This window comes from Micromonospora sp. NBC_01638 (assembly GCF_045209745.1).
Taxonomy (GTDB): Bacteria; Actinomycetota; Actinomycetes; order Mycobacteriales; family Micromonosporaceae; genus Micromonospora.
Genome location: NZ_CP109273.1, coordinates 5387068 through 5499130, shown reverse-complemented (window position 1 = coordinate 5499130; position 112063 = coordinate 5387068). Strand labels below are relative to the sequence as shown.

General features: G+C 72.1%; 117 protein-coding genes and 3 pseudogenes (1 of these 120 cut by a window edge). 54 read left to right on the top strand and 66 right to left on the bottom strand.

What is annotated here, in order from left to right; translation table 11 throughout:
- Positions 1 to 15: 15 nt before the first annotated feature.
- From OG811_RS25660 to OG811_RS25645, 4 genes are all read right to left on the bottom strand, one after another.
- Entirely contained in the window at positions 16 to 165 is a 150-nt protein-coding gene (locus OG811_RS25660; protein WP_406069359.1) for a hypothetical protein, read from the bottom strand.
- Between the two features lie 358 nt (positions 166 to 523).
- Positions 524 to 2029 (bottom strand): sensor histidine kinase, encoded by a 1506-nt coding sequence (locus tag OG811_RS25655; protein ID WP_406069357.1) that lies wholly within the window; start codon positions 2027 to 2029, stop codon positions 524 to 526.
- On the bottom strand, positions 2007 to 2753 hold the full coding sequence (locus OG811_RS25650; RefSeq protein ID WP_406069355.1) for a response regulator transcription factor: 747 nt from the start codon (positions 2751 to 2753) through the stop codon (positions 2007 to 2009). The genes OG811_RS25655 and OG811_RS25650 overlap by 23 nt, the downstream gene beginning before the upstream one ends.
- 113 nt (positions 2754 to 2866) lie before the next feature.
- Entirely contained in the window at positions 2867 to 3097 is a 231-nt protein-coding gene (locus OG811_RS25645; protein ID WP_406069353.1) for a hypothetical protein, read from the bottom strand.
- Positions 3098 to 3297: 200 nt separating this feature from the next.
- Here OG811_RS25645 and OG811_RS25640 point away from each other — a divergent pair, with 200 nt between their 5' ends.
- The 3 genes from OG811_RS25640 (at position 3298) to OG811_RS25630 (ending at position 5882) form a co-directional block, all read left to right on the top strand.
- Positions 3298 to 4245, top strand: coding sequence for a serine/threonine-protein kinase (locus tag OG811_RS25640; RefSeq protein WP_406069352.1), 948 nt, complete (start codon positions 3298 to 3300; stop codon positions 4243 to 4245).
- A 69-nt stretch (positions 4246 to 4314) separates the two neighbouring features.
- Entirely contained in the window at positions 4315 to 4743 is a 429-nt protein-coding gene (locus tag OG811_RS25635) for an OsmC family protein (RefSeq protein ID WP_406069350.1), read from the top strand.
- A gap of 290 nt (positions 4744 to 5033) precedes the next feature.
- A complete protein-coding gene (locus OG811_RS25630) occupies positions 5034 to 5882 on the top strand; it encodes a hypothetical protein (protein ID WP_406069348.1) in 849 nt (282 codons plus the stop codon).
- Here OG811_RS25630 and OG811_RS25625 read toward each other — a convergent pair.
- The 4 genes from OG811_RS25625 to OG811_RS25610 all read right to left on the bottom strand — a co-directional run bounded on the left by OG811_RS25625 (position 5872) and on the right by OG811_RS25610 (position 7844).
- Entirely contained in the window at positions 5872 to 6384 is a 513-nt protein-coding gene (locus tag OG811_RS25625) for an ATPase (RefSeq protein ID WP_406069346.1), read from the bottom strand. The two genes, OG811_RS25630 and OG811_RS25625, sit on opposite strands and share 11 nt — an antisense overlap.
- A 112-nt stretch (positions 6385 to 6496) precedes the next feature.
- Positions 6497 to 6943, bottom strand: a complete 447-nt coding sequence (locus tag OG811_RS25620; protein ID WP_406069345.1) for a response regulator — start codon at positions 6941 to 6943, stop codon at positions 6497 to 6499.
- A 68-nt stretch (positions 6944 to 7011) separates the two neighbouring features.
- Complete coding sequence (locus OG811_RS25615) at positions 7012 to 7359, bottom strand: STAS domain-containing protein (RefSeq protein WP_406069343.1); 348 nt, start codon at positions 7357 to 7359, stop codon at positions 7012 to 7014.
- 170 nt (positions 7360 to 7529) lie between these two features.
- Complete coding sequence (locus OG811_RS25610) at positions 7530 to 7844, bottom strand: hypothetical protein (RefSeq protein WP_406069342.1); 315 nt, start codon at positions 7842 to 7844, stop codon at positions 7530 to 7532.
- Positions 7845 to 8044: 200 nt separating this feature from the next.
- Here OG811_RS25610 and OG811_RS25605 point away from each other — a divergent pair, with 200 nt between their 5' ends.
- Together OG811_RS25605 and OG811_RS25600 are read left to right on the top strand one after the other, a co-directional pair.
- The gene (locus OG811_RS25605) at positions 8045 to 9022 is read left to right on the top strand and encodes a DUF2267 domain-containing protein (RefSeq protein WP_406069341.1); all 978 of its coding nucleotides are present in this window, start codon (positions 8045 to 8047) and stop codon (positions 9020 to 9022) included.
- Positions 9023 to 9136: 114 nt separating this feature from the next.
- Positions 9137 to 9931 carry a spermidine synthase gene (locus OG811_RS25600; RefSeq protein ID WP_406069339.1) on the top strand — a complete coding sequence of 265 codons (795 nt, stop codon included), beginning with the start codon at positions 9137 to 9139 and terminating at the stop codon, positions 9929 to 9931.
- A 49-nt stretch (positions 9932 to 9980) separates the two neighbouring features.
- Here OG811_RS25600 and OG811_RS25595 read toward each other — a convergent pair whose 3' ends face one another.
- The 5 genes from OG811_RS25595 to OG811_RS25575 all read right to left on the bottom strand — a co-directional run bounded on the left by OG811_RS25595 (position 9981) and on the right by OG811_RS25575 (position 13846).
- Entirely contained in the window at positions 9981 to 11282 is a 1302-nt protein-coding gene (locus OG811_RS25595; RefSeq protein ID WP_406069338.1) for an NAD(P)/FAD-dependent oxidoreductase, read from the bottom strand.
- 190 nt (positions 11283 to 11472) lie between these two features.
- Complete coding sequence (locus tag OG811_RS25590) at positions 11473 to 11946, bottom strand: hypothetical protein (RefSeq protein WP_406069337.1); 474 nt, start codon at positions 11944 to 11946, stop codon at positions 11473 to 11475.
- 108 nt (positions 11947 to 12054) lie between these two features.
- Positions 12055 to 12777, bottom strand: a complete 723-nt coding sequence (locus OG811_RS25585; RefSeq protein WP_406069336.1) for a VOC family protein — start codon at positions 12775 to 12777, stop codon at positions 12055 to 12057.
- An 8-nt stretch (positions 12778 to 12785) separates the two neighbouring features.
- Positions 12786 to 13292, bottom strand: coding sequence for a hypothetical protein (locus OG811_RS25580; protein ID WP_406069335.1), 507 nt, complete (start codon positions 13290 to 13292; stop codon positions 12786 to 12788).
- Positions 13289 to 13846 (bottom strand): TetR/AcrR family transcriptional regulator, encoded by a 558-nt coding sequence (locus tag OG811_RS25575; protein WP_406069333.1) that lies wholly within the window; start codon positions 13844 to 13846, stop codon positions 13289 to 13291. Before OG811_RS25575 ends, OG811_RS25580 begins: the two co-directional genes overlap by 4 nt.
- A 110-nt stretch (positions 13847 to 13956) precedes the next feature.
- Between OG811_RS25575 and OG811_RS25570 the strand changes: the two genes are divergently transcribed.
- Positions 13957 to 14673, top strand: a complete 717-nt coding sequence (locus OG811_RS25570) for an MBL fold metallo-hydrolase (protein ID WP_406069332.1) — start codon at positions 13957 to 13959, stop codon at positions 14671 to 14673.
- Positions 14674 to 14691: 18 nt separating this feature from the next.
- Here OG811_RS25570 and OG811_RS25565 read toward each other — a convergent pair whose 3' ends face one another.
- The 5 genes from OG811_RS25565 to OG811_RS25545 all read right to left on the bottom strand — a co-directional run bounded on the left by OG811_RS25565 (position 14692) and on the right by OG811_RS25545 (position 18125).
- Positions 14692 to 14985 (bottom strand): DUF6510 family protein, encoded by a 294-nt coding sequence (locus tag OG811_RS25565; RefSeq protein ID WP_406069330.1) that lies wholly within the window; start codon positions 14983 to 14985, stop codon positions 14692 to 14694.
- 35 nt (positions 14986 to 15020) lie between these two features.
- Complete coding sequence (locus OG811_RS25560; RefSeq protein ID WP_406075906.1) at positions 15021 to 15773, bottom strand: ferredoxin reductase; 753 nt, start codon at positions 15771 to 15773, stop codon at positions 15021 to 15023.
- 19 nt (positions 15774 to 15792) lie between these two features.
- Entirely contained in the window at positions 15793 to 16392 is a 600-nt protein-coding gene (locus OG811_RS25555; protein WP_406069328.1) for a sulfite oxidase-like oxidoreductase, read from the bottom strand.
- A gap of 76 nt (positions 16393 to 16468) precedes the next feature.
- The gene (locus OG811_RS25550; RefSeq protein WP_406069326.1) at positions 16469 to 17494 is read right to left on the bottom strand and encodes a TerC/Alx family metal homeostasis membrane protein; all 1026 of its coding nucleotides are present in this window, start codon (positions 17492 to 17494) and stop codon (positions 16469 to 16471) included.
- 220 nt (positions 17495 to 17714) lie between these two features.
- The gene (locus OG811_RS25545; RefSeq protein WP_406069325.1) at positions 17715 to 18125 is read right to left on the bottom strand and encodes a DUF2267 domain-containing protein; all 411 of its coding nucleotides are present in this window, start codon (positions 18123 to 18125) and stop codon (positions 17715 to 17717) included.
- A 157-nt stretch (positions 18126 to 18282) separates the two neighbouring features.
- Here OG811_RS25545 and OG811_RS25540 point away from each other — a divergent pair, with 157 nt between their 5' ends.
- Positions 18283 to 18555 (top strand): DUF2795 domain-containing protein, encoded by a 273-nt coding sequence (locus OG811_RS25540; RefSeq protein ID WP_406069324.1) that lies wholly within the window; start codon positions 18283 to 18285, stop codon positions 18553 to 18555.
- 106 nt (positions 18556 to 18661) lie between these two features.
- Positions 18662 to 19330, top strand: a complete 669-nt coding sequence (locus OG811_RS25535; RefSeq protein ID WP_406069322.1) for a DUF1345 domain-containing protein — start codon at positions 18662 to 18664, stop codon at positions 19328 to 19330.
- Between the two features lie 283 nt (positions 19331 to 19613).
- On the opposite strand, the gene OG811_RS25530 is transcribed toward OG811_RS25535, so the two are convergent.
- The 5 genes from OG811_RS25530 to OG811_RS25510 all read right to left on the bottom strand — a co-directional run bounded on the left by OG811_RS25530 (position 19614) and on the right by OG811_RS25510 (position 24257).
- A complete protein-coding gene (locus OG811_RS25530) occupies positions 19614 to 20282 on the bottom strand; it encodes a hypothetical protein (RefSeq protein WP_406069320.1) in 669 nt (222 codons plus the stop codon).
- Positions 20283 to 20346: 64 nt separating this feature from the next.
- Complete coding sequence (locus OG811_RS25525) at positions 20347 to 21321, bottom strand: pirin family protein (protein ID WP_406069319.1); 975 nt, start codon at positions 21319 to 21321, stop codon at positions 20347 to 20349.
- Positions 21322 to 21387: 66 nt separating this feature from the next.
- The gene (locus OG811_RS25520; RefSeq protein ID WP_406069318.1) at positions 21388 to 22227 is read right to left on the bottom strand and encodes a hypothetical protein; all 840 of its coding nucleotides are present in this window, start codon (positions 22225 to 22227) and stop codon (positions 21388 to 21390) included.
- A gap of 350 nt (positions 22228 to 22577) precedes the next feature.
- Entirely contained in the window at positions 22578 to 23132 is a 555-nt protein-coding gene (locus tag OG811_RS25515) for a hypothetical protein (RefSeq protein WP_406069317.1), read from the bottom strand.
- 813 nt (positions 23133 to 23945) lie between these two features.
- The gene (locus tag OG811_RS25510; protein WP_406069315.1) at positions 23946 to 24257 is read right to left on the bottom strand and encodes a MazG-like family protein; all 312 of its coding nucleotides are present in this window, start codon (positions 24255 to 24257) and stop codon (positions 23946 to 23948) included.
- A 77-nt stretch (positions 24258 to 24334) separates the two neighbouring features.
- Between OG811_RS25510 and OG811_RS25505 the strand changes: the two genes are divergently transcribed.
- Complete coding sequence (locus OG811_RS25505; protein ID WP_406069314.1) at positions 24335 to 24472, top strand: hypothetical protein; 138 nt, start codon at positions 24335 to 24337, stop codon at positions 24470 to 24472.
- A 146-nt stretch (positions 24473 to 24618) separates the two neighbouring features.
- A complete protein-coding gene (locus tag OG811_RS25500; protein WP_406069312.1) occupies positions 24619 to 25986 on the top strand; it encodes an alpha/beta hydrolase family protein in 1368 nt (455 codons plus the stop codon).
- Positions 25987 to 26055: 69 nt separating this feature from the next.
- On the opposite strand, the gene OG811_RS25495 is transcribed toward OG811_RS25500, so the two are convergent.
- The 3 genes from OG811_RS25495 to OG811_RS25485 all read right to left on the bottom strand — a co-directional run bounded on the left by OG811_RS25495 (position 26056) and on the right by OG811_RS25485 (position 28855).
- On the bottom strand, positions 26056 to 26766 hold the full coding sequence (locus OG811_RS25495) for a hypothetical protein (protein WP_406069311.1): 711 nt from the start codon (positions 26764 to 26766) through the stop codon (positions 26056 to 26058).
- A 374-nt stretch (positions 26767 to 27140) separates the two neighbouring features.
- A complete protein-coding gene (locus OG811_RS25490) occupies positions 27141 to 27770 on the bottom strand; it encodes an MBL fold metallo-hydrolase (protein ID WP_406069309.1) in 630 nt (209 codons plus the stop codon).
- Positions 27767 to 28855 (bottom strand): S-(hydroxymethyl)mycothiol dehydrogenase, encoded by a 1089-nt coding sequence (locus OG811_RS25485; protein ID WP_406069308.1) that lies wholly within the window; start codon positions 28853 to 28855, stop codon positions 27767 to 27769. Before OG811_RS25485 ends, OG811_RS25490 begins: the two co-directional genes overlap by 4 nt.
- Positions 28856 to 29047: 192 nt before the next feature.
- Here OG811_RS25485 and OG811_RS25480 point away from each other — a divergent pair, with 192 nt between their 5' ends.
- Entirely contained in the window at positions 29048 to 29467 is a 420-nt protein-coding gene (locus tag OG811_RS25480) for a hypothetical protein (protein WP_406069306.1), read from the top strand.
- A 41-nt stretch (positions 29468 to 29508) separates the two neighbouring features.
- On the opposite strand, the gene OG811_RS25475 is transcribed toward OG811_RS25480, so the two are convergent.
- From OG811_RS25475 to OG811_RS25460, 4 genes are read right to left on the bottom strand one after another with little or no spacing between them, the layout of a single operon-like run.
- On the bottom strand, positions 29509 to 30417 hold the full coding sequence (locus tag OG811_RS25475; protein WP_406069305.1) for an SDR family NAD(P)-dependent oxidoreductase: 909 nt from the start codon (positions 30415 to 30417) through the stop codon (positions 29509 to 29511).
- Positions 30418 to 30439: 22 nt separating this feature from the next.
- Positions 30440 to 31957: a flavin-containing monooxygenase gene (locus OG811_RS25470; protein ID WP_406069304.1), complete on the bottom strand. Its 1518-nt coding sequence runs from the start codon at positions 31955 to 31957 to the stop codon at positions 30440 to 30442.
- Positions 31958 to 32017: 60 nt separating this feature from the next.
- On the bottom strand, positions 32018 to 32509 hold the full coding sequence (locus OG811_RS25465) for a hypothetical protein (protein ID WP_406069302.1): 492 nt from the start codon (positions 32507 to 32509) through the stop codon (positions 32018 to 32020).
- On the bottom strand, positions 32509 to 32988 hold the full coding sequence (locus tag OG811_RS25460; protein ID WP_406069301.1) for a hypothetical protein: 480 nt from the start codon (positions 32986 to 32988) through the stop codon (positions 32509 to 32511). Before OG811_RS25460 ends, OG811_RS25465 begins: the two co-directional genes overlap by 1 nt.
- Before the next feature lie 44 nt (positions 32989 to 33032).
- Here OG811_RS25460 and OG811_RS25455 point away from each other — a divergent pair, with 44 nt between their 5' ends.
- The 7 genes from OG811_RS25455 to OG811_RS25425 all read left to right on the top strand — a co-directional run bounded on the left by OG811_RS25455 (position 33033) and on the right by OG811_RS25425 (position 42243).
- Positions 33033 to 34010, top strand: a complete 978-nt coding sequence (locus OG811_RS25455; protein WP_406069300.1) for a helix-turn-helix transcriptional regulator — start codon at positions 33033 to 33035, stop codon at positions 34008 to 34010.
- A gap of 91 nt (positions 34011 to 34101) precedes the next feature.
- Positions 34102 to 34734: an ATP-binding cassette domain-containing protein gene (locus OG811_RS25450; protein ID WP_406069299.1), complete on the top strand. Its 633-nt coding sequence runs from the start codon at positions 34102 to 34104 to the stop codon at positions 34732 to 34734.
- Positions 34731 to 36008 (top strand): extracellular solute-binding protein, encoded by a 1278-nt coding sequence (locus OG811_RS25445; protein WP_406069297.1) that lies wholly within the window; start codon positions 34731 to 34733, stop codon positions 36006 to 36008. Before OG811_RS25450 ends, OG811_RS25445 begins: the two co-directional genes overlap by 4 nt.
- On the top strand, positions 36005 to 37771 hold the full coding sequence (locus OG811_RS25440) for an ABC transporter permease subunit (protein WP_406069295.1): 1767 nt from the start codon (positions 36005 to 36007) through the stop codon (positions 37769 to 37771). Before OG811_RS25445 ends, OG811_RS25440 begins: the two co-directional genes overlap by 4 nt.
- Positions 37768 to 40161 carry a hypothetical protein gene (locus OG811_RS25435; RefSeq protein ID WP_406069293.1) on the top strand — a complete coding sequence of 798 codons (2394 nt, stop codon included), beginning with the start codon at positions 37768 to 37770 and terminating at the stop codon, positions 40159 to 40161. The genes OG811_RS25440 and OG811_RS25435 overlap by 4 nt, the downstream gene beginning before the upstream one ends.
- 46 nt (positions 40162 to 40207) lie before the next feature.
- On the top strand, positions 40208 to 40825 hold the full coding sequence (locus OG811_RS25430) for an ATP-binding cassette domain-containing protein (RefSeq protein WP_406069291.1): 618 nt from the start codon (positions 40208 to 40210) through the stop codon (positions 40823 to 40825).
- Positions 40822 to 42243, top strand: a complete 1422-nt coding sequence (locus OG811_RS25425) for a DUF6297 family protein (RefSeq protein WP_406069289.1) — start codon at positions 40822 to 40824, stop codon at positions 42241 to 42243. The genes OG811_RS25430 and OG811_RS25425 overlap by 4 nt, the downstream gene beginning before the upstream one ends.
- Before the next feature lie 54 nt (positions 42244 to 42297).
- Here OG811_RS25425 and OG811_RS25420 read toward each other — a convergent pair whose 3' ends face one another.
- Positions 42298 to 43779 (bottom strand): PLP-dependent aminotransferase family protein, encoded by a 1482-nt coding sequence (locus tag OG811_RS25420; RefSeq protein WP_406069287.1) that lies wholly within the window; start codon positions 43777 to 43779, stop codon positions 42298 to 42300.
- Between the two features lie 62 nt (positions 43780 to 43841).
- Between OG811_RS25420 and OG811_RS25415 the strand changes: the two genes are divergently transcribed.
- Both OG811_RS25415 and OG811_RS25410 read left to right on the top strand, forming a co-directional pair.
- Positions 43842 to 44453 (top strand): LysE family translocator, encoded by a 612-nt coding sequence (locus OG811_RS25415; RefSeq protein ID WP_406069285.1) that lies wholly within the window; start codon positions 43842 to 43844, stop codon positions 44451 to 44453.
- A gap of 7 nt (positions 44454 to 44460) precedes the next feature.
- Entirely contained in the window at positions 44461 to 45210 is a 750-nt protein-coding gene (locus OG811_RS25410; RefSeq protein WP_406069283.1) for a B3/4 domain-containing protein, read from the top strand.
- Here OG811_RS25410 and OG811_RS25405 read toward each other — a convergent pair.
- Complete coding sequence (locus tag OG811_RS25405) at positions 45177 to 45479, bottom strand: hypothetical protein (protein WP_406069282.1); 303 nt, start codon at positions 45477 to 45479, stop codon at positions 45177 to 45179. The two genes, OG811_RS25410 and OG811_RS25405, sit on opposite strands and share 34 nt — an antisense overlap.
- 174 nt (positions 45480 to 45653) lie before the next feature.
- Here OG811_RS25405 and OG811_RS25400 point away from each other — a divergent pair, with 174 nt between their 5' ends.
- Complete coding sequence (locus OG811_RS25400) at positions 45654 to 46079, top strand: archease (RefSeq protein ID WP_406075905.1); 426 nt, start codon at positions 45654 to 45656, stop codon at positions 46077 to 46079.
- A gap of 80 nt (positions 46080 to 46159) precedes the next feature.
- On the opposite strand, the pseudogene OG811_RS25395 reads toward OG811_RS25400, so the two are convergent.
- Together OG811_RS25395 and OG811_RS25390 are read right to left on the bottom strand one after the other, a co-directional pair.
- A pseudogene (locus tag OG811_RS25395) lies at positions 46160 to 46318 on the bottom strand (hypothetical protein); the annotation flags it as partial.
- A 166-nt stretch (positions 46319 to 46484) separates the two neighbouring features.
- Complete coding sequence (locus OG811_RS25390; RefSeq protein ID WP_406069280.1) at positions 46485 to 47903, bottom strand: RtcB family protein; 1419 nt, start codon at positions 47901 to 47903, stop codon at positions 46485 to 46487.
- 70 nt (positions 47904 to 47973) lie between these two features.
- On the opposite strand from OG811_RS25390, the gene OG811_RS25385 reads away from it, so the two are divergent.
- The 4 genes from OG811_RS25385 (at position 47974) to OG811_RS25370 (ending at position 50477) form a co-directional block, all read left to right on the top strand.
- A complete protein-coding gene (locus tag OG811_RS25385; RefSeq protein ID WP_406069279.1) occupies positions 47974 to 48780 on the top strand; it encodes an SDR family oxidoreductase in 807 nt (268 codons plus the stop codon).
- Positions 48781 to 49067: 287 nt separating this feature from the next.
- Positions 49068 to 49208: a hypothetical protein gene (locus tag OG811_RS25380; protein ID WP_406069277.1), complete on the top strand. Its 141-nt coding sequence runs from the start codon at positions 49068 to 49070 to the stop codon at positions 49206 to 49208.
- A gap of 72 nt (positions 49209 to 49280) precedes the next feature.
- Positions 49281 to 50168: a pentapeptide repeat-containing protein gene (locus tag OG811_RS25375; protein ID WP_406069276.1), complete on the top strand. Its 888-nt coding sequence runs from the start codon at positions 49281 to 49283 to the stop codon at positions 50166 to 50168.
- A 72-nt stretch (positions 50169 to 50240) separates the two neighbouring features.
- On the top strand, positions 50241 to 50477 hold the full coding sequence (locus OG811_RS25370) for a preprotein translocase YidC (protein WP_406069274.1): 237 nt from the start codon (positions 50241 to 50243) through the stop codon (positions 50475 to 50477).
- A 7-nt stretch (positions 50478 to 50484) separates the two neighbouring features.
- Here the strand turns inward: OG811_RS25370 and rnhA are convergent, their stop codons facing one another.
- Together rnhA and OG811_RS25360 are read right to left on the bottom strand one after the other, a co-directional pair.
- A complete protein-coding gene (gene rnhA, locus OG811_RS25365) occupies positions 50485 to 50961 on the bottom strand; it encodes a ribonuclease HI (RefSeq protein ID WP_406069272.1) in 477 nt (158 codons plus the stop codon).
- 73 nt (positions 50962 to 51034) lie between these two features.
- A complete protein-coding gene (locus OG811_RS25360; protein WP_406069271.1) occupies positions 51035 to 52318 on the bottom strand; it encodes a lycopene cyclase family protein in 1284 nt (427 codons plus the stop codon).
- Positions 52319 to 52629: 311 nt separating this feature from the next.
- Between OG811_RS25360 and OG811_RS25355 the strand changes: the two genes are divergently transcribed.
- The 4 genes from OG811_RS25355 to OG811_RS25340 all read left to right on the top strand — a co-directional run bounded on the left by OG811_RS25355 (position 52630) and on the right by OG811_RS25340 (position 55593).
- Entirely contained in the window at positions 52630 to 53115 is a 486-nt protein-coding gene (locus tag OG811_RS25355; protein WP_406069269.1) for a hypothetical protein, read from the top strand.
- Between the two features lie 87 nt (positions 53116 to 53202).
- Positions 53203 to 53814: a class F sortase gene (locus OG811_RS25350; protein WP_406069267.1), complete on the top strand. Its 612-nt coding sequence runs from the start codon at positions 53203 to 53205 to the stop codon at positions 53812 to 53814.
- Between the two features lie 111 nt (positions 53815 to 53925).
- Positions 53926 to 55026 carry a magnesium and cobalt transport protein CorA gene (locus OG811_RS25345; RefSeq protein WP_406069266.1) on the top strand — a complete coding sequence of 367 codons (1101 nt, stop codon included), beginning with the start codon at positions 53926 to 53928 and terminating at the stop codon, positions 55024 to 55026.
- Positions 55027 to 55173: 147 nt separating this feature from the next.
- Positions 55174 to 55593 (top strand): YchJ family protein, encoded by a 420-nt coding sequence (locus OG811_RS25340; RefSeq protein ID WP_406069265.1) that lies wholly within the window; start codon positions 55174 to 55176, stop codon positions 55591 to 55593.
- A gap of 42 nt (positions 55594 to 55635) precedes the next feature.
- On the opposite strand, the gene OG811_RS25335 is transcribed toward OG811_RS25340, so the two are convergent.
- Together OG811_RS25335 and OG811_RS25330 are read right to left on the bottom strand one after the other, a co-directional pair.
- Entirely contained in the window at positions 55636 to 56880 is a 1245-nt protein-coding gene (locus OG811_RS25335; protein ID WP_406069264.1) for an MFS transporter, read from the bottom strand.
- A gap of 212 nt (positions 56881 to 57092) precedes the next feature.
- A complete protein-coding gene (locus OG811_RS25330) occupies positions 57093 to 58076 on the bottom strand; it encodes a mechanosensitive ion channel family protein (RefSeq protein ID WP_406069262.1) in 984 nt (327 codons plus the stop codon).
- 208 nt (positions 58077 to 58284) lie between these two features.
- Between OG811_RS25330 and OG811_RS25325 the strand changes: the two genes are divergently transcribed.
- The 4 genes from OG811_RS25325 (at position 58285) to OG811_RS25310 (ending at position 61176) form a co-directional block, all read left to right on the top strand.
- A complete protein-coding gene (locus OG811_RS25325) occupies positions 58285 to 59415 on the top strand; it encodes a peptidoglycan-binding protein (protein WP_406069261.1) in 1131 nt (376 codons plus the stop codon).
- Positions 59416 to 59557: 142 nt separating this feature from the next.
- Positions 59558 to 59971: a VOC family protein gene (locus tag OG811_RS25320; protein ID WP_406069259.1), complete on the top strand. Its 414-nt coding sequence runs from the start codon at positions 59558 to 59560 to the stop codon at positions 59969 to 59971.
- Positions 59972 to 60076: 105 nt separating this feature from the next.
- Entirely contained in the window at positions 60077 to 60598 is a 522-nt protein-coding gene (locus OG811_RS25315) for a GNAT family N-acetyltransferase (RefSeq protein ID WP_406069257.1), read from the top strand.
- A complete protein-coding gene (locus OG811_RS25310) occupies positions 60595 to 61176 on the top strand; it encodes a GNAT family N-acetyltransferase (protein ID WP_406069256.1) in 582 nt (193 codons plus the stop codon). The genes OG811_RS25315 and OG811_RS25310 overlap by 4 nt, the downstream gene beginning before the upstream one ends.
- On the opposite strand, the gene OG811_RS25305 is transcribed toward OG811_RS25310, so the two are convergent.
- Positions 61071 to 62045, bottom strand: coding sequence for a helix-turn-helix transcriptional regulator (locus OG811_RS25305; protein WP_406069254.1), 975 nt, complete (start codon positions 62043 to 62045; stop codon positions 61071 to 61073). The two genes, OG811_RS25310 and OG811_RS25305, sit on opposite strands and share 106 nt — an antisense overlap.
- Before the next feature lie 94 nt (positions 62046 to 62139).
- On the opposite strand from OG811_RS25305, the gene OG811_RS25300 reads away from it, so the two are divergent.
- From OG811_RS25300 to OG811_RS25285, 4 genes and pseudogenes are all read left to right on the top strand, one after another.
- Positions 62140 to 62577, top strand: coding sequence for a VOC family protein (locus OG811_RS25300; RefSeq protein WP_406069252.1), 438 nt, complete (start codon positions 62140 to 62142; stop codon positions 62575 to 62577).
- Between the two features lie 57 nt (positions 62578 to 62634).
- Positions 62635 to 63821 (top strand): annotated as a pseudogene (gene dinB, locus OG811_RS25295) (DNA polymerase IV).
- 124 nt (positions 63822 to 63945) lie between these two features.
- Positions 63946 to 64317 carry a hypothetical protein gene (locus OG811_RS25290; RefSeq protein ID WP_406069250.1) on the top strand — a complete coding sequence of 124 codons (372 nt, stop codon included), beginning with the start codon at positions 63946 to 63948 and terminating at the stop codon, positions 64315 to 64317.
- A gap of 180 nt (positions 64318 to 64497) precedes the next feature.
- On the top strand, positions 64498 to 64986 hold the full coding sequence (locus OG811_RS25285; protein WP_406069248.1) for a peptidoglycan-binding protein: 489 nt from the start codon (positions 64498 to 64500) through the stop codon (positions 64984 to 64986).
- Between the two features lie 95 nt (positions 64987 to 65081).
- On the opposite strand, the gene OG811_RS25280 is transcribed toward OG811_RS25285, so the two are convergent.
- The gene (locus OG811_RS25280; protein WP_406069247.1) at positions 65082 to 65486 is read right to left on the bottom strand and encodes a peptidase inhibitor family I36 protein; all 405 of its coding nucleotides are present in this window, start codon (positions 65484 to 65486) and stop codon (positions 65082 to 65084) included.
- A 136-nt stretch (positions 65487 to 65622) separates the two neighbouring features.
- Between OG811_RS25280 and OG811_RS25275 the strand changes: the two genes are divergently transcribed.
- A complete protein-coding gene (locus OG811_RS25275) occupies positions 65623 to 68493 on the top strand; it encodes an AfsR/SARP family transcriptional regulator (RefSeq protein ID WP_406069245.1) in 2871 nt (956 codons plus the stop codon).
- A 54-nt stretch (positions 68494 to 68547) separates the two neighbouring features.
- On the opposite strand, the gene htpG is transcribed toward OG811_RS25275, so the two are convergent.
- The 3 genes from htpG to OG811_RS25260 all read right to left on the bottom strand — a co-directional run bounded on the left by htpG (position 68548) and on the right by OG811_RS25260 (position 73112).
- Entirely contained in the window at positions 68548 to 70476 is a 1929-nt protein-coding gene (gene htpG / locus OG811_RS25270) for a molecular chaperone HtpG (RefSeq protein ID WP_406069244.1), read from the bottom strand.
- A 223-nt stretch (positions 70477 to 70699) separates the two neighbouring features.
- A complete protein-coding gene (locus tag OG811_RS25265) occupies positions 70700 to 71206 on the bottom strand; it encodes a hypothetical protein (RefSeq protein WP_406069243.1) in 507 nt (168 codons plus the stop codon).
- Between the two features lie 148 nt (positions 71207 to 71354).
- Entirely contained in the window at positions 71355 to 73112 is a 1758-nt protein-coding gene (locus OG811_RS25260; protein WP_406069242.1) for a M28 family peptidase, read from the bottom strand.
- 203 nt (positions 73113 to 73315) lie between these two features.
- Here OG811_RS25260 and OG811_RS25255 point away from each other — a divergent pair, with 203 nt between their 5' ends.
- Positions 73316 to 76105, top strand: coding sequence for an ATP-binding protein (locus tag OG811_RS25255; RefSeq protein ID WP_406069241.1), 2790 nt, complete (start codon positions 73316 to 73318; stop codon positions 76103 to 76105).
- An 85-nt stretch (positions 76106 to 76190) separates the two neighbouring features.
- Here the strand turns inward: OG811_RS25255 and OG811_RS25250 are convergent, their stop codons facing one another.
- Positions 76191 to 76826 (bottom strand): hypothetical protein, encoded by a 636-nt coding sequence (locus OG811_RS25250; protein ID WP_406069239.1) that lies wholly within the window; start codon positions 76824 to 76826, stop codon positions 76191 to 76193.
- A gap of 226 nt (positions 76827 to 77052) precedes the next feature.
- Here OG811_RS25250 and OG811_RS25245 point away from each other — a divergent pair, with 226 nt between their 5' ends.
- Positions 77053 to 77622 carry a hypothetical protein gene (locus OG811_RS25245; RefSeq protein WP_406069238.1) on the top strand — a complete coding sequence of 190 codons (570 nt, stop codon included), beginning with the start codon at positions 77053 to 77055 and terminating at the stop codon, positions 77620 to 77622.
- A 55-nt stretch (positions 77623 to 77677) separates the two neighbouring features.
- Here the strand turns inward: OG811_RS25245 and OG811_RS25240 are convergent, their stop codons facing one another.
- Positions 77678 to 78034, bottom strand: a complete 357-nt coding sequence (locus OG811_RS25240) for an L-rhamnose mutarotase (RefSeq protein WP_406069236.1) — start codon at positions 78032 to 78034, stop codon at positions 77678 to 77680.
- Between the two features lie 167 nt (positions 78035 to 78201).
- On the opposite strand from OG811_RS25240, the gene OG811_RS25235 reads away from it, so the two are divergent.
- The 4 genes from OG811_RS25235 to OG811_RS25220 all read left to right on the top strand — a co-directional run bounded on the left by OG811_RS25235 (position 78202) and on the right by OG811_RS25220 (position 82161).
- A complete protein-coding gene (locus tag OG811_RS25235; RefSeq protein WP_406069235.1) occupies positions 78202 to 78882 on the top strand; it encodes a response regulator in 681 nt (226 codons plus the stop codon).
- A gap of 14 nt (positions 78883 to 78896) precedes the next feature.
- A complete protein-coding gene (locus tag OG811_RS25230) occupies positions 78897 to 80345 on the top strand; it encodes an ATP-binding protein (RefSeq protein WP_406069233.1) in 1449 nt (482 codons plus the stop codon).
- A complete protein-coding gene (locus OG811_RS25225) occupies positions 80342 to 81250 on the top strand; it encodes a Gmad2 immunoglobulin-like domain-containing protein (RefSeq protein ID WP_406069231.1) in 909 nt (302 codons plus the stop codon). The genes OG811_RS25230 and OG811_RS25225 overlap by 4 nt, the downstream gene beginning before the upstream one ends.
- Before the next feature lie 119 nt (positions 81251 to 81369).
- The gene (locus OG811_RS25220; protein ID WP_406069229.1) at positions 81370 to 82161 is read left to right on the top strand and encodes a maleylpyruvate isomerase family mycothiol-dependent enzyme; all 792 of its coding nucleotides are present in this window, start codon (positions 81370 to 81372) and stop codon (positions 82159 to 82161) included.
- A 50-nt stretch (positions 82162 to 82211) separates the two neighbouring features.
- Here OG811_RS25220 and OG811_RS25215 read toward each other — a convergent pair whose 3' ends face one another.
- Both OG811_RS25215 and OG811_RS25210 read right to left on the bottom strand, forming a co-directional pair.
- On the bottom strand, positions 82212 to 83411 hold the full coding sequence (locus OG811_RS25215; RefSeq protein WP_406069227.1) for an RtcB family protein: 1200 nt from the start codon (positions 83409 to 83411) through the stop codon (positions 82212 to 82214).
- 363 nt (positions 83412 to 83774) lie between these two features.
- Entirely contained in the window at positions 83775 to 85772 is a 1998-nt protein-coding gene (locus tag OG811_RS25210; protein ID WP_406069225.1) for a GTP-binding protein, read from the bottom strand.
- 346 nt (positions 85773 to 86118) lie between these two features.
- Between OG811_RS25210 and OG811_RS25205 the strand changes: the two genes are divergently transcribed.
- Positions 86119 to 87084: a helix-turn-helix transcriptional regulator gene (locus tag OG811_RS25205; protein WP_406075904.1), complete on the top strand. Its 966-nt coding sequence runs from the start codon at positions 86119 to 86121 to the stop codon at positions 87082 to 87084.
- Between the two features lie 105 nt (positions 87085 to 87189).
- Here the strand turns inward: OG811_RS25205 and OG811_RS25200 are convergent, their stop codons facing one another.
- Positions 87190 to 88011, bottom strand: a complete 822-nt coding sequence (locus OG811_RS25200) for a M15 family metallopeptidase (RefSeq protein WP_406069224.1) — start codon at positions 88009 to 88011, stop codon at positions 87190 to 87192.
- A gap of 349 nt (positions 88012 to 88360) precedes the next feature.
- On the opposite strand from OG811_RS25200, the gene OG811_RS25195 reads away from it, so the two are divergent.
- Positions 88361 to 89398 (top strand): LacI family DNA-binding transcriptional regulator, encoded by a 1038-nt coding sequence (locus OG811_RS25195; protein WP_406069222.1) that lies wholly within the window; start codon positions 88361 to 88363, stop codon positions 89396 to 89398.
- Positions 89399 to 89534: 136 nt separating this feature from the next.
- On the opposite strand, the gene OG811_RS25190 is transcribed toward OG811_RS25195, so the two are convergent.
- The 4 genes from OG811_RS25190 to OG811_RS25175 all read right to left on the bottom strand — a co-directional run bounded on the left by OG811_RS25190 (position 89535) and on the right by OG811_RS25175 (position 93279).
- The gene (locus OG811_RS25190; protein WP_406069220.1) at positions 89535 to 90383 is read right to left on the bottom strand and encodes a peptidylprolyl isomerase; all 849 of its coding nucleotides are present in this window, start codon (positions 90381 to 90383) and stop codon (positions 89535 to 89537) included.
- Positions 90384 to 90453: 70 nt separating this feature from the next.
- Positions 90454 to 91665 (bottom strand): D-alanyl-D-alanine carboxypeptidase family protein, encoded by a 1212-nt coding sequence (locus tag OG811_RS25185; protein WP_406069219.1) that lies wholly within the window; start codon positions 91663 to 91665, stop codon positions 90454 to 90456.
- A gap of 150 nt (positions 91666 to 91815) precedes the next feature.
- Positions 91816 to 92235, bottom strand: a complete 420-nt coding sequence (locus OG811_RS25180; protein WP_406069217.1) for a protein-tyrosine phosphatase family protein — start codon at positions 92233 to 92235, stop codon at positions 91816 to 91818.
- Positions 92236 to 92724: 489 nt separating this feature from the next.
- Positions 92725 to 93279: a hypothetical protein gene (locus OG811_RS25175; RefSeq protein ID WP_406069215.1), complete on the bottom strand. Its 555-nt coding sequence runs from the start codon at positions 93277 to 93279 to the stop codon at positions 92725 to 92727.
- Positions 93280 to 93955: 676 nt separating this feature from the next.
- On the opposite strand from OG811_RS25175, the gene OG811_RS25170 reads away from it, so the two are divergent.
- Positions 93956 to 95359: an IS1380 family transposase gene (locus OG811_RS25170; protein WP_406069214.1), complete on the top strand. Its 1404-nt coding sequence runs from the start codon at positions 93956 to 93958 to the stop codon at positions 95357 to 95359.
- Between the two features lie 145 nt (positions 95360 to 95504).
- Here the strand turns inward: OG811_RS25170 and OG811_RS25165 are convergent, their stop codons facing one another.
- On the bottom strand, positions 95505 to 96341 hold the full coding sequence (locus OG811_RS25165) for a DedA family protein (RefSeq protein WP_406069213.1): 837 nt from the start codon (positions 96339 to 96341) through the stop codon (positions 95505 to 95507).
- Here OG811_RS25165 and OG811_RS25160 point away from each other — a divergent pair.
- Both OG811_RS25160 and OG811_RS25155 read left to right on the top strand, forming a co-directional pair.
- A complete protein-coding gene (locus tag OG811_RS25160) occupies positions 96340 to 97089 on the top strand; it encodes a carbon-nitrogen hydrolase family protein (RefSeq protein ID WP_406069212.1) in 750 nt (249 codons plus the stop codon). The genes OG811_RS25165 and OG811_RS25160 overlap by 2 nt on opposite strands.
- Before the next feature lie 42 nt (positions 97090 to 97131).
- Entirely contained in the window at positions 97132 to 97629 is a 498-nt protein-coding gene (locus OG811_RS25155) for a DinB family protein (RefSeq protein ID WP_406069210.1), read from the top strand.
- Between the two features lie 20 nt (positions 97630 to 97649).
- Here the strand turns inward: OG811_RS25155 and OG811_RS25150 are convergent, their stop codons facing one another.
- The 5 genes from OG811_RS25150 to OG811_RS25130 form a co-directional block, all read right to left on the bottom strand.
- Entirely contained in the window at positions 97650 to 98525 is an 876-nt protein-coding gene (locus OG811_RS25150) for an alpha/beta fold hydrolase (RefSeq protein ID WP_406069208.1), read from the bottom strand.
- A gap of 66 nt (positions 98526 to 98591) precedes the next feature.
- Positions 98592 to 99233, bottom strand: a complete 642-nt coding sequence (locus tag OG811_RS25145) for a histidine phosphatase family protein (protein ID WP_406069206.1) — start codon at positions 99231 to 99233, stop codon at positions 98592 to 98594.
- 33 nt (positions 99234 to 99266) lie between these two features.
- Positions 99267 to 100709 (bottom strand): serine/threonine-protein kinase, encoded by a 1443-nt coding sequence (locus tag OG811_RS25140; protein WP_406069204.1) that lies wholly within the window; start codon positions 100707 to 100709, stop codon positions 99267 to 99269.
- Between the two features lie 299 nt (positions 100710 to 101008).
- A complete protein-coding gene (locus OG811_RS25135) occupies positions 101009 to 101890 on the bottom strand; it encodes a helix-turn-helix domain-containing protein (RefSeq protein ID WP_406075903.1) in 882 nt (293 codons plus the stop codon).
- A gap of 148 nt (positions 101891 to 102038) precedes the next feature.
- On the bottom strand, positions 102039 to 102278 hold the full coding sequence (locus OG811_RS25130; RefSeq protein WP_074309213.1) for a DUF397 domain-containing protein: 240 nt from the start codon (positions 102276 to 102278) through the stop codon (positions 102039 to 102041).
- Between the two features lie 264 nt (positions 102279 to 102542).
- Between OG811_RS25130 and OG811_RS25125 the strand changes: the two genes are divergently transcribed.
- A complete protein-coding gene (locus OG811_RS25125; protein ID WP_406069202.1) occupies positions 102543 to 103193 on the top strand; it encodes a GGDEF domain-containing protein in 651 nt (216 codons plus the stop codon).
- Between the two features lie 14 nt (positions 103194 to 103207).
- Here OG811_RS25125 and rox read toward each other — a convergent pair whose 3' ends face one another.
- From rox to OG811_RS25110, 3 genes and pseudogenes are all read right to left on the bottom strand, one after another.
- A complete protein-coding gene (gene rox, locus OG811_RS25120; protein WP_406069200.1) occupies positions 103208 to 104638 on the bottom strand; it encodes a rifampin monooxygenase in 1431 nt (476 codons plus the stop codon).
- Between the two features lie 296 nt (positions 104639 to 104934).
- Positions 104935 to 105408, bottom strand: coding sequence for an SRPBCC family protein (locus OG811_RS25115; RefSeq protein ID WP_406069198.1), 474 nt, complete (start codon positions 105406 to 105408; stop codon positions 104935 to 104937).
- Positions 105392 to 105679, bottom strand: a pseudogene (locus tag OG811_RS25110) (ArsR/SmtB family transcription factor); the annotation flags it as partial. The gene OG811_RS25115 and the pseudogene OG811_RS25110, both read right to left, overlap by 17 nt.
- A 74-nt stretch (positions 105680 to 105753) precedes the next feature.
- On the opposite strand from OG811_RS25110, the gene OG811_RS25105 reads away from it, so the two are divergent.
- Entirely contained in the window at positions 105754 to 106404 is a 651-nt protein-coding gene (locus tag OG811_RS25105) for a flavodoxin family protein (protein ID WP_406069196.1), read from the top strand.
- A 27-nt stretch (positions 106405 to 106431) separates the two neighbouring features.
- Here OG811_RS25105 and OG811_RS25100 read toward each other — a convergent pair whose 3' ends face one another.
- A complete protein-coding gene (locus tag OG811_RS25100) occupies positions 106432 to 106923 on the bottom strand; it encodes a type II toxin-antitoxin system PemK/MazF family toxin (protein ID WP_406069194.1) in 492 nt (163 codons plus the stop codon).
- A gap of 65 nt (positions 106924 to 106988) precedes the next feature.
- Here OG811_RS25100 and OG811_RS25095 point away from each other — a divergent pair, with 65 nt between their 5' ends.
- From OG811_RS25095 to OG811_RS25085, 3 genes are read left to right on the top strand one after another with little or no spacing between them, the layout of a single operon-like run.
- A complete protein-coding gene (locus OG811_RS25095; RefSeq protein WP_406069193.1) occupies positions 106989 to 107420 on the top strand; it encodes an OsmC family protein in 432 nt (143 codons plus the stop codon).
- Positions 107420 to 107935: an NUDIX hydrolase gene (locus OG811_RS25090; RefSeq protein WP_406069191.1), complete on the top strand. Its 516-nt coding sequence runs from the start codon at positions 107420 to 107422 to the stop codon at positions 107933 to 107935. The genes OG811_RS25095 and OG811_RS25090 overlap by 1 nt, the downstream gene beginning before the upstream one ends.
- Positions 107936 to 107961: 26 nt before the next feature.
- Entirely contained in the window at positions 107962 to 109194 is a 1233-nt protein-coding gene (locus OG811_RS25085) for a hypothetical protein (protein ID WP_406069190.1), read from the top strand.
- Between the two features lie 7 nt (positions 109195 to 109201).
- On the opposite strand, the gene OG811_RS25080 is transcribed toward OG811_RS25085, so the two are convergent.
- The 4 genes in view from OG811_RS25080 to OG811_RS25065 are tightly spaced (at most 52 nt apart) and all read right to left on the bottom strand, a layout consistent with a single transcriptional unit that may run on beyond the window.
- Positions 109202 to 109744: a DUF2267 domain-containing protein gene (locus OG811_RS25080; RefSeq protein WP_406069189.1), complete on the bottom strand. Its 543-nt coding sequence runs from the start codon at positions 109742 to 109744 to the stop codon at positions 109202 to 109204.
- 52 nt (positions 109745 to 109796) lie between these two features.
- Positions 109797 to 111149 (bottom strand): MGH1-like glycoside hydrolase domain-containing protein, encoded by a 1353-nt coding sequence (locus tag OG811_RS25075; RefSeq protein ID WP_406069188.1) that lies wholly within the window; start codon positions 111147 to 111149, stop codon positions 109797 to 109799.
- On the bottom strand, positions 111146 to 111967 hold the full coding sequence (locus tag OG811_RS25070) for a TIM barrel protein (protein WP_406069187.1): 822 nt from the start codon (positions 111965 to 111967) through the stop codon (positions 111146 to 111148). The genes OG811_RS25075 and OG811_RS25070 overlap by 4 nt, the downstream gene beginning before the upstream one ends.
- Positions 111964 to 112063: the final stretch of a zinc-binding alcohol dehydrogenase gene (locus OG811_RS25065; RefSeq protein WP_406069185.1), read on the bottom strand. Its footprint extends 941 nt past the window's final position; only the last 100 of its 1041 coding nucleotides appear in the window; its start codon lies off the right edge, out of view; its stop codon occupies positions 111964 to 111966. The genes OG811_RS25070 and OG811_RS25065 overlap by 4 nt, the downstream gene beginning before the upstream one ends.

The following is a 112063-nucleotide window of genomic DNA, read 5'->3' as shown; positions in this document are numbered from 1 at the left end:
CCGGGACTGGCCCGCTCACCGCTGGTCGGTCGGTTGCCGGCGGAACCGGTCGGCCAGGCGTCGCCAGTAGAGCTTGGCAGCGACCGCGGCACCGGCCACCCCGCCGACCATCGCCTGCACGATCAGGCTGCCGGACCCCGCGTCCAGGTAGGCCAGATGTCTCACTGATCGCTCCTTGCCCTCGCCCGTCTCGACACCGGCGAATCCGGGTGTGCAGCGGCGAGGCTTTTGACCCAGAAGGCCGGACTTATTCCTCACCGTACGCTGATCGTCATCCGTGTACCGGGCACATCGGCGGACTCCCAGCCTGGTCACAGAATGCGACGAGGTGCCCGGCGCTCCGCCCAGGCGTGCAGGCCGCCCCGAGCACCGGCACCGCCGAGACCAAGCGCCGCTCCGCCACAACCCAGACCCCGTCGATCTTGCACTTTCGGGCGCCGGAACGCCCCTTTCGCGCGTCATGTCTAGGCAGTAAGTGCAAGATCGACGGAGCCGAGCGGGCTGGCGCGACGTTGTGCGCGAACTATGCGTCAGCTGTGGGATTCGGCAACCGGACCGTGAACACCGTCCGACCCGGACGGCTGTCCACCCCGACCGTGCCGTGGTGGGCCTCCACCACGGCCGCGACGATCGCCAGGCCGAGGCCGGTGCTGCCGTGCGCCCTCGACCGGGAGCTGTCGCCCCGGGCGAACCGCTCGAACATCTCCGGTTGCAGCTGCGCCGGCACGCCGGGCCCGTCGTCGACGACGGTGAGCACGGCGCTGTCTGCGTCGATGGCCAGCGTGGTGGTGACCGTGCTGCCCGGCGGGGTGTGCACCCGGGCGTTGGTCAGCAGGTTCGCCACCACCTGGTGCAGCCGAGCGGCGTCGCCGGGCACCCGGATCGCCACCTCGGGCAGATTGAGCTGCCAGCGGTGTTCGGGGCCGGCGACGTGCGCGTCGCTGACCGCGTCCACCACCAGGGCGGTCAGGTCCACCGGGTCCGCCGCGAGCGGCCGGCCGGAGTCCAGCCGGGCCAGCAGCAGCAGGTCGTCGACGAGGCTGGTCATCCGGGTGCTCTCCGACTCCACCCGTCGTAGCGCGTGCGCCACGTCGGCGGGGACCTCGTCGCGGCCGCGCCGGGCAACCTCGGCATAGCCGCGGATCGCCGCGAGGGGCGTCCGCAACTCGTGGCTGGCGTCGGCGACGAACTGGCGTACCCGCGTCTCGCTGGCCTGCCGGGCGGCCAGCGCGTCGGCGACGTGGCCCAGCATCCGGTTCAGGGCCGCGCCGACCTGGCCGACCTCGGTACGCGCATCGGTGTCCGCGGCCGGGACCCGGACGGCGAGCGCCACCTCGCCGCGGTCCAGGGGCAGCTCGGTGACCCGGGTGGCGGTGGCGGCCACCCGGTTGAGTGGGCGCAGCGTGGCCCGGACGATCAGCGCGCCGGCGGCTCCGGCGATGACCAGCCCGACGGCGGCCACCCCGCCCTGGGCGGCGACCATCCACCAGACGGTCTCCTGCACGCCGGCCAGCGGGATCGCGACGACGCGTACCCCGCCGTCGCGAAACTGCCGGGCCACGGCCCGGTAGTCACCGCGGGCGCCGAGGTCGACGGTGCGCGGTTCGGCACCGACCGGCAGGTCCGCCAGTGTGGCGACCTCCCCGACCGGGACGGACTGCTCGTCGGGGAACGGATCGTCGCTGGACGGGCTGTTGGTCAGGGTCCGCGCGCTCGTCACCCGGCCGTCGGTGATCTCGGCGACCACCGAGCCGGACGGCAACCCGAGTGGGACGCCCGGTCCGTTGCCCGGGAAGGCCGGCCGCCCCGGACGGTCGCCCCGCATGGCCGTCGCGGGAGCCAGTTGGGCGTCGAGCCGGTCGATCAGGAAGTGCCGCAGCGCCACAGTGGTGAGGCCACCGATGGCGACGCTGACCAACGCCAGCAGCGCGACCAGGGCAAACACCAGTCGGGTACGCAGGGAGCGGCCGGCCAGCCACCGACGGGCGGCCCGCACCGGGCGGCGCTTACTCGGCGGGCTTGAGGACATAGCCCGCGCCACGCAGCGTGTGGATCATCGGCGCCCGACCGGCGTCGATCTTCTTACGCAGGTACGAGATGTACAGCTCGACCACGTTGGCCTGGCCGCCGAAGTCGTAGTCCCACACCCGATCGAGGATCTGCGCCTTGCTGAGCACCCGGCGCGGGTTGCGCATCAGGTAGCGCAGCAGCTCGAACTCCGTCGCGGTGAGGGTGATCAGTTGGCCGTCGCGGCGTACCTCGTGGCTGTCCTCGTCGAGGCTGAGGTCACCGACGGTGAGGACCGCGTCCTCCCGGGCGGCGACCGCGAAGCCGGAGCGGCGCAGCAGCGCGCGCAGCCGGGCGATCACCTCCTCCAGGCTGAACGGCTTGGTGACGTAGTCGTCGCCGCCGACGGTCAGGCCGGCGATGCGTTCCTCGACCGCGTCGCGGGCGGTCAGGAAGAGCACCGGCACGGTGGGGGCGTGCTCGCGCAGCCGGCGCAGCACCTGGAAGCCGTCCAGGTCGGGCAGCATCACGTCGAGCACCACGGCGTCCGGCTGGAACTGCCGGGCCGCGCTCAACGCCGCCATGCCGTTGCCCGCGCTGCGGACCTGCCAGCCCTCGTAGCGCAACGCCATCGACAGCAGGTCGGTGAGCGTCGGTTCGTCGTCGACCACCAGCACCCGGACGGGTTCGCCGTCGGGGCGGCGCAGCTCGATCCGGCCCGGCGCGGCCTGCCCGTTCACGACCATGTCCCCATCGTGGCCGCGACGTCTGTGCCGCGCCCCTGCGGGAGCTGTGTGCCAGCTGTGCGGCCCGGCCGACGCGACGCCGGCGTCACCACCTCCTCAGCCCCGCCTCGTGGTCACTCGGACACCCCGTACGCGTCGGTGCGCAGGAACCGCATGCTCCAGCCGCCCGCGTCGTCGGGCCGGTCGCGTTCGTAGAGGTGGTCGGGGCCGGGCTGCACCGGACCGGTGCCATCCGGGTGCCGCATGATCCAACGCTGTGGTGGAGCGCCGTCCGACCCGGCCGGCAGCAGCCGGACCAGGCCGTCCGCGGGGCCGCCGACGAAGCGTACGGTTACCTCGCTCATCGCAGCACTCCCTCGGGTGACCGGGCCGACACAATCGGTGACATCAGCTCTGGCTCGCAAGCTACCGCAACCTGCGCCGTGCCGCAGCGGGTGCGCGGGGCCGGGCCGCTCTCGAATCCCGCGCCGGTTTGCCCAGCTCGGAGCCCGGGTACCGCGACCGGAGCACCCGCAGCGGGCGGGACGAGGGCGAGGAGTGGTCGATGCGCACGCTGGACGGGCGGTACCAGCTCGAGCAGCGCATCGGAGTGGGCGGAATGTCCGAGGTGTGGCGGGCGCACGACCAGGTGCTGGACCGGCCGGTCGCGGTGAAGCTCATCCTGCCCGGTCCGGACGACCAGGACGGCCCGGTGGACCGGATCCGGGCGGAGGCCCGGTCGGCGGCCCGCCTGGTGCACCCGAACGTGGCGAGCGTGCACGACTTCGGCACCTCCTCGACGTGGCCCGGCCGCCCGATGCCCTACATCGTGATGGAGCTGGCCGAGGGTGAGACGCTCGCCGCGCACCTGCGCGCCGGGCCGCTGGACTGGCGAATCTCGGTGCGGGTCTGCGCGGAGGTCGCCGCGGCCCTGGCCGCCGCGCACGCGGAGGGCATCGTGCACCGTGACGTCAAGCCCGCCAACGTCATACTCACTCCGGCGGGGGTGAAGGTGCTCGACTTCGGCATCGCCGTCCCCGCCGGCGCACCGGACCCGATGCCCACGGGGATCGTGCTGGGCACCCCGGCGTACCTCGCGCCCGAACAGCTGGACGGGGTGCCGGCCACGCCAGCCGCCGACATGTACGCCCTCGGCGTCCTGCTCTACTACTGCCTCACCGCCCGTCTGCCGTACGACGCGGTCACCACCCACGAACTGCTCGGCGTACGCCGCCGTCAGCCACCGCAGCCGCTGCCCGAGATCGACGGGCTCCCGCCGGAGGTGGCCGAGTTGTGCCACTCCTGCCTCGCCGACGGCCCCGAGCAGCGCCCGACCAGCCTGATCGCGGCGCTGGTGCTGGCCGAGGCCGTGGACGCCCGGGTGTACGTGCCGATGACCATCCCGACGGCCCGCCGGCCGGCTCCGATATCCCCGTGGACCGAACGCGCCGCGACGGAGGCCACCGAGGCGGTGCCGGTGCTCGACGAGCCGAACCGCGCCTCCGGGCGCTGACCGTACGGTCCACGGCGTTTCGCGAGGCGGCGGCCGGGTAGCCGACCCGGTGAGCGACGGGAGAACGCGATGCCGGATCAGAGTTCCTGGCTGCGTGAGGCCACAGCGACCGCCGAGGGCGGTCACGTACGCACCGACGACGGCGGACTCTCCACTGCGCTGGCCTCGCCGCTGGCGGCGCACTGCACGGGGCTGAGACCTGAGCAGTTGCTGGCCGCGGCCTTCGCCTCGTGCCTGCATCACGCGGCGGTGGAGGTGGCCGGGGAGATCACCGACGAAGCGCACACGGTCCAGGTGCGGGCGGCGGCGAAGCTGGGGCGCGACGACGACGGCCGGTACCGGGCCGACGTGCACGCGGAGATCTCCTCGGCGGGCCTGAGCCGAGATCAGCTGGCCGACCTGGTCGAGTACGCCGACCGGCTCTGGCCGTTTTCCAGCGGCGACGCCAGCCGCCACCGACTGACCGTCACGCCAGCGGAGAACGGCCGACACTACTGACGCAGGGACGCACTCCATCCCCGAAACCAGGTGGTGCGCTGGCGGCCGTTTGGTGGGGCTGGCATCGGTCGTATGGCTGACCGTGCAGGGGTGCGCGGATTCCGCGTGGAGCGCCGGACGGGGCGACCGTTATGCCAGGCGAATCGGGAATAACCGGCTCGCCCGTTCGGTGAAGTTGATGAGAGTCGCTCCACTTTTACCCCTTGAAGTCGGGCTGATCGGGGCAACTTGTGACGCATACCACCGTACGGGCCGATGGCATCGAGCATTCAACTCTTTAGTTTCGGCGGGTGGATCCCGACGACCCCGCCGACCAGAAGCTGACCGACGCGCACCCGGACACCCGTTCGGACGACGGCGCATCAACCGAACAGACGATTGGCCGTCACCGCGTCCCCGAGCCGCCCCGGCGCCCTCTGCTGAGCTCGACCCCGGTCCGGGTGGCCCTGGCCGCCGGTGTCACCTGCTGCCTCAGCCTCGTCACGGTCGCCAGCTCCCCCGGCAACGACGACACGCCCCGCACGCTGCAGCCGCTCGCCGAGGCGGTGGCCGACCGTGCCACCATCGCCGACGAGCGCGCCTCCCGGTCGCTGGACCGCGACGCCGCCCCGGCACGCGTGCTCCCCAGCCCGACGGCGAAGCCCACAGCCGCCCCCACCGCCGCACGTAAGGCGCCCAAAAAGCCGGTCAAGCCCCTCCGACCCCGACCGGTCGCCGGCCTCGACCAGGCACAGATGGACAACGCGAAAATCATCGTGGATGTCGGCCTGGAGCTGAAGATGCCGCGCCGCGCCCTGGTGGTGGCACTGGCGACCGCCATGCAGGAGAGCAACCTCTACAACCTGGCCAGCGACGTCCTCCCGGAGTCGGCTGGCTACCCCAACCAGGGCAGCGGCTCCGACCACGACTCGGTCGGGCTGTTCCAGCAGCGGCCCAGCAGCGGCTGGGGCACGGTGGCCGAGCTGATGCGCCCGTCGTACGCCGCCCGGGCCTTCTACACCGCGCTCAACGAGATCCCCGGCTGGCAGAACATGAGCGTCACCGCCGCCGCCCAGTCCGTGCAGATCTCCGCATACCCCGACGCGTACGCCCAGCACGAGCCGCGGGCGACCACCGTCGCGGCGGCGCTCACCTCCTGAGCCGGGCGCCCCCGTCGGCCTCAGCGACAGCCGGACGGCGCCCCGGCACGCCGGCAGCCGCGGTCGGGGTGTCGGCGGGCACCTGATCCACCTCCACCTGGCTGAGGATCTCGTCCACCCGCGCCTCGCGTCGCCGACGGGCGTACAGCGCCGCCTCGAAGTCGCGCCGGGCCTGCACGGCTTCCGTGTACGCCCGCTCACGCACCTGCCGTGCCTCTTCGCGGGCCTCGTCCAGCTCGAAGCGAGCCTGGGCCAGGATCTCCGCGGCCTCGCGGCGCACCGCGTCACCGGCGTGCCGGCTGCCGGTGGCGTCGCCCAGGTCCAGCCGCTGCAGGAGCCCGCTGAGCCAGGCCGCCTCCTGGCGGATCTCGTCCCACTCCCGGGCCGCCCCGGCCGCTCCCTGCGCCCGCGTCGCGAGCCGGGACAACCGGATCCCCAGCTCATCCAGGCAGGAATCCACCTGCCGCTGGTCGTAACCGGTCTCAACGACGGAGAACCTCATACTGTCGCCCCCAGGCAGCTGCTGTTACTTCCCCACCTGGATCCTCGGCTGCGACCGCAGCCGCCGAGGGGGTTCGGGAAAAATGTTCAGCATGCGCGAGCGTGGGGGTGCGTCAGACGCGCTTCGGCAGCACGACCACCCGGCCGAAGAACTCGTCGATTCGATGGACCACGTCGTTGAAGTCGTCCAGGTCGATCGGCTTGGTGACGTACGCGTTGGCCTGCAGGGTGTAGCTGCCGACGATGTCGGTGTCGGCGTTGGAGGTGGTCAGCACGACGATCGGGATGGTCCGCAGATCCTCGTCCTGCTTCACCGCGCCGAGCACCTGCCGACCGTCCATCCGCGGCATGTTGAGGTCAAGCAGGATCACGTCCGGCCGACGGGCCTGCTCGTGCCGGCCCTCGGCGCGGAGAAACTCCATCGCCTCCTCGCCGTCGCTGACCACGTCGATGACCTTCGCGACATCGGAATCCGCCAACGCCTCCTCGATCATGAGCACGTCGCCCGGGTCATCGTCGACCACCAGGATGCGTACCGGCTGCGGGCTGTCTGCGCCCATCACTACCTGCCTCGGGTCGACGGGGACGGGACCTGACGGTCACCGCGTTGGCGGGAAAATCTAGCCCATCAGAGGGCACTGCGGGACGTGGGGTCGACCGACTCCGGTTCGTAGCCCAACACGTCGGCCAGGCCGGTCACCCGCAACACCCGCTCGACGCGGCCATTGGCGCCGGTGAGCCGAAGCCAACCCCCGTCGGCCGCCGCCTGATTGTCCCCCTTGACGAACACGGCCATCCCGGTGGAATCGCAGAACGCGAGGTCGGTGAGGTCGAGCAGCACCCGGCTCTCGCCAGCGGCGGTGAGTCGGTCGATCGCGGCGGTCAACTCGGGGGCGGTGCTCAGGTCCAGCTCACCTGCGAGCCGCAGGCAGGGGCCACCGCCGTCGCGCTCGACGTAGCTGACGCTGAACGTCACCGTTCTTCCCCTCGCTCCACCTTTGGATGGGACGTTTGCAGTGCGGCAAGTATACGCAGGGCCCAGTTGCCGACCGCCGGGCGCGGTGATCGACCAGGGTGCCGGCGGCCACCCCGCGAAAGGGGATGGCCCCCGACCCTGGGACCTGGGGTCGGGGGCCGGAGGAATGTCTAGGGTGCCGTCATCGCCTGGAGCCGGGGTCCGCTCTCGCGCAGCTCGCCAGTCGGGGTCGAGTCGATGTCCTCGGGCTCTCCCGAATCGGGCGTCTGGTACAGGTAGCGGACGAACTGCCCACCCGCCTCGTTGTCGTCGGCGCCGGGCCACTGACCGATGCAGTCCATGCCGATCACTTCGCGGCCAGTCCCGTCGGCCTCCTCCAGCAGCGCCCACAGGCTCACCGGGTAACACCTGGTGACCTCGGGGTTGAGCTGCCAGCGTGCATACCAGCCGGTTCGGGCGGGGACGATCTCGACGATCTGTTTCATGACGGCCTTCCTTCCGCGTACCTCGGAAGAACTCCGGTCCTGACCTGATGGTGCGGGCGGTGTGGGTGAGCACCCCTCACCCCCGCCGGATGAAGCGCTGCGGACGCCGGGCCGACCGGGCCGGCGTCGTCCGTTTCGGCTCCCGGGACGACGGGAAGGCGACAGACGCAGCCACGATCCCCAGCGGAAGGGGTGCCACCATGCGCAAGCAGATGGAGGGCGACAACCAGAGGCGCCGGGCTCTGGCCCGGCAGGCCCGCGAACAGAACCGCCAGCCCAGCGAGGTCGGCGCCAGCCTGAGCGCCTCCAAGCAGCTCACGAGCCTCGACCAGGGCAAGCGAGCCGGCCCATCGCCGGCCGGACGCCACAAACCGGACAGTACGCGTGGCGGGCCGGCGCCGCCGCCGGTCGGCAGCGCCGACAATCCGCGGCCTCAGCCGTCCCCGCCGGGCGGCGCGCCCGGCGTGCGCACCGTGGGCTACCACGACCTGGTCGACGAGGTCCGGCGTCGGGCCGGGGTCGACTTCAAGACGGCCAAGGTGGGCACCGAGGCGACCGTACTCGTCCTCGCCTTCGCCCTGGGGGCCGCCGAGCGGCAGCGGCTGCTCACGGCGGTGCCGGCATCGCTGCACGACGTGCTGCCTGTCGACGGCATCGAGCGGCACCAGGACCTGCCCGGCTTCCTGGCCGAGGTGGGCCGGATCAGCGGCAACACCCCGGAACAGGCCCGGTACCAGGCGGAGGCGACGATCGCCGCACTCGCCGAGCAGGACGGTGACCTGGTCGAGTCGTTGCACGTACCCGACGGGTTGCGTGACCTGCTCAACCCGCCGGAGGCCGGCGGCGGCCTCGTGGGCGCTTCCACCACCACACCCACCCTGCAACCGGACGAGATCGGTGCGGCGCTGGACGACCTGCCGTACTGGGCCGGCGACAGCCAGGGCTTCTACCGGGTTGTCGCGCTGCCGCCGGACAACCTGGACCGGGTGCTCGACCGACTCGACCGGCTGCGCCAGGAAACCGGCCGCGGCCCGAGCATCGGACGGCCGGGGGACACGGCCGCCGTGTTGACCGTACGGACCAACCAGGCCGACGGGGTGACCGCGCTCGACGTGGACCTCGCCCACCAGATCGACGACGCGATCGACGAGGTGGGGGCCGGGATGGCCGGCGGCTGACCTGCCACAGCAACATGGGCGGGCCGGCGGACCGGGGGCGACCCCGATCCGCCGGCCCGTCGGCGTGCCGGGCCACGGCCGGGGTGGGCCGTGGGCTCGGCTAGCGTGCCAGTCATGAACCGCGCCGCCGACCGGCTGGAGTTGGTCGCCGATCCGGTCCGCCGGACCGGGCGCACACTGCTGTCCGCCGGTGTCGAGCAGTCGTACGTGGATGTCGAGGATCCGCGGCACCTGCACTTCGAGTACGTCCGACGGATCGCCTCGGCGGTGGAGCTGACGGCCCCGGCGGGAGCCCCGCTGAGTGTTCTGCACCTCGGTGGCGGCGCGTTGACGCTGCCCCGCTGGCTGGCCGCCACCCGGCCCGGGTCTCCGCAGCGGGTCGTCGAGCGGGACCCGGCGGTGGTCCAGCTGGTCGCCCGGGAGTTGCCGCCGCTGCCGCCGGAGGTGCAGGTGGATGTCGCCGACGCCCGCGACGCGCTCACCGCCACCCCAACCGACCGATACGACCTGGTGATCGCCGATATCTACCGGGCGGCCCGGATGCCTCGGCACGTCCGCACCGTCGAGTTCGCCGCCGAGGTGGCCCGCACCCTTCGCCCCGGCGGGTCGTACCTGGTCAACGTCACGGACCTGCCGCCACTTGTCGGCACGCGGGTGCAGGTGGCCACGTTGCGGGCGGTCTTCGCCGACGTGTGCGTGCTCGGCGACCGGCGGATGTTGCGCGGCCGGCGTTACGGCAACCTGGTGCTGGCCGCGACGTCCCGGCCCGGCGGGCTGCCGGTCGGCCGGCTGGCCGTGGCCGCCCTACGCGACCCGGTCCCCGGCGGTCTCCTGCACGCCGCCGCACTCGACACGTTCGTCGCCGGCGCCCACCCGGTCACCGACGCGGACGACAGCGGGCGCGACTGATCGGCGTTCCGTCCGCAATGTCGGGTTTCCGACGGCGAGCGCGGGGAAGTCAGCGGGGTCGGGTCGCGACCTCGGGTGTGGTGCTCTCCAGCGGTACCGCGTTCGCCGGGACCAGTCCGAGCTGGGCCGCCGAGCGGGTCAGCGCCGCGTCCAGCACCCAGTCGGCCCCGACACGGGTGCGGTTTCCCGGCATCGCCATCAGGTGGTACGCCCGGGTGACCGCCTTGGCCGGCAACCCGGCCAGGTTGACGTGCAACGGGTTCGCCGCCGCGTCCTTGCCGCCGAGGTCGACGACCCAACCCAGGTCGTGGTGCTTGTACGGCTTGCGCCGGCCGAAGCCGTACGACGCGGCGATGTTGTGTGCGGCGAGCTTGCCCTGCCGCTGCGCGTGCTGGGCGGTCATCCCGCAGACCGCACCGGGATGGGTCAGGTCAGGCACGGCGGCGGCGTCGCCGCAGGCGTACACCTCCGGGTAGCCGGGGACGTTGAGGAACTCGTCGGTCACCAGTCGGCCCCGGTCGGTGCGCAGGCCCAACTCGTTGACGAACGGGTCGGGGCGCACCCCCACACACCACACGAGGGTGCAGGTCGGCACGTACCCGCCGTCGGTGAGCTTCACCCCGTCGCAGGTCGCCTCGGCCACCGAGGTGCCCATCCGCACGTCCACCCCGCGTCGGATGAGCACCTTGTGCGAGGTGACCGACATCCGCTTGTCCAGCTCGGGCAGCACCCGGGGCGCGACGTCGAGCAGCATCCAGCGGGGCCGGACGGTGAGCCGTGGCCGCTGGGCGTGCAGCGCGTCGGTGAACAGCTGCCCGTGCGCGGCAACCTCGGTGCCGGTGTAGCCCGCCCCGACCACCACGAACGTGGACCGGGCCTGCTGCTCGGCCGGGTCCTCGGCCTGCTCGGCCAGCTCGATCTGCCGGATGATGTGATCGTGCAGGTAGACGGCCTCGGGCAGGCCGCGGAAGCCGTGCGCATACTCGGTCACCCCCGGAATGGGCAACAGCTTGTTGACGCTGCCCACGGCGAGCACCAACCGGTCGTACGCCAGCCGGTTCTTCTCCCCCTCGGCCTGGGTGAAGCCGACCCAGCGGTTCTGCAGGTCGACGTGGTCGGCCTCACCGATCACCACCTGTACGCCCTTGAGCGTCCCGGTCAGCGGCACGGCGATCCGGCTGGGCTCGACCACCCCGGCCGCCACCTCCGGCAGCAGCGGGAGGTACAGGAAGTAGTTGGTGGAGTTCAGCACCACGATCTCGGCCCGGTCCCGGGCGATCCGGCTCAACGTCTTCGCCGCGTGGTAACCGGCAAACCCAGCCCCCACGATCACCACACGAGGTTTCGTCATTGCGGCCCGTTTCCCGTCAAAGCCCGGGACAAACGTCGGTGGGGTGGCAGTTGGCAACGGGACCGCGACATGATCGTGCTCGATCAACGATGTAGTGGCATCCGGCAGCGCGCTGACCACTACATCGTTGATCGAGCACGATCTTGCGGGGTTGACCCGGCGACACGTGCCGCTAGTGTCCTGCGTTCGCCTAGACCGGGCCTTGTCCCTGACCACTGCCGGCCGGACCGATCTGGCGGGCGGTCCGGAACGCGGCGGTGATCAGTTGCAGCAAGTTCTTCTCGGAGACCTTGCCGTCCTGACGAAGTTGCAGGGCGCCAAGGACCACCAGCGAGATGAGGGCGGCGATGACGACGACCGGCAGCGCCCAGAGCGGCACCATTTTCGATGCGGCCAAGATGACCACAGTGATCGTGACAAGGCACGTCAGATAGAACAGCCCCGCGCGCCACGGTCCCTGGTTGGCAAGGCGCTGTCTCTCCAACTCCCTTGCGACCTCCGCGACCTCTGCCGCGTTCGCCCCGCGAACCTCGTACTGGAACGATCTCGTGGTGAGGCTCATGCCGCAGGACGGGCAATAGCCGGTCGAAAGATCGTCGGGCGTGTTGCAGCTTGGGCAGTAGCCAAGGTTCGTCCGCCGTGGTTCCTTACGCCGAGCAGGCATGCCGCAAGTATGCAGAGTCGAGGCAAGAGCAGAAATACCTCGTGGTCAACGCCGTTTTGAACGGCAACGACATCAAGATGGACCGCCCTGCCGCAGCCCCGACGGCGGCTACCGTGGCGTCAACAGGCAGAACTCGTTGCCGTCGGGATCGGCCATCAACACCCGGGCGGCCTCGCCCTGGCCGTTGTCGAGAAGGGTCGCCCCGAGGGAGAGCAGACGGTCGACCTCGGCCTGCCGATCGACGTCGACACCCGGAGCGAGGTCGAAACGCACCCGATCTCTGCCACCGTTCAGCATCAGCGGTGGACCACCCCAGCTGATCTTCGTACCGCCGTTCGGCGACTGGATCGCGGTCTCCTCGTCCTGGTCCCAGACCAGCGGCCACCTGAGCGCCTGGCTCCAGAAGTACCCGACCGCTTGCGATCCGTCGCAGGCCAGCGCACCGATGAACCCGCAGCCGGCGAGGAACCTGTTGCCCGGCCCGATGACATCGAACTCGTTGCCCTCGGGGTCGGCGAGCACCACATGATCGTCGTCCGGGCCCTGACCGATGTCGATGTGCCGTGCGCCGAGCTCCAGTGCCCTGGCCACCGTCTGCCGCTGGTCCTCCAGCGAACTGCTCGTCAGATCGAAGTGCATCCGGTTCTGGACGACCTTCGGCTGCTCCGACGGGGCGAAGCGGATGCGGAACCCGGTGTCATCCGTGGGCAGGAGCAGGACGCCGTCGTGTGGATCATCGACCATGTCCCGGCCCAGGAGCCCGGACCAGAACTGCCCGAGCCGTACGGGTTGGCTCGCGTCAAAGCTGATCGCGAACAGTTGAGACGTCATCGCTCTGCTCATCTCCGATCCGATGCGGACGTTCGTGTCCGTCCTTGGGCCGGAAGCCTAGGGAATACCCGGGTTCGCCCGCACCCGGGTATTCGCCGGCAGCGCTGGATCTTGGAACGGACGAACCACGGAGTCAGCCACGGGGTGAGTGCGACGAAGGCGACGGCGAGCGCGGTGATGACCGCTTGCCCGACCCGGCCCGCAGTGACGCCGACCGCGGGGTCCAGCACATGGTTGGCGTACCAGTTGGCGGCGGCGTCCGTCGCCAGGACCGTGCAGCCCAGCGCCAGTCCCTCCACCCGGCGAGCTGCCAGGAGCAGCGCCGCCAACGGATCCCACAGCGTCAGGGACATGAAGTAGACCGTGAGCCACCCCGGCAGGGCGAGTTGCGGCCCGAACTGGGGCATGAGCAACTGGACGACATGCACCCCGGTGCCGTAGGCGAAGACCAGCACGGCGACAGACACGACCAGCCGGACCGCGAGCGGCGTATCACGCCATCGAGCGGTGCTCATCCGGCCAGTGCGTCGGCGAGACGGGCGATGCCGAACTCGTATGCCTGGTCGATGTCGCCGCCAAGCTTGAAGGCGCCGGCCAATTCCATGCTGATGAATCCGTTCGCCCACGCGGTGAGCGTGCGCGCGGCGTCCAGGGCGTGGTGTTCGCCGGCGAGGTTCACGGCTACCTGCAGCACGGGCTCGATGGCGTGGGTAAGGGCGTCACTGCTGGGCCCAGCGAGGTCGGTTCTCGGCGCGAAGATCAGCTGGTAGCCCTTCGGCCGGGCGTGCGCGAACGCGCGAAAGGCCCGGGCCAACTCGGCCAGGTCGCGGCGCGGATCGGTGTCGGCACCGATCGTCGCGAGTCGTTCACCGAGGTCGCGGACGGTGGCTTCGGTGATGAGGCGGACCAGGTCGTCACGGTTGCGCACACGCTTGTACAGCGACGGTGCGCGCACGCCGACCCGGTCGGCGACGGCCTGCATGGTCAGGCCGGAGACACCCGCTGACTCCAGGATGTCGCGTCCGGCGTGGACGATAGCTTCGAGGGAGGTCCGATCAGGCGTCGGCATGCCAGTTCCCTCCGGATCGCGGGGTCAATCCATGGCTATTGACCATAGCCATCATGGCTACGTAGCATAGCTATCATGCAGACGATAGCAATCCCGGCACCGGTGCTGCGATGAGACTCGCCCCGCACGTGCGCCGCATCGGCAATGACATCGTGGCCGCCTACCTCGTCGACACGGACGAGGGTGTGACCGTCATCGACGCAGGCATGACCGGACACTGGCGCGACCTGCGGGCCGAGCTGTCCGACATGGGCCGCTCGGTGGACGACATCCGGGGTGTCGTCCTCACCCACGGCGACAGTGACCACCTCGGGTTCGCCGAACGGCTCCGGCGCGACCACGGCGTACCGGTCTATGTGCACGAGGCAGACGCCGCCCGCGCGCGAGGCGAAGTCAAAGTCGACAATTCGTGGGGACAGATGAAGCTCGGCGCAACGGTCGGTTTCTTCTGGTATGCGATGCGCAGGGGCGGGCTTCGCACCACTCACCTCACCGAGGTCGTCGTCGTGCACGACGGCCAGGTGCTCGACCTGCCCGGCGCACCACGCATCATCGGCGTCCCCGGCCACTCGCCCGGCAGCATCGCCATCCACGTGCCCGTGGCCGACGCCATCTTCGTCGGCGACGCCATGACCACCCGGCACGTGCTGACCGGACAGCGGGGCCCGCAACCCGCACCCTTCACCGACGACCCCCACCAGGCGCTGGCGTCGCTGCGCCGCCTCGAAGGCGTCAAGGCATCGTGGGTACTACCGGGCCACGGCACACCGTGGTCCGGTGGAGTCGCCGAGGCGATACGCGCGATCAGGACCGTCGCCGGACCCTGACACGGCCGGGCCGACCCGTCACAGCGGGCGGGGGAACGGCTGCTCCATCGGCATCGGGACCTGAAGGAAGGTGGTGCCGCGCAGGTCCAGCCAGGCCCGGTCGGGCCCGCGGACCAGTCGCAGCATCACCTGTTCGCAGGACGGGCAGCGCGCGACGAGGCCCGGGGCGTGCGAGTAGACGTGCAGACTGGCCATCGAGCCGGTCATCCCGCAGTTTTCGCAGCGGCCCACTGCGGTGCTCAGGTCGACGGTGAACAGCTCACGCATCGGGCCGTCGAGCATGTTGCCGTCCAGGTACGACATCTCGGTCATCGGATCTCCTCGACCTTGCGGGAGCGAGCGGGCGGTCAGCCGGTGGGGCCGAAACGTTCGGTCTTGACCCGCCGTGACGGGTGACCCAGGCCCACCAGCAGGTCGGCCACGGTCTCCACGAACCCGGTCGGGCCGCAGACGTAGGTGAGCGGTTGCAGGTCCGGTGGCCAGCCGTGCGTGTTGACGTCCGCCAGCCCGATCCGGTGCGGCTCACCGCGCCAACCCTCGGGTGCCTCGCGGGTGTAGACGTACGCGATGTCCAGGCCGAAGTCGTCGCGGATCCGGCGGCGCAGCTCGTCGGCGTAGATCACGTCGCCCGGGGTGCGCACCGAGTAGATGAGCCGAAACGGCGCCTTGCTGCCGATGGCCCGCCGGGACCGGATCATCGCCATCAGCGGCACGATCCCGGAACCACCGGCGACGAGCTGCACCGGCGCGGTCTCCTCCGGCCGCCAGATGAACCAGCCACCGAGCGGTCCGCGGACCTCCACCGGGTCGCCCTCACCAAAGACCTCAATGAGGTACGGGGACACCTCGCCGTCGGGCACCCGCTGGACGGTCACCTCGATGCGCGGGCCGCCCGGGCCGTCCACGACGGGCCCCGCAATGGAGTACGACCGTGCTGCCTGGTAGCCGTCCGGCGCGGTCAACCGCACGTCGACGTGCTGCCCCGGCAGGTGCCCCGGCCAGTCCGGCAGCTCCAGCACCAGGGTCTGCGCGGTCGGTGTCTCCACCCGGCGCTCCACCAGCCGGGCCACGTGCCACCGGATGGGTGCGCGGGATGGCATGCTCGTCGCCACGGCGCGCTCAGTCACCCTGATACCGCTGTTCGCGCCACGGGTCGCCGTAGTCGTGGTAGCCGGCGGTCTCCCAGAACCCCGGCTCGTCCATCGTCTTGAGCCGGAGGCCGCGCACCCACTTGGCGGATTTCCAGAAGTACAGGTGCGGGACCAGCAGCCGCGCCGGCCCGCCGTGCTCGGCGGGCAGCGGCGCACCGTCGAAGGCGTGCACCACCCAGGCCCGGCCGCCGCGCAGGTCGTCCAGCGGCAGGTTGGTGGTGTACCCGCCGTAGGAGTGCGCGAGCGCGAAGTGCGCTCCCGTGTCGACGTCGGCGAGCAGAGTGTCCAGTGCGACGCCCTGCCAGGTGGTGCCGAGCTTGGACCAGCGGGTGACGCAGTGGATGTCCACCATTGGCGTCTCCTGCGGCAGGGCCATCAGCTCCTGCCACGACCACCGGTGTTCGCTGCCATTTTCGGCGGAGATGACGAACTCCCAGGTGTCCAGTGGCACCCGGGGCGTGGGGCCGGCCGAGAGCACCGGGAAGTCCTCGGTCAGATACTGACCGGGTGGCAGGGCCGGCTCCTGTGTTCGGGGCCGACCCTGAAAACCCGGTGACACGATTCCCATCGCCCAGTCGTACCACCCATGCTGGGCGGGGCGGGAGCTTTCCCGCGTACCTCCTCGTCGCCTCGGCGGGGCGCGGTCAGTGCCGCTCCGTGACGACCGTGCGCTCGTCGGACACGCCGTCGCCCCGGGTGGCGCGCAGGCTGGTCAGGGTGACCACCACCAGCACACCGATGATCACGCCGAGCGAGGCCAGGGTGGGGATCTGCGGCACGCTGTCCCAGATGCCGTGCGCCCAGTGCAGACCCAGCTTGAGGCCGATGAACGCCAGGATGGTGGCCAGGCCGTAGCTGAGGTGCACCAGCCGTCTCAGCGCCGCGTGCAGGACGAAGTAGAGCGCCCGCAGGCCGAGCAGGGCGAACGCGTTGGTGGCGAAGACCAGGTACGGGTCCTCGGTGATGCCATAGACCGCCGGCACCGAGTCGACCGCGAAGACGATGTCGGTGGTCAGCACCGCGACCACCACCAGGGCGAACGGCGTGAGTGCCCGCTTCGCGCCCTGCCGGACGGTCATCCTGGTGCCGTGGTAGTCGTCGACCACCGGCATGATCTTGCGCAGCAGCTTCACCGAGCGCATCTTGTTGATGTCGACTTCCTGCTGATGCCCGGACATGGCATCGCGCAGCAGCTTCACCGCGGTGGCGATGAGGATGATCGCGAAGAGCAGGAAGGCGAAGTCGAGGGTCTGCAACGCGGCCGCGCCGAGGGCGATGAAGATCGCCCGCAGCACCAGAGCGCCAGCGATGCCGTAGAGCAGCACCCGCTGGGCGAGCACGGCCGGCACCGCGAACGCGGCCAGCAGCAGCATGAAGACGAAAAGGTTGTCGACGGAGAGCGACTTCTCCACCAGGTAACCGGTCAGGTACTCCACGCCCTGCTGGGAGCCGTAGCGGGACCAGAGCCAGCCGCCGAACGCCAGCGGCAGGGCGATGTAGAACGCCGACCAGCGGATGGCCTCCCGCATGGACACCTCGTGCGGGCGCCGCGTGACCAGAAAATCCAGCACCAGCAGCAGGAGTACGCCGATGATGGTCACCACCCACAGCGTGGGCGTGCCCACCGACGACAACTCGCTGGCGGCGGACAAATATGACACTTCGGTCATGGGGTCTCCTCGAACACCGTCATGTTCGAGGTCTCCTTCACCCATTCACCTGATGGGCAACCACCCGAGGCGCGCCGGGCGCGCCGTACTGACCGGAATGGTTCGTGGGAAGTACTCCCCTCGCACGACAAGGTTAGGCCAGGCTGAATCGCCACGCCAAGCGGGACATCGGTGGTTGCCCTGACCAACCGCTGTGCACGCCCCTCCGGAGGTGGCACCGTCAGGCGCGGCGCAGCGTCGCGCCCGGGGCCATCGCCTGCTCCACCAATCCCCGGTAATCCCGCGGCAGCTGGGTCGCCACGTCATCGAACTCGCCGCCGGTGATCGCCTCGCGCAGGGTGGTGAAAACCGCCCGGACGGCATCCCGGGCGGCGGACTCCTCCACACCGGCACGCAACGCGACCCGGGCGACGAACTCGGCCGCCCCGAACCGGTCCGCCTGCTCGGTGCTCGGGCTCGGTTTGAGGACCAGTTGCAGCGGCTGGGGCATCTGGGCGGCCAGGTCCAGGACCTCACCGCCGGTCAGCCGCTCGGCGAACGTCGCCAACACGGCCCGGGTCAGCTCGATCGCCCGCTCGGACGACGTCGCGGTGCGCTGGGAAACCTGGTCGATGAAGGTGTCGTAGTTCATCGCTTACTCCCTCGGGCTCGCGTCGGCGCCTGCGGGTACCCCGCGACCGCGGAGTGGAAACAGCCGGGTTTCCTCCGCCCGTACGGGCGTGACCGACTGGCGGGCGGGTAACCGCCGCCGGTCGTGACCACGTCGATGCCCCGAGGGAGCCCATGCCATGGCGAGCTACGCGGACGTCCTGCAGTACCTGTCGAGCCTGGACTACCCGGCCGAGAAGGACGAGGTGGTCCGCGAGGCCGAACGGGAAGGTGCCCCGCCGGACGTGCTGAAGGCGTTGCGTGCCCTGCCGCCGGTGGACTACGCCAACGGCACCGAAGTGGCCCGGTCGGCCGGGATCGAGGCGGCGCCCGAGGTGAGCCCCGCACAGCGGGCCGAGCAGGCCCGGGACAAGAAGCACAACCGGGTCTCGCAGCATCTACGCGGCATCTAACTCGGAAGTAGACCTACTTCCTCCCGATTAGGGCCGCTTCGCGGAGCGAAGCAGCAAGGACTAACCCAGCGGTGGCGGCCACAACTCTGACACGGGAGTGTCGCCGATGAACCCCACCGGCCCGCCAGTCCGGCCAGTGGACGTGCGCTTCCCCGCCGCGGCCCAGCTCGCCGTGGTGGCAGCGGTCGGCGTCATCGCCGGTTGCGTGTTCGCGCTGCTGCTGCCACTGCCAATCGCCGCGCTGGCCGGCTGGGCCGTGGGCGCGCTGAGCTGGCTCACGCTGGTCTGGCACAAGCTCTGGCCGATGGACGCCGCGCGAACCGCCCGGCTGGCCGTACACGAGGACCCGAACCGGGCGATCCGGGACGTCCTGTTGCTCATCGCCTGCCTGGCCAGCCTGCTGGCCGTGGGGTTGGTCGTGGCCAGCGCGCAGAGCGCGCCACCCGGCATACGCCGGGAACTGCACAGCGGCCTGAGCGTGCTCAGCGTGGTGCTCTCCTGGTTCGTGGTGCACACCGTGTTCGCCGCCCGGTACGCCCGGATCTACTACACCGGCCCGGACGGCGGGGTGAACTTCAACCAGCCCGAGCCGCCGCGCTACTCCGACTTCGCGTACGTCGCGTTCACCATCGGGACGACGTTCCAGGTCTCCGACACCAACCTGACCAGCAACGAGATGCGTCGCACGGTGCTGTGGCACTCGTTGGTGTCATACCTGTTCGGCGCGTTCATCATCGCCGCGACCGTGAACCTGCTGGCTGGTCTGGCCCACTGAGCGGCCGTGTCTGGTCTGGCCTGCTGAGCGGGCGCGCCGACCCCCGGGGGCGACACGGGGCGGGGCTGCACGAAACGCCGGGGCAGGCGGGCGCCCCTGGTCACGAACCGCGACCTAGGGCGCCACGTAAGCCTGCCCAGGCGGTGAACCGCTCCCGAACCGGTCGCGGCCTACCAGGCGGTAGATGCCCGCTCGAACCGAGCGGCCAGCACTGCCGGGTCCAACCATACGACAGAACATCCTCCGTTTGGTCAGATTTCGGCGAAGTGTGGGCCAGGGCACCTCACGGTCGGCCCGTCACCTCCGCATACCGATGCTCAAGCTCCACCCGAGCCAGCGCCCCCACCAACCAGGCAAGCCGCTCCGATTCTCCGCTGGCCAGGCCGGCCAGGTCATCCGCCGACCTGCCCAACCCGAGCCGGCGGGCCGCCGCCAACGCACGCCGGTCGGCGACCGGGGCCACCTCCCGCCACAGCGCCTGCGCCTCGCGCAAAAACAGGTCGACGACCTGATCGTCCACGCCGGGAAGCTCGGCGAGCAGCGAGCGCTCCCGGACCGGGTCATGGTGCGCCAACGCCCGCAACCGGCGCAGATCGCCCCGGTACCGCTCGACCACCGTACGAGCGAGGTCACCCAGCACGTCGGCCAGCGCGTTCACGTCGCCACGCTGACCGCTGGCGCGCAGCACCCGTACCCGGTCCTCGTGCAGCGAACGGGCCAGCCGGGCGGCACTGTCCCACCCTTCGTCGCGCATCGCCCGCGCCCCGTCCAACGCCCGGCGGAAGTCGCCACGACGGGCCAGCAGCACCGAGAGGTAGAGCACCTGGAACAGGCTCGCCGGGTTGTTGGTCACGTGGAAGCCGTACTGCTCGGCGAATCCTCGCCCACTGCCGGCGAGCCGGCGGGCCAGCCGCTTCCGGTCCTCCAACGGATTGATCAAAGTAGTCGGCATGCCGACGACTACCCGGGCGACCGTCGGTCACACGCGGATGTGCTGGTCCCCAGCGGGCGGGGGGTCAGCCGTGCAGGCCACCGGTGCGGTCGCGGGTCTTGAGGCGCGTCGTGGGCAGGGCGGGTGCCGGCAGCGGCGGCGCCGCATCGTCGGCGACCACACCGAAGCGCGGGTCCCCGGCCATCCAGTCCTCCCGGGCGGCGGCAACCTCCTCGTGCGAGCGGCCGACGAAGTTCCACCACATCACCAACGGCTCCTCGAACGGCGTACCGCCCAGCAGCAGCAACCGGGCCCCGGCCCCGCCGCGCACGGTCAGCTCGCGGCGGCCCGAGCCCAGGTAGAGCAGCGACCCTGGCTCGAACCCGACCTCGGCGGCCTCCGCGGAACCGGACATCGCCAGCACGGCGTACTCGAAATCGGGCCGCAGCGACAGCGTCGTCGGCGCCTCGCCAGTCAGCTCCAGCTGCACACCGACCAGCGGAGTGTGCACCACCGCCGGCGACTGCTCCCCGGCGAACTCGCCGACCAGCAGAGTGACGTCAAGATCACCGTTACGCCAGCGCGGCAGGTCAGCGTGGTGCGCGAAATCCGCCGCCCCGGCTCGCGCCGGGTCCGGCAGTGCCACCCAGAGCTGTACGCCGTGCATCACCGGCGGATGAATGGCCGGCGACCGCTCGGAGTGGGCGATGCCGTTGCCGGAGGTCATCACGTTCAGCTGACCGGGCCGGATCAGCTGCACGTTGCCGAGGCTGTCCCGATGCAGAATCTCACCGTCCAGCAGCCAGGTCACCGTTTGCAGGCCGGTGTGCGGGTGCGGCGGCACCTCCATGCCGGGCCGCTGCGCCACATCGTCCGGGCCAAAATGGTCAACGAAACACCAGGCGCCAACCATCCGGCGCTGGCGCTGCGGCAGCAACCGCCGCACGGTGGTATACCGACCCAACGGCACGTCGTGGCCAGGCAGCAGCACGCTGCCGGGATCGAGGTCGGCCACACCAGGTGGCCGGGTCTGCGCCAGCATTGATTCAGTACGCTCCACCGCCCCGACTGTACGCTCACGCCCACCCACGGCCGCGACGCTTCCGGCAGGGTCAATGACCGGGGCTCACCGGGTGCTGGATGACACCGTCACGCTGTTCGCGCCCGCGACCAGGTCGAGGTAGACCCGCTCGGCCGCACGGTCCCATCCGGGGGTACCAAGCACCGCACCCGCGGCCACCCGGTCCCAGCGTTCGTCGCGTACGACGAGCGAGCCAGCGCCTGCCCCCACCCGAACCCGGACCGGCGTCTCCCCGGGCACCCGGACGTCGAGCTGGCTCGTCCCGCCGGTGAGCCGCACAGTCATGATGCCGGTGCTGCCTCTGGTCGGGCTGGCGGCGCTGCCTTTGCTGGCGGCGCTGCCTTTGCTGGCGGCGCTGCCCTCGCTGACGGCGCTGATCGGGGGTAGGAAGATTTCGGTGCGGGCCGATCCGCCGGCGAGTTCCACGCCCAGCAGCCGGGCCCGGGTCAGATCCAGCACCTGGCTGCTCACCCCACCAACCAACCGCAGCCGCCATCCGACCTGCTCGTTGAGCAACACCCGCACGGCCCTCGCCCCGGACGCACCGGTCTCCACCAGGCCGAGCCGCACGGTCTCCCCCAGCACCGCCGGTCGGGCCGCCACGCCCGAGCCGGCCGGGCTGCTGATCCGGTAGAGGTCGTCGCCCAGATCGGCCACCCGCAGGTCGAACGAGGACAGCCCATCCGCGAGCACAAAGGTGCCTGTCTGCCGACCTGCCAGCGGCGCGGTCATCGTCTGCTCGGCGATGCCACCTGGACGGCCGGCACCGTCAGGTCGGGCACCGTCGGTTGCTTCGGAGTAGGTCATGCCGAGGCGATGCGGTGCAGCAACGATCACGGCCACCGCCGCCGCGCCGAGAAGCAGCACGACAGCCGCCGCAGCCACCAGCAGGCGAGCACCGACAGACCAGCGCCGACCTGATGCCGCGTCCCCGGTAGGTCCCGGCTCCTCTCCCGGTGCACTCTCCGTGCCGTGCCCCACTGCGGCCATCCTTCGTCCCTCCGCCGGTCCCCGCCAGGAGGTACGTACCCGCCAGCCGATCGGATCACTCCGCGCCGATCACGCCACTCCGCTACGTCGCCGACGCGAATCTTGGACACTTTCCGTTCGCGGATAACGGAAACTGTCCAAGATCTCCACGGTCCTCGCGACCTGCCGAGGAAACGCCGCTGGCCGGTACCCCGGAGTGGGGTGCCGGCCAGCGGTCGGGTGGTGCGGTGGTGGTGCGGTGGGGGTCAGCTGTTCCAGTGCTGGGCGACGAGGTCGGCGGCCTGCTGCTCCCACTGGGCGTAGGCATCCGGGTAGGCCGAGACCTGGACGGTCTGCGCGGCCTTGGTCAGGGGCATGTCCTGCCACCCGTCAACCTGCTTCAGGCCCTTGAGGAACGCGGTGGTGGAGTACTCGGGGTCGGTGATCTGCTCCGGGGCACCCCAACCACTGGACGGGCGCTGCTGGAACAGGCCCAGCGAGTCGTGGTCGTTGCGGTCGCCGAGGTGGCCCAGGTTCTCCAACTTCGACTCCTGGAAACTGGTGGCGATGGAGATGACCGCGGCGCGTTCGGGCAGACCGGCCTTCTTCGTGGCGGCGATGATCGCCTTGACGTTCGCGATCTGCTCATCGTTCAGGGGGATGCGGGACTGCTCGCCCTGCGGCTTGGCCGTCTGCACGGCGACGGCGGCGGGCTTGGCGTCGACCGGGTTGGCGTGGGCGGCGATCGGGCCGGCGAAGACACCACCGGCGAACGCGAGACCAGCAACGGACAGCATGCTCTTACGGATGATCGTGTTCATGAGGATTTAGCTCCTTCGGGGGTAAGGACACCCGTTTACCGATGGGGGTCGGTGGTGTGCGGGTGTGAGCACCTCGTCCGGCGCCGCATGTACAAGGGGGGGGAAAGGGTCTGCGGGGTGGGCGCCTACGGTGGCTCGGCGTCCGGGGGTCGGCGACCTACGAGCGGAGAGCTCGTGGCGCCGGGGTCAGGTGTAACGACCGGGGGGCCGGGGTCATTCCGGGGGCGGCCCATCCAACGGCACCCTCGTGGAGGCGGTGGCCGGGTGGTCGTTCGCGGGGACTGCAACGACCGGGCGGGGCCCGGCATTCCAACCCTGCGGCCCGGCGTTCCAACCCGGAGGGGGCGGGGTGGCGGGCCGGTGGTGCTGCGATCGTCAGGGTATGTAACGACCCCGCGCCGGCCATGATTCCGGCCCACCGGTGCGACCGGTCACAACCCCGAGACACCCCCGACCGGACAAACCGCCCATACAATCTCACGCCCGCGACACCGAACCACCCTCTCCGGACGTGATCCACTCGCCTTCACGGATACCGGGGTATCCGGGACGCCCCGACACCCCGACATCACCGAAACCGAGTCGATCACGAACAAGGCGACCGTACCGGCGCACATAGACCAGACAAAAGCCCCTTTTGGTCCTGGATCCCGGATGTGGCTTACTGATGCGTGCGACGGACCGGGCACGCGCCAGGCGACCGGGTGACCTAATGAGCCCGGACGACCCGGACGAGCCCGAAACGAGCAGCCCGAGCGACCAGGCGGACAGCGCAGCCGCGCGACCGAGCGAGCCGGGACGGCGGGACCGCTCTCACGCCGCGAGGCGGGAGCGGACCTTCGCGGCGCAGGCGTCCAGGACCGTCTGTGCGTCCAGCCCCAGGCTCTCGATGGCCACCAACGCCGTGAAGGCGACGTCGGCCAACTCCGCCGCGACGTCCTCGCGGCTGTGGGTGACGCCTTTGCGCGGGTTCTGCCCGAGCAGACCGATCCAGGCAGCCGACGCTTCCCCCGCCTCCTCGGTCAGCTTGAGGATGCGGCAGGTCAGTTCGGTCTGCCCGGTGCCGTTCGCTGCGTCCAGCCAGCTGCGCGACGCCCGGGCCGCCTCCCAGATCGACTCTTTCACGGCGACCAGTCAACCCGACCGGCACACCGGCCCACGCAACCGGGTACGGCGGCGCGGTCGCGACGAACGACAGGTACGTGGCCGACGGGAAGGGTCGACCAGCCGACCCGACAACCCAGCCGACCCAGCCGCCCACCGAACCAGCCGACCGGCACCCCAGCACCGAGCCGCCTGCGGGGAGAGCCGACCGCGTCGAGGCGTACGGCCTGGTCTGATCGGCCGGACAGTTCCGCTTGACCGGCCGATCAGCGCAGCCATTGACACTGGTCGACGGCGGTCCTAGGTTCAGTGCGCTACCGGCCGGTAGGCAACCGTCCCGCCTGGTCGCCCCCGGGCGACATCCGCCCGATGGGGAGCATTGATGCTGTCCACACCCGTTCGTACCCTCCGCCGTCTGCTCGCTGCCACCGCGACGCTGACCCTTGCGGTCGGGCTGGCCGGTGCCGCGCCGGCCAGCGCCACCGGTCACGACCCGACGGGCGGCCAGCCGCTGCCCGGGTACACCATCGAGAATCCGCCGTTGGCCCCGCTGATGGTGGGCGGCAAACCGACGACGGTACGTCAGGGCGTGCACCGCCACGCCGGGTACATCATCGAGGTTCCCGCCCGGTGGAACGGCGACCTGGTGCTGTGGGCGCACGGCTACCGTGGCCAGGGCGCGGTGCTCACGCCGGAGCCGCCGGGCTTCGGGATGCGTCAGCGCCTCCTGGAACAGGGGTACGCCTGGGCGTCGTCCTCGTACGACCGGAACGGCTTCGACATCCGTTCGGGGGTGCTGGGCACCAGGGATCTCGCCGACCACTTCGGGCGGACGGTCCGCCGACCCCATCACACCTACCTCGCCGGGGTGTCGATGGGTGGGTACGTCATCGGTCGCTCGCTGGAGCAGTACCCCGGCTACTACGACGGGGCGCTGCCGATGTGCGGAGTGCTCGGCGATCAGACCCTGCTCGATTTCTACCTGGACTACAACCTTGTCGCGCAGGCGCTCGCCGGGGTGCCGGCCTACCCCACGCCGGACGACTACCTGACCAACGCGGTGCCCCGTATCCAGGTGGCGCTCGGCCTGGCCGGGTTGTCCCCCAACGGGCCGGACACCACCACCGACCGGGGCAAGCAGTTGCGGGCGATCACCGTGAACCGTTCCGGCGGGCCGCGCCCGGGCGCGGACGCCGCGTTCGCGGTCTGGAAGGACTTCCTCTTCTCGATCACGGTGACCAGTGGTGGTGTCTCCCCCGCCGAGCGGCCCGGTCAGCTTTCCACCAATCTGCTCACCCGTTACACCCCGAACAGCCCGGTCGACGTCAACGCCACCGTGCAGCGGGTCGCCCCGGAGAACGTCGTGCAGCGGCTCCTGCCGACGCTCACCGAGGTGCCACGGATCGCCGGTCGGCCCACCGCGCCGGTGCTCAGCCTGCACGGCCTCGGTGACCTCTTCGTGCCGTTCAGCATGGAGCAGGCGTACGCCACGGACGTGGCGCGGCACGGCCGCAGCAGGATGGTGGTCCAGCGGGCCATCCGGGCCACACAGCACTGCGAGTTCACCCCGGCCGAGGCCGGCGCCGCCTGGGATGACCTCGTGTCCTGGGTACGCACCGGCAAGCGCCCGGCCGGCGACAACGTGACCGACCCGGCGGTGGTGGCCCGACCCGACTATGGCTGCCGGTTCAGCGACCGGGACGCGTACGCCGCTGGCGTCGGCACCCGCCGCCTCTACCCCGCCTGCTGAGGTACGCGGACACAACGACGCCGGCCGGCCCCCTGAACGAGGGCCGGCCGGCGTGTGTCGTGGGTGTCACTACATCTGCTGGACGATGTCCGCCGCCTGTTCCTCCCACTGCGCGTACGCGTAGGGGAAGGCGGAGACCTGGACGGTCTGCGCGGCGGCGGTCAGCGGCAGGTCCTGCCAGCCGCCGACGTTCTTGAGTGCGGTGAAGAACGCCGTGGCGGCGTACTCCGGGTCGGTGATCTGGTCGGGCGTGCCCCAACCGGACGACGGGCGCTGCTGGAACAGGCCCTGCGAGTCGTGGTCGTTGTACGCGCCGAGGTGGCCGAGGTTGTACAGCTTCGACTCCTGCAGCGAGGTGGCGACGCCGATCACCGCGCCCCGGTCACCGACGCCGGTCTTCCTGGCGGTGTCGACGATCGCCCGGGCGTTGGCCAGCTGCGCGTCGTCGAGCGGAACGCGCGACTGTGCGCCTTCGACGCCGTGCGGGATCAGTTCGGCGCGGCTCGGCTTGCCGGCCGGCGGCTTGCCGGTGGCGGAGCCGGTGGTCAGGCCGGACTCGACGGGCCGGTCCTCCTGACGTGCGGAGGTGGCGGCGTTGCCGGTGGCAAGGTCGATGGCGGCGACAGCGCCCTCGTGCGGCCCGGAGGTGACCGGGGCCGCGGCGGCAGTCGGTGCGAGCGCCAGGCCGCCGAGGGCAGCCACACCCACAACGCTCAGCGCGGTCTTGCGGTACGAATCCTTGGCGATGGCGGGGAGCCATCGAGTGAAGTCGACCTTCACGATGGTTGCCCTTTCGATCGTGCGGAGCGCTCCGGGGTGAACACTCCTCGGGAGATGACCGCGGAAAGGGTTTGGGCTCCGACGGTACGGGGGACATAACCAGGCGCAGGTGTCGGGCATTCCGGAAATGCCCGAGCCCGGTGAAGTGCGGTCCCGCTCACGCTCGGCGAATCGGACAGGCCGGCCGGTGGCCGACGACGCCAGACGACGGTGACGGAGCGTGCTCTTCCGGAGTCCACGGGCCATGCCCATCCAGGCAGCCCTTGCTCTGCTTCAACCCACGCAACAGTTACCGAACGTGACGGCGGCCGGAAACCTCAATCCATGCGTTGTGGCTGCCCAGGAGGGAGCGGCCGTGGCCGGGGGGACCTGGTTCAGTGGCCGCGGGCCAGCCACTCCTCCAGGTGCGGAGCCTCCGCGCCGATCGTCGTGTCGTCGCCGTGGCCGGTGTGCACGATCGTCTCCGCCGGCAGGGTGAGCAGGCGGGTGCGGATCGACCGGATGATGGTCCCGAAGTCGCTGTACGAGCGGCCGGTCGCACCCGGACCGCCGGCGAAGAGCGTGTCGCCGGTGAACACCACGCCCAGGTCCTGGGCATGGAAGCTGCACGCGCCGGGGCTGTGCCCTGGGGTGTGCAGCACCCGCAGCTCGGTGCCGGCCACCTCGATGCTCTGCCCATCGTGCAGCTCGCCGTGCGGCGGCAGGTGCGGGTGGACCAGGTCCCAGAGGACCCGGTCGGCGGCGTGCAGCAGCACGGGCGCGCCGGTGGCCTCGGCCAGCTCCGGTGCCACCCGGACGTGATCGTCGTGGGCGTGGGTGGCCAGGATCGCCCGGACCTGCCGTTCACCCACCAGGGCGAGAATCGCGGCAACGTCGTGTGGCGCGTCCAGGACGACACACTCGCTGTCGTCGCCGATCACCCAGACGTTGTTGTCCACGTCGAACGTCTGCCCGTCGAGGGAGAACGTGCCCGCGGTGACCGCGCGGTCGATCCGGGCGGTCACGGGAACACCACCACCGAGCGGAGCACGTCGCCGTGGTGCATCCGGGCGAACGCGTTCTCGACCTGGTCGAGCACGATCTCCTCGGTGACGAACGCGTCCAGGTCGAGTCGACCCTGCAGGTACAGCTCGGTGAGCATCGGGAAGTCCCGGCTGGGCAGGCAGTCGCCGTACCAACTGGACTTGAGGGCACCGCCGCGCCCGAAGACGTCCAGCAGCGGAAGCTCGATCTGCATCTGCGGGGTCGGTACGCCGACCAGCACCACCGTGCCAGCCAGATCCCGGGCGTAGAACGCCTGCTTCCAGGTCTCCGGTCGGCCCACCGCGTCGATCACCACATCGGCGCCGAAGCCACCGGTGGCGGCACGGATCGCCTCGACCGGGTCGGTCTCGGAGGCGTTCACGGTGTGCGTGGCGCCGAACCTACGGGCCCAGTCCAGCTTCCGGCTGTCGGTGTCCACCGCGACGATCGTCGTGGCACCAGCGAGGGCCGCACCGGCAACCGCCGCGTCCCCGACACCGCCGCAGCCGATCACCGCGACCGAGTCGCCGCGGGTGACGTTGCCGGTGTTCATCGCCGCGCCCAGCCCGGCCATCACCCCGCAGCCGAGCAGACCCACGGCAGCCGGTCGGGCAGCCGGGTCCACCTTGGTGCACTGCCCGGCGTGCACCAGGGTCTTCTCCGCGAAGGCGCCGATGCCCAGCGCCGGGGCGAGCTCGGTGCCGTCGGTCAGGGTCATCCGCTGCTTGGCGTTGTGAGTGTTGAAGCAGTACCAGGGGCGACCCCGGCGGCAGGCGCGACAGACCCCGCAGACCGCGCGCCAGTTGAGCACCACGAAATCGCCCGGCGCGACGTCGGTGACGCCCTCCCCCACCTGCTCGACGATGCCCGCCGCCTCGTGACCGAGCAGGAACGGGTAGTCGTCGTTGATGCCACCCTCACGGTAGTGCAGGTCGGTGTGGCAGACGCCGCAGGACTGGATCCGGACAATGGCCTCACCGGGGCCAGGATCGGGCACCACGATGGTGGTGACCTCGACCGGCGCTCCCTTGCTGCGGGAGATGACTCCCCGGACTTCCTGGCTCACGTCGCCTCCTGCTGGTGGTCTGCGGCAGGGCCGGGTGCCGGGCGGGCGAGTGTGCCACGGGCTCGGCAATGGCCCCCCGGGGAACTTACCGCGACCACCACAACCACCACAGCCAGCCCAGCCGACCGGCAGGTTATCGCGGGCAGTCCGGGGTACGCGGGCCTCATTCGACCACGGCCATCGGGAGTGACCATGAAATTCGCGCATCTGCCGCTGCGGCTCAGCATCGGCGCGTACGTCCTCAACTCAGGTCTGGGCAAGCGAAACCTGGAGGGCGCCGCCGCGGAGGGCATGCACGGGATGGCGGTCGCCGCCATGCCCCAGCTCGGGCAACTGGAGCCACCGCGCTTCGCCAAGCTGCTGTCGTACTCGGAGATCGCGCTGGGGGCCGCGCTGCTCGCGCCCTTCGTCCCGGCGCCCCTGGTCGGGCTCGGCCTGACCGCGTTCGGCGCGGGTCTGATGCAGCTCTACCTGAAGACGCCGGGGATGCGGGAGCCGGGCAGCATACGCCCGACCCAGCAGGGCACGGGGCTCGCCAAGGACGTCTGGCTGGTCGGCGCCGGGCTGACCCTGGTGATCGAGGGGCTGACCCACGGCCACCGGCGCCGCTGAGCACAGTCTGAAAAGCTGCGGTGACCGTCTCCGGTCGTCGCTCACGCCACCTCGCGGGCAGGGTCGTCGGCGTCGGCGGCGCGTTGCGCGGGCACGCCGGGGGTGGGCGGCGCCGGACGGGCAACGCCCCGGTTCAGGCCGGTGACCAACAACCGGTTGTACGAGGCCGGCATGACCCGGGCCAGCAGATCGGGCAGCTTCGCCGACCAGCCGATCAGCACCCGGCCCCGACGCCGCTCGACGCCGCGCAGGATCACCTCGGCGGCCCGTTTCGGCGCGATGGTGAGCAGCTTCTCGAACTGCGCCCGGCCGGCCGCGTATTCCTCGTGCGAGACGCCACTGCCGATCCGGGCGTTCTCGGTGATGCGGGTGCGGATCCCGCCGGGGTGCACCGAGGTCACTCCGATGCCGTCGTCGACCAACTCGTGGCGCAGCGCCTCGGTGAAGCCACGCACGGCGAACTTGCTCGCCGCGTACGCGGTCTGCCCGGCCGGCGCGATCAGCCCGAACAGGCTGGAGATGTTGACCAGGTGCGCGCCAGGCTCCGCCCGGAGGGTGGGCAGCAGCGCGTGGGTCAGCTGCACCACGGCCCGGAAGTTGACGTCGATCACCCAGCTGAACTCGTCGAACGTCACCTGGTCGAACCGGCCGCCGAGGCCGACACCGGCGTTGTTGACTAGCAGTCGTACACGCGGGTGCCGCTGGCCGATCTCCGCGGCAACCTGCGCGGTGGCCGTCACGTCGGCGAGATCCACCAGGTACGTGTGCACCTGACGGCCCGGCTGGTCGGCGCGGATGGCGGCGGTGACCACGTCCAGCCGTTCGGCGTCGCGGTCCAGCAGGACCAGGTCGCTGCCCCGGCGGGCCAGCGCGTGCGCCAGCGCCGCACCGATGCCGCTGGCCGCGCCGGTGACCACGGCCGTTGCGCCGGTGAAGTCGAACCTCTGCACGAAGATGCTCCTCTCCTGGCTGTTACCGACGAGCGGCCGGACGGGTCTGGACGGGACGCTGGGGGTCGGCGGACACGGTCACCTCGCCAGCGCCGGTGAACCGCACACCCTCGTCGGTGAGACGGCCGTGCCGCATCAGCAGCACGTCGCGGGGGTAGTTCTGGTGCAGCCGCCACGGCGTGGTCGCACCCTGCTTGGGCAGCGCGTCGACGGCGCGCAGCACGTAGCCGGAGCGTAGGCCGATGAGCGGCACCCGCTCGGCGCCGGGCGGTGGGAGCGGGGTGACGACCTGCTGACCGGTGCGGTCCAGGTGGCGCAGCAGCCGACAGACGTAGCCGGCGACCAGGTCGGCCTTGAGCGTCCACGACGCGTTGGTGTAGCCGATGGTCAGGGCGAAGTTCGGCACGCCGGAGAGCATCATGCCCTTGTAGGCGACAGTGCTCGCGAGGTCGACGTCGGTGCCGTCCACGCGCAGCGTCAGGCCACCAAGGGCGAGCAGGTTGAGCCCGGTCGCGGTGACCACGATGTCGGCAGGCAGCTCGGCGCCGGAGGTCAGCCGGACACCGTGCGCGGTGAAGGTGTCGATGGTGTCGGTGACCACCGAGGCGGTGCCCTGCTGCACGGCCGCGAACAGGTCACCGTCGGGTGCCACGCACAGCCGCTGGTCCCACGGGTCGTAGGAGGGTGAGAAGTGCCGGTCGATGTCGTACCCCACCGGGAGCCGGCCCCGCGCGGCCCGGCGCAGCATCCGCTTCACCAGGCCGGGCGCACGCCGGCTGAGCTGGAAGTTGACGGTGGACAGCAGCACGTTCTTCCAGCGCACCACCGGATACGCGGCCTTCGCCGGCAGCCAGCGCCGCAGCGCGTCGGCCAGCCGGTCGCGCGAGGGCAGTGCCATGACGTACGTGGGTGAGCGCTGGAGCATGGTCACGTGAGCGGCCCGCTGTGCCATCGCCGGCACCAGGGTGATCGCGGTGGCACCGCTGCCGATCACCACCACCCGCTTGCCGGTGTGGTCGAGGTCGTCGGGCCAGTGCTGCGGGTGCACCACCCGCCCGCCGTAGGCGTCGACACCGGGCAGGGGTGGGGTGTAACCCTCGTCGTGGCGGTAGTAGCCGGCGCAGGCGAAGAGGAACGAGCAGGTCAGCACCACGGTCTCGGCGGTGTCGGTGCGCTGGGCGTGCACCGTCCACCGGGCGCTGGCGCTGTCCCACTCGGCGCGCAGCACCCGGTGGCCGAAGCGGACGTGCCGCTGCACGTCGTACTCGCGGGCGGTTTCCCGGACGTACTCGCGGATGGTCGTACCGTCGGCGATGGCCTTCGGGGCGGTCCACGGCTTGAAGGAGTAGCCGAGGGTGAACATGTCCGAGTCGGACCGGATGCCCGGGTAGCGGAACAGGTCCCAGGTGCCGCCGATGGCGTCCCGCGCCTCCAGCACCGCGAACGTCTTGTCGGGGCAGTCGCGGCGCAGGTGGCAGGCAGCGCCAATGCCGGACAGGCCGGCTCCGACGATGAGCACGTCGACGTGGTCGGAGGCCATCGGCGGTCCTCCATCCGGGGCGGTGCACGGACACTAACACCGCACCCGGATGGCCGGAAGCTACCGCGACACCACTGCGGCCGTCTCGCTGAGCTGGTCGGACGCTCGGGTGAAAATCATGATCCAGTTGGTTTCCCAGGTCTGCTCGCCGTCGGTGGAGAACGCCTGCTCCCAGCGTGCGGTGGTCGCGCTGATGTCCGACCAGATGAACCGGCACCGGACCGGCTGACCCTCATGCTGGTCGTCGGCGTAGAAGCGGCCCACCCCGTCGACGAAGCGGCCCACCATCGGCGGCTGCTCCAGCACCCCGTTGTCGCTGTTCATCCAGTAGATCGACCACTCTTCGCGCGCCGGGTCGAAGATCCGGATCGTGGCGCCGGAGGAACCCTTGGTCGGGAAGGCGATCTCGTCGAAGTGGCCGCCGCCGCCGAAGAAGCCGTGCGCGACCGACACCCCCGGAAACTCCTCCCATTCCTCGGAGCCCACCAGCCGCTTGCGCAGCCGCCGGTTCACGACGTTCCAGGTGCCCTTGAAAAAGTCGAAGTCGCCCATCAGCGGCCCACCGGCCCTTCCGCTCGCGAATCGTGCAGATAATTGATCAGATCGGGGCTTTCCGGCAACAGCATGTGCCGGACCCAGGCGGCCCGCTCGTGCTCCAGCACCGCCAACTCCCAGACGCAGCCCACCGCGGGGCGGCGAAGTTCGACGAAGTGTGCCGGATCATCGTCCGGGCAGTCCAGTGCGGACTGCCCGGCCGCGGCGACGCGGACTTCCAACGCGTTGTCCCACACCCAGGTGTACGCCAGCAGGTAGGCGCCGGTGTCCGCGCCCCGGTGCAGCACCACCCACCCGGCGGCCGGGGTGCCGTCGTCGACGACGTCGGCCAGCAGCGCGGGCAGCAGGTCGTACGCGGCCTTCTCCACCTCGGGTTCGATCGGCCGTTCGGGCTGGTCGATGTGGTAGCGCTTGAGCTGTCGACCGTCCACCATGATCGGTCCCGGCGTTCTCAGTTCCTTGTCGCGAAAAGCCATGCCGGGACGGTACGACCGCTCCCCTGACAGCTAGTGTCAGTGAAGTGCGGGCCAGTCGACTTCTTTCCGTCCTGCTGTTGCTTCAATCGCACGGCCGGCTGACCGCCGCGCAGCTCGCCGACCGGTTGGCCGTCTCCCCGCGCACCATCTACCGGGACGTCGAGTCGCTGCACGCCGCCGGCATCCCGCTGTACGGAGAGGCCGGGCACGCCGGTGGCTACCAACTGGTCGACGGCTGGCGGACCCGACTGACCGGGCTGACCGCCGACGAGGCCGAGCGGCTCTTCCTGGCCGGGCTACCCGGCCCCGCCGACGAGTTGGGCTACGGCGATGTGGTGGCCGCGCTGCGACTCAAGCTGCACGCCGCGCTCCCCGAGCCGCTGCGCGACCGGGCAACCCAGCTGCAGCAACGCTTCCACCTGGACACCCCCGGCTGGTACGCCGACGGCGACGCCTCCCCCGAGCTGGCCCGCACGGCCGAGGCGGTCTGGCGGCAGCACCGCATCGAGGTGCGCTACCGCGGCTGGAACGGCGAGGTGACCCGGGTGCTGGAGCCGTACGGCCTCGTGCTCAAGGGTGGCCGGTGGTACGTGGTCGCCGACCAGCCCGGCCGGGGCGCGCCAGCGACCTACCGGGTCAACCAGATCCTCGCGCTGACCCCGCTGACGCAGGAGTTCGACCGACCCGCCGACTTCGACCTGCCGGCCTGGTGGCGGGCACACGTGGTCCAGTTCCGGGCCCGACTGCACCGCGACGAGGCCACGGTTCGGCTCTCCCCCGGCGGGCGGGAGCGGCTGCGGGAGATCGGCAGCGATCCGGTGGTGACCGCGATGGACGCCAGCGCCGGGCCACCGGACGCGCGGGGCTGGGTGACCGCGGTGCTGCCGATCGAGTCGCTCACCCACGCCCACGGTGATCTGCTGCGCCTCGGCGCCGACATCGAGGTGCTGACCCCCGTCGCACTGCGCGAACGCCTGGCCGCCACGGCGGCCGGACTGGCCGCGCTCTACGCCGTCAACTGAGCAGGTCTCGCATCTCCACAGTGGAGGCGCGTGGGGCATCTATTGTCGCCGTCGTGTGCCACCCTGGGACGGGCATCAGCGGTCACCGGAGGTGAGGGTCACGTTACGGCTACGCGCACTGGTCGCCGTTCCCGGCACCGGGCCGGTGACCCTCGACGTTCCCGCCGGCACACTCGCCGCCCTGGTGGCGCCGGCCCGGTTCGGCACCGCCGTAGCCCGGGTGCTGGCCGGGCTCGCCGCCCCGGTGACCGGCCGCGTCCTGGTCGGCGACCGGGACGTCACCGCCCTGCCGCCGCCGCGCCGGCAGATCGGTTACGTGCCCGCCGGTGGCGCGCTCCTGCCGCAACTCACCGTGCGCCGCAACATCGAGTACGGCCAGCGCAAGCGCGAACGGGTGCACGAGGTGGCCAACGACTGGACGGCCACGGTGGTCGACCGGCTCGAGTTGGCGCTCTCCCTCACCCTGCTGCCGCACCAGATCTCCGCCGCGCAGCGGTTCCGGGTGGCGCTCGCCCGGGCGGCGGCCTGCCTGCCCGAGGTGCTCGTGATCGACCTGCCGGCCGGTTCGGCGGGCGACAGCCGTCTCGGTGACCTGATGCCCCGGCTCTCCCCACCGGGAGCCCCGGGGGTGGCGGTGCTGGTCTGCACCTCCGACCCGGCCACCCTGGCCGAGATTCCCCTGCGGCACGAGCTGGTCACCGAGCCGAGCGGGGCGACCCGATGACGACGACCGCCCGGCTGAGTCGCCGTAGCCTGCTGCGCGCCGCCGCCGCGAGCACCACCGCCCTGGCCGCCGGCTGCTCCGGCGGGGCCCGGTCGGTGCAGGTCGCGGTGGTCTGGAGCACCAGCGAGTTGGACCGGTTCCGCCAGGTTGTCGCCGGCTACCCCGCCCCGGTGCAGGTGGTCAGCGCCGGCAACGACATCGACGCGTTCCTGCGGGCCCGGCACCTCGCCGGCACCAGCCCGGACGTGGCGATCCTGCCCCGCCCCGGCCTGGTCACCGAGTATGCCCAGCGTGGTTGGCTGAGCCCGGTGCGTCCGTCCGCAGAGTACGCCGTACCCGACGAACTGGGCGATCTGCTGACCGCCGAGGGGCAGCGCTACGGCGTCTGGGTGAAGGCGGCGCACAAGTCGCTGGTCTGGCACCTGCGGTCGATGTTGCCCGAGCCGCCGGCCACCTGGGACGAGCTGGTCGGGATGACCCGCCGGCTCGGCGCGCTCGCTCGGCGCAACGGCGGTCCGGCACCCCTGGCCATCGGCGCCGCGGACGGCTGGGTGCTGACCGATTGGTTCGAGAACGTCCTGGCCGACGTGGCGCCCGACGACTACAACACCCTCGCCGGGCCGTACGCCGACTGGCAGGGCAGGGGCGTGCGCGACACCCTGGACCGACTCGCCGAGCTCTGGAGCGTCGACGGCGCGTTCCTCGGCGGCGGCCGTCGCGCCCTGCTCACCCAGTACGAGGAGTCGGTGATCCAGGTGGTGTACGCCCGGCGGGCGGTGATGCTCTTCGGGGCCGACTTCACCGCTGACATCGTCGGTCCGTTCCAGCGCGGCCCGCAGGCACCGACCACGTTCCCGTTCCCGGGCGCCCAGCCGGGCGGCCGCCCACTGATCGTGGGCGGGGACGCGGCGGTGGTGTTCGCCGACGCGCGGGGCGGGGTCGAGCTGGTCGAGTGGCTCACCAGGGCCGACTCGTTCCAGCCCTGGCTACGCGCTGGCGGCTACCTGTCGCCCAACACCAATGTCTCGATCGACAGCTACACCGACCAGGTCGGCCGGAGTCTCGTCGAGGAGATGCGGGCCCCGGGCACTCTGCGTTTCGATCTCTCCGACCAGCTGCCCGGCGCGTTCACCGGCTCGGACGGTGTCGGCATCTGGCGGATCATGCAGGGCTTCTTCGCCGATGTCACCGACGGGGTCGGCGCCAACGAGGCGATCCGCCGCGCCACCGGTCAGCTCGCCGCGGCGGCCCGCAGCGCGGGTGGCGGCCGATGAGTCAGGTCCGGGTCCTCGGCGAGCTGGCGGTCCTCGACGACGTGGGGCCGCCCCGGCGGGGCCGGGCCTATCCGGCGGCGGGGGCGACCTCGGCACTGCTGCTGCCGGCCGCGGTGCTGCTCGGTGGGTTGGTGCTGTGGCCGGTGCTTCGGACCATTCACGCCAGCGTCACCACCGCCGGCCACTGGGTCGGCGCGGCGCACTTCCGGACCGCGCTCGCCGCGCCAAGCACCGGCGCGGTGGTCGGCCGGACGGTCCTCTGGGCACTGCTGGTGCCGGCGGTGGTGACAGCACTGGGCTACCTGCTCGCCGTCGCGTCCCGCCGCTCCCAGGAGGGCGGCCTGGTCCGGTTGATCCTCCTGGTGCCGGTGGCGTTGCCGCTGGTCGTCACCGGGGTCACCTTTCGGCTGATGTACGACCCCGATCCGAGCCGAGGGCTGGCCACCCTGGTCGCGACCCGGCTGACCGGCCGCTCGGCCGACGACGCGCCGCAGCTGCTCGGGCCAGGGCTCGTCACCGTCGCGCTGATGTCGGCGTTCGTCTGGGCCTGGGTGGGGTTGGCCGTGCTGGTCTTCCGCTCCGCGCTGGACGCGGTGCCGCCGAGTCTCGCTGACGCGGTCCGCGCCTACGGCGGGAAGCGCCGACATGTGCTGTGGGACGCGCAGTGGCGGCCGCTGCTGCTGCGGACGACCGCGGTGGTCTTCGCGTTGGTGGCGGTCGGCACCAGCCGCACGTTCGACTTGATCCTGGTGATGACCCCCGGTTCGGTCCGCGACGACGCCTCCGTGCTCGCGCTACGGATCTGGCAGACCTCGGGTGGCACCACCACCGGCGAGGGCGCCGCTCTCGGCGTGGTGTGGCTGGTGGCGGTCGTCGGCGGGATCATGGTGGCCGCGCTGTTCGTCCGGCAGGCCTGGCCCCCGCCGAGCGTCGAGGCGGCCCCGGAGCCCGGGCCCGTCGCCCCGCCCCGGCGGGTGTTCCGGTTGCTCGCGGCGGGTGCCGCGGTCGCGTGGCTGGTGCCGTTGGCCGTGTTGGTCGCCACGTCGGCGCACGGGAGGGTGGACGCCGCCGCGCGCGGCTGGTGGTCGGCGCCGCCGGATGACGAGTCCTACCGCGACGTGATCACCGGCACGGAGCTGTGGCACACGCTGGGCTTCACGCTGCTCCTGGCCGGCTCGGTGACCGTCACGGTGCTGGTGGTGGCGCTGCTGGCCGCGTACCCGCTGGCCTGGTTGACCGGGCCGGCCGCGCAGGCCACCGGGCTGCTGTTGCTGGCGGCCAGCGTCGTGCCGGTCCAGGTCATCGCGGGGCCGGTCAACGAGGTGCTGGGCCTGGTGCTCTCCTCCGGCACGGCCCGGGGCCTGGCCCTGGTGCACATCGCGCTGGGCGTGCCGTTCGCGGTGCTGGTGCTGCGTAACGCGTTCGCCGACCTGCCGGCCGAGCAGGTCCGCGACGCCCGGCTGGGCGGGCGCCGGTGGTGGCACACCCTGCGCCGGTTGGCCCGGCACAACCTGTCCGCGGTGGTGGCGGTCTCGGTGCTGGAGTTCGTCCAGGTCTGGAACGACCTGGTGGTGGGTCGGCTGTTCGGCGGGCCGGAGGCTTCGCCGCTCGGGCCTTTCCTGGCCGAGCAGACCCGCAGCTTCGTGAGCAACAGTGGCGCGCTGGCCGCCAGCTCGGTGCTCGCCTCGGTGCTGCCGGTGGTGTTGGTCGTGCTCTCGCGGCGGCACCTGGTCGCCGGGCTCGTCTCCGGGGGCGTCCGATGACCGGGCCGGGCCGCGCCCGCCGCAGCCCGCGCTGGCCGGCGCTGGTCGGGATCGGCGGATTGGTGGGCGGCGTCCTCGCCAACCTGGCCAGCAACCTGGCCAGCAACCTGCTCTCCGAGCTGGCGGCCAGCGTGCTCGGGCCGGCGAGCATCGCCCTTGCCGTCGTCGGCGGCCTCGGCTTCGTCGGCTACGTGGTGTACGAGGTGCGCCGCCGCCGGGCCGGCCGGGAGGTCGACCCCGAACCAACGGAGGTGCTCACCACGCCGACCACCGGGGCGCCGACCCTGCCCTACACGGCGGAGTTCACCGGTCGCGGCGAGCACGTCGAGACGATCCTCGGGTTGCTTTCCCGGGAGCACGCGGTGGCGGTCCTGGGCCGGCGTGCGGTGGGCACCTCCGCGTGTGCCGTGCAGGCCGCCAACCGGTGCCGGGAGGACTTCCCGGACGGGCAGTACTACCTGGACCTGCGGCCACGGGCCCGACCCCGCTCGGCCCGGCAGGTGCTCACCGCGCTGGCCCGGATCCTGGGCACCGCGCCGCCGGCGTCCGGCCGGCCGGACGCGCTCGCCGCCGCCGCCGACGCGCTACGCGGTCAGCTCGACGGTCGCAGGATCCTGCTGGTCCTGGACAACGTCGACCGTCCCGACCAGGTCCGACCGCTGCTGCCGCCCACCGCACGCACCTGCCGCCTGCTGCTCGCCGGAGGCCCGGCGCTGGTCGGCGTGGACGGTGTCGTCGCGCACTGGATCGCCGAACCGGGCACGTCCGAGGCGGTGGAGCTGTTCGCGACCGCGGGCGGGGCCGCGCCCGCCGCCCGGGTCCGCCGTGCCGACCCGCGCACCGACCCGGCGGTACGCGAGATCGTCGACCTCTGCGGGCGGCAGCCGCGCACCATCCGCGCGCTCGGTTACCGCACCGCGCAGCACGGCTGGCGGCACTCCGACGTGCTGGACGCGCTGCGCCGCGCGGTTCAGACGCCACCGCACCAGCGGCTCGCCGTCTCGCCGGCCGCCCGTCTCATCACCGAACGGGACACCGCCTACCGGGCGTTGACCCGCGAGGCCCGCCGGTTGTACAGGGTGATGTCGTTGGTCCCCGCCCCGGTGGACCGGCCGACGATCGCCGCGCTCGCCGGGCGGCACCCCGAGCGGGTGACCGCGCTGCTCGACCAGTTGGCCGCCGCGGCGTTCGTGGTGGGCGCGCCCGGCGACCGGTACGAGGTCCGCCCCCTACTCGCCGGCAGTGCACGACTGCACCTGCGCGACGCGGATCCGGCCCGGGCCCGGGTCGCCGCACAGGCCCGCCTGACGCGGCACCTGGCCCGCTGGGCCGAACGACACGCGGCCAGCCTGGCCGTGCTGGGCTCCGCACCCGACCGGGAGTGGTCGCTGCCGCTGGACGACGACCCGTACGGCTGGTTCGACCTGCACCAGGAGCTGCTGCTGGCGGTGGTGCGGGTGCCGGCCGGCGCGGCCGAGACACTGCCCCGCCGGGTGCGCCGGTGGTGGTTCCGGCTGGCCGTGGCGCTGTGCGGATGGCTGGCGTATGCCGAGCGGCTCGACGAGTGGGAGCAGGTCTGCCGTACGGTGCTGGCCACCCCGACCGCCGACGACCGACCGGAGATCGCCGGGTGGGCACACAACGAGCTGGGTGTGCTGCGGCGACGGCGGCGTGACCCGCAGGGAGCGGCGGCCGCGCTCACCCTCGCGGTGCACGAACGCGGGCGCCGGGGCACCGCCCAGGCTCGGATGAACCTCGGGCTGGCCCTGCTCGACCTGGGCCAGCTCGATGACGCGGTCGAGCACCTGGAGATGTCCCGTCGGCACCGGTCCGGGGCCGACCGCGCCGGGCACGCCCTCACCGACCTGGGCCTCGGCGCGGCGCAGCTGGCCCGGGGCGAGTTGGACCCCGCGCACCACCACCTGGTGCGGGCGGCGAACACGTTCCGGTCGGTGGGCGACGCGCGCGGCTACGCGGCGGCGCTGACCAACCTGGTGCTCGTGCACGCCGCGCTCGGCGAGCACCTGGACGCCGCCCAGGCGTGGCGGGCCGCGCTGCGCGAGTACGAGTCGGTCAACGACCCGACCAGCCGCGCGACGGCACTGCTCAACGCCGGGGCGACACTGCTGACCAGCACGCCGGGGCAGGCGCGCGCCGCGTACGAGCTGCTGGCCGAGAGCCGGCGGCTGCGCGAGGAGATGCGGCCCACGCCGGGCCTGGCGCGCACGTTGCTCTACCTGGGTGACGCCTGCGCGGCGCTGGGCGACCGCGCCGACGCGCGGCGGCACTGGGCGGACGCAGCGACGGTGGCCGAGGAGGTCGCCGACGACCTGGGGCAGACCGCCGCCGACGCCCGACTTGAGGACGATGCCACCGACCGCGTGACGTAGGTCGCTCAGGTTGGTCGCTGGCACGGGTCTGCGAGACTCTGTGATCGTGGACGCGCTCTCGGTACGGGGACTTAGCCGCAACTTCGGCAACCTGGTCGTGCTCGACGACGTGAGCTTCACCCTCCAGGCGGGCCGGATCGCGGTGGTGCTGGGCCCCAACGGCAGCGGCAAGACCACCCTGCTGCGCTGTGTCGTCGGCGCCGACCGGCCGGACGCTGGCGAGGTGCTGGTGCAGGGCCGCCGGGCCGACGAGACCGACCCGCAGGTGCGGGCGCTGGTGGCGGCCGCCCTGGACGACATCGACTTCTTCCCCGACCTGTCCGTGGTCGAGCACCTGGAGCTGGTCGCGTACGCCCACGGGGGTGACGCCGAGCCGGTCGAGGAGGTCCTCGCCGAGCTGGGTCTGGAGCCGGCCCGCGACCAGCTGCCGGTGACCCTGTCCAGTGGGCAGCGCCGCCGGCTGGCGCTGGCGTCGTGTTTCGTACGGCCACGCCGGGTGCTGATCCTGGACGAGCCGGAGCAGCGCCTGGACGTACGCGGGCGACAGTGGCTCGCCGAGCGGCTGCTTCGGGAACGCGACGCCGGCACGGCCGTGCTGCTGGCCTCGCACGACCCGGAGCTGATCGACGCGGTGGTCGACGAGCGCATCGAGATCGGCCGGTGACCGCTCCACCGGCCACGATCGCCGACACGCCGAGCGGGGTGCCCACCGCCCGGCAATTGCGGACGCACCTGCGCAAGGCCCGCAGCCGACACCACGACCACTCGCTCGGCGACGTGCTGGGCGACGCGTACGTCATGGTCCTGTTCGTGGGCATGTACGGCTGGTTCGCGATCAGCGCCAGCCGTGACCTGCTTCAGTCGCCCACGGTGGGGCAGGCTGAGCCGGGGGTGCGGTGGTGGTTGGCGGTCGCCGCGCTGCTGGCCGGCGCCGGGCTCGCCTGGCGTGGCCTGCACGCGCTCGGCCCGCTGCTGGTCACCCCGGCCACGCAGAGCTGGGCGACCAGCGCGCCGGTCGACCGGCGGGCCTGGCTGGCGCCGCGCTTCGGCATCCTGTTGGTGGGCGCCGCGGCCGGCACCGCGGTGCTCGGGGTGGCCGTGGCGGCGCTCGGCGGCGTCAGCGAGCCGGCCGCCTTGAGCTGGGCGGCCGCGGCCGGCGCGGGGTGGGGTGCGGCCGCGCTGGCGCTCAGCGTCGTCGCCCAGAGCAGCCGGGCGGGCCGACGGTGGCCGGCCCCGGCCGGGGCGGCGCCGATAGTGGCGGCAGCCGTCGTCACCGCTCTGGTGGTGCTCGTCGGTCGTCTCGGCGACGGGCTGCCCCGGCCGGCGACGACGCCGACCGTCGCGCTGGTCGCCGTCGCGGTGCCGCTCGCGGTCGTGGGCACGATCCTCGCGGTACGCGCGCTGCCCCGGGTTGACCGCGCCACGCTGACCACCGGCGCCCAGTTCGCCAACGCCGCCGCCACGGCCACGATCCTGCTGGACCCCAGCCTGCTCACCGGCCTGGTGGAGAGCCGGCGCTGGCGCCGGATCGGCCGGGTTCGCAGCCGCCGGTTCCTGCCCGGCCCCGGCTGGTGGGCGCTGCTACAGGCCGACGTACGCCGGCTGCGCCGCCACCCGAGCGCCGTGCTGATCTGGGCGGCGCTGATCGGAGTCCAGTACGCTGCCGCGCTCGCCCTGCCCGGGTTGGCCGGGGCCACGCAGGTGGTGTTCGCGTACCTCGCCGCCAACCGGCTGACCGGCGGCCTGCGGTCGGTCAGCCGCTCACCCGGGCTGCGCCGGGCGCTCGGCGGCAGCGACGCCCTGCTGCGGGGGATCCACGTGGTGGTACCGGCGGTCGGCGCGGGCCTGTGGTGGTTGCTGACCCTGCCGACCGTCGACCCTGGGCCGGCCTGGCTGGCACCGGCGCTGGCGCTCGGAGTGGTGCTCACCGCGTTTCGGGCCGGCACCCGCCCGCCGATCAACTACGGCGGCGCGACGGTCAACACACCCTTCGGGATGATCCCGGTCGATTTGCTGCGTCAGGGCGCACGCGGGCCGGCGTTGCTCGCCGTGCTGGTCCTCGTCCAGCTGTTCCTGGGCTGACCGGTCAACCGCCGGCCAGCCCGGGACGCTCAGGTTGGCACCCATTCTTCGTGCTCAGGACCCTTGGCCATGACTGAGGGCGGCGGCGATCGCGGCGACGCCGTCCTCGATCTCGGTGGCGGTGCGGGCAGCGTAGCCGAGCACGAGACCCGGCCGGTAGGGCCGTTGGCAGTGCCAGGACAGCGGTTGCACCTTCACCCCGCGGGTCAGCGTCGCCGCCGCCAGCTCGGTGTCGACCACCGCGTCGCCCAACGTGATCATCAGGTGCAGACCGGCTGCGGCGCCGTGCACCGTCGCCGACGGCAGCACGCGGGCCAGCGCGGCGATCATCGCGTCCCGCCGACGGATGTGTCGACGCCGCAGCAGCCGCAGGTGCCGCTCGAAGGCGCCGGAGACCATCAGCTCCGCCAGCACGAGTTGCGGTAGGACGGCGTTGCCCAGGTCGGCGTTGCGCTTGGCGGCCACCACCGCCGGGCGCAGTCGTGGCGGCACGAGCAGCCAGCCGACCCGCAGCGCGGGGGCGAGCAGTTTGGAGACGCTGCCTGCGTAGCAGACCTGCTCGGGCAGCAGGCCCCGCAGCGCCGGCACCGGTGGACGGTCGTAGCGGTGCTCGGCGTCGTAGTCGTCCTCGATGATCAGACCGCCGGCCCGCGCCCAGGCGACGAGGTGGCGGCGGCGGTCGCCGTCGAGCACCACGCCGGTCGGGAACTGGTGCGCGGGGGTGAGCATCACGGCCGGCGCGGCGCTGGCGGCCAACTCGTCGACCCGCAGCCCGGCGTCGTCCACGGTGATCGGCGGGGTGTCCATCCGCCAGTTGTTCAGGTGCTGCCGCACGCCGAGCGAGCCCGGGTCCTCGACCGCGATCCGGTCGACGCCGGCGGCGGTGAGTGCCTGGGCGAGCAGCCCGAGCGCCTGGGAGACGCCGGCCACGATGATCACCTCGACCGGGTCGACGCTGATACCGCGGTTGCGCGCCAACCAGGCGGCGACGGCCTGCCGCAGCGCGGGTGCGCCGCACGGGTCGCCGTAGCCGAGGTCGGCCGCGGCGAGGCGGCGCAGCACGGTCCGTTCGGCGCGTAGCCAGTCCGCGCGGGGAAAGGCGGTCAGGTCGGGTACGCCGGGCGTCAGGTCGATGGTCGCGGGCGCCGCGCGTACCGCGTCGAAGATGTCGGTGCCCGGTGCCGGCGGGAAGGTCGCGACCGGTGCCGGCGCGGCGGCCGGGGCGGGTGTGGTCGCGGCCGGCGCGGCGACGACCAGTGTCCCGGCCCGGCCCCGACCGGCGACGTGCCCCTCCTCGGTCAGGCGCTGGTACGCCTCGGTGACCACGCCCCGGGAGACCCCGAGGTCGGCGGCGAGCACCCGGGTGGGGGGCAGCCGGTCACCGACCGGCACCCGCCCGTGCGCGATGGCCTGCCGCAGTTGGTCGGTCAGCCAGTCGGCGCGCCCGCCCGGCGGCGCGTCGGCGATGGTCAGGTGCAGGAAGTCGGATCCTGCGGTTATGGACCCCTCGGACACCGTCGGTTTGGCTCTGCCCATCGGACCATTGTGGCAGCAGAGTGAACAGGAGCCAGACCTGCCAACTCCGCCAGAGGACGACCGTGACCATCCCGTTCCTGATCACCACGCTGATCGTGGTGGTCACCCCCGGCACCGGGGTGATCTTCACGCTCTCCGCCGGCCTGTCCCGAGGCGCGCGGGCCGGGGTACTGGCCGCGTTCGCCTGCACGCTGGGCACGCTGCCGCACCTGCTGGCCGCCATGACCGGGCTGGCCGCGCTGTTGCAGACGAGCGCCACGGCGTTCGAGACCGTCAAGTACCTCGGCGTCGGCTACCTGCTCTGGCTGGCCTGGTCCACCGCGCGGGACCGCAGCGCCTTCGCGGTGACGACCGATGCCCCACCCCGCTCGGCGCTCCGGGTGATCGTCTCCGGGGTGCTGGTCAACCTGCTCAACCCGAAGCCGACGATGTTCTTCGTCGCGTTCCTGCCGCAATTCGTGGGCACCACGGGGTCGGGCTCGACCCGGGCGATGCTCGGCTGCGGCGCGGTGTTCATGCTGCTCACCTTCGTGGTGTTCAGCGGCTACGGCATCTTCGCGGCCCGGGTGCGCGACCGGGTGCTGACCCGGCCCCGGGCCACCGACTGGCTGCGCCGATCCGCCGCCGGCACCTTCGTCGCGCTCGGCCTGACCCTCGCCCTCAGCGACCGATAGGACCACCGTGCAGTTTCACCATTCACCGCAGCTTCGCGACGCATACCCCGATCTGGTCGCCGGAGTGGTGCTGGCGTCCGGCATCACCGCCACCGCTGACGCGGCGGGACGTACGACGGGCTATCTCACCGAGGCCCGACGGCGGTTGACCGCTGGCGGGGCCGAGAGCGGGTTTCCGGAGATCCAGGCGTGGCGGCGGGCGTACGCCGCCATGGGGTTGCGGCCCACCAAGTACCGGTGCGCCGCCGAGGCGCTGCTGCGCCGGTTACGCCTGGACGGCGAACTGCCACGCGTGCACCCACTGGTCGACCTCTGCAACGCCGTCTCGGCCGCCTACGCCATCCCGGTCGCCGCACTCGACCTGGACCGGGTCGATGGCGACCTGGTGGTCCGGCCGGCACACGGCGACGAGGCGTACCTGAGCTTCGCCGGCGACACCGAGCATCCCGAACCGGGTGAGGTGACCTTCGTCGACTCCGCCGGGCGCGCGCACGCCCGGCGGTGGACGAACCGGCAGAGCGGCTGGTCCGCCGTGCGAGCCGGCACCTCGTCCGTGCTGATCGTCGCCGAGGCGCTGCACCCGGGCGCCGAGCCGACCATGACCCGGCTGGTCGCCACCCTGGTGACCGAGCTGACCGACGGGTGGGCCGCCCCAACGACCGCCGCGGTGCTCACCGCCGCCGCGCCCCATTTCCGCGCCCCGACGGTCGGTGGCGAAAGCGGTCAGACCGTGTCGCCGGAAACGACGTGGCGGTAGCCGGGGATCGTCTCGGCGAACCAGCCGGCGACACTCGCCAGGCCGCGTTCGTTGAGCTGCGCGTCGTGGATCGGGTACGCCGCCGCCGCGTTCACGGCCCCGGCGAAGCGGATCGCCTCGTCGAGGCGCAGCCAGGACCCCTGTGCCGGGACGAGCAGCGTGCGCACCGGCTCGTCCGGCACGTGCAGGGCGTCACCCGGGTGGTAGAGCTCGCCGCCGATCAGGTAGCCAAGGTTCGGGCAGTCCGGCGGGCGGCCGGCTCGCTCCACGTGCCCGGGTCGACGACCAGCACCGCGCCGTCGTGCTCGACCCGGACGCAGGAGTGGGTGAATCGCGTGATCCGCATCCGGCGACAGTACGTCGTCGGCCGACAGGTCGCGGTCCCGTACGGCCCGGGGGCGCATCCGGCGGTGGGCGGGGCCACCGACCGGCATGATCGAGGCATGCAGCGCTCGACGCGACGGGGGCACCGGAGCGTGCCGCACACCGCCGACGTACGGATCGAGGCGTGGGCGCCGGACCGGGACGGGTGCCTGGCCGAGGCGGTCGCCGCGCTGGTCGAGACGTTCGCCGACACCAGCGGCGCCCGGCCGCAGGGGGAGACCGAGTTCCAGCTGCCGCCCGGCGACGACGGAGACATGCTGGTCGGCCTGCTGGACGAGGTGATCTTCCGGCTGGACACCGAGGGCACCCTGCCGCTGGACTGCGACGTACGGACCGAGGACGGCGGCCTGCGGGCGCGCTGGCGGTCGACCAGCACGGACGCGGTGGAGCTGGTCGGCGCGGTGCCGAAGGCGGTGTCGCTGCACGCGCTGCGGGTCGGCCCGGACGGCGCCGGTTGGTCGTGCGCGGTGACCCTGGACGTCTGACCCGGATCCGCGGATAGCAGAGGTGTGAACTGGGGTAGCCGGAGGGTGGTCTGCCCGGCGTGGCGGACCAGTCGGGCGGGCACGGTGAGCAGCCGGTGGCGCAGGGCGCCCAGATGTGCCCGGCCGCGGCCGTCACCGGTGTCGAGGCCGGCCAGTTCCTGTAGCCAGGCGGAGATGTTGACGGCCAGTAGCGCGCCCCACATCCACACGGTGTTGGCCGCGCGGGTGGCAGAGGGCAGGTGCCGCAGCGCGGCGCCGTGCTTGGCATCGCGGATGCCGGTCCTCGATGTCGGTGCGCATGCGGTGCCAGGCCGTTGTATTCCTATCCACGGCTCCGGGTCTGAGCGCCGACGTCACCACGGCCCCGCTCGGTCCGTCTGAACGGGCGATGCCGGCCCGGTGCGGTCAGCCCTTGACCACGCCGAGCGGCGTGAGCCGGGCGACCAACCGGCACAGCCCGGCACCCTGGGCAGCCTCCACCACCGCCGACACGTCCTTGTACGCCTCCGGCATCTCCTCGGCCAGCCCCTTCCAGGACGCGCCGCGTACGGCGACACCCCGCGCCTCCAGGTCACGCCGCACATCCTGCCCACGCGAGGCCCGGGTGGCCTCGCCCCGGCTGCGGACCCGGCCGGCGCCGTGACAGGTGGACGCGAAGGCCGGGTTGCCGGCGACGCCGGTGAGCACGTACGACGAGGTGCCCATCGAGCCGGGGATGAACACCGGCTGCCCGGCGTCGCGCAGGTCGTCCGGCAGGTCCGGGTGCCCCGGCGGCAGCGCCCGGGTCGCGCCCTTGCGGTGCACGCAGAGCTGCCGGGTGCCGCCGTCCCGCTCGTGCTCCTCGATCTTCGCGAGGTTGTGCGACACGTCGTAGACCAGATCGAGGCCGGTACCGGCGACCCGGGCGAAGACCCGGCGGGCAGCCTCGGCGAGGAGCTGCCGGTTGGCCCGGGCATAGTTCGCCGCAGCGGCCATCGCACCCAGGTAGGCCCGCCCCTCCGGCGACTCCACCGGTGCGCAGGCCAACTGCCGGTCCGGCACCTCGATGCCGTGCCGGGGCATCACCCGTTCCATGATCCGCACGTGGTCGGTGCAGATCTGGTGGCCCAGCCCCCGGGACCCGGAGTGGACCATCACGCAGACCTGCCCGAGCCGCAGCCCGAACGCCGCCGCGACCGGCTCGTCGTACACCTCCTCGACGACCTGCACCTCCAGAAAGTGGTTGCCGGAGCCGAGGCTGCCGACCTGACCCTGCCCGCGCTGCACAGCCCGGTCGCTGACCTGCGCCGGGTCGGCGTCGGCCACCACGCCGCCGTCCTCGCAACGAGCCAGGTCCCGGGGCACTCCGTGCCCGCGCTCGACCGCGTACCGGGAGCCGCCGCGCAGCACCGCGTCCAGCTCGGCCCGGTCGGCGAGCTGCCAGACCGCGCCCCGGCCCATGCCGCGCGGGACGGCCGGGTCCAGGCCGCCCATCAGCGCGTCGAGCACCCGGGCAAGCTCCGCCCGGTCCAGCTCGGCGGTGAGCAGTCGCACCCCGCAGGAGATGTCGAAGCCCACCCCGCCGGGCGAGACCACACCGCCGGCGGCGACGTCAGTGGCGGCGACGCCACCGATCGGAAAGCCGTAACCCCAGTGCACGTCGGGCATGGCGTACGACGCCTCGACGATGCCGGGCAGCGTGGCCACGTTCGCCACCTGGTCCAGCGAGCGGTCCGCGCCGACCTCGGGCAGCAGTTCCGGCAGGGCGAAGACCACCCCGGGCACCCGCATCGGTGCCTCCCGGTCGATTCGGAACCGGTACGGCGACTCCTGGACCAGCTCCATACCCGGCGGCTACCCACCGCGTCCACCGGTACACCCGGTTGAGCCGGTGCGGTCAGGGTAGTGGCGGAACATGCCCCAGCGATACGAGAACTACCCGAGGATCGCCGTGGTCACCGGCGCGGACTCCGGCATCGGCAAGGCCTGCGCGGTCGCGCTGGCCGAGGCGGGCTTCGAGATCGGCATCACCTGGTACGGCGATCGGGACGGCGCTGAGCGGACGGCCACCGAGGTCCGCGCGACCGGGCGGCCCTGCGAGGTCGCCGAGGTGGACCTGACCCGGCTGCCGGACGCGGCGGCGGTGGTGGACGAGTTGGCCGACCGGCTGGGCGGCATCGGGGTGCTGGTCAACAATGCCGGCACCGGCGGCTCGACGCCGTTCGTCGAGACCGGGTGGGAGCAGTGGCGGGAGGTGCTCGCCGTCGATTTGGACGCGCCCTTCCTGTGCGCCCAGCGGGCCGTGCGACGGATGCGGGCCACCGGCGCCGGTGGACGGATCATCAACATCACCAGCGTGCACGAGCACGCGCCCCGGGTGGGCTCCGCCGCGTACTGCGCCGCCAAGGGCGGGCTCGGGCTGCTGACCCGGGTGATGGCGCAGGAGTTGGCCGCCGACGGGATCACCGTCAACGCCGTGGCCCCCGGTGAGATCGCCACGCCGATGACCGGTCAGGAGGATGTCGACCCGTTCACCCAGGTTCGGCCCGGCGTGCCGCTGGGACGGCCCGGCGACGCCCGGGAGGTGGCCGCCGTGGTCGCGTTGCTCGCCTCCCCGGCCGCCAGCTACGTCACCGGCGCGTCCTGGCCGGTGGACGGCGGCATGCTGCTGATGGGCCCCCAGGCCGCGGCGTTGACCAACGACGACTGGCGGTCGGTCTGACCACCACCGGCGGGCGTCGTCAGCGCATCGGCGCGGCCGACGCCCGGACGATGTGCGCGAACCGCACACCGAACACCAGCGCCGCCTGCTCGCGTTCGCCCCCGCGCCCGCCACCCTCCGGGTTCACATGACTCCGTTACCGTCACCCCATGAGCGGTGGAGCTGGCCCCGGCGGCGAACTGGGCGGTCCCGAACGGGACAGCGCACAGCAAAGCGGGGCAGTTATCCTCCGAATTCCGGTGATCATCGGGCGGCGGTGAGGCCGACCGACGGCGGAAGGGGACCGGATGCCCGAGTGGGCTGGTCGGGGCGGCCGGCAACGACGCGCCTTCGTCGTCGGCGGAGCGCTGTTCGCGATCGCCGTCGTCATGCACGCCCGTACCCCGGCGCCCCGCCCCGCGACGGCCGGTGACACGCACGCACGGTGACCCCGCCAGGCCCGGTCGGCCCGGCCCAGGAAACAATGGTGGTCCACCCTGATCGCCAGGAGGACCGTCGGCGTGTCATCCAGCACCACACCGCCGCCCGGGTCGGCGCAGCTGCGCGCCGACTGCGAGCGCTGCTTCGGGCTGTGCTGCGTGGTGCCCGCCTTCGCCGCGTCGGCGGACTTCGCCATCGACAAGCCGGCCGGGCAGCCCTGCCCCAACCTGCGCCCGGACCACCGCTGCGGCATCCACACCGAGCTGCGGCAACGCGGGTTTCCCGGCTGCACGGTGTTCGACTGCTTCGGCGCCGGTCAGCAGGTCGCCCAGGTCACCTTCGGCGGGCGGGACTGGCGGGACGCGCCGGAGACGCTGCCGGCGATGGCGGAGGCGTTCGCCGTGCTGCGACCGCTGCACGAACTGCTCTGGTATCTCACCGAGGCGGTGGCGCTGCGCCCGCCGGCCGACCTGCTCGGCGAGTTGGAGCGCGCCCGCGCCGAGACGGTGGCGCTCACCGAGGGTGATCCGACGCGGCTACGCACGGTGGACCTCGCCGCACACCGGGACCGGATCAACCCGCTGCTGTCCCGGGCCAGCGACGCGGCCCGCGCCCCTGGCGGCGCCGACCGCCGGGGCGCGCACCTGCTCGGGGTGGACCTGCGCCGCGTCGACCTGCGCCGGGCCAACCTGCGCGGGGCGCTGCTCGTCGGCGCGGACCTGCGCGGCGCCGACCTGAGCCTGGCCGACGTCACCGGCGCGGACCTGCGCGGGGCCGACCTACGCGGGGCGGACCTGCGGACCACCCTCTTCCTGCACCAGACCCAGCTGGATGCCGCCCGGGGCGACGCGCGCAGCGGGCTGCCGGCGGCGCTCACTCGGCCACCGCACTGGACGGCGCTGCCGCTCACCCCGCTACGACAACCATCCCGGGCCAACGCCCCCACCCGCCGCGGCCGGCGCCGCTGAGCGCGAGGTTTCGGCCCGGACGACGCCGGGTAGCCAGCGCCGACGCGGACCGGCATCGACAGGGGGCACGGCGTGGGCTACCGAAAGCGCGACGGTGAGCTGCCGGGCGACCCGCAGCACAGCGAGGACGAGGCCGGCCAGGTGCCGTTGGTGCAGGTCGAGGCGGACACCGAGGTCCCCCCACCGGCTGGCACCGACGTACGGCCGGACATCGTGACCGAGGACAACAGCTCAGGAATGACCGGCGGCTCGTCCGGCAGCAGCGGCGGCGGATCGAGCATGCCCGGGCATCCGGACGCGACCCGCTGACGCAGGCTCAGCGGCTGGCCAGCGCGGCCGACCGTGCCTCGGTCATGCCCTTGTTGGCGAGCCCGTCGGCCCGCTCGTTCTCCGGATGACCGTTGTGCCCCTTGACCCACAGCCAGGTGACCTCGTGCCGTTCGCAGGCCGCCTCCAGCCGTTGCCACAGGTCGGCGTTCTTCACCGGCTGCTTGGCGGCGGTCCGCCAACCGTTGCGCTTCCAGGACGCCAGCCAGCTGGTGATGCCGTTGCGCACGTACGTGCTGTCGGTGTGCAGCTCCACGGTGACCGGTCGGTTCAGGCTCTCCAACGCCTGGATGGCCGCCATCAGCTCCATCCGGTTGTTGGTGGTGGGCGTGGCCTCGCCGCCGCACAACTCCCGCTCGTGGTCGCCGTAGCGCAGCAGCACGCCCCAGCCGCCCGGCCCGGGGTTGCCACTGCAGGCCCCGTCGGTCCAGATCTGCACGCCTCTGCCGGCCGCCGCGTCCACCATGCCCGGCAACCTACCGGGCGGTCACGTCGTACTCCCCGCTCGGGGGCACCGCCGCGCCGGATCGGGCGGCAGGTCAGCCGGGTGGTGCGCCACCGCCCGGTGCGGAACCCGTGGTCGGGGCGCCGACGACGGCGGCCGGGATGGCCGGCACGGGCCGGGTGGGGCGCAGCCGGTCGCGGACGCGGTGCGCCGCGTCACCGGCGGTGGCGGCGATCATCGGCAGCAGCCGGGTGGAGTTCATGATCGCGACCTCCTCGGCCGGGGTGGTGACGCCATCGAGGAAGCGCAGCACCCGCTCGGCCGGGTTGCGGTCGAACAGCCGGTCGAAGAAGTCCGGACCGCCCACCCGGCCCCGGTCCAACGCCCGCAGGGCCACCGCGTCCATCCAGCGGTGCCGGCGCGGGTACGCCGCCGCGGGCACCGGCGGCCGGTCGGCCGCGAGGGCGCGGGCCACCTGGTCGGCCTGGCGGTACATGGCGGAGAACGTGAAGCCGGTGGAGGGGCGGGTCGCACCACCGGCCGTACCGAGCCGGACCACGCGGGGCGAGGGCCGGGCCGGGAACGGCGCGTCGGTCATCGGGATCACCCCGTTCTCCACCTCACGCACCCGCAGCCCGGCCGGATCCAGCCCGAGCAGGTCCCGGTAGCCGGCCAGCGCCGCGTCGTACCCGGCGTCGCTGAGCAGGCACGGCGAGAACTCGGTGTACTCGACAAGGGCGTAACGGTCGCTCACCGGCAGCACGTACCCGAAGGAGACGCCCCGGGGCGGCTGCGGGGTACGGAAGTCCATCAGCACCGCCCGCGCCGGATCGAACACCGGCCGGTCGGCCTCCAGCCACCAACCGCGGAAGTGCTGCAACCAGGTGGTCCGCCCCGCTCGCGCCGGCGGGCGGGGACGGGAGTCCAGCACCCAACCGGCCCGTACGGTGTGCCCGTCCCCGGTGCGCACCAGCACACGGGTGCCGTCGTCGGTCACCGTGTCGGCGGGGGCGACGATCCGGGTGGCGTCCAGCCGGCGTGCGGCTTCGGCCGCCCGGTCGTAGACCGGGCCGGAGCGGAGCATGGCGTACCGCAGCGGGGTCAGGTCCAGGACGCGGCGCCGCGCCGACGTGGCCACCTCGACCTGCTGCCAGCTCGCGCTGAGCAGCGGGTCCAGGTCGGTGTCCGGGTGGCCCCAGAACGCCCAGGTGCGGTCCTGGCCGCGCCGACGCACCGGGTCGACGATGGCGATCCGCAGGTCGCGGACACCGTGCCGGTCCAGCGCGGCGAGCAGCAACGACGCCGCGCCGCCGCCACCGAGCAACGCGAGGTCGACGTCGAGCGGCACGGAGTCGGTCACCGCACCACGCTGCCACACCGTCGCGGTCGGCCGCGCGCCGCCACCCGACGCGGTGCTTTCCCCGGGAAGTACCCGCGGGCCAAGATTCGGGGTCAGACGGCGGATAGAACGAGACATCGATCGGAGCACCGGTGCAGGTCGGGCCGTCCGGGCCTTTGCGCAGCTCTCCCCGCCTTCGGGTGGACACGTGACGGCAACGGGGAATTCTCATTTTCACCTGATCGAGGACCCAACCCACCTAGTGTTGGCCACACCGGTGCTAGTCACGGAGTTGGCCACCCGAACGGCGTCCCACGCAGTCAGCGGACGAAAAGTGAGGGAAGACGCGTATGAAGCTCTCAACAGCACTCTGCTCGGCGGCGCTCGGCGTGGGCCTCGGCACGCTCCTGCTGCCAGGCGCCGCACTGGCCGACACCACCGTGTCACCGGCCACCACACCGGTCGGTGGGACCGTCGTGCTCACGGCCACAACCTGCAACCCGAAGTCGGGTGACGCCATCTTCCGGGTCACCGGCCCCAACCGCGACCAGAACGTCCGATCCACCACGGCCGCCGCCAGCGGCGGACTGAGCGCCGAACTCTTCACCGCCGGGTTCACCCTGGGTACGTACACGGTGGCAGCGACCTGCGGCGACGGCAGCTCGGCCGGCAGCGCCACGTTCGCCGTCACCCCGATCGGCGGCGCACCGGCCGGCTCCGGCGGCGACAACCGCGACAACGGCGCTCTGGCCGCTGGCGGCACGCTGCTCGGCACCGCCGTCGCCGGCGCGGTGATCCTGATCCGCCGGCGTCGTCCGGTGTCCACTGTCGCCTGATCGGCGGCTGCTCCATCCCTGAGGACGGGTGCCCGCACCGGTGACACCGGCGCGGGCACCCCGACGATCCCGTACGGAGGTTCCCAGGTGTGGTGGCGGCGAACCCTACCGGCCGTGGTGGCTCTGCTCGGCGTGACCGGGCTGGGGCTGATCACCGTCGGCCTCAGCGCTGACCCGGCGCGGCCACCACGACCGCCGGCCGACGCGCCGAGCCGCACCCACCCCGCACCGGACCTGGCGCCGCTGTCACGCGCCGCGCCGGTCCGGGTGCAGATCACCGCCATCGGCATACGCGCGGAGGTCGTCCCGGTCGGCGCGGACGCGGCCGGGGTGCTGGAGGTGCCACCACTGGATCGGCCCACCCTCGCCGGCTGGTACCGGCACGGGGTCAGCCCTGGCGAGACCGGCAACGCCGTCCTGGTGGGACACGTCGACTCCCCGGCCGGCCCGGCGGTCTTCTTCGACCTCGGGCGGCTCCGCGCCGGCCAGCAGATCCAGATCACCCGCGCCGACGCACAGGTCGCCACGTTCACCGTGGACGACGTCCGCGCGTACCCCAAGGAGCACTTTCCCACCACGCTGGTCTACGGCCCGGCGGACACCGCCGGGCTGCGCCTGATCACCTGCGGCGGCCGGTTCGATGCCGCGACCGGCAACTACGTCGACAACGTCGTCGTCTTCGCCACCCGCACCGCCTGAGCCGGACCGCCCGCCTGTCGGGAGCCGGACCCTGCTCGGCAGAATGCGGTGACACCATCCCCTGCGGGCACCGTGATCGGGGCGGTGCGCCGGGCGACGGGGAGGCACGCGGTGGATCAGCGACCGGTACGGGACCGGGCCGGTCGAGGCGTACGCGCCCTGGCCCGTCGACTGCTCAGCCGGGTCGACGGTGACTCCGCCACCCCCCGCCGGTCCAACCCGGACGCGGTGGTCGACTGCGCCGTCTACGTCAACGGTCGGCGCGAGCCCGGCCAACAGCACTACGCCGACGCGTACGCCCGCGCCCGGCACGTCCGCGACGCCTTCGTGTGGCTGGGTCTGCACGAGCCGGGCCCGGCCGTGCTCGCCGCGGTGGGCCGGACCTTCGGCCTCGACGAGCTGACCGTCGAACAGGCACTCGCCGACGGGCACCGGCCCACCGTGCAGCGGCACGGGCCGGTCACGCTGCTGGTGCTGCGCACCGCCGGGTACGTGGAGCACGACGAGCTGACCGACACCTCCGACGTGATCGACACCGGGGACGTGATGGTGCTGCTCGGTGACCGGTTCGCCATCACCGTGCGGCACGGCGCCGCCGGGGCGCTGCGCAGCGTCCGCGCCGACCTCGAGCGCCGCCCCACGCTGCTGGCCGCCGGACCGTGGGCGGTGGCGTACGCGGTCTGTGCCCGGATGGTCGACTCCTACCTGGAGGTGGCCGGGCACGTGGAGCGGGACCTGGAACGGGTCGAGGAGGCCGTGTTCGCCCGCGACCGCAAGGCCGACATCCAGCACATCTACCAGCTCAAGCGGGAGGTGGTGGAGTTCAAGCGTGCGGTCCTGCCGTTGCAGGCGCCCCTGCGTACGCTGCTCGAACCCGACGGCCCGCCCCGCACCCTGCGCCGCTGGTTCGTCGACGTGGACGGCCGGCTGAGCAGGGCGGTCGATCGGGTGGCCGCGTACGACGACCTGCTCACCTCGATCGTCCAGTCGCGACTGGCGCAGCTCGCCGTGGAGCAGAACAACGACATGCGCAAGATCGCCGCGTGGGCGGCCATCGCGGCCACCCAGACCGGCATCGCCGGCATCTACGGCATGAACTTCGACCACATGCCCGAGCTGGCCTGGCGCTACGGCTACGCCGGTGCCCTCACCCTGATGGCGGCAGCCGCCCTGGCCCTCCACCGCCTCTTCCGCCGCTCCGGCTGGCTCTGACCCCCTCCTCCGCGCGATCTTGCAGTTTGTGTCGCCTTTTTGCGCCTTTTGCTGGCTTGTGCGGCGACAGGAAGTGCAAGATCGCGCGGAGGGAGGGGTGGGGACCCGGAGTGCGGGGTGGGGTGGGGGTGGGGGGAGGATGGTTACGTGGGTAAGGGTGCGGCACGACGACGGGTGGACGCGACGACGGGACGGGCCTGCCCGTGCGGCTCCGGCCGGGCGTACGCGGACTGCTGCGCCCCGGTGCACGGCGGCGACGCGGAGGCACCGACGGCCGAGGCGTTGATGCGCTCCCGGTTCAGCGCCTTCGCCCTCGGCGACACCGGCTACCTGCTGCGCAGCTGGCACTCCTCGACCCGGCCCGCCCTCCTCGAACTGGAGCCGGGGCAACGGTGGACCCGACTGGAGATCGTCGAGACCGAACGGGGCGGTCTGCTCGACACCGCCGGCACGGTGACGTTCCACGCCCATTACCGGGACGCGGGCCGACCCGGCACGATGACCGAACACAGCCGGTTCGTTCGCGAGGACGGCCGGTGGGTCTACCTCGACGGCGACCAGCCCTGACGGCGACGCCGACAATTGAGCAGGCCGCGGAGCTGAACCCGGTCAGTTCGGGCCGCGCACGGCAGCCGCGGTGACGCCGGTCGGCACGGCCGCAGGGCGCCGCCGGCCGCTCAGCAGCACCAGGGCCACGATGAGGTACGGCCCGGCTGTCACCGCGAACGCCACCGCGTTGCCGGCCGCCGTGGCGACGAGGCCATAGCAGGCGTACGTGCCGATGATCAGCAGGTCGGTGGCCATCCCGGCCAGGGACGTGACGGTGGCGCGGCTGGTGCCGGTGATCCGGGCCTGGAGCCGCGCGTCGGCCAGCACGGTTGCCAGTTGCGCGGCTCCGAACGCCACCGCGAGCAGCACGAACCCGGCCGGATGCCCGATGAGGGCACCCCCGGCCAGCGCGACGGCGACCAGGCCCAGCAGAGCGGCGTAACCCCGGCTGCTCAGCCGCTCCCCTGCCGGGGCGAGCAGCCCACCGATGGTCACCCCTGCCCAGAGCAGCAGGAGCAGCAGGGGCACGGCCCGCGCCCCGACACCGGTGTCCAGCGCCAGCAGCGGGGTGTACTCGTCCAGGGCGCCCCAGTCGGCGGCGACCACGGCGACCAGCAGCACGGCTGCCCGCACCGGCGGGCGGGTGCGGACCTGCGCCACCCCGGCCCGCAGCGTGTCCCACCAACCCAGGTCACCATCGTCGTCCAGTTTGGCTGGTGGGACAGCCTCCGGAAACCGGGCGGCGACCGCCGTGGCGAGCAGACAGGTGAGCACACTGGCCACCGCAACCGCCGGGTACCCGCCGACGGCGAGCACCGGACCGGCGAGCACTCCGGAGACCACCACGCCCAGCACACCCGCCGTCCGTGCACGCCCGAGCAGCCGGGCGTACCGGCCGACCGCGCCGAGCCGGTCCAGTTCGGTCCAGACCAACGCCTCCAGTGCACCGGAGACCAACGCTCCACCAGCGCCCCAGAGCAGGAAGCCGACCGCGAACGCCGGGTACGACGGCACCAGCACCCAGAGCGCGTACCCGGCGGCGGTCGCCAGCGGGGCGAGGCACAGCAGCAGCCGACGGGACACCACGTCGGCCCACGCGCCGGACGGCACCTCGAACAGGATGCCGGCCGCTGACCAGATGACGAAGAGCGACGAGATCTGGCCCACCGACAGCCCGGTGTCGGCGAAGAACACCACGTACAGCGGGTAGAGCAGGACGAGGTCACTGAGGAACGCGTACCCGTAGAGGGTGGCCGTCAGCCGGCGGACCGCCGGGTCGGGCACGCGCGAGGCGATGCGGATCATGGGGCCTTCCCGTGGGGGTGCGGACGGACACCGGATGTGCGGTGCCCGTGGCGGCCCACGGGTTCGGCCTACAGTGCTGGATCAATGTTGCCAGGTCATGCCCGCGATGCTAGACGGGCATCGCCGCGCCGGCCAGCGCTTTCGGCGCGCCGGACAACGTGCAGCGGGGTGCGATCCCCGAAGGGACCCCACCCCGCTGCCGCCGCCGCGGGTCAGCGCCGGTTCGGGTCGATCGACGGAATGACCGTGGTGGCCTCGCTGTCATCGCTGGTGCGCTGGCCGGGCACCTGGCCGCCGGCGCCGGTGCTCACCACCTGGGTGGCCTCCGAGTCGGCGGGCGCAGGCACCACCTGGGTGGCCTCCGGGCCTGTCGGTCGGGTCACCACCTGGGTGGCCTCCGGATCGGTGACGACGAACGGCGGTCGGGCCGGCTCGGTGTCCGGGCTGGTGGCGGCGGTCGACCGTCGGGCCAGATCGGCCTCGGCCTCGGCGTCGCGGCGTTCGGCCCGGTAGGCGCGGGCGTGCGAGGCGATCAGCGGCGACTCCTGCTCGGCGCGGGTCAGCCACCCCTCCCACCGGCTCTGCATCGGACGGATCAGGCCACCGCCCACCCCGACGACGAGGATCCCGCCGATGGTGGCCAGCACGGCGATCAGCACGGGAGTGGTGACCGCGGTGGCCACGCCGATCTGGTTCAGCGCGGCGATGACGCCGAGGCCGAGGATGAACACCGAGGCGATGGTGGCCAGCACCCGGCCGTACGACAGGCCGCCGAGCGCGCCGCTGATGATGTCCTTGACCGCGCTGGCGATGGCAGCGGCCACCACGACGATGACGATCGCGACAAAGGCACGGGGCAGCCACGCGATCACCGCGCCGAGCAGGTCGGAGATCGGGTTCGGCCCCCAGATGCCGAAGGCGAGCTGGAGGGTGAACAGCAGCACCGCGTAGTAGACGAGCTTCGCGACGATGTCGCTGGCGTCGTACCGGGAGCGACTCAACGCCCGACGGACGCCGCCGCGTTCGACGGCGCGGTCGAAGCCCACCCGTTCGAGCACCCTCTCCACGATCTTGAGCACGGCCTTGGCGATCAGCCATCCGGCCACCAGGATCGCCAGGAAGGCGACGGCCTTGGGCAGGAAGAGCATCACCGAGCGGAGGGCGTCGCCCACCGCGTCGCTGACGTTGTCACTCATCTGGTCATTCCTTTACACGCAGCCGGGACGGTCCGCCACGACCTACCCCCGACCCGAGGCGCGGAAACGCGAGCCGCTCGCGGGCCGACTGGATGGGGTGCGGTAAGCCCTCTAGCGCGCGGGCGAGACTTGGCAATATTCTCCGGTGTGCGTGCGGCCACTGGAGCTACTTTTCATCCCCCCGCCGCCGGCCGCAGGAGGAGATGTCATGCACGTCGACCAATCCGAAGTGGATCGCCGGACGCTGCTGCGGGCCGGCCTCGGCGCCGCCACGGTCGCCGTCGTCGGGAGCGAACTCGCCTTCCCGAGCACGGCCCAGGCCGCTCCGGGCACCGACCTGGACTGGATCATCAGCTGTGCCGAGTGGGATGCCCGCCCGCCGAAGGACCCGCTGTCGGTCAGCGCCATCGCCACCAACAAGATAATCGTGCATCACATGGCGTTCCCGAACGTCACCGACTACTCCCGCGAGCAGGCGGTCAAGCTGGCCCACGACTGCCAGGACCTGCACATCGACGGCAACGGCTGGTCGGACACCGGCCAGCACTTCACGGTGAGCCGCGGCGGCTACGTGTTGGAGGGCCGCCGGGGCAGCCTGGAGCGCCTCGAAGCCGGCGACCGACAAATGATCTCGGCGCACTGCCCGGGCGAGAACGGCCGGGCCATCGGCATCGAGAACGAGGGCACCTACGTCACCGAGACGCCGCCGAAGGCCCTGACCGACTCGCTGGTCGCGCTCTGCGTCGCCATCTGCCGGCAGTACGGGCTGCACGCGCACGACATCTTTGGCCACTGGGACTTCCGCACCACCGAATGCCCGGGCGCCGCCTTCTACCGGCAGTTCCCCGAGCTGCGCCGACGGGTCCACGCCGCCCTCGGCACCAAGCTGGGTGACGTGCCGGCGCGCCGCTGGCCGGACCTGTGGCGCTTCGTCAACTCCCCCTCGGTCCGGGTGGTGCAGCACCTGCTCGCACACCGGGGCTACGCGGTGACGGTCAGTGGCACGTTCGACGCCGCGACCGTGGCGGCCGTGCAGGACTGGCAGGCCCGCAACGGCATTCCGGTGGACGTGGACGCCACCCTCACCACGCCGACCTGGGAGACGCTGGTGCCGGAACTGAACCAGCACGCCACCGGCGCGCCGGTCACGGCGGTGCAGGAAATCCTCGCCACCAAGGGATACGCGGTCACCGTCACCGGGGCGTACGACCACGCCACCCGGGCGGCCGTGCAGGATCTGCAGGCGCTACACGGCCTGCCCCGCAACGGCAAGCTCAGCACGAGCACGTGGTGCACGGTCGTCGGCGGGTCGGTCCGCCAGTCGTTCCGGCACCGCTGATTCGACGACGGCGAAGGCGGCGGGGCGGGGGCGTACCCGCACCGCCGCCCGGCGCACCACCGGCGCAAACCTGGGCGCGCCTCGTTGTCCGCCCTCCACCGGGCTGCGACGATGACCGCTGACCAGGACCAAGGAGGACGCTGTGCAGTCGCGACTCAACCCGTACCTCAACTTCCCCGGCACCGCACGCGAGGCGTTGGAGTTCTATCACCGCGTGTTCGGTGGCGAGCTGACGGTGAACACGTTCGGCGAATTCGGTAACCAGGACCCGGGGCTCTCCAACCAGATCATGCACGGTCAGCTCGAGTCGCCGAGCGGCTTCACGCTGATGGCCTCGGACCTCCCGCCCGGGATGGCCCACCAACCCGGCACCAACATCACGATCAGTCTCAGCGGCGACGACCACGACGAGTTGACCGGCTACTGGAAGCAGCTCTCCGAGAGCGGCTCGGTGACGGTCCCGTTGGAGAAGCAGATGTGGGGCGCGGAGTTCGGCCAGTGCGTCGATGCGTACGGCATCAGTTGGCTGGTCAACATCTCCCCGTCCGAGTCCTGACCGGCGCGGCCGGACCGGCCTGGCCTGGGCCGAGGAGGCTGCGTCATCGGCCTTCGACGCGATAAACGCCTGGAGCCCACAACAGGCACACCTTATGGTGGCGCGGTGCTGATCAGACGTGAGACGCCCACCGATGTCGATGCCATCCGGGCGGTGCACTCCGCCGCCTTCGCCAAGGCGGACGGCGGGGGCGTACCGGTCGAGGCGACGCTTGTCGACGCGCTGCGCGCCGACGAGGGCTGGCTGCCCGCGTACTCCCTGGTGGCGACCGACCCGGACGGCCTGGTGGTGGGGCACGTGGTGGCCACCCGCGGTCTGGTGGCCGGTCAGCCGGTGGCGCTCGGGCTGGGGCCGCTCGGCGTGCTGCCCACCTGGCAGCGGCGTGGGGTCGGCTCGGCATTGATGCACGCGGTGCTCGGCACGGCCGACGCCCACGACGAGCCGCTGATGGTGTTGCTCGGGCACCCCGACTACTACCCGCGGTTCGGGTTCCGGCCCGCCGTCGAGGTGGGCGTCACCCCGCCGCAGCCGTGGGGCCCGCAGTATTTCCAGGCCCGCCCGCTGAGCGCGTGGCGGGAGTCGATCCGCGGTGAGTTCCGCTACGCCCGCCCCTTCGAAAAGCTGTGATCCAACCCCGCATCCGTCGGCGACGCCTGACCGACCTCGACGGCTGCGTCGCGGGGCTCGCGACAGTTCACCAGGCCGACCGGTACCCCCTGAACTGGCCCGCCGACCCGCACCGGTGGCTACGTGAGCCGCACCCGGCGCGCGCGTGGGTCGCCGTCGACGCTGACACGGCAATCGTCGGACACGTCGCGGTGCACCGGGTGCCCAGTCCAGCGAACGGGCCGCCTGCCCGGCCGACGGCCGAGGTGGCTCGGCTCTTCGTGATACCGCGCGCCCGAGGGTTGGCGCTGGGCAGCGCGTTGCTGGACCGGGCCCGGCAGTGGGCGAGTGCGCGTGGGACGGATCTGGTGCTGGACGTGACCTCCGGCAGCGCCGAGGCCGTCGCCCTCTACGAGCGCGCCGGCTGGCGGTGCACCGGCACCAGCACGGCACCATGGACCGCCCCCGACGGCAGCCCGGTGTCGCTGCGTCACTACACGCTACGCTCCCACGTCGCACCGGCCATCGCCGCGAGGCGGCGGGCGAGCAGAGCGGCGGCCTCGCGCAGTTCCGGAGGCTCCAGCACCTCCACCTCGTAACTCAGGCGGGCGACGTGCGCGGCGAGCCAGTCCAGCCGCTCTCCGCCGACGACCAGCACACACCACCCGTCGCGATCGTCCTCGACACGCCCCACCTGAGGCGGGACCAGTTCCCGCACCCGGTCGGCCGGAGCGTGCACGCGCACCCGGGCGAGATGCCGGTACGGCGCCTCGGTCATGGACCGCTGCACGAAGGCGACCGGATCCGGGTGCTCGCGCGCCCGGAAGCGCCAGGTCGTCGCGACCGCCGCACTCATCCGGTCCAGGCGGAACGTGCGCCAGTCGTCGCGGTCGACGTCCCAGGCCATCAAATACCAGCGGCGGCCTGTCGTGACCATCCGAATCGGCTCGATCGTCCGCTCGCGCTCCCCACCGTCACGGCCGGCGTAGCGGAAGCGGACCCGCACGGCGTCTCGACAGGCCCGTGCGAGTGTCACCAGCAGGTCCGCGTCGATCTCGGCCACCGGGCCGAGGAGGGTCTCCGTGGAGCCGTGCACGGCCCGCACCTCGGCGCGCAGCCGTGACGGCATCACCTGATCGAGCTTCGCGAGCGCCCGCAGGGCCGCCTCGCCCGCTCCGGCGACCGTGCCTCCCGAGGCGAACCGCAGGGAAACCGCCGTCGCAATCGCCTCCTCGTCGTCGAGGAGCAGTGGCGGCAGCCGGGTGCCCGCGCCGAGCTGATAGCCGCCGCCGACGCCCGCCGTCGCGTGCACGGGGTAGCCGAGCGTCCGCAGTCGCTGCACGTCGCGGCGCACGCAGCGGCCGGTGACCCCCAGCTCGGCGGCGAGCTCGGCAGCCGTCCAGGACGGTCGCCGCTGCAACAGCGCCAGCAACCGCAGCACCCGTTCGGTCGTTGCCTCGACGGTCACGCGCCGATCGTCGCACAGAATGCGGAACGACCCTGTCCGCTATTGACGACAGGCTGGGCTCAGGACCGACCAGATCACCGAGCAGGGAGCTGACATGGCCCGCGATGTGCAGATCACGTTCGACTGTTCCGACCCGGCAGCGTTGGCGGCGTTCTGGGCCGAGGCGCTCGGCTACCAGGTGCAGCCCCCGCCCGGCGACTTCGAGTCATGGGAGCAGGCACTGGAAGCAATGGGTGTGCCGCCGGAGAACCGCAACGACGCGTCGGCGGTGGTCGACCCCGAGGGCTCGGGGCCGCGCCTGTTCTTCCAGCGGGTGCCGGAGCACAAGCAGACGAAGAATCGCGTCCACGTCGATGTACGAGCCGCACCCGGGCTCACGGGCGACGAGCGGATGGCGGCCCTGGAGGCGGAGGCCGAACGACTCGCCTCGCACGGCGCCACCCGGCTCGATCGTCACGAACCCGCTCCCCCGCTGGGTGCCGGTCACCTCGTGCTGGCCGACCCGGAGGGCAACGAGTTCTGCCTCGACTGATCGGGCGTTCGCCCAGCTCACTGCCGCGACGGCCGGGTGCCATGCGAACATGTGTACGTGTCGCCCGGCGCCAGCATCCTGCACGCCGACCTGGACGCCTTCTACGCGTCGGTCGAGCAACGCGACGACCCGCGCCTACGCGGGCGACCGGTGATCGTCGGTGGCGGCGTGGTGCTCGCGGCCAGTTACGAGGCGAAGGCGCGGGGCGTACGCAGTGCGATGGGCGGCAGCAGGCGCGCCGGCTGTGTCCGGATGCGATCGTGGTGCCGCCCCGGATGTCGGCGTACACGGCGGCGAGCCGCGCGGTCTTCGAGATCTTCCGGCAGACCACCCCGCTGGTCGAAGGGCTCTCCATCGACGAGGCGTTCCTGGACGTGGGTGGCCTGCGGCGGCTGGTCGGGCCGCCGGCCGACATCGCCGAGCGGCTGCGCCAGGAGGTTCGTGAACGGGTCCACCTGCCGATCACGGTGGGCGTGGCCCGCACGAAGTTCCTGGCGAAGGTTGCCAGCGGGGTGGCGAAGCCGGACGGGCTGCTGGTGGTAGCACCGGACGCCGAGTTGGCGTTCCTGCACCCGCTGCCGGTTGAGCGACTGTGGGGCGTCGGCCCGGTCACCTCCGCGAAGCTGCGGGAACACCGGATCCGTACCGTCGGGGAGGTGTCCCGTCTAGGCGAGGCCGCGCTGGTGTCACTGCTCGGAGCCGGGGCCGGCCGACACCTGCACGCCCTGGCACACAATCACGACCCCCGGGCCGTGCAGGTCGGCCGACGGCGCGGTTCGATGGGCGCGCAGCACGCGCTGAGCCGCACCCCGCATGCCCCGGCGGAGCTGGATGCCATTCTCGCCGGCCTGGTCGACCGGGTCAGCCGGCGGATGCGGGCGGCCGGGCGGTCCGGTCGCACGGTGGTGCTGCGGCTGCGCTTCGGCGACTACACCCGGGCCACCCGCTCGCACACGGTGGGCAAGGCGACCGCGGACACGACCCCGCTGCTCGCCGCCGCGCGGGCGTTGCTGCGAGCCGCGCTGCCCGAGATTGATCGCCGTGGTGCCACCCTGATCGGTGTCTCGATCGGCAATCTGGACGACAACCCGGTGCAGCCGGAGTTGCCGTTCCACCGCGACCCAGGTGCGGAGTTGGACGCCGCGGTGGACGCGGTCCGCGACCGGTTCGGATCGGCGGCGCTCACCCGTGCGGTGCTGCTCGGCCGGGATCCGGGCGTCGAGATGCCGCTGTTACCGGATTGACCGGTATGCGTGCCGTGTTCGGGCGTCCGAGCTGCGACCGGAGACACATCACAGCAGGCCGGCGGTTTAGCCCGCGGCTGACGGGTGACCCTTGGGGGTACAGCCTGCCAAGGGGGGACCCACCATGTCCGACGACGACACCAGCAACCGACCGAGCCGCAGCGCCGAGCGCCCGCACGACGTGACCGACCCGCTGCTCTGGCAGTTGGCGATCGACGTGCTCAGCGCCCACGAGCCGGACGACGAGGGGCACTGCCGCAACCTCCAGTGCGCCGGGCAGTCCGGGCCGTGCACGGCCCGCAACGGCGCCGAGCAGTCGCTGCGACTGGCCCGCAGCACGCCCGCCTCGGTCGAAATGACCATCGACGGCGACGACAGTGACGGGGACGGGACGGGCCGACCCGGGGAGAGCGCGGTACCGGCCCCCCGCTGGGGCTGGAACGCCGGCCCCGTGGCGTCGCACCGAGAGCCGAAGGCGTCCGCCTCCGCTGCGTGACGGCGGTCCGTCGGGGCACGGACAGTCGGGCTCGCCGCGGCTGGCCAGGTCACCATGGACCGTTGCGGATCAGGCGTCGTAGCGAATTGACGTTCGAGCAAGAAACGGTAGATCGGCAGTCGCGATGCTCCCAGGTATGCCGGGTTGACCCGAGCAGCCGAGCCCACCCAGGAGGAGACCATGCCGATCCACCAGAACCGCACCGGGCGCCGCAGCGCCGCCGCCACCCTGCTGGCCGTGCTGGCCAGCGCCGGCCTCGCCGCGCTCACGCCAACCGCCGCGCAGGCAGCCAGCACGTGCACCAGCCTGACCTACTACCGCGTCGGCGGCTACCAGGGTGGCGCGGAGATGCACGTGCCCACCCTCGGCTGGCAGGACGGTAACAAGACCTGCTACCTGAAATACGGCAACTCCAACAGCGCGGTCAAGGTGTTGCAGGAGGCGCTCAACAACTGCTACTCCCAGTCGCTGAGGCTCGACGGCCAGTACGGCACCAACACCCGCAACGCCGTCTTGTACGCACAGCGCCAGATCAACGACACCTGGGCGTGGGCGAACATCGCCGAGGACGGCGAGTACGGCCCGCAGACCCGGGCGTGGATGGGCTTCGCGATCTTCGGGGTCAACGGTGGCCCGGTCATCCCGAACGTCTGCTACTACCCGGGCTGACCCTCGCGACGGCGCCGGTCGGAATCCCCCCGTTGGATTCCGACCGGCGCCGTCGTGGCGTCTCCGTTCCCTGCCCCGCACCGGGACTCCGGCCCTCAGCAGACCCGTACGGCCTCGATGCGCAGGTTCCAGGTGCCACCAATCGCGGCCGAGTCGTACGCCAGGTTCGCCCGGTAGCCGTAGGCGTGCTGGTAGCCGAGCAGGCCGGTGGCGTTGGCGTTGTCCCAGAAGGTGGAGACGGTGCCGGACGCCCGGTTGTTCTTGATCGACTGGGTCCTGTTGCGGAAGTACGAGGGCAGCGTGACGTCGTTACAGCCGTTGTACGGCCCGTCGAGGTAGAACACATCACCGGAGAAGTTGATCCCGGCGTAGAGGCAGAGCAGGTTCGAGGGGCAGGCGTAGTTGGCAGCCTGGGCCGGGCTCGGGGCGGCGCCGAACGCGGCGGTCAGGGCAACCGCGGCAACCAGGGCGGACGTGAGCCTTCGCCGAATGCTTCGCACGTGAGTGACCTCCGGGTCTCGTCACGACCGCGTCGGCCGTGAGTCGAATTGCCGACATCGGATTGAGAGATGTCGCTGTGCCTACGATGATCTGCGCGGAAGGTCGACGGATTCCTGCCGGAACCTCAATCCGGCCGTGCCGGCCGGATTGGCCGACCGGCGGCACGGGGGCGAGCAGCGGTTCATGGAGATTCGGGTCCTCGGGCCAGTCGAGGTGTGGACGGACGGCCAGCTGATCGACGCGGGAGCGGCCCGGCAACGCGCCGTCCTCGCCGCGCTGGCGGTCGACGTGGGCCGGCCGGTTCGCGCGGAATCCCTGGTGGATCGGGTCTGGGGTGACTCCCCGCCGCCCCGGGTCCGGCACAACCTGCACGTCTACCTCGCCCGGATCCGCCGGGTGCTGACCGCCGCCGGGGCGCCGGACGCGCTGGTCCGCCGCTCCGGCGGATACCTGCTGGACCTACCGCCGGAGACGGTCGACGGACAGCACTTCGACGCGCTGCGGCAGCGGGCCGACGAGCTGGCCGACGACGACCCGCAGCGGGCGGAGCTGCTGCGCCGGGCAATGGCGCTGTGGCGCGGCGAGCCGCTGGCCGGGCTGCCCGGCGAGTGGGCGGCCCGGGTCCGGCAGGACTGGCACCGCCGGCACACCGAGACCGTCGTGCAGTGGGCCCGCAGCCTGCTGCGCCGGGGTGAGCCGGAGGCCGTGATCGACCCGTTGACCCGGCTCGCCGACGACCACCCGCTCGACGAACCGGTCGCCGCCGCGCTGCTGCACGCGCTGGCCGCCGCCGGGCGGGGCGCACAGGCGCTGGTGTACTACGCCCGCTTACGGGACCAGTTGGCCGACGCGCTCGGCGCGGACCCGAGCGCCGAGCTTCGCCAGCTGCACCAGGCCATCCTGCGCGGTGAGATCACCGTGCCGACGCCCCCCGCCGAGCCGACCCTGACGCACACTGCGGCCGGCCCCGTCGCGCGGCTCGACCCGGCCCACCCGGTCCCGGCGCAGTTGCCCTCGGACGTCCGGGGCTTCGCCGGACGGGGGGCGGAGCTGGCCCGACTGGACGCGCTACGGACGGCTGCCGAGGCGCATCCCGGTGCGGTGCCGGTGGCGGTGATCTCCGGGCTGGCCGGGGTGGGCAAGACGGCGCTGGCCGTGCACTGGGCGCACCGGGTGGTCGAGCATTTCCCCGATGGGCAGCTCTACGCCAACCTGGAGGGCTACAGCCACAGCGGCGTGGTGCGCAGCGCGGAGCAGGTGGTGCGCGGGTTTCTGGCGGCGCTCGGGGTGTCGCCCCGGGAGTTGCCGTTCGACCCGCAGGAGCAGACGGCGCTGTACCGCAGCCTGCTGGCCGGCCGACGGATGCTGGTATTGCTGGACAACGCCCGGGACGCCACGCAGGTCCGGCCGCTGCTGCCCGGGTCCGCCCACTGCCTGGTGCTGGTGACGAGCCGGGACCGGCTGACCGGCCTGGTGGCCACCGAGGGCGCCGAGCCGCTGGTGGTGGGCCTGCTCACCGCCGCGGACGCGGAGGCTCTGCTGCACGCGCGGATCGGGGTGCGGGCCGAGATGGAACGAGCGGCCGTCGGCGAGTTGGTCGGGCTCTGCGACCGGCTGCCGTTGGCGCTGGTCGTGGTGGCGGCCCGGGCGGTGGTCCGGCCTCAGCTCTCCCTGGCCGAGCTGGGCGCGCAGTTGCGTACCGACGGCGGGCTGGACGGGCTGGACGCGGGCGACCACGCCAGCAGCGTGCGGACGGCGCTGTCCTGGTCGTACCGCCTGTTGACCGGGCCGACCGCCCGGCTTTTCCGGCTGGTCGGCGGCAGCACGGACGTGCCGCTCAGTACGGCGGCCGTGGCCAGCCTCGCCGGCGTCGAGCGCCGCGAGGTCCGGAGGGCGTTCACCGAACTCGCCGACGCGCACCTGGTGTTGGAGCGCGGCCCGGACCGGTACGGGATGCACGACCTGCTGCGGGCCTTCGCGGCCGAGCTTTCCGGCGAGCAGGACCCGGTCGGCGACCGGGCTGTGGCGCGGGGTCGGCTGTTCGACCACTACCTGCACAGCGCGCACACCGCTGCCGTGCTGCTGCACCCGCACTGGGACCCGATCGCGCTGCCGCCGGCCGTCGTCGGGGTCCGACCCGAAAAGGTCAGCGACCACGACGAGGCGACGGCGTGGTTCGCCCGGGAGCGTGAGGTGCTGATCGCACTGGTCGAGCGGTGCGCGGCCAGCGGGTTCGACCGGCACGCCTGGCAGCTGGCCTGGAGTTTGACCATTTTCCTGGACCGGCAGGGCGGCTGGCACGACCAGCTGGCGGTGCAGCGTACGGCGCTGGTCGCCGCGCGCCGCAGCGGCGACTCGGCCGGGCAGGCACACGCGCACCGCAGTCTGGCCCGGGCCCAGGCCCGGCTGGGCCAGCTCGACGAGGCACCTGGTCAGCTCCAGCGGGCACTGGAGCTGTTCCGGGCCCTCGACGACCCGGCCAACCAGGGGCACACCTGCCTGGACCTGGCTGAGATGGCCGACCGGCAGGGCCGGCGCGCAGAGGTGGTCCAGCACGCGGAGGCGGCGCTGACGTTGTACCGCACCGCCGGGCACCGTTACGGGCAGGCGATGGCGTTGAACGCGATCGGTTGGTACCGCGCCCAACTGAGTGAGCACGACGCCGCGATCGAGGCGTGTCGGCAGGGCTTGACGCTGTTGCGGGAGTACGACGACCGCCACGGTGAGGCCGCGACCTGGGACACCCTCGGGTACGCGCAGCACCGCGCGGGGCGACCAGCGGAGGCGGTCGGCTCGTACCGGCACGCGGTGCAGCTGTACCGGGAGTTCCGGGACCGGTACTACGAGGCGGACACGCTGGGGCACCTGGCCGAGGCGCAGGCCGAGGCCGGCGACCCGGCCGGGGCGGCCCGGAGCTGGCGGACGGCGTTGAGCATCCTCGACGACCTCGGACACCCGGACGCGGAGCGCATCCGTCGTCGGCTCACGGACGCCGACGGGCCGTGACCGGCCGGCGGGGCCCGCTCATGGGGCGGCCCGCCGGCCGGAGGGGCACGCCTCCTACAGGGTGCGCGCCAGCCGGTCGGCGAGCGTCCGGGTGAAGCGGGCCGGGTCGGTCAGCTCACCGCCCTCGGCGAGCACCGCCAGGCCGTAGAGCAGCTCGGCGGTCTCGGTCAACGCTGCGGAGTCGTTGCCCTGCTCGTGGGCCTTGCGCAGCCCGGAGACCAGCGGGTGACCGGGGTTGATCTCCAGGATCCGCTTGGTCGGGGGGACCTCGTGCCCCATGGCCCGGTACATCTTCTCCAGGGTCGGAGTGAGGTCGTGGGCGTCGCCGACGACGCAGGCCGGTGACGTGGTCAGCCGGGACGACAGGCGAACCTCCCGGACACTGTCGGTCAGGGTGGTGCCCAGCCAGTCGAGCAGCGCGGCGAACTCCTGTCGCTGCTGCTCGCGCTCGGTCTCGGCCTGCTGCTTCTCCTCGTCGGTGTCCAGGTCGATCTCGCCCTTGGCGATCGAGCGCAGCGGCCGACCGTCGTACGCGCCGACCCGCTCGACCCACACCTCGTCGACCTGATCGGTGAGCAGCAACACCTCGTGGCCCTTGGCCCGGAACGCCTCCAGGTGCGGAGAGTTCTCGATGGCAGCCCGGGAGTCGCCGGTGGCGTACCAGATGTCGCTCTGGCCGTCCTTCATCCGCGCGACGTAACCGGCCAGGTCGGTGGGCTCGGCGGCGTCGTGGGTGGAGGCCACCGACAGGATGTCCAGCAGGGTGTCGCGGTTGTCGGTGTCGTCGATCAGCCCTTCCTTGACGACCGCGCCGAACTCGGTCCAGAAGGTGCGGTAGCGCTCGGAGTGGTTGGCCTTCAGGTCCTTGACCGTGGCGAGGATCTTCTTCACCAGGCGGCGGCGGACGATCTGGATCTGCCGGTCCTGCTGGAGGATCTCCCGGGAGATGTTCAGCGACAGGTCGTGCGCGTCGACCACGCCCTTGACGAAGCGCAGGTAGGTCGGGACCAGCGCCTCGCAGTCGTCCATGATGAAGACGCGCTTGACGTAGAGCTGGACACCACGGCGGCCCTGCGGGGAGAACAGGTCCAGTGGGGCGTGGCTGGGCAGGAACAGCAGCGCCTCGTACTCGAAGGTGCCCTCGCCCTTCATGTGCACGACCTCGAGCGGGTCGGCCCAGTCGTGGCTGACGTGCTTGTAGAACTCGTTGTACTCAGCGGCGTCGACCTCGTCGCGGGGCCGCGCCCAGAGCGCCTTCATCGAGTTGAGGGTCTGCACCTCGCTGGTGACGTCCGCGCCGTCGGCGCCGGGGCGCTCGACACTCATCCGGATCGGCCAGGCGATGAAGTCGGAGTATCGCTTGACGATCTCCCGGATGGTCCACTCGGCGGTGTAGTCGTGCAGGTTGTCCTCGGTGTCGGCCGGCTTGAGGTGCAGGGTCACCGTGGTGCCCTGTGGCGCCTCGTCGACTCCCTCGATCGAGTACGTGCCCTCGCCGGTGGACTCCCAGCGGGTGCCGCCGGTCTCGCCGGCCTTGCGGGTCAGCAGGGTGACCCGGTCGGCGACCATGAACGCGGCGTAGAAGCCGACACCGAACTGGCCGATCAGGTCCTGCTTGGCGGGGGCGTCGGCGGATTCGCGCAGCTGGCGCAGCAACTCGGCGGTGCCCGACTTGGCGATGGTGCCGATCAGCTGGACCACCTCGTCGCGGGTCATCCCGACGCCGTTGTCCCGCACGGTGAGGGTGCGGGCGTCCCGATCGACCTCCAGCGCGACGTGCAGGTCGTCGGTGTCGGCGACGAGGTCCTTGTCGACGAGCGTGGCCAATCTCAGCTTGTCCAGCGCGTCGGACGCGTTCGAGATGAGTTCCCGCAGGAAGACGTCCTTGTTCGAATAGATCGAGTGGACCACCAACTGGAGGAGCTGACGCGCCTCGGCCTGGAACTCCAACGTCTCGGCCTGGTTGCTCACACCGTCTCCCATCTCGGCTCGTGCGGATGTTCGCGGACAGGATACGAGGCGTCACCGGCGGGGCCGTGCCCGCGTCCGGGTCGTATTCCCGATTCGGGCCACGCCGAGGTGGCCGCGCTCTACCCGCAGCTCCCCTGACCCACGCGCGGCCGGGGCCGCCGCCGGTGCTCCGGCGGCGGCCCCGGCACGGGTACGCGGTCAGCGCCGTCCGCGCACCCGCCTCGGCGCTCGGCGGTCAGCAGCCGCCACAGCTGTAGAAGAGGATGTCCCAGTGGCTGCCCTCCTTGGTGTAGAGGTTCCCCGAGGGGGCTCGGTACTGGTAGCCGAAGCCGGCGATGTAGCCAACGTAGGTGTAGTTCGCCGAGATGTAGTTCTGGATGCAGGTGCTCAGCGCGATGTCGAGCTTGTAGCCGTTCCAGTGGCTGTACGTGCCGCCGGCGTGCCCGACCTCGGTCCCGGCGGTGATGGTGACCGCGCAGCCACTGGCCCGCTTGAAGGTGATGATGCCGCTGATGGTGGCCTGCCGGACGCCGTCGAACGAGGTGCAGGTCGCGACGTTGCGGTTGCTGCAGTTGCCGCTGGAGGTCCAGGAGACGCCGGCGGCGCTCAGTTGCGAGGTGGCGCTGGAGTGGCTGATGGCGAAGGCCGGGGCGGCGAGACCGAGCGCAGTGCCGACCGTGGCGAGGGTGGCCACCAGCAGGGTGAGCACGCGGCGGCGCAGGGTGGATCGGGTGGGTGACATGGCACTCCTGTTCGCGTGAGGGTGGGATTTTTGCGAAACAGGGGCCGGCCTTGCAGGATTTCTACCAGAGATAGATGAGCCTGACTAGGTGTCGGGCGGAGGGGGTGGGGGTGGGTTGCCCCCTCCCCCCTCCGCCCGACGACTCACGTCAGCTCGCCTGGAGCGTCACGTCGTCGATCACGAAGCTGGTCTGCAACGAGGAGTCCTCGGTGCCGGTGAACTTCAGGGTCACCGTCTGCCCGGCGTAGGCGGCCACGTTGAAGGTGCGCTGGGCGTAGCCGGCCGCGGCGTTGAGGTTCGAGTACGTGGCCAGCGTGGTCGAGCCCACCTGCACGGTGAGCTTGTCGTACGCCGTGGAGCTGGTGGTCTCGGCGGTGTCGACGTGCAGCCAGAACGACAGCGTGTAACTGGCGCACCCGGCCGGCACGGTCACCGACTGGGACAGGGTGTCGGTGTGGGTGCTGCCGTACCCGTCGAGCCACGCCTTGTACGACCCGGTCCGGGCCGGCTGGCTGCTGGAGCTGGTGATGACGCCGGAGGACGCGGTCCAGGGCGTGCTGCCGCTCTCGAAGCCGCCGTTGCCGATCACCTGGCCGCCGGCGCAGCCGCCGGTGCCGGTCACGGTGAGCGTGAGGCTGGCGCTGCGGGTGACCGAGCCGGTGCCGGTGACCGTGACGGTAAAGGTGCCGGTGGCCGCGCTGGCCGAGGCGGTCAGGGTCATCGTGGCCGAGCCGCCGGAGGTCACCGAGGACGGGCTGAACGAGACGCTCACCCCGCTGGGCGCGCCGGAGGCGGAGAGGCTGACCGACTGCGCCGAGCCGGCGGTGGTCGCGGTGACGACCGTGGTGGTGGTGCTGGCGCCCTGCGCCACCGTGCGCGTGGTGGGGTTGACCGCGACGGAAAAGTCGTTGGTCGGGGTGCCGCCGCCCACCGCGAGCTGCCACAGTGCGTACGCGACGCCGTCCGCCGCCCGGTTCAGCACCGTGGCGCTGACGTTGGCGGTGGTGTCGCAGGACCGGTGGTAGCACGAGTCGTAGGCGGAGTTGGCGGTGCCGCCCCACTTGGTCGCCTGGGCGCTGGTCTTGCGGGCGCTGGCGCCCGCCGCGTAGCCCGACGTGGGAATGCCGGCCTGCTGGAAGTAGTAGTCGTCGGAGCGGCCCTGGCCCTCGACGTTCTCCTCCGGTTGCAGCCCCAGCGAGTCCCAGTACGCCTTCAGCGGCGCTGCGGTGGTGGAGGTGACCCGGTTGATGAAGTACCCACCGTTGGTCGAGCCGACCATGTCAAAGTTGTAGTAGCCCTTGATGTAGCCGCGCTGGGTGGTGGTGAGCGAGTTGACGTAGAACCGAGAGCCGTTGAGCCCCTGCTCCTCGTCGGTCCACCAGGCGAACCGGACCTTCTTTGTCATGGTCGGGTTCTGTGCGGCCAGGACCAGCGCGTTCTCCAGCAGGGTGGCCGAGCCGGAGCCGTTGTCGTTGATGCCCGGGCCGGCCGAGACGCTGTCCAGGTGGGCGCCGAACATGACCACCTGGTCGGTCGGGCCGCCGGGCCACTCCGCGATCAGGTTGTTCGAGGGGTACGTGCAGCTGGAGCAGTTCTGCTCGCTGACGGTGTACCCGGCCGCCTGGAGTTTGCTCTTCACATAGCTCACCGAGGCGGTGTAGCCGGCCGACCCGGCTCGTCGGTTGCCGCCGTTGCTGGTGGCGATGGAGCTGAACTGGGTCAGGTGCGCCTGGACGTTGGTGACGGAGATGTCGGGTGCTGCCAGCGCGGCGGCGGTCGCGGCGATCGGCCGGGCCATCGTCGTCGCGGTCGTGGGCGACGCGGTCACCGGCTGGGCGGCCAGCGTCACCGTCGTTCCGGCGAACACGGCGAGCGCGATTCCCGCGCTCAGCGTTCTGCCTCTCATGGGGGCTCCTCGGGGGTTGGAGAGATACCCGAGACACTTACAGATATCAATTCCTTGAGCATCAGTCGTTCGTCCCGAACCATCATCGGTTCGACGGTGGGTACCGGCGTCAGCAAAGGTGAGTAGAGGTGCCAGGATGGGTAGGTAATGCAGCAGGGGTCATCGGGCCCGGAACGGGGGCTTGCGATGGGGCCGGGTCGAGCGTGACACCACCCAGCGCCGACCTGTTCAGCGACGGCGGTGACACCGGCCGGCTGATGGCGGAACTGGACTGGGCCCGTACGCCGCTCGGTCCGGTGACCGGATGGCCGCAGAGCCTGTGCGCCGCGGTCCGGGTGGTGCTCTCCTCCCGGTACCCCATGCTGCTGCTCTGGGGTGAGAGCTTCTCCCAGCTCTACAACGACGCGTACTCCGCGCTGATCGGCGACAAGCACCCGGCCGCACTCGGTGGCGACGTGCGGGTGACCTTGGCGGAGGGCTGGGACGTGCTGGCCCCGCTGGTCCAGCAGGCCATGGCGACCGGGGTGGCCAGCTGGGTCCCCGCCCTGCGGCTGCTGCTGGAGCGGGCCGGCTACCGCGAGGAGGCGTACTTCAGCGTTTCGCACGCCCCGGCCCGCGACGACGACGGTCGCACCGTCGGCGTGCTCACCGTGTGCAGTGAGGTCACCGAGCAGGTGGTCGGCGAACGCCGGCTGCGCCTGCTGCGCGACCTGTCCGTTCCCGGCGACGGGCGCACCGTCGACGTGGACGCCACCAGCGCCCGGCTGATCGACGTGATCGTCAGCAATCCGCTGGACGTACCGTTCGCCGCCATCTACCTGCGCGACGGCGCGGTGCTGCGGCGGGTCGCCTGCACCGGCGGCGACCAGGGGCACGCGGGAGCACTGCCGCACACCGTCGAGCTGGCCGACCCGGGCCCAGCCGCGTACGCCTGGGGGCTGCCGGACGCCGCCGAGGGCCGACCCGCCGAGGTGACCGACGTCGCCGACCGGCTGCCACTGCCCGCCGGCCCGTGGGACGACCTGGTCCGCACCGCGCTGGCGCTGCCGCTGCCCTCTGGCGACGAGGATCAGCCGCTCGGCGTCCTGCTGGCGGGGGTCAGCCCCAGCCGGGGGCTCGACGAGGCGTACCGGGCCTTCGACCAACTCCTGGCCCAGCAGATCTCCGTGGCGCTGCGCAACGCCCAGGAGTACGAGGAGGAGCGCCGCCGGGTCGAGGCGTTGGCCGAACTGGACCGGGTGAAGACCGACTTCTTCGCCAACGTCAGCCACGAGTTCCGTACCCCGTTGACTCTCGTCCTCGGCCCGCTGGCCGATGCCCTCGCCGACGCCACCGCGCCGTTGGCACCGGTGCAGCGGGATCGGGTGGAGGCCGCCTGGCACAACGCCACCCGACTGTTGACCCTGGTCAACAGCCTGCTCACCTTCTCCAGCCTGGAGGCCGGGCGGGCCCGCAGCGACGCCCGAGTGGTCGACCTGGCCACGCTCACGGCCGAGCTCGCCGGCGTGTTCCGGGCCGCCGTCGAGCGGGCCGGGCTGACTCTCGAGGTGATCTGTCCGCCGCTGCCCCGGCCGGTCACTGTCGACCCGGTCAACTGGGAACGCATCGTCACGAACCTGCTGTCCAACGCCCTCAAGTACACGTTCATCGGCCGCATCCGGGTCTCCCTCGACGCCGACGACGAGGGGGTACGCCTCACCGTCGCGGACACCGGCATCGGCATCGCCGAACGGGACCTGCCGAAACTCTTCGAACGCTTCCAGCGGGTGCGGGGCGCCCGCTCGCGCAGCCACGAGGGCACGGGGATCGGCCTGGCGCTGGTGCACGAATTGGCCCGCCTGGAGGGCGGTGAGGTCCGGGTGACGAGCCGAGTGGGCGTCGGCAGCACGTTCACCGTGGCGCTGTCCTGGTCGGCGGCACGCCGCACGACGGTGACCGGGCCGTCGCCGGACGGGCGGGGAGACGCGGCCCGCGCCGCTGTCGAGGAGGCGATGGGCTGGCTCACCGAGCCGGGCGGCGGCCTGACCGAGTCCGACCGCGCGTCCGCGCTGGCCAGGGATGAGCTGGTCGGGGCACGAATCCTGGTCGCCGACGACAACACCGACATGCGGGCGTACCTCAGCCGACTGCTCGCCGGGCAGGGCTGGCGGGTGCGGGCCGTCACCGACGGCCGGCAGGCCCTCGACGAGGTCCGCCGCGAACTGCCGGACCTGGTCCTCACCGACGTGATGATGCCGGTGCTGGACGGCTTCGACCTGGTGCGCCGGCTGCGCGCGGACCCGGCGACGCGGGCGCTGCCGGTGTTGATGCTCTCCGCCCGTGCCGGTGGGGAGGCCAGCGTGGAGGGCCTGAGCCTGGGCGCCGACGACTACCTGGTGAAGCCGTTCGCCGCGGCCGACCTGATCGCCCGGATCCGGGCCGCCATCCGGCGGGCCCGCGACCGCGGCGACCCGGCCGCCGATGCCACCCCACCGGCGGTCAACGCCGCCGCGGCGTCGGCGTCGGCGCGACCCGCCGCGATCACCGCCGTCACGTCGGCTCCGGCGGTCGAGCCCGTCGGCGACGCGTCCGCGGTCGCGGAAGCCGTAACCGAACCGGACGGTTTGGGCGACATCCTGGACGTCGGATGGACGTATCCCTGCGCACCCACCTCGGCGGCGGCGATGCGGCGGGATGTCCGGCTGACGCTGGGCGACCTCGACCTCGACCCGGATCTGCTGGAAGATCTACTACTCGCCGCGTCCGAGGCGGTGAACAACGCTGTCGAGCACGCGCAGCAGCCCAGCCGCCCGGAGGTGCGCCTGCGGGTTCAGGTGGGCGGTGGCCTGATCCGGATCTCGGTACGGGACTTCGGCACCTGGCGGGACCGCCGACCGGCCATGGACCGGGGACGCGGTGCGCTGCTGATGAACGCCTACGGCGACGTGCGGCTGGTCTCCACCGCCGAGGGGACGACCGTGACCATCGAGCGCCAACTGGCCGACCCGGTCTGAACGACCAGTGGCCGCCCGAGCCTGAGTGACCAGCCGCCCGCGCGAAGGTGCCTGGTCGGCGGACTGAACGACCGAAGGCCGTGTCTCAGGTGCGGCGGCCGCGCTCCTGGGCGAGTCGCTCGTCCAGGCGGCCCATCTCGTAGATGGCGTTGAGGCTGGTCGGCAGCCGGCTCACACTGTCCGGCGCAGGGCCGGGATCCGGCTCGGGAACGGGGGCCGGCGTGGGTGCGACGGAGGGGCCCGGTGCGGCGACCGCCGGGCGGCGGCGCAGGAGCAGCAGCGCCAGCACCGCGAGGGCAGCCGCGACCAACAGGTAGGACACGGGCGGCCAGCTGCCGCGAGCGGGGTTGGCGAGCGTCGGCGGGGCAACCGGGGCGGGGGTGTCACCGTTGCTCGGGGGCACGGCGGCCTCGCGGGCGCCCGTGCCTCCACCGCCGGCGGGGCGGGCGTTGGCCGGCGAGGGCCGGACGCCGGCCGACGACCCAGCGGACGCGGGGGGTGCACTGGGCGCCGCCGGGCTGGGCTGGTCGGTGGCCGATGGTGGGCTCGTCGGGGTGGCGGTCGGCGTCCGCGCCGCGCTCGGCGTGCCGCCGCCGCCCAGCAGGTCGTCGACGATCCGGCCGACGCCACCGAGGAGGTCACCGACCGGACCCGCGGTGACCGATGGAGACGGCGCGGGAGCGAGGGCGAGGGTCAGGACGAGAGCGACGACAGCAGGCATGGATCCACCTCGGACGTGTCGAAATGCCATGCACCGTATCGCATGGTGGGATCGCGTGGGCGGGTGCAGATCTCAGCGGAAGCGCCATACCGGCGAGGCCATCGGCTGTTACTCGACGGTTACGCCGCAGCGAAGTGCCCGTGCCGAAGCAGGACGACGGTGGCGGCAGAGGGTCACCGGCAGCGCCGCCGCGACGTGGCCCCGACCATCGAACGGAGAAACCACCATGAGGATCAGGAGCGCACTGACAGCGTTGGCGGTCGTACTCGCCGGGCTGGTCGCCGGCGCGGGCAGCAGCACCGCGGCGGCCAGCACGACCGGGTCTGCGTACTGCGGGATCACCTGGGGCAGCGCGGAGAAGACGGCCGGTTCGCTGAGCGACGCCCCACTGGCCGATGTACGGACCGGCCAGCACGACTGCTACGACCGGGTGGTGTTCGAGTTCGCCGGCCCGGTGGACGGTTACGCGATCGGCTACGGCGAGACGTGGACCGAGGGCGAAGGGCTGGCGCTGTCGCCGTACACCGCCGGGGGCGCGCTGCTGCGGGTCTCGCTGCGCGCTCCGGCGTACGACGCCGCCCACCAGGGCACCGTGCCCTACGCGGTCGGCGAGCACGTCGCGAACCTGCTGCGCTATTCGACGCTGCGCGATGTCGTCTTCGGCGGCAGCTTCGAGGGCTACAGCACCTTCGCGGTCGGCGTACGGGCCCGGTTGCCGTTCCGCGTGCTGGTGCTCGCCGGCCCCGGCACACACAGCCGGGTCGTGCTCGACGTGGCCCACCAGTGGCAGGAGTGACAGGGGCGACGGCGGGCCCGGCCGGATGGTTCGCTGCCGTCCGGCCGGGCGAGCCTCAGCCGCGCGCGCTCTGCTGGGCCCGGTCAGGCGCCTCGCCAACCGCCTCGTCGGCCAGGTGCCAGACCTCTCGCATCGGGGCCCACCAGTGCCCCGATCCGGGCTCGGCGAGCGACTCCTGACACGGGTCGGTCAGCTTCCACCACTCCTGCGTCTGCGGGTCCGCGGCGATGAGCCGCAGGTCGGCGTCGTAGTCGTCACCCACGTACTCGTAGTACCCGAAGAGCAGGTCGTCGTGGAGAAAGATCGTGTAGTTGCGGAAGTTCGCCTCGCGTAGCGTCTGCTCGACGCTCGGCCAGACGGTGGCGTGTAACCGCAGGTAGGTTTCCCGCTGGTCGGGGCGGAGTCGGATCACGCAGCCGTGACGTTGCACGTCGTGCCCTCTCGTGTGGCTGGTTCAGGGGTGCCGGAGATCACCCGACCGTAGCGGTTGGACGGTCCGTGGCAGAGGGGCCGCCTGGCATCTGAGACCGACCGTTTCGCCAGGACTGCGCACCGTGGCGGCGGGTCTACCCTCAGGTGATGGAGGGCCGCGTGCTGGTGGTCGAGGACGACGCCTCCATCCGGGAGGTCACCGCCCTCGGTCTGCGCCGTGCCGGCTTCCGGGTCGACACCGCTGCCGACGGGCGGCAGGCCCTGGCGGCGTGGCGAGCCCGCCCGGTCGATCTGATCGTGCTCGACATCATGCTGCCCGGTCTGGACGGCCTGGAGGTCTGCCGGGAGATCCGGCGGACCAGTCAGGTGCCGATCCTGATGCTGACCGCGCGTACCGACACGATCGACGTGGTGGTCGGGCTGGAGTGCGGCGCGGACGACTACCTGCGGAAGCCCTTCGACCTGCCCGAATTGGTGGCCCGGGTCCGCTCGGTGCTGCGCAGGGTGAGCGCGCCGGTCGCGTCGACGATCATCGAGGTCGGCGGTCTGGAGATCGACCCGGGCAGTTTCGTGGTGCGCCGGCACGGCCGGGAGGTGGCGCTGACCTCCACCGAGTTCCGTCTGCTGCTGGAACTGGCCCGCCGGCCCGGCCAGGTTTTCACCCGGGAGCTGCTGCTGGACCTGGTCTGGAACCACGACTTCCTCGGCGACTCCCGACTGGTCGACGTGGCGGTGCAGCGGCTGCGCGCCAAGATCGAGGACGACCCGGCACAGCCGCGGCTGGTGCGTACCGTGCGCGGCGCCGGCTACAAGTTGTCCACCGGCTGACGGGAGGGCCGGCGATGGCCGGACGCGCGGTGACCCCGGGCCGCCTGCGGCGCCGGCTGACGATCGCGTTCGTCCTGGTCGCCGGCGTCTCTGCGGGGCTGCTCGCCGGCGGGACCGGGCTGCTGCTGCGGCAGTCCTGGTTGGACGCGTCGCTGCACGAGGCGGCCGCCGACGCCCGCTACCAACTCGTCCTCGCCGGGCAGTTCCTGCCGCTGACCGAGCAGCGCAGCACCGAGCTGCTCACCAGCTTCGAGGCCAGCGGCCGGCACGTGGTGCTCGTCGACGGTCCGAGCCGTCCCTCGCACCCCGCGTACGCCCCGGCGCTGGGCACCGAGTTGCGGGCCACGGTCGCGGGCGGGCAGCTCGGCTACCAGCGCTCCGCGCCGACGGAGCGTCCTCGGCTGCTGGTGGTCGGCGGGCGCATTCCCGGCTCGACCGCCGAGCTGTACGTGCTCACGGTGGAGGACGACGTCGCCACCGACCTGGGTCAGCTCCGTACCGCGCTGGTGACTGGCTGGGTGCTCGTGGTGCTGCTCGCCGCCGGGGTGGGTCACGCGCTGGCCCGCCGCACGTTGGAGCCGGTGGGTCGGGCCAGCCGGGCCGCCCGAGCGCTCACCGAGGGTCTGCTCGCCACCCGCCTGCCGGTACGCGGGCGCGACGAGTTCAGCGTCTGGGCGGCGTCGTTCAACGAGATGGCCGAAGCACTGGAGTCGAAGATCGCGGCACTGTCGGCCGCGCAGGCCCGCGAGCGGCGGTTCACCGCCGATGTAGCCCACGAGCTGCGTACCCCGGTGACCGCGCTGGTGGCCGCGGCGTCGCTGCTGCGCGAGCACCTCGACCAGTTGCCCGACGACGCCCGGCCGGCCGCCCGGTTGTTGGTTGGTGACGTGGTCCGGCTGCGCCGACTGGTCGAGGACCTGATGGAGATTTCCCGACTGGACGCCGGGCAGGAGCAGCCGGCCATCGGGCCTGTCGACGCGTCGGCGCTGCTGCACGGGATCCTCGCCGCGCGCGGTTGGTCGGAGCGAGTACGGGTCAGCGGCGAGCCGGTCACTCTGCGCACCGATCCGCGTCGGCTGGAGCGCGTACTGGCCAACCTGGTCGCCAACGCGATCGAGCACGGCGGCGGCGAGATCCGGGCCACCGTGACCGGGGCGGGCCCGCTGGTCGTCTTCGAGGTCACCGACCAGGGGCCGGGCATCGCGGCGGAGCACCTGCCACGCGTGTTCGACCGGTTCCACAAGGTCGACCCGTCCCGCTCGGCGCCGGGCAGTGGGCTCGGGCTGGCCATCGCCCGCGAGCACACCGCCCTGCTCGGCGGGGTGCTGAGCGTACGCAGCGGACCCGGCGCCGGCGCCCGTTTCCGGCTGGAACTGCCGGCGCACGGTCCCGCCGCGCCACCGGGCGACGACGGCGAGCAGCGGCACACCGGGGGCGGCACAGCGGTGGAGGGTGTGCGATGAGCCGGCGAGGCGCCGACAGGGTGACCGCGTCGGTGCTCGTCGCCGCACTGCTCGTGGGCGGGTGCGGCACCCCACGCTCGGGTGCGCTCGGCCCGGCGCCCACGGCTGCGCCGTCGAGCGCGGCACCGTCGAGCACCGCGACGTCGAGCGCCACACCGACGGAACGTGCGGATCCGACCCCGTCAGCGGACCCGCCCCGGTCACCCACGACCACCCCGCCTGCGCCGGCCAGGACCACGACCCGTGACACCGTGACCATCGAGCTGTGGTTCGTCCGCGCCGGGCAGCTCGTTCCGACCAGGCGGGCTCGGCCGGCCACCGTGGCGACGTCCCGGCTGGCGCTGACCGAGCTGGCCGCCGGACCCACGCCGGCGGAGGCCGCCACCGGGCTGACCACCCTCGTCCCGGCCGGCGTCGAGGTCACCCGGATCACCGACGGCATGGCGACGCTGCGGGTCCCGTCCGCCGACGGCCCGGTGCAGCGGCGGCTCCGCGAGGCGCAGGTGGTGTGGACGCTCACCCAGTTCCCCACCGTGCGTCAGGTCCGCGTCGAGGACGCCGCCCCGGTCGACCGGACGGACTACGCGGACCTGCTGCCGCCGATCGTGGTCACCGGCCCGATTCCCGGGGAGCGCGTCTGGGCCCCACTCGTCGTCACCGGCACCGCCACCGTCTTCGAAGCCACCGTGAGCGTCCGGGTGCTGGACGCCGCCGGCCGGGAGGTGGCCGCCGGATTCGGCACCGCCAGTTGCGGCAGCGGCTGCCGGGGCGGCTACCGGGTGGTGGTCGGCTGGCACACGGCGCGGGAGCAGAAAGGCACGGTCGAGGTGTACGAGGTGTCCGCCCGCGACGGCTCGCGGATCAACACGATGGCCGTACCGGTGGTCCTCGCGCCCGGCGGCTGACCACCGGTGTGCTGATCGCCGCGGGTGCCGGCCGGACCGCCCCGAACCGGGGGTGGGCTGGCCGGCGGGCGCTTCCGGTAATGTCCCGACCATCGTCGAAAGTCCGTTTGAGGAGATCCATGGCAACCCCTGCTGACCAGATCATCACTGCTCTGCGCGCGGGCCACGAGGAGCTCGCCGCGCTCGTCCGGGATCTCAAGGAAGACGACCTGCTCCAGCCGTCGGGGGCCAGCGAGTGGCAGGTGTCCCAGGTGCTGAGCCACCTGGGCAGCGGCGCCGAGATCAGCCTGGCGTCGCTGGACGCCGCCCGCACCGGTGCGCCCGGCCTGGACGGGGACTTCAACCGCGGCGTCTGGCAGCGCTGGGATGCGATGTCCCCGGCTGAGCACGCCGCCGGGTTCCTCGCCGCCAACGAGCGGCTGGTCGAGGCGTACGAGGCGCTGGACGTCGACACCCGAGCCTCGCTGCGGATCGACCTCGGCTTCCTGCCGGAACCGGTCGACCTGGCCACCGCGGGCCGGTTCCGGCTCAGTGAGTTCGCCCTGCACCAGTGGGACGTCGAGGTGGCGTTCAACCCGTTCGCGGCGGTGACGCCGGAGGCGGTGTCGCTGCTGCTCGACCAGGTCGGCGGCATGCTGGCCTGGACCAGCCGGCCGCAGGAGCTGGCCGGCCGGGAGGCCACCCTGCTGGTCCGGCTGCACGCACCTGAGCGGGCGTACGGGCTGCGGCTGGGCGAGAAGGTCGAGCTGGTCGACGCGCCGGAGCAGCCCGACGGCGAGCTGACCGCCCCGGCTGAGGCGTGGCTGCGGCTGGCGGTCGGCCGGCTCGGGCCCGCCAACACCCCGGAGGGGGTGCGGGTGACGGGCCCGGTGCCCCTGGACGACCTGCGCCGGGTCTTCGCCGGCTACTGAGCAGGTGCCGCGCGGGCCGGTCACCCGGCCCGCGCGGCCTGTCGGGCCGGTCAACCCTTCACGCAGACCACCTGCTTGAGGTGCGCGACCACCTCGACCAGGTCCTCCTGCTGAGCCATCACCTCGGTGATGTCCTTGTACGCGCCGGGGATCTCGTCGACCACCCCGGCGTCCTTGCGGCACTCCACTCCGGCGGTCTGCGCGGCCAGATCCTCCGTGCTGAACGTCCGCTTGGCCTGCGCCCGCGACATCCGCCGCCCCGCCCCGTGCGAGGCCGAGCAGTACGCGTCCGGGTTGCCCCGCCCCCGCACGATGTACGACCCGGTGCCCATCGACCCGGGGATGATGCCCAGGTCACCCCGGCCGGCCCGGATCGCGCCCTTGCGGGTCACCAGCACGTCCACCCCGTCGTAGCTCTCCTCGGCGACGTAGTTGTGGTGGCACGAGATGGGCTCGTCGTAGCCGACCTGCGGGAAGTGCTCACGCACCACGCCGCAGAGCAGCGCCAGCATGACCGCCCGGTTGCGCCGCGCGTACTCCTGCGCCCACCACAGATCCCGCCGGTACGCGTCCATCTCCGGCGTCCCGGCGAGGAACACGGCCAGGTCCCGGTCCGGAAGGTCGGCGTTGTGCGGCAGCCCCCGGGCCACCCCGATGTGCCGTTCGGCCAACTCCTTGCCGATGTTGCGGGACCCGGAGTGCAGCATCAGCCAGACCCGGCCCTCGTCGGCGCCGCCCTGCTCCAGGCAGACCTCGATGAAGTGGTTGCCCCCGCCGAGGGTGCCGATCTGCCGCTGCGCCCGCGTCTCCAGCTGCGCCACCCGCCGGTCCAGGCGGGCGAACCGGCTCCAGAAGTCGTCCCAGCCGGCCTGCTCCAGGCCCCGGATCCGACGCGTGTCGACCGAGTCCTTGCGCTGGGCGAAGCCGACCGGGATGGTGGCCTCGATCGCGGAGCGCAGCCCGGCCAGGTCGTCCGGCAGGTCGGCGGCGGTCAACGAGGTACGCACCGCCGACATCCCGCAGCCGATGTCGACGCCGACGGCGGCCGGCGAGACGGCCTGCCGCATCGCAATCACGGAGCCGACCGTGGCGCCCTTGCCGAAGTGCACGTCGGGCATGACCGCGACGCCCTGCACCCAGGGCAGCGCGCCGATGTTGCGCAGTTGCTGGGCGGCCTGCGGCTCGATGGCGTACGGGTCGGTCCAGACCCGGACCGGTGCCCGGGTGCCGGCGAGGGGGGTGAATCCCATGGTGGTCTCCTTGTGTCGTGCTGTGGCCACCGTCGAACGGTGACCGTTAATGATCATGCGCCGACCGCCCGGGGTCCGACGGCGGTACGCGGATACGAAACGGCCGCCCGATCCCCGTGGGATGGGCGGCCGGCGGACGCGTCAGCGTCGACGTCAGGCGCGCCACCCCGGCTCAAGGCCCCGCAATGGTCGGTAGGCACGGGTTTTGGCGTTGGTGAGAGCAGGGGCGCCGGCAGGGAGCAGGCGCCAGGCGGCATCGGTGCGGACGCGTCGCGACATGGCGTACTCCCTCGGTGTGTCGTCGGTTGACCTTGCACCGACGAGAGTAGGAGGGCCGCGGCGCGTCCGCAATGGATATCGCCGCTACCGGCCGCCGACCCGGCGGGCGACCGCCAGCAGATACTCCTTGCGGTCCAGCGGATTGTGGTCCCAGCGGGCCCGGGTGGGGGCGGGACCACGCACCGGTCGGTAGCGGTCGAACTCGGTCTCCAACACGCCCTCACCCCGGGTGAGCGTGGGTAGGCGGCGCTCCAGAGCATGCACCAGACCCGCCGGGATCTCGCCCTCCACGAGGTAGGACGCGCCCTGGCCGGTGGTGTGGGTCGGCACCGCGTCCAGCCGGCTGAGCGCGGGCAGCAGGGTGCCGAGGACGTCACCCGGCACCTCCAGCCGGAAGCGGTGCACCGGCTCGTGGACCTGCGTGCCGGCACTGCTGAGCGCGGTCATCAGCACCAGCGGGGTGAGATTGCGGAAGTCCCCCGCCGTACTGGACATGCTCTTGTCGAAGGTGCCGTGGGAGTGACTCTGCCGCGCCCAGTACCCGGCGTGGGTCATCGTCACCTCGCAGTCGAGGACCTCCCACCCGTGAATGCCCTGGCGAAGGGTGTGGCGCACCGTCTCCTCCACGGCGGCGAAGAAGGCCGGGGGCATCGAGCCCAGCTCGACGCCGAGCCGGAAACTCACCCCGGCGCCGGTCGGCGCCGGGGCGATCCGCAGCCCGACGGTGGCCAGGAACGGGTTGGGCGCCACGGCGATCACCTCGACCGCCGCGCCGGGGCCGCACACCCGCTCCACGTGCACCGTGCTGGTCTCCCGGAAGGTGACCGCCACCCCGAAGTCGTCGGCCAAGGTGGCCTGGATGACCTCCTTCTGCACCTCGCCGTAGAGCGACACGCTGATCTCGTGCTGCCGGTCGTCCTGCCGCAGGTTGATCAGCGGATCCTGCTCGGCGAGCTCAGTGAGCGCGGCGTGCAGCGCGACCCGGTCGACGGAGCGCGCCGGCACCACCACGGTCTCCAGGGTGGGCGGCGCGAAGTGGCGGTCCGCGCCCGCACGTTCGGGAGGTACGCCGACCGGGTCGCCGATCCGCGCGTCCGTCAGGCCCCACAGTCGGGCTATGTGACCGGCGCTGACCGACGACGCCACGGCATCGGCCCCGTGCGTGACGACTCGTATCGCCGTGACCAGCGCTGCGTCGGTGGCGCCGACGCGGACCCGGTCACGGACCTGGATCGTGCCGGCGAAGAGCCGGACCAGGGCGATCTTCTCCCCCGCCGGGCCCCGTTCGATGGCGAACACGGTGCCGGAGACCGGGGCATCGACGTCGCCCTGGACCGTGGGCAGCAGTTCGGTGATCCCGGCGATCAGCGCGTCCACCCCGGCGCCGGTCATGGCCGAGCCGGCAAACACGGGCTGAACCAGCGCGCGGCCGGTCCGCGCCGCCAACTCACGGCGCAGCCGGGAGTACGGCAGCGACGACGCGTCCGCCACCCAGTCGGCGAGCAGCACGTCATCCTGCCCGGCAAGCAGGTCGAGCAGCCGGTCGATGAAGGCGACGTCGGCGGGGCCGTACGGCGTGCAGCGGGCGCTGCGGGTCCCCGGCGCCGCCACCGAGCCCATCGCCACCACAGTCGAGGTGAGCTTCTCCGCGACGGCCCGTACGACCCGCTCGGGGTCCGCCCCGGCCCGGTCGACCTTGTTCAGGAAGATCAACGTCGGGATGCGCAGCCGGCGCAGGGTCCGCATCAGCACCCGGGTCTGCGGCTGCACCCCCTCCACGGCGGAGACCACCAGCACCGCGCCGTCGAGCACGCCAAGCACCCGCTCGACCTCGGCGATGAAGTCCACGTGACCGGGAGTGTCGATCAGGTTGACCGTCACGTCGTCCAGCACGAAGGAGACGACAGCCGAGCGGATGGTGATCCCGCGTTGCCGCTCCAATGCCAGGGAGTCCGTACGGGTGCTGCCCGCGTCGACACTGCCGAGCTGCTCGGTCACACCGACGTCGTGCAACAGCCGCTCGGTCAGGCTGGTCTTACCGGCATCGACGTGAGCCAGGATGCCGAGGTTCAGGGTTTTCACGCAGCGTCAGGTCCTTCAGGTAGGCGACAGATCCCTTCTGGCCGGACATCGACGCAGCGCGCATTGTTACTCCCTGGAGGTTGGGTGACGGTTTCGGGTAGTTCAGCAGGCCGTCGCGGGGCGGGCAACCGAATAACCGGCCCGACCCTCTGCGGTGCGCCAGTCCTCTCTCAGGCGGACGCGGATCGGGAGGCGAGCGACACCCCACACCGTCACCCTGGGTGGTGGCGAGTTGAACGGTCCCCGACGCGCCGAGGGGCGGCGGACCGTGCGGCGCGGCAGTACGCGCTGCTGGACAAGTGATTGCGGAAGGTGAGCATCCGCGATGCCTGGCAGACTCGCGGACATGGTGGAGACGTCCGTGCGACTGCTGCGGCTGCTGACCCTCCTGCAGGTCCGTCGGGAGTGGTCCGGCGCGGAGCTGGCCGACCGGCTGGCGGTCACCACCCGCACCGTACGCACCGACGTGGAGCGGCTGCGGGTACTGGGCTACCAGATCGAGTCCCACCCGGGGGTCGCCGGAGGCTACCGCCTCGGTGCCGGGTCCGCGCTGCCACCGCTGCTGCTCGACGACGACGAGGCCGTGGCGGTGGCCGTCGGGCTGCGGGCAGCCGCGGGCGGCTCGGTGACCGGCATCGAGGAGACCTCGCTGCGGGCGCTGGCCAAGCTGGAACAGTCACTGCCGTCGCGGCTGCGGCACCGGGTGGACGCGCTGCGGACGGCGACGGTCTCCGCCGCGGGCGGCGGCCCGACCGTGGACGCCGACACGCTCACCACTGTCTCCACCGCCGTGCACCGTCGGGAGCGCCTGCGTTTCGACTACGCCGGGCATGACGGCACGGCCACCGTCCGCGACGTCGAGCCGTACCGGCTGGTCTACACCGGCCGGCGCTGGTACCTGCTGGGCTGGGACACCGACCGGGCCGACTGGCGGACCTTCCGGGCCGACCGGATCCGGCCTCGGGTGCCGACCGGCCCGCGCTTCGCGCCCCGCGAGCCGCCAGGTGGCGACGCGGTCGCGCACGTGCTGCGCGGCGTCGGCTCCACCGCCTGGCCGCACCCCGCCCGGGTACGCCTGCATGCCTCGGCCGAGACGATGGCGCAGCGAATCCCCAGCACGGCGGGTCTGCTGGAGGCGATCGACCAGCGGGCCTGCCTGCTGCACACCGGCGGCGAGTCGCTGGGCAACCTGGCCGCCTTCCTCGGCACCCTGGAGGTCGACTTCGACGTGCTCGACCCGCCGGAGCTGTGCGCCGTCATCCGGGGCGTCGCCGCCCGGTTCGGTCGGGCCGCCGGGCCCCGGCCACGGTGACCCGTCACGTCGGGGATCGCCCTGGCCGGGACGTATCGGTGGGTGTTGGGGCTGCCGGATGGCGTCGGCGGCCGCAGGGCCGGGCTGCGGCGCCGCACCCCCGGGTCAGCCGACCGAGGAGCGGGCGACCGGGGCGGCGAAGAAGGTGTCCGGGTACGGCTCGTCGCGGAGGCTGTAGTGCCACCACTCACGGTCGTAGTTGACGAACCCGGCGTCGGTCATCAACCCCTGCAACAACCGACGGTTGTCCCGCGCCGTCCCGGTGATGCGGGGGTCGGCGGTGTGCGCCCGGGGGTCGAAACAGTCGAAGCCCGTACCCATGTCGATGCTGTTGTCTGCGAAGCGCTGACCGCGGGGCGCGGTGCAGGCGACCAGCGGTTGCCCGACCCGGTACGGAGGTTGGCTGGCGGCAGGCTCGTCGACCAGGGTCAGGTCCAGAGTGCTGCCCCGGCTGTGCGCGGTGGGCGCCCCGATGTAGCCCTCGGCGAAGAGCCGGTTCTTGGCCACGTCCGGGTAGAACTCGGCCTTGGTCTGCTGCTCACCGGGGCGCTTCGACCAGGTGACGAAGTCGTCCACCGCCGGTTGCGGGCGGTAGCAGTCGTACACCTTGAGGCTGTGCCCACCGGCCAGCGCGGCGTCCTGCACGCGGCGCAACGCATCGGCCGCCTGCCAGGTGAGCAGGCACAGCGGCTCGTGGTAGGCGGTGATCGGCCGGCCGACGAAGTTGTGCGGAGTCGCGTACCGGATGTCGGCCTGGATGCGCGGGTCGACGTCGGTCAGCACCACGAACCCCGGCAGCCGCTCGGCGGGGGTCAGCGTGGGGGTGGGACTCACCGGCGTCGGCTGCGGCGCGGGGCGAGGCTCCGACCGCGAACAGCCATCGAGCAGCGTGGCGAGCGCAAGCACGACGACGATCCAGGTACGCACCAGTCCTGTCTATCAGCCCACCCCTGCCCCAGCCCCCGCCCCCGCTTGCGCGATCTTGCACTTTTCTGCCCCGACCTAAGGGGCATGTCGCGCAAAATGGCGACCGAACCTGCAAGATCGCTGAATCGACCCGGGACCCGTCAAAGGACACCGCCGAGCCGGACGACGAAAGGCGCCCGATAGGCTTCCGGAACTTTTCCGCAACTCCGGCGAATCTCGAACCGACCTGGCGTGTTGTCAACCCCTACCCGTGAGGCAAGATGACGCGTGGAACGGGCACACCGTTTCGGGACACTCGGTTGGCGACGTCTTGTGGTCGTTCTTCCGGCTCGGTGTGAAGGAGACGCGGGTGGGCGCGGACGACGGACGCAGGGTGACCATCACCGCGATCGCGCGGGAGGCCGGGGTGTCGGTGCCGACCGTGTCACGGGTGCTCAACGGTCGCTCCGATGTGGCCCCGGACACCCGGGAGCGGGTCGAGGAGCTGTTGCGCCACCACGGCTACCGGCGTCGCACCAGCCGCAGCGTCCGCCGCGCCGGCCTCGTCGACCTGGTCTTCAACGACCTGGACAGCCCCTGGGCCGTGGAAATCATCCGAGGGGTGGAGGATGTCGGGCACGGCGCGGGCGTCGGCACGGTCGTCTCCGCGATCCACCGGCAGCCCACCGCGGCCCGGCAGTGGTTGCAGAACCTGCGCACCCGGGCCACCGACGGCGTCATCTTCGTGACCTCGCACCTGAGCCCGCCGCTGCACGCGCAACTACGCCGCCTCAACGTGCCGGTGGTGGTCGTCGACCCGGCCGGCGTGCCGGCGATGGACGTGCCGACGATCGGCGCCACCAACTGGGCCGGCGGGCTCGCCGCGACCGAACACCTGCTGTCGATCGGGCACCGGCGCATCGGCTTCGTGGCCGGGCCGACGACCCTGCTGTGCAGCCGTGCGCGACTCGACGGTTACCGGGCCGGGCTGGAAAGCGCCGGGGTGCCGGTTGACGACGTGCTGATCTACCCGGGCGATTTCTACCACGCCTCCGGGTTCGCTGGCGGGACCGCACTGCTCGACCTCGCCGATCCGCCGACCGGCATCTTCGCCGCCAGTGACCAGATGGCCTTCGGCGTCTACGAAGCCATCCGGCGCCGGGGGCTACGCGTGCCGGACGACGTGAGCGTCGTCGGTTTCGACGATCTGCCGGAGGCCCGGTGGGCCTCACCACCACTGACCACCGTGCGCCAACCGTTGGTCGAGATGGGACGGTTGGCGGCACGGACCGTGCTGCGCCTGGCCCAGGGCGAGGGCATCGACTCGCCGCGGGTGGAGCTCGCCACAGAACTTGTCGTGCGCGACAGCACCGCAGCCCCGTCGACCGGGCCGCCTCGCTCGGCGTGACGGCCGAAACTGCGTCAGAATCCGGTTGGATCGATTCCGATCAACTCCCGAGAATTCCGGCCGGCAGGCCTACCGGCTGGGCTACCCGACCCGCTGGCGCGATGAGCGACCGAAGGTCACCCACCGCGCCGCACGGTCAGCGGTGGTGGTGTGAGCGGACGGCCTCGCGGATGGTCACCGGCAGCGCGGGCGCGCCGTCGACCGGCGCCGGATCCTCCGCGGTCGGCGCCACTCCCCCGGCGGCGATCCGGTCCAGGGTGGCCAGACCGGCCCCGTCGACCTCGCCGAAGATCGTGTAGTTGGGGCGTAGCGCGGAGTTGGCGTACACCAGGAAGAACTGGCTGCCGTTGGTGTCCGGTCCGGCGTTGGCCATGGCCAGCACGCCGCGGGCGTAGACCCGGCGCTCCCCGGTCGGGTCGGTCGGTGCCGGCGGCAGGTCGGTCGGCAGTTCGTCGCGGTACCGGTAGCCCGGGCCGCCCTCGCCGGTGCCGGACGGGTCACCGCACTGCAACACGCTCAGCGTGGGGTACGCGGTGAGCCGATGGCACCCGGTGCGGTCGTAGAAGCGCTTGCCGACCAGGTGCAGGAAGCTCTGTACGGTGCACGGCGCGGCGGCCCGGTCCAGCGTCAACCCGATCGGCCCGTGGTTGGTCGCCAACGTCACCCGGACGCTGCCCCGGGCCGGGGTGCGTCGCGGGTCGGGCGGCAGCGGCACCGGCCGGGCCGCGGGCTCGTCCGGCGTCTCCGTGTACGCGCACGGCCCGTGGGTGGTGCGCGGCGGTCGGGTGGCGGTGTCAGAAGCGGCGGGCGACCCAACGGACGCGGTCAGGGCGTCGGCCGACGGGCCGGGCGCGGCGACCGCGGTGGCGGACGCCCCGACGACCAGCGCCCCGGCGAGCACGGTCACCCCCGCGAGGCGGGTCAGGGCGCGCACCGGCCGGCGGGGTGCCGCCACACCGCTTCGCGGTTCGAGTTCACTCGACACAGGGATCCTCCTGGACTCGTGGTGCCAGAAAGACCGGAGTCTATGGACGGCAGCGCCGGATGTCGATCCGTCAGGTCAACCGACGGCGACTCCGCCACAGCAGCCCGCCCAACAACACCAGCACGCCCGCGCCGCTCAACGCGGTCACCGACCAGAGCCGCCCCGAGCCGGTACGCCCTGGCCCGCTGGCCGCCGCCGGCCGGGACGCACCGGGTGCCGCGAGCACGGACGGCGCCGCCGACGGCGTAGCGGTCAGCTCGCCCGGCTCGACCAGCCGGCCGACGGAGGCGTCCCGGGGCAGCGTGAAGCCCCAGTCCAGCAGGGCCGCACCTTGCTCCCAGCCGCGCTTTGGCGCCGGTTCGGCGCCCAGCAACGTCACCACCAGCCGTCGCCCGTCGCGTTCCGCCGCACCGACGTACGTGTGCCGGGCCAGGTCGGTGAATCCGGTTTTTCCGCCGAGTGCACCCGGGTACCGGTAGATGAGCTGGTTCTCGTTCTGAATCTGGAAACCCTTCGTGCGCTGCTTCGGCTGGGCCGGGATCGTCGCCTGCTCGGTCAGCACGTACCGCCGGAAGGTCGGCTCGGCGAAGCAGGCCCGGGCGATCAGCGCCAGGTCGTACGCGCTGGTGAACTGCCCCTTGCCGTCCAGCCCGGACGGGGTGACCGCATGTGTCTGGAGCGCGCCGAGGTGGTGCGCCTGCTCGTTCATGGCGCGTACCCCGCCGGTCGCGTCGTTTCCGCCGCCGCCGAGCCGAGCCAGCGCGTTGGCCGCCTCGTTGCCGGAGTTGAGCAACAGCCCGAGCCAGATGGTCTCGATGGTGTACCGACCGCCCTCGACCAGGCCGACGGCGGAGGAGCCGGGCTCGATGTCCATGTCCGCCGCGGTGACGGTGACCGTCTGCTTCGGGTCCAGCCGGGGCAGCATCGTGGCCGCCAGCAGGAGCTTCTGCACGCTGGCCGGGGTGCCGTACTCGTGTGGGCCGCAGCCGCCGAGCACCTGGCCGCTGTCCAGGTCGACGACCAGCCACGACGTGGCGGTGACCCCCGGTGGTGCGGCGACGCCGGCCGGCACCACCAGGCCGGTCGTGGCCAACGCCGCGCCGCCGACCGCCCGCTGCTCCGGCACGGCGGGCGGGGGCGAGGGCCGGGGCGGACGGGACATCGCCGGCGCTGGCACCCGGGGGCATCGCACGGTCGACCCGGCGGACGCTCCCGCGGCGGTGACCGGCGCGGGAGCGAGCAGGATGGCGGACGCCGTGACCGCCAGCAGCGCAGCTCTCATGTGCCCGACCCTAGTCAACAAGATCGCCCGGCGTGCCCCGGTCGGTCAATGCGCGCCGCCGCGGCCACCCTCACCGCCAACCACCTGCGGGAGTACGTCCACCAGCCAGCGGCGGCCCGCCAAGGCTGAGAGCCTGCGCGGCGGCGCTGCTCAGGCGACCCGGTGCAGCCAGCGTCGCTGCCAGGGGGTCTCCACCGCTTTCGGGTGGTAGCCCGCCCGAACCCACGGCACCGCACGTTCGACCGGCAGGCCGTCGAGGATCGCCAGCGCGGCCAACGCCGTCCCGGTGCGCCCCACTCCACCTCGGCAGGCCACCTCGACGCGTTCACCGTCGTGCGCCCGCCGCAGCGCCACCTGCAAGGCGTCGAGGGCATCCAGCCGATCGATCGGTACCCAGAAATCGGGCCACCGGATCCGTCGGTGCGCCCAGGCAGGCTCCGGACCAGGTGCCAACAGCAGGGCGAAGTCGGCGGGCGAGGTCGCCGCACCGACGCGACGACCACGCACCGTCGCTCCGCTGGGGAGTACGAGTACGCCCGGCTGCTCGGACCAGGGCTGAGCGTCAGTCACGCGAGCATTGTGCCGCCCCTGCCCGACGAGCGGTGTGCTGCGGCGCGCAGGCTCGATGGGCGTCCGGTGCACGCGGCGGTACAGACAGCGCCGCCCCCGGCCGGTGGGCCGGGGGCGGCGCTGGTGTCGGTGTGCAGGTCGCCTCTCGGCGAGTGGCACGACGCGGCTCCAGCCGAACGGTATTCCGCGAGGGCGATATTAGGTGAGGCCCGGGGACACTGAGTCACACCGACACTCTCCACAACCAGCCGGCACCCCACCTTGTTCCCCCCACCATGCCCCGCCGTGCCGCACGAGATCTTGGACAGTTTCCGTTAACTGCTAACGGCAACTGTCCAAGATCTACGGGCAACCGCCGATGGGCGGCCCCTGTTTATCGGCCAGCACGTCACCCGCTACCACCCGGCGGGGTCGGGGTGTGGGTATGCCGCTGGCCGGCACCCCCGGGTGGGGTGCCGGCCAGCGTTCGGTGTTCTGCGGTGCGGTGGGTCAGCTGTTCCAGTGCTGGGCGACGAGGTCGGCGGCCTGCTGCTCCCACTGGGCGTAGGCATCCGGGTAGGCGGAGACCTGCACGGTCTGCGCGGCCTTGGTCAGGGGCATGTCCTGCCACCCGTCAACCTGCTTCAAACCCTTTAGGAACGCGGTCGTCGAATACTCGGGATCGGTGATCTGCTCCGGAGTACCCCAACCACTGGACGGACGCTGCTGGAACAGGCCCAGCGAGTCGTGGTCGTTGCGGTCGCCGAGGTGGCCCAGGTTCTCCAGCTTCGACTCCTGGAAACTCGTCGCGATCGAGATGACCGCGGCGCGTTCGGGCAGGCCGGCCTTCTTCGTCGCGGCGATGATCGCCTTGACGTTCGCGATCTGCTCATCATTCAGGGGGATCCGGGACTGCTCGCCCTGCGGCTTGGCCGTCTGCACCGCAACCGCAACCGGCTTGGCATCCGGGGTGGCAGCGTGGGCGGCGATCGGACCGGCGAAGACACCACCGGCGAACGCGAGACCAGCAACAGACAGCACGCTCTTACGAATGATCGTGTTCATGAGGATTTAACTCCTTCGGGGGTAGGAACACCCGCCTCACCAATCGGGGGAACGGTGGTGCGGGTGTGAGCACCTCGTCCGGCGCTGCACATACCGGGGGAAAGTCTGGGGGTGGGCGGCCTACGGGCGGGGACTCGTGGCGCCGGGGTTCAGGTGTAACGACCGGAGGGCCGGGGTCATTCCAGGGGCGGCCCATCCATCGGCACCCTCGTGAAGGCGGTGGCCGGGTGGTCGTTCGCGGGGACTGCAACGACCGGGCGGGCCCCAGCATTCCAACCCCGGCGGGGCGGGGGTGGTGGGCCGGTGGTGCTGCGATCGTCAGGGTATGTAACGACCCCGGGCCGGCCATGATTCCGGCCCACGGGTGCGACGGGTCACCACCCAGAACCGTCCTCGACCGGACAAACCACCCACACGACCACGCGCCTGCGAGCCCAATCCACCCTCCCCCGGCATGACCCACTCACCTTCACGGAAACCGCGGTATCCGGCCCGTCCGGACACCCCCGTATCACGGAAACCGAGTCGATCACGCACAACGGGTTGACCGCTCTAGCCTCGGCCCTTCGTTAAGGGTTGTCCAAGGAGTGGGCCGGAAACGCAGAAGTGCCTTCTGATCAGGGAAAATAGGGCTTGTCGAGAGTCCTGTTAACCCGTCACGGAAGGCACTTGCTGGGTGAAGGCTACCGCAACACGTCCGAAGATCACGGTGACCGGGGACGGGCGGGGCGTGGTCGGTCACGCCGGTGCCCGGCTGATCGCCGATCTCGCTGACGTGACTGGTTTGACCAGCGCATTCAGCCAAGCGTTGGCCGGGCTACGGCAGCGGCAGCGGCAGCGCGGGCACGACCCGGGCCGGATCGCGGTCGACCTCGCCGTGATGCTCGCTGACGGGGGCGAGGCCATCGCCGATCTGGCGGTACTGCGTGACCAGGCGGCCCTGTTCGGGCCGATCGCGTCCGACCCGACCGCGTGGCGACTGTTATCGCAGCTCGACGCCACGATGCTGGCCGAGCTGCGGGCCGCCCGAGCTCATGCCCGCGAGATCGCCTGGGCCCAGCACGCCGACACCCGCGGCGACCTGCCACAACCGACAGTCGCCGGCCAACCGGTCGACGGCCTGGTCCTCGACATCGACGCGACCATCGTGATCTGCCACTCCGACAAGGAATCGGCCACCCGCACGTGGAAGAAGACCTTCGGCTTCCATCCGCTGCTGTGTTTCCTGGACAACACCGGCGAAGCCCTCGCCGGCCTGCTGCGCGAGGGCCGGGCCGGCTCGAACACCACCACCGACCACATCACCGTCCTCGACCAAGCCCTCGCCCAGATCCCCGACGCTCAGCGGCACGGCACCCCGATCCTGCTCCGCGCCGATTCGGCCGGCTCCAGTCACGGCTTCCTCGCCCACATCAGGTCCTTACGCGAACACCACCTCGACATCCGATTCAGTGTCGGTGCCGCGATCACCGAACCAGTCAGGGCTGCGATCCGGGCCGCGACCGGCTGGGTCCCCGCCGTTGATACCAGTGGTGACCTGCGTGAACATGCCGAGGTCTGCGAGATCACCGGCCTGTTCGACGCCGCAGGCTGGCCTGAAGGCACCCGGTTCCTGGTCCGCCGGGAACGCCCGCACCCCGGCGCCCAACTGAGCTTGTTCGACACCATCGAAGGCTGGCGGCACCAGGTCGTGGCCACCGACACCCCGCCCGGCACCGGGAGTATCCAGCACCTGGAGGCCCGGCATCGGGCACACGCCCGCGTCGAAGACCGCATCCGCACCGGCAAGAACACCGGCTTCGGCCGGTTCCCGTCCCGGATCTTCGCGATCAACCAGGCCTGGCTCCAACTCGCGCTGACCGGCATCGACCTGCTCGCCTGGACCCAGGCTCTGCTACTGGACGGCGATCTGGCCACCGCCGAACCGAAGAAGCTGCGCTACCGGCTGCTGCACGTCGCTGCCCGGATCACCCGCACCGCTCGGCGGACCCGGGTCGCTATCGCCGCGAACTGGCCCTGGACCGATGCCCTGACCAGCGCATTCAGCAAGCTTATGGCGTTGCCCCGGCCCACCGGCTGACCCTTACAACTCACGCCTCGACCAGCAGCACGGAGGAACCCGGCCTCGCGCCGGACTCTTGGCATACCAACAAAACGCCATCAACCACGCGAATCGAACTCATCGAATCCCGGCTATCGGCTGACGTCCAAGTGAAAGACCGAGGCTAGCGCTCGTCCGAGGCCCGCGACCCGCTCCGATAGAGCGTGCCGCGACCACGCGGATCGGGCCCACCATTCATGTCACGCCGACCATTCCAGTCAGACCCACCGCTAAAGTCCGACCCACTGTTCGACGGGCTCGACGAAGGACCGGCCGATTCGGCGGTGCGGGGGGCACGCCGGGCGCGCAGCACGCGGGACCCGACGAACCAGGCGCCCGCCGCCACGCAGACCACGATCACCACTTTCTGGAGCGTGCCGACGTATCCCTCCACGAGATGCCAATTGTCCCCGAGTAGGTAGCCGGCGAGCACGAACGTGGTGTTCCAGATCAGGCTGCCCAGCGTGGTGTACAGCAGGAACGTGCTCACCGGCATGCGTTCCACCCCGGCCGGGATGGAGATCAGGCTCCGGAAGATCGGGATCATCCGGCCGAAGAAGACGGCCTTCACGCCGTGTCGGAGGAACCACGCCTCGGTGCGGTCCACATCGCTGAGCTTCACGAGGGGAAGCCGGGACACGATGGCGCGCATCCGGTCGCGGCCCAGCGACGCGCCGATCAGGTAGAGCGCCAGCGCACCCACCACCGAGCCCAGCGTGGTCCAGAAGATCGCACCGACCAGGCTCATCCGGCCCTGCGCGGCGACGAAGCCGGCCAGCGGCAGGATCACCTCGCTGGGAATCGGCGGGAACAGGTTCTCCAGCGCCACCGCCAGGCCGGCACCCGGGCCGCCGAGCCGTTCCACCAGGTCAGTGACATACCCAACGATTCCGCCCTGCGGCGGTTCCGCTGCGGCGGTGGGGGTTCCGGTGGCGAACACGGCGTGGGACGTTCGGATCATGCGCCCACCGTACGAAGTGATCCTGAAAGAAGACCGCATCGGCGTGGCCGCGCCGGACCGTACCCTGTTACGGCTCGCGGTGGCGCAGCCACTGTGCGTACCCCGGGATGTCGCGGAGAATGCGCGGAGGCACGCTGCCGCAGTCCGCGCGGCGCGCGCCCGCGTGGTGATCTTTCCAGAGCTGTCGCTGACGGGGTACGAGTTGGACGCGCCGGTCGTGTCGGTCGACGACGCGCGGTTGGCGCCGCTGGTCGAGGCGTGCGCCGAGACGGGCGCGTTGGCCCTGGCCGGCGCACCGGTCGCGGGTGACCACATCGCGATGCTGACGGTGACCGGTGCCGGGGTGACGGTGGCGTACCGGAAGATGTGGCTCGGCGACGCGGAGTCGCGCCGGTTCCGGCCGGGCGACACGCCGACCGTGCTCACAGTGGACGGATGGCGGGTGGGGCTGGGGATCTGCAAGGACACCGGCGTCGCCGTGCACGCGGCGCGGACCGCGGCGCTCGGGATCGACGTCTACGCGGCAGGCGCCCTGGAGTTGGCGCGCGACGCCGCCGTGACGGAGCAGCGGGCGCACCGGACCGCCACCACGCACCGGGTCTGGGTCGCGGTCGCGAGCTTCGCCGGGTCGACCGGCGGCGGCTACACCGAGGCGGCGGGCCGGTCGGGGGTCTGGACGCCGGAGGGCGCGGTGTACGTGCGTGCGGGCACGAACCCAGGCGAGGTGGCCAGCGCCCGCATCGGGTGAACGGGCTGTCAGTGTCGGACCCATCCCTGGGATGCTGCGCGGATGACTTCCTTTCCGAGGACCTTCGCCGACGACGTCATCGACCAGCCGGCTAAGGCGCAGTTCGAGGCGTTCATCGACGAGCACCGCAGAGCACTCAACGGCTACCTGGACGGGCTGACCGAGGAGCAGGCGCGCCGATCGTTGGTGCCGTCCCGGACCACGCTGCTGGGTCTGGTGAAGCACACCACGTTCGTCGAGAAGGTCTGGTTCGACGAGGCCGTCACGTGCCGGTCCCGCGCCGAGATCGGCATTCCCGCGACGCCGGACGAGTCGTTCATCCTCGACGACGACGACACGATCGCCACCATCCAGCGAGCGCACCGGGAGACCTGCGAAGCCTCCCGTCGGGCGACGTCCTCTCTGGACCTGGACGACGTGCTTCGCGGCAACCGGCGCGGCCCGCTGCCGCTGCGCTGGGTGTACCTGCACGTGCTGCGCGAGCTCGCCCAGCACTGCGGGCACGCGGAGATCCTGCGTGAGCAGCTCAGGGCCGAGTAGCGCGGTTGGCCCACGCGCGGTCAGCCAGCGTCCAGCACCTCCCGCAACCGTGTCGCGAACTCCTCGGGCTTGCCCGCATAACCGAACTCTCCACCGAGGAAGCCGCCGTGGTGACTCGGGAACACCACGGCCTGCTGGCCGAGCAGGGCCGCCGTGCCGAGGGACGTACGCGCGGTGTACGTCCCCGCCGACTCCTCACCGACCGCAATCACGATCCGGGTCGGTGCCGCCGTGAGCAGGCTCGCCTCGGGACGGTAGTCGGTGATCGCCCAGGAGCTCTTCGACAGCAGCGGATCGTCGCGGGTGCCGTCGTCGTCGGTCGACATGCCGAACATCGCCGGGTCGGCCGCGGGCTGGGCGAAGTAGGCATCGGTGAACTCGCCCTGCCACGAGGTCATCGCGATGAACGCAGCCATGCCGGCACCGGAACCCTTCGCCTGGTACGCCTCGTAGAAGCCGGCGCGAGCGCGCTCGGCCGCCTCGGCGTCGGGGAGCACCGCGTTGATCGGCGGCTCGTGCGCTACCAACGTGACGACATCGCGAGGGTGGGTCGCGACGAGTTCGAGTGCCGTCACCGCGCCGCCGCTGCTGGCGAACACGTCGACCGGGCCGGTGCCGAGCGCCTCGACCAGCAGGTGCAGGTCGGCCGCCTGCTGCTGCGGCGTGTGGTCGGTTCGGCCGTCCTTGCGGATGCTCCGGCCCAACCCACGCGGGTCGTAGGTGACGACTGTGCGGTCCGTGAAGTGCGCGGCGAGCGCGTTGAAGCCCTCCGCCGTCATCGGCTGGCCGATCATGAGCAACGCGGGGCGCCCGCCGGCCGGGGGTAGCGGGCCGCGGACGTCGTAGACCAGGTCGACGCCGGGTACGGCGAGGGTGTGCGTCTGTATTGTCGTCATGCCGGTGACACTACGGCCGGCGGGAGCCGCTGGACGACCATGCCATGCCGGCGACATCGATCCGGATCACGCTTTGGCCCACCCGCCGGTGTCGCCGAAGCGGCGGAGCGTCCAACGGGCCGGCGGCCAGCCTCCCGGGTCGTGGTCCGTGGTCCATTCGGTGATCGAGGCCGGAGGGACGTCCAGGTCGAACGCCCGAAAGATCGGCTGTGCGGCGAGCGCATGGAACGCGCCCTCGACGGTCTCGCTGTGGCCGACCAGGACCACGGTGGCGCCCCGGTGCCGGTGTGCGACCTCCATGATCGCGCGGCTGACGCGGACCACCAGTTCGGCCCAGCTCTCGTTGCCCTCCTCGAACGGCCGGAACACACCGCCACCGGCCACCGCGTGTTCCGTGCGGAAGCGGGTGGTCGGCAGGCCGTCGGCGTACGGGGGTGTGTGCCAGGTGCACAAACCACAGTCGGCCACGGGTCGGACGCCGAACGCCGCGCCGATCGGTTGCGCGGTCTCGACGGCTCTGCGCAGCACGGACGAGTAGACCGCCACCGGTGTGTCGCTAGCAACGTCGCCGGTGAGCCGGTTGGCCAGATCGTGTGCCTGCTCGTGGCCGAGGGCGGTGAGGCCCCGACAACCACGTGGTCCACCCACGATTCCGTCAAGCTGGTGGAGCGACTCGCCATGTCGCACGAAGATCAGACGTGTCCGCATCGGGACATCATGCCAGCGGCATCGACGAAGCTGTCAGTTGTCCGTACGGCCGGTGGAGAAGCTGCCGGCCTGTGTGAGCAGAGCGTCGAGCTGGGCGCCCGTCTGCGCTGGTAGCCGGTCACGTTCCACCAACTCGGCGATGCGTTTCCGTAGGTCGGCGACGCGCTTGGCCCGGTCCCTGGTGCGGCGGTCCAGGTCGGCGAGGTCGTCGCGCAGATCCTCGGCGGTCTTCCGTTCGACGTCGCCGCGGGCGACCGCCGCGGCGAGGACGGCGGAGAACTCGCTGGTCACCTCCCGGAGGCTGACCGGCACCTGCTGCCCGACGGTCGGAGGCGCGGTGGTGGCGGGGGGTGACGGCGAGGACGGTGTCGTCGGCGTCGGCGATTGCGTCGTGGGTGCGGGCGCGGGGGCGGAGGCCGACGGCGGGGCGGCGATCTGGGACGAGCCGGGTGCGTCCGGCGTGCCGAGGGGGCCCTGGGCGAGCAGTGCGCCGAGGCCGACCAGCACGGCGAGGCCGGCCGCGACGAGAACGGCGACGGGTCGGCGCGATCGGCGGCGTGCCGGCACGGCGGCAATCGGCGCGGGGCGGGCCACCGAACGGTCGATCAGGGTGGGAGGGTGGGCCGCCGGCAGGATGCGCAGCAGCTCGGTGGGCGGCTCGACCGGCTGGCCGGCGCCGAAGCGGCGGGCCAGGTTCGCGGCGCTCGGCCGGTCGGCCGGGTTGGTGGCCAGGCAGGCGACGGTCAGCTCGGCGATGTCGGCGGGGAGGCCGGGCACCCGCAGCGGCAGCACCGGAGTGCCGCGCCGGTGCACCTCCAGAGCGTCCTCCCAGCTCTGCACGGGCAGCGGCGCCCGCCCGGTGAGGGTGCGGTAGAGCAGCACGCCGAGGGCGTACACGTCGCTGGCCGGGTCGGGCGGGCCGGCGGCCAGCCGCTCCGGGGCGAAGTAGGCGGGTGTGCCCATCAGCGGCTCGCCGGACTGGCCGTCGAGCCCGCCAAGTGCGGCGATGCCGAAGTCGAGCACCTTGGCGCCGGTGTCGGTGAGCATGACGTTGCCCGGCTTGACGTCGCGGTGCACGACGCCGATGCGGTGCGCGGCGGCCAGCGCGGCGGCGATCTGCCCGGCCACCCGGACCGCCTCCGGCCAGGGCAGCGGCCCGGTCCGCAGCCGGTCGGCCAGGTTGTGGCCGTCGACGAGCTCCATCACCAGGTACGGGACCACGGCGCCGCCGGCCAGGTTCGCCTCGGCGTAGTCGTACACCTGGGTCACGTGCGGATGGGTCAGCCGGGCGGCCGCGCGGGCCTCGCGTTGGATGGTGGCCCGCAGTTGCGGGTCGGCGGCGAGCTGCCCGGCGAGGACCTTGATCGCGACCGGTCGGCCGAGCACGTCGTCGTCGGCCCGCCACACCTCGGACATGCCGCCGAGACCGATCCGCTCGTGCAGTACGTAGCGGTCGTGGAGACGGAGGGTAGGCATGAAGGGCGACATGGCTTCACCAGTCTGCCTGGCGATGCCGGACTCGACCACCCACCATGCCCGGACCCACGCTGTTCGTCCCGTGCGTACCCAAAATGACTTTCGACCAGGTCAGGAGCAGTGGGGGCGGGCAGCGGTCGCGGCTGGATGCGGTCGGCGAGCCGGCGCAGGGCGACGGCGGCGGCCTGCCGGGTCGGGACGAGCAGGGATGGTCGGGAAGGCGGCCGCCATCACGTCGCCGGACTCCCGGTCGGCCTGGCTAGTGCCACCTGAGGGGCAACCGCCGTCCTGTTCGACGGTCAGGCCGGGTAGAGGTCGTCCAGCATGCGGCCGAGGATCTCCGGCGTACGCTCCGGCGGCTCGGCCTCGACACAGAGCCGTTCCATGGCTACCGCGTAGTAATCCAGGTCATCGCGTTTGTCGAGGTAGATGGCGCTGGTGAGCTGTTCGATGTAGACGATGTCGGGCAGCTCCTGGTCACCGAAGCGCAGGATGGTGAAGGCGCCACCGGCCGCGGCGTGGCCACCGGCGGCGAACGGGATGACCTGGAGCCGGATGTTGGGTGACTTGGTCGCCTCGATGAGCGCGGTGAACTGGCCGCGCATGACTTCGGCGCCGCCGATCGGACGGCGCAACGCTGCCTCGTCCACCACGGCCCAGAGCTGGGGCAGGTTTTCCCGGTGGAGCAACTGCTGGCGCTGCATCCGCAGGGCGACACGTCGATCGATCTCGGCCGGACCGGCCGCGCCGTGCCCGAGCAGCACGACCGCCTGCGCGTACTCCCGGGTCTGCAGGAGGCCGGGCACGAATTGCACCTCGTAGCTACGGATCAGAGCGGCTGCGGCCTCCAGGCCCAGGTACGACTGGAACCAGGTCGGCAACACGTCGCCATAGCGGTGCCACCAGCCAGGGCTGTTGGCGTCCCGCGCGAGCTTGAGCAGCGCCTCGCGCTCGTCTTCCTCGGTGACGCCGTAGAGGGTCAGCAGGTCGACAACGTCGCGTTCCTTGAAGCCGACCCGGCCCAGCTCCATCCGACTGATCTTGGATTCGGAGGAGCGGATCTCCCAGCCGGCGCCCTCTCGGGTCACCCCGCTGGATTCCCGCAGACGGCGCAGTTGGGCGCCGAGCAGCATGCGCAGCACGGTCGGCCCGGTTGTCGGGCCACCCTCGGCGGGAACCATCGTCACGTGCGGACCTCCGGATACCGACCCATCGCGGCCGGGCACCCCGGCCCGGCCGACGTGTAAGCATGCCATGGACCGACAGTGAGGTGAACTCCTCCGGACCGGTGATTCAGTCCCGCCGCCGGGACGATCCCCCTCGGGACACTCAGTTGATCAGGTGGTCGAAGTCGCCGTCGCGCGCCCCGAGCACGAAGGCGGCGATCTCATCCACTGTGTAGATCAGCGCTGGCCCCTCCGGATGTCGTGAGTTGCGGACCGCGATGCCCGCTCCCCCGGGCAGTTCGGCGAGTTCGACGCAGTTGCCGCTGGGGTTGCTGCGGCGGCTCTTCTGCCAGCTCAGCGGGGGCAACTGGTGGATCGGTACGCCATTGGGCGGCTGCTGCATGGGGGCGTCTTTCTGCTCACGAGCCCGCCGGTGGCCGTGGGAGGAGCGGTGACGGCGAGGGGTGCGGTATCGACAGTGGGCCGTTCTGCACGTGCATCTGCTATTGCATCTGCACCGGACGGCGAGCATGATAACGCACGTGACCGGTGCTTATCCGTTCACTTTGCGTTACCCCGATTGGGGCAACCAGCAGGGAAAACTGGGCCCGACGCGGCGTGCCGCGTCGACCGAAGGCTGGAGGCGGTCGCGGCGATGGGAGGGTTCGTGCCGGATCCGATGAGTGTCGCCTCCGGCATCTGCGCGGCCGGCGCGCTGCTCTCCTCCTGGCAACTACGCCGACGGTCGCTGCGCGCCGAGGCCGAAATCGGGCACCTTCAAGCCGAGCTGGCCGCCGAGCGGCACGCCGCCAGCCACGACCCGCTCACCGGGCTGCCCAACCGCCGTGCCTTCTACCGCCTGGCGGCCGCCCTGCTCACCGACGCGGCCGGTCAGCCGTTGATCGCCGTCGTGCTCGACCTGGACGACTTCAAGCAGATCAACGACCGATACGGGCACGCCGCCGGCGACCAGGTGCTGATCAGTGTGGCCGAACGGCTCGCTGGTTTCGCCGGGGACAACCTCGTCGCCCGCCTCGGCGGCGACGAGTTCGCCGGGCTGCTCTCCAGCCCGACCGTCGACCGGCGCTGGATCGAGCACTCCACCCGCCGTCTCAGTGAGACCGTCGCCGCGCCGATCCGGCTGAGCGCGTGCAGTGTCCGGGTCACCGCGTCCGTCGGGCTCGCCCCGGTGACCGGCCCGGCTCAGCTCACCGACGCGCTCAGCCGTGCCGACGCGGCCATGTACCAGGCGAAGAGCCTCGGCGGCGCCCGGTCACCCCGGCAACTGGTCGACAGCGCTCGCCTGGCGGAGTGCTGACCGGTCCGGCGCGCTCAGTTGGCGGGTGCCCCAAACCACCGTGGCAGCTTGCTCAGCAGGTCGGTCTGATCGTCGCCGACCCAGGCCACGTGGCCGTCCGGCCGTAGCAGCACGGCGGGCACGTCCAGTTCCTCGCTGACATCGACGACGTGGTCGACCCGCTCCGCCCACCCGGCGACCGAGAGCCGGCCGGTCTGATCAAGCAGCAGTCCGCGGCCGCCGTGCATCAGCTCGTAGAGGCGCCCCTGCTTCAGCCGCACGTCCCGCATATGGCGGCCGAGCAGATCGTGCCCCTCGCCGACGTCGTAGCGGACGCCAATCGCGGTGATCTTCTCGATCAGGTACCGGTTCACGTCTTCGAAGTCCATCAGCTCCGACAGCAGTTGGCGTACCGATCGCGGCCCCGGTGCGGGTGACAGCAGTTCCATCTGCGCGCGGGTGTTGTTCAGTACGTCGGCGGCCACCGGGTGCCGTTCGGTGTGGTAGCTGTCCAGCAGCCCCTCCGGCGCCCAGCCGTTGATGTGGGCGGCCAGTTTCCAGCCGAGGTTGAACGCGTCCTGGATGCCGAGGTTGAGCCCCTGCCCCCCGGTCGGCGGATGGATGTGCGCCGCGTCGCCGGCCAGCAGCACCCGGCCGGTCCGGTAGCGCTCGGCCAGCCGGGTGGCGTCGCCGAACCGGGAGAGCCAGCGCGGTGAGTGCACGCCGAAGTCGGTGCCCGCGTACACCCGCAGCTGTTGCTTGAACTCCTCGATGGTCGGCGGGACCGAGCGATCCTCGGCCACCCCCTCGGCGGGCACGAGGACCCGGTACACCCCGTCCCCGCCGAGGGACCCGAGACCGAACCGAAGGTGGGTCTTGCGGATCTCGGCCACCACGTCGGCCACCGTCTCCGGTGGTACGCCCACCTCCATCTCGCCCAGCAACGACTCGACCCTGCTGGGTTCACCGGGGAAGCCGACGCCGAGCAGCTTGCGCACCGTGCTGCGACCGCCGTCGCATCCGACGAGATGGCGCGAGCGCAGCTGCGTGCCGTCAGCCAGCTCCACGGTCACCTCCTGGTCGTCCTGGCTCAGCCCGACAACCTCGCAACCGCGCCGGATCTCCACGCCGACGTCACTGGCGTGCTCGGCCAGCAGGCGGTCGGTGCTGGGCTGCGGGATGCCGAGGACATAGGGATGTGCGGTGTCCAGCCCGCCCGGCGACGGCTTGGGGATGGCGGCGAAGAAACCACCAACCGGGTACTGCTTGCCGAGCGCGAGGAACCGCTCCAGCAGACCGCGCTGGTCCAGCACCTCGATGCTGCGCGCGTGCAGGCCGAGCGCTCGGACGTACCTGGTCGGCTCGGTCTCCTTCTCCAGCACGAGCACGTGCACCCCGTGCAGCCGCAACTCACTGGCCAGCATCAGGCCGGTCGGTCCACCGCCGGCAATGATCACGTCGATCATGGAATCCCCCGATTTCCCCAGTTTTGGGCTTCGGTTGGAGATTCTGCAGCACAACCCAGGTCTTGCCGCAAGACCCCGGGTGCGGTATATGTTGGAGGTGGCAAGGAGTGTCTACACCTCCTTGCCGTTGCCTTTTCCGCCGTAGACGGATGCGGTCGCCGGTCGAGGTCGCGCAGCGCCGCGTCGGCGAGAGCGACCAGCCTGGCGGGTCCAGTCGCTGAGGTCGTCGAGCGTCGAGCGCCCGCTGGTCGGAGACCCACGGCACCACCGAGAGCCTGACGAGCCGACCGCCGGGGTCAGCGCTGCGTCGCCAGGTGCCGGTCCAGTGCGGCGTACGACTCGGCGGCGCCCTGCGTCATGCCGGAGTCGACCATGCCGTCGCGCTCCTCCGTGGTGTCGAAGCGGATGGTGCCCGTGACGACCGTGCGCCCGTCCTGCTCGGTGAAGATCAGTGTCTCCACCGCCACCTGGCCTGCCATGCCCTCGAACTCGAAGGTCTGCACGATGCGTTCCGGCACGACGATCTCCCGGAATTCACCCCGGAAGGCGTAGTCGTTGCCGTCGTCGGCGTGCTCGACGTAGCGGTAGCGGCCGCCCTCCCGGAAGTCGATCTCGACGTCCAGCGGGTTGCCCCGCCCCCACCAGTGCTTCAGGTGCTCGGGCTGGGTGTGCGCGGCGTAGACCAACTCGCGCGGAGCGTCGAAGGACCGGGTGAGGGTGATCTCCCGGTCGGACGGCAGGTCGATCGTCAGGTCAGGGAGCTTGCTCATGGGTCTCCTTCAGGTCGCGTAGGTAGTCGTCCAAGGTGTCGTAACGGTCGTCCCAGAGTCGGCGGTACTGGTCGACCCACTCGGCGAGCGTCCGCAGCGGCGCCGGGTCGAGCCGGCAGCGGCGCCATTGCGCGTCGCGGGTCCGCACGATCAGCCCGGCTCGTTCCAGCACGGCGAGGTGCTTGGAGATCGCCTGGACGCTGATCGGGAACGGCGCCGCCAACTCGTTGACCGTCGCCTCACCGGTCGCCAGGCGGGCCAGGATGGCCCGCTCGAGAGGTGTTCAGGGACGCAGCCCGGGTATGGGGAGGCGGTACCCCCATACGACGGCCGAAAGGAACCAACGTGGCGAGCCTTCGCGCCCTCGTACTCAACTGCACCCTCAAGCCGTCGCCCGCGCCGTCAAGCTCCGACCAACTCGGTCGGGAGGTTCTCGCCGAGTTGGCTACGCAGGGCGTGGAGGGCGAACTGGTCCGGGTGGTCGACCATGACGTGCGCTTCGGGGTGTCAACGGATGAGGGCAACGGCGACGGCTGGCCCGCCATTCGGGCCAAGCTGCTGGCGGCGCAGATCCTCATCATCGCCACGCCGATCTGGCTCGGTCAGCCCGCCAGCGTCACCAAGATGGTCCTGGAACGCCTGGACGCCGAGCTTTCCGAGACCGACGACGAGGGGCGCCTCCTCACCTATGGCAAGGTGGCCGGCGTCGCGGTGGTCGGCAACGAGGACGGCGCGCACCACACGATCGCCGAGGTGCAGGGGGCGCTCAACGAGGTCGGGTTCACCGTCGCGGCCGCCGCCGCCACCTACTGGGTTGGCGAGGCACTGCACAAGGTCGACTACCGCGACGCCGGCCCCAAGCCCGACACCACCGGCCGCACCACGAAGGCGCTGGCGCTCAACACCGCACACCTGGCCCGGCTGCTCGCCGACCAGCCGTACCCGCCGCCGGACGCGCAGGGCGCCGCAGTCGGCCCGAGCCGCGAGCCGGCCTGACCACCGACGGGTCTCCGAAAGGTACGGTCAGCGCCAGCCGTAGCTGGCGCGCAACGCCTGCCCGACCCGGTCGAACCGGGGCCGGTCCAGCACGGCACCCTCGCGGCGGATGCTGTCCTCGCGCATGGTGAGCACCCGGTCCAGTCGGACCCAGCTCGGCCGGTTGTCGCGGTCCCACTCACCCGGCCCGAGCGCGAACCAGTGCCGCTGCCCGTCCCGCTCGCTCTGACTGGACAGCATCAGCCCGAACAGCGTCCGGCTGTGCCGCCCGACGACCAGCACCGGCCGGTCCTTGCCCTGTCGGGGGTCGTCCTCGTACGGCACCCACGTCCAGACGATTTCGCCAGGGTCCGCCTGACCGTCCCGCTCCGGGGCGTAGGTCAGCTCCCGACGCTGCAACGCGCTCACCTGACGGCGGCGGGCCACCTGCGCGGGGGCCGGCCCGGTGCGCCGGGGCGACGGGATCGCCGCGCCCACCCGGGAGATGCGAGCCGCGACATTCCTCAACAGACCAGCCACGGCGCGCAGCCTACCCGCCGCCGTGCCAGCCGTCCGCGTGGGCATTGCTGGGGCAGACTGGTGCGATGACCATCGAGGTGCGCACCAGGAGTCTGCCCGCAACGGCGACGGCGCTCGGGTCCGCCGGGGCGTACACCCTGGTGGTGGACCGGCCGGCGGACGCCGGCGGCGGCGGGCTCGGGTTCAACGGCGGGCAACTGCTCTTTCTCGCGGTTGCCGGCTGCGTCTCCAACGACCTGTTCCGCGAGGCGCGGGCGACCGGCCTCGTCCTGCACCGCGTGGAGGTGACGGTGCGTGGCGACTTCACCGGTGACCCGGCGGTGTCCACGGAGGTTGCTTACGACGTCCGGATTGACGGCGACGCCCCGCCGGAGGTGCTCCGCGCCCTGGTCGAGCGGGTTGACTCGATCGCCGAGATCCCCAACTCGCTGCGCGGTGGCACCCCGGTACGGCTGGGTCACACCGAGATCGTCGGTGCCCGGACTCCGACGGACTGATGCCTGAGCTGCCCCGCGACCTGCCGATCCTCAAGCGGCGCGCGGTCCGGGTGGTGGTCACCGACGGCATGGACCGGGTGTTGCTGTTCCACACCCACGACCCGGACCATCCCCGGCTGGGCACCTGGTGGGAACTGCCCGGCGGCGGCATGGACCCCGGGGAGACCTACCGCGACACGGCGGTGCGGGAGCTTCGCGAGGAGACCGGGATCGTCGTCACCGTCGACCAGGTGGGCGCGCCAACCTGGCGGCGGCGGGCGAGCTTCCTGCACCGCCAGTCGCGGCACGTCCAGGACGAGGTGGTCGTCACCGTACGGCTGGCAGGCCCCGGCCCGGACGTGGACGAGGCGCACCGGCTCGACTACGAGCGGGAGGACTACTTCGGATTCCACTGGTGGCCGCTGCCGGAGGTGGTGGCCAGCCAGGAACGGTTCTACCCCGGGCAGCTTCCCCGGCTGATCACCCCCTTCCTCGCCGGCGAGGAGATCGACGAACCGTTCGAGTTGTGGTCGTGAGCCGGGCCGGCGGGCAGAGTGGGGGCATGACGACCGACCTGCACGGGCCGCTCTCCGCGTACGCCGCGCGGCTGCACGCCACGATCGGCGACCGGCACCACGTCGCCTCCCCGCTCGGTGCCTGGCTGCTACTCGCGGTCTGCGCCGCGGCGACGCCCGAAGCCGACCCGGTGGCCTCGTCGCTGTCGAAAGCCCTGGGCGCGGAACTCGCCAGCGCGGCGAAGGCCGCCCGCGCCCTGCTGGACGCGCCGCATCCGCTGGTCGCGTCCGCCAGCGCGCTGTGGCACCGACCGGGTCAGGGCGACGGCGGAGCGGCGGATTGGCGGGCCGCGCTGCCCACGACGACCGACGTCGGCGTGCTGCCCGATCAGGCCGGGTTGGACGCCTGGGCGCGCGAACACACCCTCGGCCTGATCGAGACGTTCCCACTGCGGGTCGGGCCGGACGTGGTCTTCGCCCTGGCCAGCGCACTTGCCACCCGGGTCTCCTGGGCGACCCCGTTCGACGTCGCCGACGCCCGCGCGCTCGGCGTCGGCAGCCCGTGGGCACGCCGGCTACACCGAGCGCTGCGTAGCCCGAGCCATGGCCATCGGTGCGCCATCGTGTCCACCACGCAGGTCGGTGACGTGATCGTGCACGCCGCGCCGACCCAGACGACCGACGGTGCGGGGCTGGTGGTCCTCTCGGTGGCCGCCGCACCGCACGTGCCGCCGGCCGAGGTGCTGGCCGTCGCGTACGACCTCAGCCCGAGCGCGGCCAACGGCGCACCGCCGGCCGGCAGTCGCTCGCTGTTCGACCTGCCGCTCGGCGACGCTCCGCTGTGGACGCTGAGCGAGGAGCGGGTCCGGACCCGAGCCAGCGACGGCCGCGAAGAACGACACAGCGCCGTGCTCCCCTGCTGGTCGGCCCAGAGCGAGCACGACCTGACCGCTCCGGCGCTCGGCTTCCCGGCCGCGACGGCGGCGCTGGCAAGGGCGACGGGCCTGCCGGCGGAGGACTTCGAGGCGCGACAGGTGGCGATGGCCCGGTTCGGCCGGTACGGCTTCGAGGCAGCGGCAGTCACCGGCATGGTCGGGCTGACCAGCCTGCCACCGGAGGGCGTGGCCCGCACCGCCGAGTTGCGCTTTGGCCACCCGTACGCCGTGGTGGCCGTTGCCACCGACACCCGGGCCGACGGTGTCACCAGTCCGTGGCACGGGGTGCCGGTCTTCTCCGCCTGGGTCACCGAGCCGGATAAACTGCCCGAGGCCGACGCCTAACTCAGGTTCATGAAACTGGCGGTGCGGCCCCGCCTACGCCGTCGTGTGGCAGTCGCGCCACCATCTCCCGAAACTCCCGTACGGTCATCGCCTCCCGCAACGTGGCGAAGACGGCCCCGGTTCCGGCCCGGGCGGTGGCCTGGTCCACCCCGGCGCGCTGTCCCACGCGGCGAAGGAACTCCGCCGGGCCGGCGTCCGCCGGCGGTGGAGTCGCCGCGGTGCCACCGACCTCCAAGCCCACCCCGTTGTCCAGCCCGTCCACACCAGCGTCCAGGCCGACGACCCCGGCCGGGTCCAGGGCAGGACCGACGTAGCCGGCCCGATCCGGAGCAGGACCGACGTAACCGGTCGGATTCGGCGCCGGACCGCTCAGGTAGCCGTCGACCTGGTCCGGCAGCGGCCCGGCGAGGTCGACGGGCGCGCTGCCGGTCACTCGTTCGGCCATCGTCTGGAGCACGGCGCGGGCGAGTGCGGCGGCCTGCTCGTTCGGCAGGCCGGACCGCCGGGACACCGCGTCGATGAAGTACGGAAACCCGTCGCCGTCGGTCACGCTCGGCCGGTTACCCCCGGTCGGCGTCGGCAAACTGCGCCACGAGAGAGGCTCAGGGCGCGGGTTCGTCGGCCAGCAGGTCGAGCAGCAGCGCGGCGGTCCAGGCGAACGCCGGTGAGCCCAGCCCGGCGCCGGTGTCGGGGTGGAAGTACTCGTGGCAGCCGGCCCCGACCACCAGCCCGATCATCGAGCGGCGCAGCCCGGCGGCCAGCTCCGGATGCCCGTGCGTGAGCAGCCCGCGCCGGACCAGCCAGCCGATGTTCAGCCAGCTCGGCCCGCGCCAATAGCGCAACGGCTCGAAGTCGGGTGCGGTGCGGTCGTAGGTGGGCAAGGGCCGGTCCATTCGCCGGGCCACCCCGAAACGCGCCGACCGGGCCTCGACGACCAGCGCGGCGGCCGGTCGGGCCGGCAGGTCCGGCAGGATCAGCGGCGTCAGCCCGAGCACGGTACGGGCACTGACCAGCCGGTCGGTGCGCAGGTCGCGAGGCTGGAACGTGCCGGTGGTCGGGTCGTAGAGCCGTCGTACCAGTGCCTCGGTGGTCCGGGCCGCGCGGGCCTGGTGCGGCCCGGGGTCGTCGCCGAGGAGCGCGGCGATCTCGGCGAGCGCGTGTTCGGCAGCCCCGAACGCGGCGTTGAACAGCGGGCACTCCACCAGGAACGGATGGCCGCCGGCCAGGTCACGGTCGGAGTAGCCGTGGTCGCGGTAGGCGGCGACGATCGCCAGGTAGCGCGCGTAGTCCAGGTCCGTGGGGCGGTGCGCGGCAGCGGCGTGCCTGGTGTCATGCCGACGGTACGCGCGCATGACGGCAGCCTCGGCCGGGACCGCGGCCATCGGCTCGTCCCAGGCCGGGCTGTTGTCCAACCCGGACTCCCACGGGTGCACGATGCAGACCAGCCCGTCGCCGGCCACGTCCCGCCGGTCGGCCAGGTAGCGCTGCTGGGCGACCAGTGCGGGATAGAGCCGGCGAAGCGCTGCCCGGCCGGCCGGGTCGGGTGCCCGCCGGTACGCCAGCAACGCGGCGAGCGCGTGCACCGGCGGCTGGACCAGGCCGGAGGTGTCCACGGTGGGTGTGCCCTGGGCGTTCGCCGAGCGCCACAGCTCCGGCCCCGGGAAGTACGCGCCGACCCGCATCGCCGGGTTGAACACGATGTGCGGCACCCGTCCGTCGGCCCACTGCGCCCGGAACAGGCTCGCCAGCTCCCGCCAGGCTCGGTCGGGGCGGACCTGGGCCAGCCCGATCGCGATGAACGCGGAGTCCCAGCTCCACTGGTGCGGGTAGAGCGTGCGCGAGGGGACGGTATGGTCGTGCTCCCAGTTGGCGTCGAGCGTGTCGACCGCGAGTTGGCGCAGCCCAACCAGGTCGGCCGGTCCCCCGGTGCGGGCCGCAGCGGCGCCAGCGGTCATGCGGCGGCCCGCCGGGGCAGCGCGTGTCGCAGCACCGTGGCGGCCTGTTGCAGGGCCCGGACCGGGTCGCCGCGCAGCCGGCACTCCAGGGCCAGCCAGCCCCGGTAGTCCAGTTCGAGCAGGGTACGCACCAGCCCCGGCCAGTCCAGGTGCCCGGCACCCGGCTGGTACCGGTTGGAGTCGCTGACCTGCACGTGCCCGAGGTACGGCGCGGCGGCGCGTAGCGCGCGGTGCAGGTCGTCCTCCTCGATGTTCATGTGGAAGGTGTCAGCGACCACCCGGACGGAGGGCAGCCCGAGTGCGGCGCAGAGCGCGACCGCCTCGTCGAGACGGTTGACCATGTGGTCCTCGTAGCGGTTGAGGGGTTCCACGAAGAGGGTGACCCCCTCGGCCCTGGCGTGCTCTCCCAACTCGCCGAGAGCGTCGAGGAGCACCTGCCGGTCGCCGGCCGGGGGACGCGGCGGCTCGAACGGCGGTAGCCGCCGGGAGAACATCCCCCAGGCCGCCGGGGTCATCGCCCCGACGCCGCCCAGCTCGGCGATCACCGAGAGCTGGGAGCGCAGGTTGCGGACGGCGTCGGCGGACCGGGCGGGGTCGAAGTCACCGATGAAGTGGTCCATCTCGACGCAGACGGTGGGCATCACCACCCCGGCGGCGCGGGCGCGGCGCAGCTCGGGCAGGCGGTGGGCGAACGCGAGGTCGCCGCGTCCGCGTAGCTCGATGCCCTGGTAGCCGAGGGCTGCCGCGAGGGCGTACTTCTGGATCAGGTTGGCGCCCGGCAGGAGTTGTTCCTGGCAGGCCAGCGCGATGGTGGTCATGGAAACCTCAGCACCACTTGGAGGACGTCACCGGCGCCGCGGTCGAGCAGCGCGAGGGCGTCGGCGACCGCGCTGGCGTCGACGATGTGGCTGACC

Coding starts and splice junctions, on each gene's coding strand:
- OG811_RS25655 (WP_406069357.1), bottom strand. CDS start 2,029: ATGTCCTCAAGCCCGCCGAGTAAGCGCCGCCCGGTGCGGGCCGCCCGT.
- OG811_RS25650 (WP_406069355.1), bottom strand. CDS start 2,753: ATGGTCGTGAACGGGCAGGCCGCGCCGGGCCGGATCGAGCTGCGCCGC.
- OG811_RS25645 (WP_406069353.1), bottom strand. CDS start 3,097: ATGAGCGAGGTAACCGTACGCTTCGTCGGCGGCCCCGCGGACGGCCTG.
- OG811_RS25640 (WP_406069352.1), top strand. CDS start 3,298: ATGCGCACGCTGGACGGGCGGTACCAGCTCGAGCAGCGCATCGGAGTG.
- OG811_RS25635 (WP_406069350.1), top strand. CDS start 4,315: ATGCCGGATCAGAGTTCCTGGCTGCGTGAGGCCACAGCGACCGCCGAG.
- OG811_RS25625 (WP_406069346.1), bottom strand. CDS start 6,384: ATGAGGTTCTCCGTCGTTGAGACCGGTTACGACCAGCGGCAGGTGGAT.
- OG811_RS25620 (WP_406069345.1), bottom strand. CDS start 6,943: ATGGGCGCAGACAGCCCGCAGCCGGTACGCATCCTGGTGGTCGACGAT.
- OG811_RS25610 (WP_406069342.1), bottom strand. CDS start 7,844: ATGAAACAGATCGTCGAGATCGTCCCCGCCCGAACCGGCTGGTATGCA.
- OG811_RS25605 (WP_406069341.1), top strand. CDS start 8,045: ATGCGCAAGCAGATGGAGGGCGACAACCAGAGGCGCCGGGCTCTGGCC.
- OG811_RS25600 (WP_406069339.1), top strand. CDS start 9,137: ATGAACCGCGCCGCCGACCGGCTGGAGTTGGTCGCCGATCCGGTCCGC.
- OG811_RS25595 (WP_406069338.1), bottom strand. CDS start 11,282: ATGACGAAACCTCGTGTGGTGATCGTGGGGGCTGGGTTTGCCGGTTAC.
- OG811_RS25590 (WP_406069337.1), bottom strand. CDS start 11,946: ATGCCTGCTCGGCGTAAGGAACCACGGCGGACGAACCTTGGCTACTGC.
- OG811_RS25585 (WP_406069336.1), bottom strand. CDS start 12,777: ATGACGTCTCAACTGTTCGCGATCAGCTTTGACGCGAGCCAACCCGTA.
- OG811_RS25580 (WP_406069335.1), bottom strand. CDS start 13,292: ATGAGCACCGCTCGATGGCGTGATACGCCGCTCGCGGTCCGGCTGGTC.
- OG811_RS25575 (WP_406069333.1), bottom strand. CDS start 13,846: ATGCCGACGCCTGATCGGACCTCCCTCGAAGCTATCGTCCACGCCGGA.
- OG811_RS25570 (WP_406069332.1), top strand. CDS start 13,957: ATGAGACTCGCCCCGCACGTGCGCCGCATCGGCAATGACATCGTGGCC.
- OG811_RS25565 (WP_406069330.1), bottom strand. CDS start 14,985: ATGACCGAGATGTCGTACCTGGACGGCAACATGCTCGACGGCCCGATG.
- OG811_RS25560 (WP_406075906.1), bottom strand. CDS start 15,773: ATGCCATCCCGCGCACCCATCCGGTGGCACGTGGCCCGGCTGGTGGAG.
- OG811_RS25555 (WP_406069328.1), bottom strand. CDS start 16,392: ATGGGAATCGTGTCACCGGGTTTTCAGGGTCGGCCCCGAACACAGGAG.
- OG811_RS25550 (WP_406069326.1), bottom strand. CDS start 17,494: ATGACCGAAGTGTCATATTTGTCCGCCGCCAGCGAGTTGTCGTCGGTG.
- OG811_RS25545 (WP_406069325.1), bottom strand. CDS start 18,125: ATGAACTACGACACCTTCATCGACCAGGTTTCCCAGCGCACCGCGACG.
- OG811_RS25540 (WP_406069324.1), top strand. CDS start 18,283: ATGGCGAGCTACGCGGACGTCCTGCAGTACCTGTCGAGCCTGGACTAC.
- OG811_RS25535 (WP_406069322.1), top strand. CDS start 18,662: ATGAACCCCACCGGCCCGCCAGTCCGGCCAGTGGACGTGCGCTTCCCC.
- OG811_RS25530 (WP_406069320.1), bottom strand. CDS start 20,282: ATGCCGACTACTTTGATCAATCCGTTGGAGGACCGGAAGCGGCTGGCC.
- OG811_RS25515 (WP_406069317.1), bottom strand. CDS start 23,132: ATGAACACGATCATCCGTAAGAGCATGCTGTCCGTTGCTGGTCTCGCG.
- OG811_RS25500 (WP_406069312.1), top strand. CDS start 24,619: ATGCTGTCCACACCCGTTCGTACCCTCCGCCGTCTGCTCGCTGCCACC.
- OG811_RS25480 (WP_406069306.1), top strand. CDS start 29,048: ATGAAATTCGCGCATCTGCCGCTGCGGCTCAGCATCGGCGCGTACGTC.
- OG811_RS25470 (WP_406069304.1), bottom strand. CDS start 31,957: ATGGCCTCCGACCACGTCGACGTGCTCATCGTCGGAGCCGGCCTGTCC.
- OG811_RS25465 (WP_406069302.1), bottom strand. CDS start 32,509: ATGGGCGACTTCGACTTTTTCAAGGGCACCTGGAACGTCGTGAACCGG.
- OG811_RS25460 (WP_406069301.1), bottom strand. CDS start 32,988: ATGGCTTTTCGCGACAAGGAACTGAGAACGCCGGGACCGATCATGGTG.
- OG811_RS25445 (WP_406069297.1), top strand. CDS start 34,731: ATGACGACGACCGCCCGGCTGAGTCGCCGTAGCCTGCTGCGCGCCGCC.
- OG811_RS25440 (WP_406069295.1), top strand. CDS start 36,005: ATGAGTCAGGTCCGGGTCCTCGGCGAGCTGGCGGTCCTCGACGACGTG.
- OG811_RS25435 (WP_406069293.1), top strand. CDS start 37,768: ATGACCGGGCCGGGCCGCGCCCGCCGCAGCCCGCGCTGGCCGGCGCTG.
- OG811_RS25420 (WP_406069287.1), bottom strand. CDS start 43,779: ATGGGCAGAGCCAAACCGACGGTGTCCGAGGGGTCCATAACCGCAGGA.
- OG811_RS25400 (WP_406075905.1), top strand. CDS start 45,654: ATGCAGCGCTCGACGCGACGGGGGCACCGGAGCGTGCCGCACACCGCC.
- OG811_RS25390 (WP_406069280.1), bottom strand. CDS start 47,903: ATGGAGCTGGTCCAGGAGTCGCCGTACCGGTTCCGAATCGACCGGGAG.
- OG811_RS25385 (WP_406069279.1), top strand. CDS start 47,974: ATGCCCCAGCGATACGAGAACTACCCGAGGATCGCCGTGGTCACCGGC.
- OG811_RS25380 (WP_406069277.1), top strand. CDS start 49,068: ATGCCCGAGTGGGCTGGTCGGGGCGGCCGGCAACGACGCGCCTTCGTC.
- rnhA (WP_406069272.1), bottom strand. CDS start 50,961: ATGGTGGACGCGGCGGCCGGCAGAGGCGTGCAGATCTGGACCGACGGG.
- OG811_RS25355 (WP_406069269.1), top strand. CDS start 52,630: ATGAAGCTCTCAACAGCACTCTGCTCGGCGGCGCTCGGCGTGGGCCTC.
- OG811_RS25335 (WP_406069264.1), bottom strand. CDS start 56,880: ATGATCCGCATCGCCTCGCGCGTGCCCGACCCGGCGGTCCGCCGGCTG.
- OG811_RS25330 (WP_406069262.1), bottom strand. CDS start 58,076: ATGAGTGACAACGTCAGCGACGCGGTGGGCGACGCCCTCCGCTCGGTG.
- OG811_RS25325 (WP_406069261.1), top strand. CDS start 58,285: ATGCACGTCGACCAATCCGAAGTGGATCGCCGGACGCTGCTGCGGGCC.
- OG811_RS25300 (WP_406069252.1), top strand. CDS start 62,140: ATGGCCCGCGATGTGCAGATCACGTTCGACTGTTCCGACCCGGCAGCG.
- OG811_RS25290 (WP_406069250.1), top strand. CDS start 63,946: ATGTCCGACGACGACACCAGCAACCGACCGAGCCGCAGCGCCGAGCGC.
- OG811_RS25285 (WP_406069248.1), top strand. CDS start 64,498: ATGCCGATCCACCAGAACCGCACCGGGCGCCGCAGCGCCGCCGCCACC.
- htpG (WP_406069244.1), bottom strand. CDS start 70,476: ATGGGAGACGGTGTGAGCAACCAGGCCGAGACGTTGGAGTTCCAGGCC.
- OG811_RS25265 (WP_406069243.1), bottom strand. CDS start 71,206: ATGTCACCCACCCGATCCACCCTGCGCCGCCGCGTGCTCACCCTGCTG.
- OG811_RS25260 (WP_406069242.1), bottom strand. CDS start 73,112: ATGAGAGGCAGAACGCTGAGCGCGGGAATCGCGCTCGCCGTGTTCGCC.
- OG811_RS25250 (WP_406069239.1), bottom strand. CDS start 76,826: ATGCCTGCTGTCGTCGCTCTCGTCCTGACCCTCGCCCTCGCTCCCGCG.
- OG811_RS25245 (WP_406069238.1), top strand. CDS start 77,053: ATGAGGATCAGGAGCGCACTGACAGCGTTGGCGGTCGTACTCGCCGGG.
- OG811_RS25235 (WP_406069235.1), top strand. CDS start 78,202: ATGGAGGGCCGCGTGCTGGTGGTCGAGGACGACGCCTCCATCCGGGAG.
- OG811_RS25230 (WP_406069233.1), top strand. CDS start 78,897: ATGGCCGGACGCGCGGTGACCCCGGGCCGCCTGCGGCGCCGGCTGACG.
- OG811_RS25225 (WP_406069231.1), top strand. CDS start 80,342: ATGAGCCGGCGAGGCGCCGACAGGGTGACCGCGTCGGTGCTCGTCGCC.
- OG811_RS25220 (WP_406069229.1), top strand. CDS start 81,370: ATGGCAACCCCTGCTGACCAGATCATCACTGCTCTGCGCGCGGGCCAC.
- OG811_RS25215 (WP_406069227.1), bottom strand. CDS start 83,411: ATGGGATTCACCCCCCTCGCCGGCACCCGGGCACCGGTCCGGGTCTGG.
- OG811_RS25205 (WP_406075904.1), top strand. CDS start 86,119: ATGGTGGAGACGTCCGTGCGACTGCTGCGGCTGCTGACCCTCCTGCAG.
- OG811_RS25185 (WP_406069219.1), bottom strand. CDS start 91,665: ATGAGAGCTGCGCTGCTGGCGGTCACGGCGTCCGCCATCCTGCTCGCT.
- OG811_RS25175 (WP_406069215.1), bottom strand. CDS start 93,279: ATGAACACGATCATTCGTAAGAGCGTGCTGTCTGTTGCTGGTCTCGCG.
- OG811_RS25160 (WP_406069212.1), top strand. CDS start 96,340: ATGCGCCCACCGTACGAAGTGATCCTGAAAGAAGACCGCATCGGCGTG.
- OG811_RS25165 (WP_406069213.1), bottom strand. CDS start 96,341: ATGATCCGAACGTCCCACGCCGTGTTCGCCACCGGAACCCCCACCGCC.
- OG811_RS25155 (WP_406069210.1), top strand. CDS start 97,132: ATGACTTCCTTTCCGAGGACCTTCGCCGACGACGTCATCGACCAGCCG.
- OG811_RS25150 (WP_406069208.1), bottom strand. CDS start 98,525: ATGACGACAATACAGACGCACACCCTCGCCGTACCCGGCGTCGACCTG.
- OG811_RS25145 (WP_406069206.1), bottom strand. CDS start 99,233: ATGCGGACACGTCTGATCTTCGTGCGACATGGCGAGTCGCTCCACCAG.
- OG811_RS25140 (WP_406069204.1), bottom strand. CDS start 100,709: ATGCCTACCCTCCGTCTCCACGACCGCTACGTACTGCACGAGCGGATC.
- OG811_RS25135 (WP_406075903.1), bottom strand. CDS start 101,890: ATGGTTCCCGCCGAGGGTGGCCCGACAACCGGGCCGACCGTGCTGCGC.
- OG811_RS25130 (WP_074309213.1), bottom strand. CDS start 102,278: ATGCAGCAGCCGCCCAATGGCGTACCGATCCACCAGTTGCCCCCGCTG.
- rox (WP_406069200.1), bottom strand. CDS start 104,638: ATGATCGACGTGATCATTGCCGGCGGTGGACCGACCGGCCTGATGCTG.
- OG811_RS25115 (WP_406069198.1), bottom strand. CDS start 105,408: ATGAGCAAGCTCCCTGACCTGACGATCGACCTGCCGTCCGACCGGGAG.
- OG811_RS25095 (WP_406069193.1), top strand. CDS start 106,989: ATGACCATCGAGGTGCGCACCAGGAGTCTGCCCGCAACGGCGACGGCG.
- OG811_RS25090 (WP_406069191.1), top strand. CDS start 107,420: ATGCCTGAGCTGCCCCGCGACCTGCCGATCCTCAAGCGGCGCGCGGTC.
- OG811_RS25085 (WP_406069190.1), top strand. CDS start 107,962: ATGACGACCGACCTGCACGGGCCGCTCTCCGCGTACGCCGCGCGGCTG.
- OG811_RS25075 (WP_406069188.1), bottom strand. CDS start 111,149: ATGACCGCTGGCGCCGCTGCGGCCCGCACCGGGGGACCGGCCGACCTG.
- OG811_RS25070 (WP_406069187.1), bottom strand. CDS start 111,967: ATGACCACCATCGCGCTGGCCTGCCAGGAACAACTCCTGCCGGGCGCC.